We start from the raw sequence: 115343 nt of genomic DNA on the forward strand, positions 1-115343 counted from the left end.
GGACGCCCCCTTAAGATCACGGTTGATCGAAGCGACGGAGGCGATCAAGACATTGAAGTAACTTTAATTTTGAGTAAAAGAGGGTTAGAAAATGCGCGAAGCGGTACAACGGGCTGAAGCCATGAACAAAAGCGACAATGAAGGTCTGAACTTCCCCACGATACGCGATCTGGACTTTCAGGGAAAAACCGTCCTCCTCCGTGCCGATCTCAACGTCCCCCGGCACAACAGCCAGATCACCGACCACACCCGCATCGACCGTCTCAAACCCACGATTGACGAACTGCGCCGGAAGAACGCGAAAATTGTCATTATCTCCCACTTTGGCCGCCCGGACGGCGACCGCAACCCGCAAATGTCGCTGGCCTTTCTGGCGCCGGTTCTTGAAAAGCGCTGGAGCTGCTCCGTTAGCTTTTCCCCTGATTGTCTGGGCGAACAGACCCAACAGAGCATCGCAAAACTTGCCCCCGGAGACGTTCTCCTGCTGGAGAACGTCCGCTACTATAAGGAAGAAGAGGAAAACGACCGTGACTTCGCAAAAAAACTGGCGGCACTGGGTGATATCTTTGTGAATGACGCCTTTTCGGCCGCGCACCGCGCCCACGCCTCCACGTCAGGTCTCGCCGAATTCCTTCCGGCAGTGGCAGGACTGCTGATGGAAGAAGAATTAAAGGCGCTCTCCTCTGCACTCATCGCGCCCCAAAGACCCGTCATGGCTTTTACGGGAGGCTCTAAAATCTCCACGAAATTGAAAATTCTGAATAATCTGATCCCGAAAGTGGACTACCTCGTTCTCGGCGGCGCGATGGCCAACACCTTCCTGTTCGCGCAGGGCAAGGATGTCGGTAAATCCATGTGCGAGAAAAACATGGAGGCCGAAGCCAAATCGGTTCTTGCGAAGGCAGCAAAATCCGGTTGCGAAATCATTCTCCCCTTTGACGTCGCCGTTACACAGGAGTTGAAGGAAAACGCAGCCTACCAAGTTGTGGATTCTCAAACCATCCCCGCCACCCACAGCGCCATTGACATCGGCCCAAAATCCATCGCCTATATCGGCGAAAAGCTGAAACTCTGCCGCACCGTCATCTGGAACGGCCCGCTCGGGGTCTTTGAAATCAAGCCCTTCGACAACGGCACGAACGCCGTCGCCCGCATGGTCGCCGAACGCACGAAATCCGGTGAATGTATCAGCATCGCCGGCGGTGGCGACACGGTGGCCGCGCTGGAAAACGCCGGAGCGGCGGACAGCTTTACCTATATCTCGACGGCAGGAGGTGCCTTTCTCGAATGGCTCGAAGGCCACGAGCTTCCAGGTGTAAAAGCCCTGCTGAAATAAGCATGACAGGCACTCTGTGCCCAATAAAAACCGGCTGTTAAGCCGGTTTTTGAGTCGGGAGGAGTGAAAAATCAGTGCTTGACAGAATTACGGATGATCTGCTGCGCGACGGAGACCTCGATCCGGTTGTAATACGTAACCGCCTTCGCCATCTCCTGCGTATTCACCATCCGTCCATGATTGCGGAACTGGTTGGTCAGAAGGAACATGGACACGAAATCTTCCTTTGAAATCTCATAGGCCTTGCAGGCAATCGCCAATCCCTGCCCGTGACTTTGCATCAATATCTGCGCCGTTGTTTTCAGATCGAGGTCAGTGAACACTGAAAACTGCGCGACGAACGACCGGAACTGCCCCCGGCGCAAGGTGGCGATCATCAGCTTGGTATCCAGTTTGCCCTTCTGCTTGAACGCCCGCGCCGCGCCAAGCATATGTTCCTCGGGCCTGAATTCGGACGCATCGTTTCCGTCACGGAACTCCAGCACCATATGATCGACGGTCTGGAGAATCTGCTGGGCATCGATCTCGTAATTCTTGACGATATACTGCTTGATCTCTTCGCCGACAAATTCATAAAGACGGGAGGCGACCTCCCGGCTGATATCCTCACGCCTTAAGAGGGGCAAGGCCAGCTCTTCATGGTTCTGGGCCAGATCGGAAATCTGAAGAGAAGCATGTTCCGTCAGGCGCACATCGATATTCTCGACAAGATTCAGCGCCGTCTCGTAATCCCCGGTATCGGCCAACATATCGACCACCCGGTCACCCATCTGCTTGCGCGTGGCAATCACCCGCCAGTATTCCGGGCTTTTCGCCTTGATGATGTAAATCAGGTCCATATCGCCCAGAACCTTGCTCTCTTTGAGCACAGGCTTGGCAATGTCAATCTCGTCATTGGCCAGTTGCAGGACAAGCCTCAGGGGAATATGGTCCATCACCGCCAGATGCTCGGACAGCGCCTGACGGATATCCCGCTCCGCCTGCCGGAGAAGCTCAACAAGCACATCGGCGACCATTTCGCTTTCGCGGGGGGAAACTTCCATTTCAAGAAGACTGCCGATCGAACTGGCAAGTTTGGCCCGCGACGCCGGGGTCTTATCCCGGGCGAGCCCATATAATTGCTTGGCTTCTCTCAACTGCATCAACACGTGGGATCCTCCCGTGTGACCAGCGAGTCTGTCCATATCCATAGCGCCATGCCCCACACAACTAAACGTTTGTTTGAATCTATCCTTTACTCAAGCAAATCAACGCATTAGCGACTAAAAGAGAAAAAAAGTATATAAAGTCTTAATAAAATTTTTCTTTTCCGTCATCTTCCCTTATACGTGAAAATCCTTACCAACCCGTTAATTTCCGCCGTTTTCCGGGCAATATTTTTGCTCTTTTCATGAACCGCCATTCATGGCATGGTCATCTCACCCCTGCGTAATCTTTTGTTAAGAGTAAGCTGCTACACTTTTCAGAGTTTCTTCTACATAAAGGGTTCAGGTATGGCTGGTTCAATTTCAGGAGTAGGCGCCCAGCAGGCGTCCCTCGCGCAAAGCCTTCAATCAAATAACGTCGATCAACAGGACCGCGCCGCCCGCAACGGCGAGGAACAGCAAAAAGCCGCCGAACAGGGCAGCAAGGTGCAGACCCGTGGCGCCGCCGCCTCTCAGGCCGACGAAATCGAAGCCGCCCGCAACAAGCGCAAGGACGAGGACGACAAGGCCCAGAACCGCGCCCAGCAGACCGCCTCCAACAGCAACCAGAATCAGAACACGACTCAAAGACGCGGTTCTCTGGTGGATGTCGTGGTCTAGGCAACCTCCCGATCCAAAAAACATCAAACGCGCCCCCCGGCGCGTTTTTTTATGTCTGAATGACAAAAAGATTACCGGAACGCCGGCTCATCGAAGCTCCGCAGCTTGCGGCTGTGAAGCTTCTCGGCGGAATATTCGCGCAGCAGGGTCATGGTCAAAAGCCCGATCTTGAGGTGCTGCTCCACGCGCTCCCGGTAAAACGAGTCCGCCATCCCCGGCAGCTTGAGCTGCCCGTGCAGAGGCTTGTCGGAGACGCACAGCAGAGTTCCATAGGGTACACGGAACCGGAACCCGTTGGCCGCAATCGTCCCGGATTCCATATCCAGCGCAATCGCCCGGCTCTGGCTCAAACGCCGGTTCTGCGTCAGGTAGGAATGAAGCTCCCAGTTCCGGTCATCCGTCGTCGCCACCGTCCCGGTCCGCATGATTTTCTTAAGGTCGAACCCTTCGTTGCCCGTCACTTCGGCCACCGCCTTTTCAAGCGTGAGTTGGATTTCCGCCAGCGCCGGAACAGGAATATAGGGCGGCAGGAACTCATCGAGAATCTTGTCCTCCCGCAGATAGGCATGGGCGAGAACGTAGTCCCCCAGCCGCTGCGAATTCCGTAGCCCCGCGCAATGCCCCAGCATGATCCATGCATGGGGGCGCAGCACGGCGATATGATCGGTAATGGTCTTGGCGTTCGACGGCCCGACCCCGATATTGACCATCGTGATTCCCGTCCCGTCGGCGCGTTTCAGGTGATAGGCGGGCATCTGCGGCATCCGCGAGAGAACCGCACCGGCGCTCTCGCGTTCCCCGGTTTTTTCAAGGTTTTTATTGACCGTGATCTTGTCCCCCGGCTCAACGAACGCGACATAATCGGCGCGGTGCTTGCGGACCTGCGGATCGTCCGTGCTCCGCATCATCTGGTGGGAAATCTGGATAAACTCGTCGATATAGAACTGGTAGTTCGTGAACAGGATGAATCCCTGGAAGTGCTTGGCCGACGTGCCGCAATAATGCTTGAGGCGCTGCAGGCTGAGATCGACCCGCGGCGCGGTGAACAAAGACAATGGCCGCGGCTCGTCCGGCGTCTTAGGCACATAAAGCGAATTGGCGACGTCATCGTCGAGGATGCTCAGATCCGGCACATCGAAGGAAAGCGGCAGATCCCTGATCTTGTCGGCATCGAGATCGGATTCGAGGTGAAAATCATGCCCCAGCGCGAAATGAACAGGGATCGCCGTATCGCTGACCCCCACTTCCAGCACGCTGTCGTGGTTCATCAGCAGCAGGGAAAACTGCTCCCGGTAATAGGAAGCGAACAATTCAGGATTCGTAAGGGTCGTGCCGTAAACCCCCGGCTTCGAAGCATACCCGTAGGCAAAGCGCGTATCCCCGCGCCGTCCGGCCTTGGCAATAATTTTTACATAAGGATAGCAGGCGCTCACAGCCGCAAATCCGGCGGAACTCCTGGCATATTCGGTAAAAGAATCGCGCAGATAGGCGATATGGGCGCGGTAAATCTCCTGCACGGCCGCGAGGGCTTTATCGGCGTCTTTAAAACTGCGGGGTTTGAACTTGGGAGGAATCTTGACCATGGCTTAATAATGGCGTCTTTTCGTTTAAAATCAATTAATTACTGACGAAAACACAGAAATCATTACGCCTCAAGCCCCATCAGGCTCCGCGCATATTGCCGCGCCTCGAAGGGCCGCAGGTCGCGCACACCCTCACCCACCCCGATGGCATGGACAGGCAACCCGAACTGATCCGCAAGACCGACAAGAACGCCCCCCTTCGCCGATCCGTCCAGCTTCGTGACGATCAGGCCCGTAACCTGCACCATCTTCTTGAACGTCTCAACCTGCGAAAAGGCGTTCTGCCCCGTCGTGGCGTCCAGAACCAGCAGCACGGCATGAGGAACAGCCTCATTGCGCTTCTTGAGGACACGGATAATCTTCTCCAGCTCGGCCATCAGGTTGGATTTATTCTGCAACCGCCCCGCCGTATCGATCATCAGAATATCGGTTTTCTGGCTGATAGCCATGTCATAAGCCTCAAACGCCACCGCCGCCGCGTCCGCGCCGACGTCTTTGGCAAACAGGGTAGCGCCTCCGCGCTTCGCCCAGGCCGCAAGCTGCTCGATCGCCGCCGCCCGGAACGTATCGCCCGCAGCAATCATCACACTCTTCTTCTGCTCGCGCAGCAAATGACTGGCGTATTTTCCGATGGTCGTGGTCTTCCCCGCCCCGTTCACCCCGCAAACAAGGATAACGAAAGGCCCGTCATCGGGCTTGGCCGTATTGATCGGCTTGGCGACAGGTTTGAGAATTTTTTCGATGCCGGACGCCAGCGCCTCGCGCACCTCCTCTTCGGAAATATCCTTCCCGAAACGATCCTTGGAAAAATCGGCGATAATCTTCGCCGCTGTTTTCGGCCCGAGATCGGCTTCGATCAAAAGCTCCTCAAGCTGGTCGAGCGTCTCCTGATCCAGCTTTTTCTTGGTCAGAAGATCGGAAATCCCGCCGGTCAGCTTGGTGGAAGACTTGCTTAAGCCCCGCGTCAGTCGCCAGAACCAGCCCCCCTCTTCCGTATGATCGCTCAGATCTTCAGCTTCTTTCCTATCATCGAACAAACGGTGTTCGGGAACGGGAACCTCTTCCAGCTCATCAAGGATATCGGCTTCCGTATCGACCAATTCGGCAAGCATATCGGCATCAAGCGCGGCCTCATAATCCGTCGAAGGTTCGAGCGCAGGCTCCTTGTCGGGGTGCAGAAGCTTGTCGTCCTGCTCCTCTTTTTCCTGATCGGAGATATTGTTCTTCTTACGCCAGAAAATCATTGGGTCTGCCTCATCGGTATCTGTCGAAGAGTATAATCCCCGCCGCAGGAAATAAACACAGGAAAACGGAAAAAAATCAGGCGCGGAGGACTTCGCGCTCCGCCACAGCGCCGGACAAGACTGTCCCGGTCAGAACCTCCCCCGAAACGCCGCCAATCCGCACGAGTGCAAGGGTGCCAACCTCAAGGATTTGGTCAAGCTGAACGGACGCAAAATTCTCCGCCCGCCCCAACCCGTCTTTTTCGACCAGAACCTCGACCTCCCGCCCTACATTGGCAGCAAGAAATTTCTCCATCTGCGAAGTACGCAATGCCCGCAAGTGCGCCGCACGCTTCTTGCGGACCGCCGGATTAACCTGCGGCATTTTGGCCGCGGGCGTGCCCTCTCTCTCGGAATACGGAAATACATGGAGGAAAGTCAGATCGCACTCTTCCACGAGCCTCAAAGTATTTTCAAACATCGCATCTGTCTCCGTCGGAAACCCGGCGATAATATCCGCCCCGAAAGCCATCTCTGGGCGCAAAGCCTTCGCCTTTTTGCAGACATCGATCACGTCCTGCCGCGAATGACGCCGCTTCATGCGTTTCAAAATCATATCGTCTCCCGCCTGCACCGAGAGATGCAGGTGCGGCATAAAGCGCGGCTCCTCGGCGATCAGACGCCAGAGATCACTGTCAATCTCAACCGGATCCAGAGAGGAAAGCCGAACACGAGGCAACGCGGGCACTAGTGCCAGTACCCGCCGGATCATCTGCCCCAGACTCGGCGTCCCCGGCAGATCCTGTCCGTAGGAGGTCACATCAACGCCCGTAAAAACGATTTCCTTATATCCCCCCTCGACCAGCGCATGAACCTGTCGGGCGATCACCCCGATGGGTACAGACCGCGAATTCCCGCGCCCGAAGGGAATGATGCAAAAGGTACAACGATGGTCGCAGCCATTTTGCACCTGCAAAAACGCCCGCGTCCGGTCCTCGTAACCGTCGATCAGATGCCCCGCCGTCTCTTTCACCGACATGATATCGTTGACGAGAATGCGTTCATGAACCGGAGCGCCCCAGCTTTCCGCCTGAAGCTTGAGATCGTTGCCGATGATCCGGCTGACTTCCTTCATCTCGGCATATTGTTTCGGATTAACCTGCGCGCTGCACCCGGTCACGATGATCTGCGCCTCGGGATTTTCGCGCTTGGCTCGACGGATCGCCTGCCGCGCCTGCCGCTCGGCCTCCTTCGTCACCGCGCAGGTATTAAAGATAATCACATCCTGCAATCCGGCGTTCCGGGCATGGTCTCGCATCACCTCGGACTCATGAACATTCAGGCGACAGCCGAACGTCACCACCTGCGGATCGCTGTTCGCCCCTTTTTCTCTGGGCTTTGGGCTATTCTGAACAATATTATTCTTTGTCATAGTGTGCCAACTTACAGCAGGAAAAACGCCCGCGTCAATGTTTGCATATTACAATCAAGGAATGACGAACAGAGGCTGAACCACCCCCGCCTCCTGCAGATACTCCGCGAACTCGAACAAAGGAAACGCCGCAAACCACCAGATCGCATCCTTGAACGCCTTGTTCAGATACTTGGGCACAGTCTCAATCCTCTCAGGTGCCTGATAAAGCCGGGGATTGGGAATCAGGCGCGGCACGGATTTCATGTAAGCCGCATATTCGTCTCCGAACGTTTCCAGCAAAAACGCCTCCTCGCGCCGGATCAGAAAATGATAGATCACGATGAAAAAAATCGGCATGAAAATAATAATGAGAATATGCGTAGAAATAAGAGCCACCCCTGTCATACCGACCAGTGAAAAGAAATATAGAGGGTTCCGCACCACGGAAAACGCGCCATAGGTAATCAGCGTCTGGTTTTTAAACCCGCCCAGAAAGGCCGTGGAATAAAGCCGCCCCATCGCACAGAAGGCAATCAATAGATACCCGAAAAACTCCAACCCCTCATGCAAAGCGGTTTCATAGGGAATCAGCGCCTTCGTGAAAAACGCAGCAAAGAGCACGAAAAGAAGCGCCGCCCGGCTGTCCCGCATCCGGGATTTATTAAGACTTTTAGCCATTTTTTTAGACCTCCGGCAAACGCCCTTCGAATACATAGGAAACCGGACCGACCATCAGGACGTGCCCGTCACCCTCCCGCCATTCCAGCCGCAGCGCCCCGCCATCCATCTGAATGTCGGCGGAACGCCCAGTGATCAATCCGCGCCGGACCGCCGCAACAATAGTGGCACAGGAAGCCGACCCGCAGGCCAGCGTCACCCCGGCCCCGCGCTCCCAAACGCGCATCCTTATCGACGCGCCACCCGTAACCTCCGCAAAGCTGATATTTGCCCGCTGTGGGAACAGCTTATGCCGCTCGAAAACCGGACCAAGCGCCTCAATCGGGATTTCCTCAATCCCCTGAACAAAAAACACGCAATGCGGGTTGCCCATATTCACACCGACCGGATCATGAGCCGGCCCCTGCCCGATGCCCAGATGCAAGGTATCCTTCTCCTCGGAAAGCGGTATGTCCTGCCATCCAAGGCGCGGCGGCCCCATATCGACGCTGACCTGCATCCCGGCGGCGCGGCGGCAATCTAGAATCCCGCCCTTTGTCTCGATCAGACAGGCACCGTTGCCCTGCTGCTTCATCACCAGATCGGCCACGCAACGTGTAGCATTGCCGCACGACTCGGCTTCCGACCCGTCAGGATTGTAAATCCGCATGAAAAGATCAGCTTTTTCAGACGGTTCGAGGATAATGAGTTGGTCACACCCCACCCCGAAATGCCGATCGCTGATCCGCGCCGCCGCCTCACGCGAAAGTGGCTGCAACCCGGCCCTTTGGTCCAGAATCACAAAGTCATTACCTAGCCCGTGCATCTTGAGAAAATTCATCATAACGCTTGATTTAGCAGATATTTTTATGCTACGTAACCCCCGTTAGCTGACATCAAAGTTTGTCAGCGCCCGAGGTCTCTAGAGGACCAGGTGCCCCGCAGTCGGCGAAATTACGCTCACTGCGGCAAAAATGTTTTATGTTTTTAAACGTAAGGAATTGAGATTCATATGTTTGAATCGCTCAGTGAAAAATTAGGAAACGTCTTCTCGAAGCTTCGCGGCAAGGCGACACTCTCGGAAAATGACGTCATGGCCATATCGCGGGAAATCCGCATCGCCCTGCTGGAGGCGGACGTCGCCCTGCCGGTCGTCAAGGAGTTTATCGCGCAAATAAAAGACAAGGCCGTCGGCCAGAATATCATCAAGGGCGTCAACCCTGGCCACCAGGTTATAAAAATCGTCCACGACGCGCTGGTTGAAATGCTCGGCTCCGAAAGCGCGGAGCTGAAATTCGGCGCGGCACCCTGTGCCTATCTCATGGTCGGTTTACAGGGATCGGGAAAAACAACCTCGACCGCCAAGATTGCCAAAGTCCTGACCGAAAAGCGCAACAAGAAAGTCCTGATGGCCTCGCTCGACGTCTACCGCCCCGCAGCCCAGCAGCAGCTCAAAATCCTCGGCGAACAGACAGGCATCGCGACGCTGCCCATCATCGAAGGCCAGAAGCCTCTGGACATTGCCAAACGCGCCATGGAAACCGGCCGCAAGGAAGGCTATGACGTTGTCATGCTGGATACCGCCGGACGCCTTTCCATCGACGAGGAGATGATGAAGGAGGCCGAAAGCATCCAGAAATTCGCCAACCCTGTCGAAACCCTGCTCGTCGCCGACGCGATGACCGGACAGGACGCCGTAAACACCGCGAAAATATTCAATGACCGCATCGGCCTGACCGGGATCATGCTCACCCGCGTGGACGGCGATGCCCGTGGCGGCGCGGCCATGTCGATGAAGGCCGTAACCGGAAAACCCATCAAGCTCATCGGCGTCGGCGAAAAATGGACCGAGATCGAAGTATTCCACCCCAGCCGGATTGCAGGGCGCATCCTCGGCATGGGCGACGTGGTCAGCCTTGTTGAGCGCGCCGCCGAAAATGTAGACCGCGCCGAAGCCGCCGACATGGCCCGCAAGTTCAAGAAAGGCCAGATGGATTTCAACGACCTGCTTAAACAAATCCAGCAGATGAAAAAAATGGGCGGGATGTCCTCCCTCATCAAGATGATGCCGGGCCTGAGCGCGATGGCCGGAAAGCTGGAATCGGCAGGTATGAACGACTCTCTCGTCAAACGTCAGGAAGCAATCATTTTTTCGATGACCGCCAAAGAACGCACGAAGCCCGACCTCCTGAACGCCTCCCGCAAAAAACGCATCGCGGCGGGATCGGGCACGACCGTTCAGGAAATCAATACCCTGACCAAGCAGCTCAAGCAGATGCAAACCATGATGAAGCGGATGCGGAAGATGGGCAAGGGCCAGATGATGGGCATGATGAAGCAGATGATGGGCGGCAACATGGACGAACTCGAAATGCTGACCGAAACGCTCGACGCCGAATCCCTGGCCGCCGACATGGCGCAATTCGATACGGGGAACTCTGCCTCCGGCGCGATGCTGCCGGGTTTGGGCGGAAAGCCCGGAGCGCTGCCCGGTCTCGGCGGTTCGTCCGCGCAGGACGGCAAGAAAAAACAGGACACCAAGAAATAAGGCTTAACCACAGAAATTCTGATTTGAAAAGTAAAGGAGACTGAATATGGCACTTGCAATCAGACTGACCAGAGGCGGACGCAAAAACCGCCCCTACTACCGGATCGTTGTGGCAGACAAAAGAATGCCCCGCGACGGACGTTTCATCGAAAAGCTGGGAACCTATGACCCGCTGCTGCCGACGGACAACGAAAACCGCGTCCGCCTCGTAAAGGACCGGATCGAATACTGGCTCTCGCAGGGCGCCCAGCCCTCCGAGCGCGTGGCGATCTTCCTCGGCAAGGCCGGCATCATCGAAATGCCCAAACAGCCCAACCGCCCGAACAAATCCGCGCAGTCCGAAAAGACCAAGCTGAGAATTGCGGACAAGGCTGAGAAAAGAAAAGCGGCTGCCGAAGCGGCCGCTCAGGCTGCTGCTGCACCTGCTGAAGCTCCGGCTGCAGAAGGCGAAACAGCCGCTGAATAATTGTCGGCTGAATAAAGGCAAAACCTTATGGCCAGCCCTCCCAAACCCCGCGCAACAGAAAAGCCCAAACGGGTCTGTCTGGGAAAAATCGTTTCCGCGCACGGGGTCAAGGGGCTGGTCAAAATTTTGCCCTTCGGAGAGGATGTGTACCTTCTTGAAACCCTCAGCCCGCTTTACACCGGAGCGGAAGGGACAGAAAGACTGGGCGTAAAAATCCATAATCTTTCGGGCAAAACCCTGACGGCATCGGTGACTGGATGCAACGACCGGGATCACGCAGAAAACCTTAGGGGGACGGAACTCTGGACCGACCGGGAAAATCTGCCGGAACTCCAAGACGAGACGGAATTTTACATTGAAGACCTCATCGGCCTCGAAGTCCGCAACACCGCAAACGTCCGCCTCGGCAAGGTCACCACTGTCGATAATTTCGGCGCGGGCGACCTTCTGGATATTCTGACCGACGAAGGCAAAAGCGGTTATGTCCCCTTCCGCAGCCTGTTTGTCGGAGATGTTAAAGGCGAGGAGGGTTTCCTCATCCTCACGGATGAGGGACTGGCGTTCCTGAAATGACCGCGCCTTGGCACGTCAATATTCTGACCCTTTTCCCGGATATGTTCCCCGGCCCGCTTGGCCTGTCCCTCAGCGGCAAGGCACTAGAAAAAAACCTCTGGTCTCTTAAGACGGTCAACATCCGCGATTTTGCAGAAGGCGTTCATAAAAGTGTGGACGACACCCCTTACGGCGGCGGCGCAGGCATGGTCATGCGCCCCGACATCATCGAAAAGGCCGTACGCTCGATCGAAAACCCTGGCCGAAAAATCTATCTTAGCCCCCGCGGCACCCCCTTGACGCAGAAACTGGCACAGGAACTGTCGAAACAGCCGGCCCTCACGCTTCTCTGCGGCCGCTACGAAGGCGTCGATCAGCGTGTGCTTGACAGCGAGAATTTTGAGGAAATCAGTATCGGCGATTACGTTCTCTCCGGCGGCGAACCAGCGGCCCTGATCCTGATGGATGCCTGCATCCGCCTCCTCCCCGAAGTTCTGGGAAACGCCGAAACGACCAGCGAGGAGAGTTTCTCAGGCGGACTTCTGGAATACCCCCACTACACCCGCCCCGCCGAATGGACCTCCGCCAACGGAATAACCCGAACCGTGCCAGACATCCTGACCTCGGGGAACCATAAACACATCGCGGATTGGCGCCGTGGGCAGTCTGAAAGCCTAACCGAAGCCAGACGCCCTGACCTCTGGGAACGCTACTTAAGTCTCAAATCCAGCGGGAAAACCTCCAAAAAATAACTTGTTTTCCAAGGCTAAATACTATAGAAAGGCCCGAATTTGTTTAAATCCTCTAAAAAGAGAATAGGACCGTCGGTTCTTGAGAGTTTAAGAGCTGAAATCGGGTTCTGATAAGGGATAAAACCATGAACACACTGCAAAAATTCGAAGCCAAGCAGCTTGAAAAAGCTCAGGCCTCCAAACAAATTCCCGATTTCGCTCCGGGTGACACCGTCAAGGTCAACGTGAAGATCAGCGAAGGTGGCCGCGAACGTATCCAGGCCTACGAAGGCGTTTGTATCTCCCGCTCCGGCAGTGGCTCGAACGAAAGCTTTACAGTCCGCAAAATCAGCTATGGCGAAGGCGTTGAGCGTGTTTTCCCGATCTGGAGCCCCCGTATTGATGGGATCGAAATCATCCGCCGCGGTTCCGTCCGCCGCGCCAAGCTTTACTACCTGCGCGACCTGCGCGGCAAGAAGGCCCGCATCACCGAGCGCACCACCGGCGTCGGCATGGATAAGCCCGAAGAGGACGGCAAAGTGAAGGACGCCGCAGAAAAGGCGCCGAAAGCTGAAAAAAAGGAAAAGGCGCCGAAAAAGGAAAAGCCTGCAAAAAACAAAGCCTCTAAATAAGACATGGCAAAGAGTCTATTTCAAAAACCCTTCACGCCCTGTGAAGGGTTTTGGCTGTTCAGCCCCGCGCCGTGCGGGCAATCTTGGCCGTCAGGCAGACCGAATGCCCCGCATAATGGTTGGCAGAAAGAACGACCTCCTCGTGCGCTTTAAAGGCCGCCTCATGGACTTCGGGAACCTGACCGATATAAATCAGACTCTCATGCAAGACAGCATGGATGGCCCGCGTATCGGTTTCAAAAACGATTGTTTCCGCCCGCACATAAGCGGGATCGAAAAACCGGATGTGCGGATGCCCGGACTCGGAAATTTCAAAAGACGCAGTCACGCCCGACAGGGCCAAGGAACCGTTAAGCATAAAAGAACCCCTTTTGATACTGCACTGCAAAATAAGTGTAGCCAAAAGGGGTTACAAACAGGTTAACGATTGAAAATCAATCGGTTACCGCTGAGGCCTAGGACCGCCACCAGCGCCCGAACCCGTCCGGTCAGGCAACAGACTGTCGTAATTGAAGGCCGGAACTTCCATACCGGGAGCGTACGGCTTGATCCTGTCGAAATGGAACTCCGAGAGCTTGATCGCATTCCCCCCGGCACTGGCCAAAGCCTGCTGGGCGGGATCGATCTGGTCCGTGAGAACGCGGCTGACGGAACCCGGAATTTTTGCGGCCTCTCTTTGTGCGCCCTCAAGCATATCCGACAACTGGCGCCACCCCTGAAAATCATTAATCTGCGAGATATCACGCACAGGCGAAGAAGTGTCAAGACGGTCTGTATAGCCAAGCTCACTGCTGAGTTGGTTATAAAGAGTGGTTCCGGTACCCATGGCGCTATTATAATTCTGAACGATAGCCTTCGCAAAGTCGGGAAAAGCGTAATAACTCGCATTGGGTTGAACGCCCTTGATCCCGGCCGCCTCCAGCTTCTTCGGATCAAGCTCACGCCCTTGCAGAGCAGTATTGCTCCTGAGATGAACCGCCATCTGCGGATCGTAAGCGAGTGTCGCCACTTCCAGCTTGTTATCCTTGTTCTGCAGAACGATATTAATGGTCCCGGCATTCGGTGCCTTGGACTGGCTGAAAATATCCTGAATCTTTAAACGGGCCTCTGTTTCCCGGCTTCCGCCCACGCTGCCTGCACCACTTGTACCCATAATAACCCCCGAGTTATAATTATAAAAAAGCCCAATAAATCCGCTCTCTATTGTGCCTGATTTGCATAAATCAATCAACTTATACTGCTTTTCACTAAAAAAATCAAACTTTTAGACCCTTTAAAAGACAAACAGAATCAGTCATTTGCGAAAACCCGCCGGATATGCTGTATAAGGGGAAAGAAAAACATGATTGTGGGTAAGAATCCATGACCGCACGCACGCTTTACGACAAAATCTGGGACGAACATGTCATCGACCGATCCGAGGACGGCACCTGCTTGATCTATATCGACCGCCATCTGGTCCACGAAGTCACCTCCCCTCAGGCTTTCGAGGGTCTCCGCTTATCGGGCCGCAAGGTGCGCCGCCCCGAGGCCACCTTGGCCGTGATGGACCACAACGTCCCGACGACCGACCGCTCCAAACCCATCGTAGAAGAGGAAAGCCGGATTCAGGTCGATACTTTGCGCGAAAACTGTGAGGAATTCGGCGTCCAGCTCTTCGACCTCTCCGACGTGCGTCAGGGAATTGTACACATCATCGGCCCCGAGCAGGGCTTCACCCAGCCGGGTATGACCATCGTCTGCGGCGACTCCCACACCAGCACCCACGGAGCCTTCGGCGCCCTGGCCTTCGGCATCGGCACATCCGAAGTCGAACACGTTCTGGCCACCCAGACGCTGATCCAGAAAAAAAGCAAAAATATGCGTGTGACCGTGAACGGAAAACTCGCGAGAGGAGTAACGGCAAAAGACATGATCCTCGCCATCATCGGCGAGATCGGCACGGCGGGCGGCAATGGCCACGTCATCGAATTTGCGGGCGAGGCCGTCCGCTCCCTCTCCATGGAGGGCCGCATGACCATGTGCAATATGTCCATCGAGGGCGGCGCACGTGCCGGATTGATCGCCGCCGACGAAACCACTTTCCGATACATCAAGGGCCGCCCCCTCGCTCCGAAGGCCGGACATTGGGACAAGGCCGTTTCTTACTGGAAAACCTTTTTCAGCGATGAGGGAGCGCAATACGACAAGGAAGTTTCTTTAAAGGCCGAAGACATCCCCCCCATCGTCACATGGGGCACAACCCCCGAAGATGTCGTGCCGATCACCGGAACCGTCCCCTCCCCCGCCGACTTCAAAGACCCGAACAAGAAAGCCTCGGTCGAACGGATGCTGGCCTACATGGGCCTCACACCGGGAACGAAAATGACGGATATCAAAATCGACAAGGTCTTCATCGGCTCCTGCACCAACGCCCGCATAGAAGATTTGCGCGAAGTCGCTAAGGTTGTCGAAGGCAAGAAAGTCGCCTCCACCGTTGAGGCTATGGTCGTCCCCGGATCAGGCCTTGTGAAGGCGCAGGCGGAGGAAGAGGGTATCGCCGCCATCCTCATCGAGGCGGGTTTCGACTGGCGCGAACCCGGCTGCTCCATGTGCCTGGGCATGAACCCCGACCAGCTCCAGCCCGGCGAGCGTTGCGCCTCCACCTCCAACCGCAATTTCGAGGGTCGGCAAGGCAGGGGCGGACGCACCCACCTGCTTTCCCCTGCAATGGCCGCCGCCGCCGCGATCACCGGAAAACTCACAGACATTAGGGAGATTTAATATGCCTTTTTCAGAAAACCCCGCCCGCAAATTCTTCCTTCTTGAAGGCCGCAGCCGCGAAATCGCCCAACGGGTAGAGCAGGTCGTGGGAAGCCAGGACAAAATGAGTCTCGACGAGTTGAAGGAAGCCAACGACTATCTCGGCCTTTTCACCGGAACGCTGGTCGGTTTCCACGCACAGGGCACCCGCGTGGATTATTACCCTGTTTGCCCCGCCCTGCACCGTTCACAGCTTGAGCCGGAGAGTTATTATCTGCGCGTCCCCGTCAGCGACCACAATGGAATGCACGTCACGCCCAAAGATGCGGTGGAAATCACTGCCCCCGAAAAACTGGCCCGTCTGGACTCCCTCTTTGCCGATGGAGCAGACATGATCTACTGTCACGAACACAGCCAGGCTCCTTTCACCACGGTCCCCCAAGCGTCCGCACCCGCCTCAGATCGGGATGAAGGCCCGCAACTCTAAACTCCTCATTGATCGGCAAAGGCCGCCGTCCTATGATCGTGCAGCAAAAACCCGAGGCAGGATTTTAAATGCCCCACACGAGAACAGGATGGCCCGCCGGTTTTGACTTCGAGCACGACCCGGTCTGCCAGAAATTCTTCAAGCCCTACATCCTCGAACAAATCCAGAAACTCGCCGCTTTCGACGCAAAAAGACCGAAGGACACCACCTACATTTTTCACGAACACGCCGAGCGCGTGGCACAGGACGTCAAAAAAACCTGCCTGCATCTCCATCTCGGCGATGCCGTGGCGAATAATATGTACTGGGCCGTCCTGCTCCATGATATCGGCAAGATGCAGTTGCCCGTCGAAATCTGGGACAAAACCGAAAAACCCTCCGAACAGATGAAGGCCTTCCGCCGCACCCATACGCGCCTGGGCGCGGAGAGCTTCGCCCGCCACTTCAAGAATGTCGAACACCCCTTCAAGGATCTGGCGCTGGAAATCATAAAAAACCACCACGAGCAGATGGACGGTGAGGGGCCGGAAAAACTGCCCGCCGAAGCCCTCTCGCCCCCCGTCCGGCTGGCCACGATCGTGGAGGCGTTCGACGGCTGGTCCATCCCCCGCCCCCATTTTGGCGAGCGGGACGTCAAGCCTCCGGCAGTCCTTAAGCGCATGAAAAAAGAAAAAATGCAGATGTTCGACCCCGATCTGTTTGAATCATTTGCAGAAATGAAGCACGCCGAGTATAAAAAAACCTCCAGAAAACGTAAGAAATAAGGACGAGGAACGGCGATGCAGCCCTTCACCAAACTCAACGGCACAGCCGCGCCGCTGGATATGATCAATATCGACACCGATATCATCATCCCCAAGCAGTTCCTGAAAACTGTGAAGCGGACGGGTCTGGGCGTCAGCGCCTTCTACAACCTGCGTTATGACGATCAAGGGAAGGAAAACCCTGACTTTGTCCTGAACAAGCCCGAATACAGGAACGCGGAAATACTGATCACCGGGGACAATTTCGGCTGCGGCTCCTCCCGCGAACACGCGCCCTGGGCTATTCTGGACATGGGCATCCGCTGCATCATCGCTCCCGGCTTCGCCGATATCTTCTACAACAACAGCTTCAAGAACGGCATCCTGCCCATTATCCTGCCGCAGGAGCAGGTGGACCAGCTGATGCAGGAAGCCAAGGATCACCCCGAAGTCAAACTCGAAATCGACCTCGAAAAACAGACGGTCACCCGCGGCAACAAATTCTCCTTCAGCTTCGAGATCGACCCGTTCCGCAAGCGTTGCCTGCTGAACGGGCTGGACGATATCGGCCTGACGATGGAAAAAAATAAAAAAATCGACGGCTTTGAGCAAAAGCGCTCTGCCGAAAAACCGTGGCTTTAAGGAAACAAAAACCATGACATTCAAACTCCACATCCTCCCCGGCGACGGCATCGGCCCCGAAGTGATGGCCGAGGTCGAAAAACTCGTCAAATGGCTAAACGCAAAAACGGATATAAAAATCAAAACCTCCCAAGGTCTCGTCGGCGGTGCCTCCATCGACGCGCACGGCAAACCGCTGACCAACGAAACGCTCGACGAATGTAAAAAATCCGATGCCGTCCTGCTCGGCGCGGTCGGCGGCCCGAAATGGGACAAGGTGGACTTCGCCATCCGCCCCGAAGCCGGCCTCCTTGGCCTCCGCAAAGAACTAAACCTCTTCGCCAATCTGCGCCCCGCCCTCGTTTTTGACGCACTCATCGACGCCTCGACCCTCAAGCCCGAGATCGTGCGCGGACTGGATATCCTCATCGTCCGTGAACTCACCGGCGGGGTCTATTTCGGCGAACCCAGAGGCATCGAAGACCTCGGCAACGGCAAGCGCCGGGGCGTGAACACGCAAGTCTACACGACCGACGAGATCCTCCGCGTCGGCCGCGTGGCCTTTGAACTCGCCCGCAAACGCCGGAACAAGGTCACCTCCTGCGAAAAGGCCAACGTCATGGAATCCGGCAAACTCTGGCGCGAGGAAATCACCAAGCTCCACGCCGCCGAATTCAAGGACGTAGAACTGGAGCATATGTACGCCGACAACTGCGCGATGCAGCTTCTGCGCCGCCCCTCGCAATTCGATGTGATCGTCACCGACAACCTCTTCGGCGATATCCTCTCCGACGAGGCCGCCATGCTCACCGGCTCGCTGGGGATGCTCCCCTCCGCGTCACTGGGCGTAAAAGGCTCCACCGCCCTCTACGAGCCCGTCCACGGCTCCGCCCCCGATATCGCGGGTCAGGGCAAAGCTAACCCTCTGGCCACAATCCTCAGCTTCGCCATGTGCCTGCGCTATTCGTTTAACCGCGGCGATCTGGCGGAAACCATAGAATCCGCCGTCCAGCACATCCTGAACGCCGGAATCCGCACCCCCGATATCATGGCCCCCGGCTGCAGGGAGGCCTCGACAGCGGGAATGGGAGATGCTTTAATAGCGCAACTCGATAAATCGGTCGCATTAAAGGGTGTTGCATGATTACGGTCATACTCGCGCTCCACTTTATGGGCTTCGTTTCAATGGAAACGACGGTGACCTTTCTGTATGTCATCGGCATCGCCATGATCGTCGCCGAAATCGGCGTGGTCTCTTTTGGCCTGCTGGCCTTTAACGGCCTTGTCGCCCTCTTTGCGGCCTACAGCCTTCAGGTTGGCGAAGTTCTGCTCTTCGGGATCCCTGTAGACTGGAACATCGTCTTCGGCATCGGCTTTGTGGAATTTGCCTGTATCGTCAGCGGTATCGCCATACACATCTGGCTCCGCAACCTGAAAACGGACACCGGCACCGAAGGTATGATCGGCGCAAAAGCCGTCATCCTCGAATGGACCGGCAAAAGGGGAAAAGTTCGCGTGGAAGGGGAAATCTGGAAAGCCTCCTCCTCCCATCGTCTGGACCTCGCGCCCAATGACGAAGTCACGATCGAAGCCGTTGAAAAACTGCAACTGATCGTCAGAGCATAGAAAATTTTTTTGACTTAATTTTATTGATAAGGAGCCCGCCCAATGACCTTTCTAGCCCCCGTCCTGGTGGTGATCATCATTCTGCTGATCGCCTCCATCCGCATCGTTCAGGAATATGAGCGCGGCGTGATCTATACGCTCGGCCGCTTCACCAGCACCCGCGGCCCCGGTGTGCAGATCATCGTCCCCGGCTTCCAACGTGTCCTTCTGGTCGATATGCGGATCAGAACCGAAGACATCCCCTCGCAGGACATCATCTCCCGCGACAACGTCTCGGTAAAGGTCAACGCCGTGGTATACTTCCGTGTGGTCGATCCCGGGTACGCCATCAACAAGGTCGAGGATTTCCAGATCGCCACCAGCCAGCTCGCGCAGACCACCCTGCGCTCGGTCCTCGGCAAACATGACCTCGATGATATGCTCGGCAAGCGCGACCAGTTGAACAAGGACATTCAGGAAATTCTCGATCATCAGACGGAGGGCTGGGGAATCAAGATCACGAACGTCGAAATCAAGAACGTCGATATCGACCCCACCATGATCCGCGCCATCGCCAAACAGGCCGAGGCCGAACGGGAACGCCGCGCCAAGATCATCAACGCCGAAGGGGAACTGCAAGCCGCCAAACAACTCGACGAGGCCGCGACCATCCTCGCCCAGCGCCCCGAAACCATGCAACTCCGCTACCTCGGGACCATGAGCGAATTCACGAACGCCAAGGGCAACACGATTGTTCTTCCCATTCCGCTCGATATGCTCGGCAGCCTGAAATCGATAGCCAATGCGGTAAAGCCAAAAACCTGAACGAAGTAAGCAGAACAAAAAAAGAGCCTGGCAAGCCAGGCTCTTTGTGTTTTCTGTATCTCAAGTCTAAGTCAAGAATTAACCCTGGATCCGGACAGCAAGGTTGCAAAGCTGGTCCTGGTCGTCTTCGTTGTAGTTGTTCGTATCGCGGCAGTTCGCCGTGGTTTCGGAAACAACTGCACCGGAGTTAGAACGACCATCGTCCATCTTGCGGTCAATCCGTGCGGCTTGCGATGCAGTCAGGATGCCCGTACCGTTAGCAGCGTCAGCAAGCTGACCGGTCAAAACGATATAGTGTCCCGGACGCATTTCAGTCGCCGTAAAGTTCGTTACCCCTGTGCTGGAGTGGCCGACCATGTAGCCACCACCGATCTCGGCAGTTGGAATAGCGGCTCCGAATTGAAGCGTGGCAGCGCCGTCAAAGCCGGTGACCAAGTCAGTCACACGCATATGGTTAAAGAAAAAAGCACCCTCGTCGGCCAAAGTAGGAGCGGCGCCAACGTTCACATCGATACGGGCATCCCCGTCGCCGTTGTTACAAGGGTTGGCCGCACAGTTAACCAAGCGGGTCGAAGCGTTCGCCATATCGCCGGGGAAAGCATCATACTGGTCCCGGAACGTGGAAGCGGCAGCCTCGATCCCCTTCATCTGGGCAACGGTAGCAGTCACCTGGGCGTTAGAGATCATTTCCTGCCCTTTCAGGATTCCCCCGATCAGCAGTCCAATAATAATCATAACAACCGCCAGTTCGACGAGCGTAAAGCCCTTTTCGCTCTGGACGGATTCGTGCATGTAAGTTTTCATCACTCTAGTCTCCTAAGTCGTGTAAAAGATGTAAATTTCTGTTTGAGATAAAGAAGAACGTGCCGAGCGGCACCACCGAATCATACACGGTCTTCCCCTATTCAAACAAGTCCCAATATCGTTAGCATTGCGGAAATCGTTAAAGAAAAGCTTAAAAAATCAGGCAAAAATTCTCATAAAAACAAAATGATAAGTCAGATAAGCGCAGGAAAACAAAAGAGCCATTTTTTTAAGATTCACTTAATCATGTTTTTTCGGTACTCGCTAGGGCTGATCCCCGCCAACTCCTTGAAAACCCTGTTAAAAGAGGGCAATGAGTTAAACCCGACCTCCTCGGCGACAGTTTTGATGTTTGCCTCAGTTTCAAGCAATAATCGCTTGGCATCATCGATCCGACGCTCGTTCAAAAGCTGAGGAAAGGATTTATTGAAAAATTGCCCGATAATTCGCGTGACTGTGGCCTCCGAAACCCCAAGTTCCTGCGCCAAATCGGACCGGGAGTAAGTGGCCTCGTGGTAAATTTTCTCTAACTCCAACAATTTGGCTATTTTATCAGCAAGCATCTGATCTTCAGAGGTAAGGCTTTCTTCTTTTTTCTTTGTAGAACTGACAAGAAGCGCCTGAGGATAAATACGGAAAAGGCTGGTTGTTACGAGATAAATGAATGAAAGCCCAATCAGGGTACGCACAACTGTGGTTTCTCTGGCTAAACCCTCTCCGGCGATATTCAGGCTTAAGGCGGCAAGAAGGAAAATATTCATAAAAATGATCGATAAAATAACCCAATAACGCTCCTTTCCGGCCTTTTGCTTCTGAAGTTCAGAAAAAATATCCCGGTGCAGCCAGACCATAAGCAAACTGGCCGCACCGGCTACAAGCCCTGTAACATCCAGCCAGTCCCATAGCACGAAGCACTCAAGAAAAACCTCGCAGTCTTTGGCTTGACTGGCCATAAACAATGAAAAAAACATCGCTGCCGGGACAAAAAGCAGAACAGCGTAGTCCGCAAGAGAAGGCATTTGGGTCGTCTGCGCCACCTGAATGATGACCAGCACACTCAGGGGCGGCCCCAGGAACCACGCACACCAGCGGATAAGATCATAATAAGGCGTAATTTCTCCAATGTATGACGCACCGAAATCCAGAAAAAAACCAACCCCAAGAACCAAAAAATACAGCAGGGGCAAAACAACCCGCGAAATGTTTCCCGCCCGGAACAACACATAAACAAGGATATAAACGCACTGAAAAACCCCAATCAGGGACAGCATCTCAGGAATCGTAAAGCGCAACTGATCCATGAAAGACAGATTACTCTCAGACCACGTTAATTTTAAGGGATATCTTTACAAAGCGGGTTTAAATCAGCCTCTGATTTTTCGAGTATCCGCTCACAGATATACCCACGCAGAAAATTGGACTCGTTCGGAGCCAGGTTTTTGGGATCGGTTTTCAGCATCTCCAGAAGCAGGGCATAGGCCGCCTCCTTCTTGCCTTGGGCGTTCATGATGAACGCGGGCATCTGCCGGGTCCAGTGAGGCATTTTCGGGTTATTGACCGCGGCTAGTTTTTGCGCCAAGCGAAGGGCAAGGTCATTATCGTTCATTTCAAACCGTGCCAGATAAACAGCATGGGCAAGAAAACGCCACTTCTCACCCTCCGTCCGGCTACCGACGCTCACAAGATAATCCAGAACAGGCTTGTACTTCTGTGGATCCTGAACCCCGCCAAAATAGAAAGCGGCCAAATAGGGGACATAGTTTGACTGAGGATCAAGAGAATCCTGAAGAAAAAACCATTTCACAAGCTCTTCGTAGTTATAGTCGCTGAGCGAGGTCGTCCGCCCGCCCGCATCTCCCATATTCTGAATCATGATCCCTACGGAACGATAGGAAAGCTGCGGATCACCCAGCCCATAGGCCGAGGCAAACCTTTGCTCGGGTGCAGGAGGAACATTCATCCACTTCGCCTGAACGCCCCGGGCGGAAAACCACAGCCCGATATTCGCAACGAGAGCAAGGAAAAGAAAGATTTTGACCGTATATTCATTCGAAAGGGTCATGTTTCAACCCCTAAAACTGCCTTTTGAGCAAATCCAGCAATCCGGCGAGAGTCACAAGGGCGCAGAACAGCAACCCCTGCAAAAATACAAACCCAAGCCCGATCCCCTCTCCCACGCCGTAAATCAGCCAGGACGTCTGCCCGAGCAGGTCTAGCCGCGGCGTCACCACCGAAACGAACTGCACGGCCATCGCCATCGGCCCGGTATCGACGATAAGATTCGAGTCGACGATCCCCAACAACTGCCCCATCATCCGACCCAGAACATAAAAGGCTAAGGTGGACATCGCCGCGCTGGTCGCACTGGACATATAAAACGAAAAGAACAGAGCCGTGTTGACCATGATGATATTCTCAGCCGCAATACTGGCAATCCACAAAACGTGCCCCGAGCCGAACAGATGCGGCCCGACCGCAAAAAGGCACAGACCGATACCAAGACTGAGGACCAGCGCAAGAATCGAAAAAGCCAAGGCATAAGAGTAAAGGAACGCCGGACGGCTGATCGGACGCGAAAGCAGGAACTCCACATCCTTCCCGTCAAAGGACCGTCGGACAAAGAATACGACAAAAAGGACCAGCCCCAGGACACCCGCCATACGCAACCCGCCGGCGGCAAAAACAAGGGCAAAGCGGTCTTTTTCAATCACCGCCGCCGATCCGACGAACACGGCGAGGCTGCACCCGAGAGCAAGAAGAACCAGAAGGGAAACAACAAGCTTGTCCCGCACTGCTCCCATGAGAACATATCTGACCAGCGGGAAAGACATAGGCCTGCCCCTCTGAACCAATCAAAGCTTGAACGGACGGCGGTCTCCCGAAAACGCCTTGTAGAGGTCACGGTCAACATCGTCGATGCTGTCTTCCGGCTGCTCAAGAATCGTTGCCTTCAGGAAAATGACCAACTCCGTCTTCTGGACCAAATCAGCTTTTTTTCTGAACAGGCTGCCGATAACGGGCGTTTCTCCAAGCACAGGCACCGATTCCTGATCGTTGACCGCTCTGTCCTGCAGCAAGCCACCCATAACGATCGGCTGCCCGGAACGCACCTTGACCACGGTATCGATCTCCTGAACGTTGAGTTCAGGAATTTCGGAGACAACACTTTCAGCACCGGGGATGGAAGCCGCAACGAAGCCGACGGCCGGATCGTCAACCGTATCCACAATGCGGGTAACGGTTGGACGCAACGCCAGGGAAATCGTCCCCCTCTCAAGATCAATGGAGGGAATGACATTGACAAGGACACCCTCGGGGACGCTCTTGATTTCTGAATCCACCTCAACAGTCGTAACCCCTTCATCGGTCGTCGAGTCGATATCGATTTCGAAATACACCTGGTTGGTCGCCACGTTCAGGACAGCGGATTGATTATTAACAACCGTCAACCGCGGACTGGCAAGAGCGCGGACAGTTCCAAACCCGGAGATCGCCTGAAGCAAAGCCTGAATATCATTCCCGACATACCCCAGAGTAACGTTAGCGGTCGTTCCGATTGCAGAGCCTGTAGCGGGTGTAAAAAAGCCGGAACCAGAAGAAAGGAGTGTATTGATCGAAGTCCTTCCCGCCTGATTCATGAACGCAAGAGATCCCTCTCCGCTGGAGAGGCCAAGAACGCCCCAATCGATCCCTGTGATATATTCATCGGACAGGTTGACTTCAAAAATCTTGGCTTCGATCAAGACCTGCGAGGAAACGGCCCGCCGCAAAATTGTCAGATATTCGGCAACTTCCTTATGCTGCTTTTCCGTAGCGAACACATTGATGATTCCAGCCTGCTTGTTCAGCGTGAATGTGGAGACCGGACCATCCTCATCATCCTTGCCGCCTCCTTGTGCACCGTCATCCACCGGAAGAGATTCAACTTTAAGGACAGCCTGCGGAGGCTGTACCTGCACTTCGCCCTTCTCACCCTCCTTGGGTGCAGGCGCCACAGCCTGCACCTCTGGATTCTGTTCAACGGCGGTAATCCGCGGATCAGCCTTCGTTTTCAAGCCGCCCGTCGTTCCGCCGCCCAGCATCTGGGTCATATTCAATTCAAGTTCCGCCCAGAAATCGGCCAGACTCTCGGATGAAGCGGTAAAAACGGACCCCGTATCGGCACCCTCGCCCGAAACCACCGAAACATTGGTACTGACCGAACTGGAGTTCTTCCGCATATAGCTCAGATAATCCATCTTGTAAGTTTTGTTGTATGGCGTATCCAACTCAACCCGGAGACTGTCATCTCTGAATTTGTATCGCAGACCGGCTATGTCCGAGATCTTCCCCACCACTTCGTCAAAAGGACGGTTACGCGCCGTAAAGATAATCGATCCCTTGATGTTGGGGTCAAGCTCGATATCATATTCCGCCTGCTCAGCCAATTCGAAAAGAATATCACGAACGGGAACCGATTGGTTCACGGCGACCGAAACCAGCGGCATCGGCTTGATTCCGGAAGCTTGTGTAGACATATAGGGTTGCAGGGCAGGTATCCCGCCCGATCCTTGCGCCGTTTTTTCATCATCGACATCGGGAAGCCGCTCCGAGAGTCCGTCGCGGAAATCCTGGATCTCCATGTTCGCCCCCCGGTCCGGCTTCTGGTAATTCGCCGCCAGATCGCAGGACGAAAGAAACAGCGCCGCGCCGAAACACAAAACCAGACTGCGGACGCCAGTACGACCCATCTTTATCATAGAACTCTTCCCTATACGCATTGACAATGAAATTCCCCGAAACCTTGGGTAAGAATAAAAAGCGCGAGTTACAGGCGCAGAACGCACCTGTTGATTCTCGTCCATTCACTACATCATATCGCCACAATCTGGGCAATAGCCCGTTGCAGTGGCAGGAAAAAAACCGCCTCACCTGTGTATAACTTTGGGGAATTAATCGCTGAAGGAGATCAGGGACGTATCGACCGCGTCCAGGGCGTTCTTGCTACCCTTGGAGCTATTGACCAGCTTGTACTGCTGGACCTTGATCTTCATATCCGAAGGTTTGTCGGAGTTTGAAATCGCCGTATCTTCGGTAATCAAGCCGTCCTGGAACAGCTTCATCAGGGACTGGTCGAAGGTACACATACCGATGGAATTATTCTGCTCCATGACATCGTGAATCTTTCCGATCTCGCCTTTAAGGATCAGTTCGCGGACCAACCCTTGATTGAGCATGACTTCAATCGCCGGCGCCATCCCCTTCCCCGTGCTGGGCAGCAGCCGCTGGGAAATGATCCCCTTGAGGTTCATGGAGAGATTGAGCCGGATTTGGTTATGATAATCCTCGGGAAACAGGTTCACGATCCGCTCGATCGCCTGATAGGAGTTGTTGGTGTGGATGGTGGCCAGACACAGATGCCCCGTTTCCGCGATTGACAACGCCTGCTCCATCACGGCGCGGTCGCGCACCTCCCCGACGAGGATCACGTCAGGCCGCTGCCGGAGGGAGTTTTTCATAGCCGTGGCAAAGGATTCAGTATCAACCCCGACCTCGCGTTGTGTGACAACACAGCCCTTATGCTCATGAAAAAATTCGATGGGATCTTCAATGGTGATGATATGCCCTTGGCTATTGCGGTTCCGCTGGTCGATCATCGCGGCCAATGTGGTAGATTTACCCGAGCCGGTCATCCCGGTTACCAGCAGCAGCCCGCGCTTTTCCATCGCCAGCGTCTCCAGGATTTTCGGTAAACGCAGATCGGCGAAGCTGGGGATTTCAGAAGTAATTCTGCGAATCACAAGCGCCGGAAACTGCCTTTGACGCATGACGTTGATCCGGTAGCGCCCATGCTGCCCCATATCGAGGGCAGTATTCAATTCCAGATGCGCCTCGAAATCCCGCTTCTGGCGGTTCGTCAGCATGGAGTTCAGGATATCGTTGATATCGTCAGGAGACAGAAGATCTTCAGAGAGCTTTATAAGAGATTTATCCCCGCGCAGCGTTGGCGGAAACCCGACCGTGAGGTACATATCCGCCGCACGGGTTTCGTTCATGGCACTCAGATATGAGAAAATAAGCGGTGCGGTCAAAACGAATACCCTTCTTCACCTGATTTTTCACCGGAACCTGTCCGGCCCGACGATTTCTTTTGCGGAACGATATCGTATTCCTGCTCCATCTCGTCATCGACAATCTTGCGTCCACCCAGAGCGCCGGCGGCGTAATTCTCATCCGGGCCTTCCTCGGCATCGGTACTCTTGAGCACGGCCCTGCGGGCCTCGTCCTTGCCGATGATCCCGGCCTCCAGAAGGCTTTTCACGGCGTCTTCCATCGTCACCATCCCGTAACGCGACCCGGTCTGCATCATGGAATACATTTGCGGAATCTGGTTCTCGCGAATCAGGTTTCGAACAGCGCTGGTACCCACCAGAATTTCATAAACGCCGACCCGGCCCCCGCCTTCAGCACGGCGTAAAAGGGTCTGGGCGATAACGCCCTGAATCGAACTGGCTAACATGGCCCTAACCATCTCCTTATCGCCGGACGGAAACACGTCGATGATACGGTCAATGGTCTTGGACGCAGAGTTCGCGTGCAGAGTCCCGAACACCAAGTGTCCGGTTTCTGCGGCGGTCAGGGCAAGGGAAATCGTTTCATGATCGCGCATCTCCCCCACCAGGATCACGTCCGGGTCTTCCCGCAGCGAGCTTTTCAGCGCACGCGCAAATGACCGTGTATCCGTGCCGACCTCGCGGTGGTTGATCAGAGATTTCTTGGATGTGTGAAAAAACTCCACGGGGTCTTCAATCGTCAGAATATGCTTGGCGTGGTGGAGGTTGATATGATTGATCATAGATGCAAGGGTCGTCGATTTACCGGACCCCGTCGGACCGGTAATCAGGATGATCCCCTTCTCCAATTCGGCAAAACGACGCATGACGGGCGGTAGGTCTAGCTGCTCCATCGTCGGAATTTCCGTGGGAATGGTCCGGAAAACGGCGGCAGCACCAAGGCGCGTCGTAAAGGCGTTCACCCGGAAACGCGCCTTCTCGCCCAAAGCGATGGCGAAGTCCAGTTCCATATTCTTTTCGTATTCTGCCCGCTGGTCTTCCGCCATGATCGAATAAAGCATCGTGCGGATATCATCGCTGCCCAAGGCATCGGACTTGACACGCTTCATCAGTCCGCTGACGCGGATGATCGGGGGGCTTCCGGCGCTCAAATGAAGGTCGGAGGCTTTATTTTGCATTGTGAACGCGAGTAGCTGTGTGAGATCCAAGGTTCTGCTCCCTGAGTGTGCGGTGTTGCCCCGTGATACTGTTTTAACGCAATTTTATAAAAGGAAAGTAAAGATAGGGCGGATTTTAGGAATATTATTCATTTAAGAATCGGTCCTTGCAACAAAAGAAGAGAAAATAAAGCAATGATTAACGGCGGACCGAACGGAAACTCTCTTTTTCTTATGACAATACGCCAGAACAAGGCCAGAAAAACGCCCGACGCGCCCGCGATGATGAAAAGCACAGGCATCCATTCGATCCCCAACCAGAAGCCTATAATGAAGAAAAGCTTAATGTCGCCCCAGCCGAGAGCCTCCCGGCCTCGGGCCATGGAGATGATATAACGCAGGGCAAGAGAAAGGACGACATAAAAAAAAGCAGCCAGAAGATAGGGTAAAAAAAGCTCGGCAAAAGTATGAAACTGTCCCGAAAACGAAAAATAGATGAGCCGCACCAAACCGAGAACAAAACAGACGAACAGCAGCTGATTGGGAAGAATCATTCGCTGAAAATCGATGACCGTAAGGGACACCAGAACGGGAACCAGAGCCATAAGAAATATCCCCTCCCCGCTTAGGCCAAAAAACCTGTAAACCACCAGACAGAGTGCCGCCACGAGAATTTCAATCAGAGGATAAATCGGCGAAACCATCGCCCCGCAATGGCGACACGCCCCCTTCGACAACAACCAGGAAAGAACCGGAATGAGATCCAAAAAACCAAGCTTGGCTTTACATTTCGTGCAGGCCGACCGCGCAGAAACCCAATCCTTCTTTCGAGGCACCCTGTAAACCAGCGCGGTGCTGAAACTCCCGAAAACCAGACCTAAAACAACGACTGCAAGGACATCGGGGATATTCATATAAGGTTACGCAAAAAAGGGTAAGGAACTCAGCGGATATTGGCCAGCCTCTCGTAAACGGCCTCGCGGGGAATGGAGCGCCCGGAGCCATAGATCGAATCAACCTCAAGAGCCTGCTCGTAATAGCTCACAGCCTGAGAGGTCTGCCCCGCCCGGTCGGTAATCACCGCCATATTATAAAGATGGTTGGCATTCTGAGGTTCCATACTGGCCGCCATGCCCAAATGCTTGAGGGCGGATTCAAAATCCCCGACACTGGCTTCGGTCACGGCAAGCTGTGCAACAATACCCGCATGGCTGGGATGCTCCTCGCGCAAATCCACAAGCCGCCGCAAAGCGATAGCCGGATACTTCGTGGAGAGAAGACCAAGCATATTAACCTTGACGTCGATATTCCGGGAATCGAGCGTAGAAAGTTCCTCGTACATCCGCATCGCATCCTCAAAATGCCCAAGATTCTGCAGCGCCACGGCGCGACCCATAAGAACCCTTGGATCACGCTTATTCTTGACATACAGACTATCGAACATCTCCAGCGCTGAATCATAAAGCCCGAGGGACATCGCCCGCTCGGCAGAAACCAGTTGGGCCGTGGTACTGTCTTGTCCGGCATTCTTACGGACAGTGATTAGCTTTGACGCAGGCTGCAAACTCGGATTGACACGCTTTGGCCCCTGCTTGCTCATTTCCCCCTGGGGAACCAGCTGTTCAGCATCAAAAAACGCATCAGGATCAGCTTCCAGATCAACGCCGGAATGAACTGCCGAAGGCCCGGAAATGGCTGCGGCCTCATCCTCGGGACTCGCCTCAGGTAAAATCACATTTTCGCCCTGAACCGCCGCATCAACAGGAGGCTGAGCGCCGGGATCCGGCGAGGCCAGCCCTGCTTCCGAGGGGATGCTCTCCCCGTCATCGACAACAACCGAAACATCCTGCCCATAGGCGCTTGGGGAATAAAGAGTGCTAAGACCTGAAGAGGCAACGACAAGCGCAACCAGCGAAACTTTCAGGGGGCGAGAAGAGAAACGCAACTTTTTCATAAGCAAAACTCTGGGGAAAACGCATAACGGTTGGAAAAATTAAGGACAAGCCGGACACTGGCTTGATTCGGATGATATCACGCAGCTTTCCTTTTCTCAACATAATCAAGAAAGGCCTGCTCAAGATTTTGCGCTTTCGTCTGCACTTTCATCTCTTGCGGTGTCCCGACGAAAAGGATTTTGGAATCATGCAGGACGGCCACACGATCACAGATCTCATCCATATCAGAAAGAATATGGGAACTCAAAAAGATGGTACGGTCCTTGTGCTTTATATCCGTAATCATTTTTTTGACCAGCGCCCGCGCCCGCGGATCAAGCCCGCTCATCGGCTCATCCAGAATGAACAGTGAGCATTCCGTAAGCAATGTCCCCAGAATCCCGAGCTTCTGGCGCATCCCCTTGGAATAGGTGTTCATTTTCCGCCTCAACGCTTTGGGATCAAGGGCAAGCCCCTCCGTAGCCTCAAGAATAGCCTGATCGCTCATCGTGCGGTTATAGAGGCTAAGGCAAAAATGAAGAAACTCCATTCCCGTCAAAAACCACGGCGGCTCGAATTTCTCAGGCAAATAGGCCAGCATAGCCTTGCTTTCGTTATCCGACTTGTCCTTACCGTTGATCAGAATTTCGCCGGAATCCTGCTCACGCAGACCCAAAATGCACTTGATGGCTGTCGTCTTCCCCGCACCGTTAAGCCCCATCAGACCAAAGGTTTCCCCCCTGCGGATATCAAGATCGATGGCGTCAAGAACCTTTGTGCCCGAAAAGGAAACACACAACCCTCGAATATCAAGAGAATGTTCGGTCATAAGAAATCCACAGGGTCCAAAAACCGCTAGCCAGGCAAGAAAATCCGCATATCGAGGTTAAATCGCTGATGTGCCCTTAAACGGATGGGAAAAACCTGATTGGTATGTTCGTCCAGCCATTTGACTTCGATGTACTCCTTAAAGACACGCAGATCGATAACTTCCTTGGGAATCGCGCTCGGCGTCACGCGCATCCCGTTAATCCAGATCGTCCAGTCATCTGCGGAGACAAAGACGATACCGTCAAGAATCAAATCCCGCTCACCAGGCTTCTTTTCCTCGTCTTTATCGAGGTGCTTCAGTTCAGACTCCGTGGGTGGACGGGCTCTTCCTCTGGACTTCTTGGCATCAACAATCGCTTCATGCTGCCAGTAGGTGAAAAAAAGCGATCGTATCTTCTCGGGCTTGAACGGCGAACGGTCATCTTCTGCAATTTTCTGCTTGACGGAGTCAGGCGTGGGGGACTCAGGTTTCCCCTTCCGCTCCAGCATTTTATCAAATCCCTCATCGGTACTGGCTTGCGCCGGCTTTGCAGCAGTTTCTTCAGGGCTAACGGCAATATCGATCCCCGGAAGGTCCGCAGCCGACCCGCCGCCGGAATCTTTTACTGGCTGAGGCGGCATACCTGAAACCTGCTCGTTTTCTGCGGGCTGAGTCAGATTTTCCTCAGGCAAAGCCGGAGCCTGTTCAAGGGAAATATCATGAGTGAGGGGAGGAGCAGCCTGAGAAACAACAGGCTCGGGCAAAGGCTGATCAGCTTGCGGCTCCTCAATGCCTTCAAGCCCAAGATCATCGGAACCGCCCGTCACACTGGCTTCTTGCTCCTGTGCAAAAACGAAGCTGCCCAAAGCCATTCCCGTCAAAAGAGTACCGCAAAAAACAGCACCTGCAACCAACCTTCTGATGTAAGGCAGGGAAACTTTTCGGTGAAGAGAATTTTTCATGTTCGTATCTTTTTGCATGAAAACTACTGCTGCTCCTCAACAATAATTTGCGAATCCGGAATCATGGTCCGCCAGGACATTTTGATGGTCGCCTTGACGAGAACAGGGTTTTGACCCGTGGCAATGGAGCGTAATACAGGCCCGGAAATGTCCGTAACACGACTCATCGACATCTGATCCACACTGAGATGCCCAGGAAACTTCTGCTCAAGAATAAAGAGATAATTATATATATCCGCATCGTCAAACGCCTCCACAGTAATACCGATGGGACTCGCCAAAAGCTTGTAATTCGACTTCTTGGCCTCCTCGTTTTCCTCGATAATGCCGGGATTGATCGCGGCAACGGACGAAACAACGCGGGATTCAAGCTGAATGTCTCTGAACAGTTTTCGCGCAACGCTGCGGACCTGTGTTTTAAAAAAACCGTCCTCCTTGAGCGCATCAAACTTGTCCTGCTGCTGCCCGAGCTGCTCAAACTCAATTTGCATCCGATCAAAATCGGCCTGCTTGGTTTGGTTTTCACCACGGAGCGTACGAAGCCTTTTTTCGGTCTCAGATTCTTGAGGAATAAGATAAAAATAAGTGGCCGCAGCCAGTAAAACGTTGACGCCTAACAAAACCGCAAGAAGCAGCAATCTCTTTGCACCGATAACCTTGATCATATTTGAAGCTCCGGCCCCTCAATTTTGATTTCGGCGACAAAATCGGCCGACTTGATTTCCTTGGCAGCATCGCCAGTCTGGACGACGATGGAATCAACATACTCATAATCTTCCAGCTTCTTTGTAACCTTCACGATATGGTCGGGCAAAACGGTCTGAAGGCGGGTTTGCAAATCCTGAACCTCCTTATTGCCCTTCTCTGGATCGGTTGTACTCGGAAAAGTCATGCGGACAACAGCCCGGAAAAGCGGCGCCCTAGGTTTTTCTGCAGCCCATTGATCGATAATACCGGCCTGCGCTCTCTCGATCTCGATCACATCAAAACGCAACTCCGTCCCCATGGAAACACCGATGCGATAAAAAAGCTCGAGAACCTTAATCCTCTTGAGTTCAAGCTGGTTATGTACGGCCAAAGCACTCTGGATAAGAGTGATATCAAACCCTAAATCCTCCTTGCGCTTGATTTCCTTGGATAACTTAAGATCGAGCTGCGCTTTCTTGGATTCTTCATCGTCGATCTGCTCTTGATTTTCACTCACAGTACCGTAGGAATTAAACAGCTGATACCCCTGAAACAACCCAACAAGCAAAAGCAGAGCAGAAGCGGCAACGGCGATTTGCCGGGGACGCGAGACCTTCTCGATCTCCTTGGCCTTCATGGGGAGGGTAAACGAAGCCTTCCGCCCCGACCAGGCAATATGAAGGACATCGGCATAACCCAGATGATCCTGCCGCCCCAGCGACATCCCCAGAAGCTGCGCGGCATCCTGACTCGTGAGATTATAATAATGGCAAGGCGTATCAATAGCCTCCTCCATCATCTCGCCCACGGCAGGATTCGAAATAAGAATGACATTCAGCCCATCGGAAACATCGTAACCAAAGCGCCCCAGATAACTCATCGTTGCCCTGAATTCCTGGGAAACATCAGCCACCCATTTCGCGGGATCGTCATCGCTCTCAACGATCGGCGTCATACGGGTCAGGGCCAACTCACCGTTCTTAACGACAACCTGACGCAAACCTCCGCTCTGGTGCTGCCCGATAAAAACGGTCCATTTGGACTTGTCTTTGCCTTTGGTCAGCTTCTTAGCGAGAATCTTGACCATCCCCGCAGCCTCAACGGGAAGAAGGCAGAAACCAGCAATAGGCGCAAGCGAACGCCGCGCAGCGCCCATCGTTTTCTTGAACGGGTCGGTATCAGGGACAGCCGCAAAAATATACACACTGCCGGGAAGGGCTTTATCCCCTTTCCCGGTCTTCTCCTTGAGAGGAAGCGCCGCCCGTACCGGATAGTTCGGAAAGGCGACCATAAGCTTGCGCTGCAGGACATTCGCCTTGTCCATAACGCTGACTTTAGGAATCCGCTCTTTGCGGTAATGTTGCTCAACCATGTCGTTGAGAATCAGCACAGGCTTACCGCCGCACTCCTTGGAGACGACAGCAGCAACATTGGCCTCAAAATTATCGACAGCCCAAGGCACGGTATCCACAAGCCGGACACCCCTGGCGGTCACGCTGAAAATAAGAAGCGCATCATCGGTAATCAGAAGAACAGTCCGCGACGGCGCTAAAAAAGACAGAGACATTCTCAGTTACTCAAAAAAGAGAAGGACAGGATCCTACTGAATCTTATCCATCATATTGCCAAGGTTCATATAGATCGGCCCGAGCGAGCCAGCGGCAATCCAGACGATCACCAACGCCAGTATACACGTTAATGTTGGCTGAATCAGCTCAATTAATCCGTCAATCGCTTCATCCACATCTTTTGTGTAGAAGGCCGAAACCTGATCGAGAACCTCACCAAGCTTACCGGATTCCTCACCGATTTTGACCATGCGGATAACCATACTGGGAAACTCACCGGAAGCGTTAAAAGCGTCAGAAAGCGGGCTTCCAGACTTAACATAATTTTCAACCCCCTCCATGGCATCAAGAAGGACAAGATTATTGACGGTGTTTCTGGCCGACTTCAAGGCGTTGATAACATCAATCCCGCTGGTAAAAAGGGCGGCAAAAGTCTGAGAGTACCGGGCAATGGTAATTTTCCGGATCAACGGCCCGGCGACAGGCATATTGAGATAGAGAGAATCCACCCTGTAGGCCACCTCATCGGACATCCGCCGCATCATAATAAAAATTGTGGCCAGAATAACCGGAACGGCAATGACAATATAAGCGCCATAGATAGGAAGCCCCAAAATCTCGAATTGGGGATTAACGAAGAAACTCGACGTATTGATCAACCAAACGGAATACCAGGGCAGTTCAATATCAAGATACTTCAGGAAGCCCACAATTTGTGGAACGACATAACTCATCATGAAAATAATCGTGAAAAGCACGACAAAGGTCACGATGATCGGATAACGCGTCGCCTTCTTGATTTTGGACTGCATCTCGTCCACCCATTTAAGGAACTTCTCCAACTGGGAATAGGACGAGGTTAAATCGCCGGTGTCTTCGCCAGCCTTAATAAGGGAGATATACAAAGGCTTGAAGATTTTTGGATGCTTGGCCATCGCCTCGGAGAGCGAAGCGCCGTCACGCACGTCCCTGTGAATCTCGCTGAGCATATCGCGGAGCATATCGTTACTGGTCGCATCGCGGATATCCGCCAGCGCATCAAGCATAGGAACACCGGCTCCCTGCATCTGCTGCATGGCTATAAAAAACTGGATGAGATCGCGAACCTTGACCTTGTTGAAAGAAATGCCGGGAATTTTGGTCTTTTTTTCGGTCAGGGAGGCACATTGCACCAACTCCAGACCGGCGGTCTGAAGCTGGTTGTAAAGATCGACCTCGCTGCGCGCTGACAACGAGCCGCGGACTTGCCGACCCTTGGAGTTGATCGCTCTGTATTTATAGCGTTCTATGGCTCTGCCCCATCAGTAAAGACATGTCTGAATATGCAGGAAAAAGGTTTACAGAAGGTGAAACTTTGAGAGGTGGTATAGTTAAGAAAGGGTTACTTGGTCATATCGACAACGTCCGCTAGGGCGGCGATGCTTGTCTGACCTTCCATGATCTTGAGAATGCCATCGTCTTTCATACTTTTGAAGCCTTTTTTAACGGCCACGGTTTTTAATTCAGCCTTAGATTGACCGCGGGCAAGCACCTCATCAAGCTCCTCGTCGAACAGCAGGATTTCAACAACCGCCACGCGGCCCTTATACCCCTTCCCTTTGCAGACCTCGCACCCTTCGGGGCTGGCCGTATAAATAACCGTCTGATCCTCCGGTGCCATTTTCAGAATCCGCCGCTCCTCCTCTGTCGGCGTATACTCGACCTTGCAGGTTTGACACAGCCGCCGCGCCAGACGCTGGGCAAATACGGCGATAATAGCCCCCGCCAGCATCCCCGGCTTCATGCCGAGATCGATAAGCCGCGGAATAGCGCCGAATGAATCGTTGGTATGAAGCGACGTATAGACCTGATGCCCGGTCATCGCGGCCTTCAGGGCCATTTCCGCCGTCGTCTGGTCCCGGATTTCCCCGATGAAGATGATATCAGGATCCTGGCGCAGCAGGGCTTTAATCCCATCGGCAAACTCCAGAAATCCCTCACGGACAGGCGTCTGCCTGATCATCGGTAAGGAATATTCGACAGGATCCTCAAGAGTCTGGATATTGACCTCAACATCGTTGATTTCATTGAGCATCGAATAAAGAGAGGTCGTCTTCCCGCTCCCCGTCGGGCCGGTGACGATGATAATCCCCTCCGGGCGGGACGTAGCGATCTTGATCTTTCGCTTGTTCTCCTCGCTGAACCCGAGGGCGCTGAGCGGCATAATGCTCGCGCTCTTATCCAAAACCCGCAAAACGATGTTTTCCCCGAAAACCGTCGGCAGAGAAGAAACGCGGAAATCCGCCTCGCGCCCCCCGACATTCAGCCCAAAACGCCCATCTTGTGGCGAGAGCTTATCGGCAATATTCATATCGCAGAGAATCTTAAGGCGCTGCGATATCCCGTTCCAGTGCTGCTTATGCAAAATCTGCGCGGTAAACAAAACCCCGTCCAAACGGTAACGCAGACGAACGAAGTTTTCCTCAGGTTCAAAGTGAAGGTCGGAAGCGCCGATCTTCACGGCCTCGAAGACCAGCGCGTTGACCAGCCGCACAATCGGATGGGAAAAGGCCTCCGCCCCGGAAAGACTGGCAACATCTTTCTGGGCCTTTCCCTCCTCCAACTCCTGTAGAATATCCTTGATCGAACTGGCATAACCATAAGAAGCATCAATAGCCTCTGACAGTACGCCCGCCGTAGTGACATGAGGCTTGATCTGACGCCCTTTGGGCAAAAAACGGCGCAAGGTATCAAGGGCAACGACGTCGTAAGGGTCCGCCATGGCCACATGAACATATTGATCGTCAATGGAAATCGGCAAAAGCTGATGCTTGATCGCTAGAGATTTCTCGATCAGCGCCAGCGCATCCCCATCAACAATGGTTGAGCGCGGATCGAAAATGCCGAAACCAGAAGTCTCGGCCAGAAACATCGTAAGCGTTTCCTCATCGATAAAACCAAGTTCGACAAGAATTTCACCCAGCATCTTATTGGTGATTTTCTTTTCCTGCAGGGCGACGTTGAGCTGGTCGGCTGTAATAAGCCCCATCTCCACCATCCGCTCACCCATTCTCTTTTTCGCGGCGCCGGGATCATGCCCCCCCTCGCTGGATGCTTCACCAGAGAAAGATTGCAGACCGCCTTTCCCGCCCGAAATAGCCTTCCCTTTCGGCTCTTCCTGCTTTTTCTTTGGGAAAAACGGGGCCGGGACATTCAGGAAACTTCCCTTTGATGGCGCTGGCCTTTCAGGCGCAGGCGCACTGCTGTCCACGAAAAACCCCTCCTCAACGACGAAGTCGATGACTTCCTCGTTATCGGGCGCGGGCGTTTTTTTGTTAGGGTCTTCTGCCATAGTGTCTAGCGTATAATTCCAAGGATACCGAGCAACCTTTCAGAAAATGTCTCTAGTAAAGCAACACAAGTCCGTTCACCCACTTGAAAAAGCACGAGAACGCAACCAAAACCTTTATAAAGAACACTCCAAAATGAATCAGGAACGCAGAAACTCGCGGTCACGAGGGATACATATAAATATAGCCATACGCAGCCAGTGACAACAGCCAAGTGATGAAAACAAAAAAAGACGCCCGTAAAAATTACGGGCGTCCTTAATAATTTCAGCTAAAGACCGTTATTCGGCGGCAATCGCGATTTTGGCATCCTTGCGCGGCCACGAGGTAAAGGTCATGACCTTCTCGTCAACACCGCAGACCGTAGCGCACAGGCGCGCCGCGACCAGATACGGATCGGCATTGGCACCCGGACGGCGGTCTTCGAAGTAACCATAACCTTTGAGCGCAACCGGCTTGGGAATTCGGATCGAACAACCCCGGTCCGCATCGCCGACGCGGAACGTATTGATGTCGCAAGTTTCATGCCGCCCGGTGAGACGGTCGTGGTTCCCTGCGCCGTAAACGGCGATATGCTCAAAATGCTTCCGAGACAGAGCATCGGTCGCCGCCTTGATCGCCGCACGGCCTTTCTTCGGGTCGCGGGTATCCTTGGTCGAGAAGTTGGTGTGCATCCCGGCCCCGTTCCAGTCGCCCTTGACGGGCTTCACATCGAACGTCACCATCACGCCGTGATCCTCGGCAACGCGGCACAACAGCCAGCGGCCCACCCAGACCTGGTCGGCCATGTCGATCGCATTCGCGGTTTCAGAGGCATCGCCGCGGAAACCGATCTGGAACTCCCACTGGCCGGGCATCACTTCGGCATTGATCCCGTAGAACATCAGTCCGGCATCAAGACACAGCGCAGCATGATCCTCCACGACCTCGCGCCCGAACACCTCGTCGGCGCCGACGCCGCAGTAATATGGACCCTGCGGCCGTGGGAAACCGTATTCCGGCCAACCCAGAGGCTGACGCCCGCGGAAGAAGGTATATTCCTGCTCATAACCGCACCAGGGTTCCTGCTTGGCGGCACCGGCATCCAGAACGGCACGCAACTGGGCGCGGGAATTGGATTCATGCGGCGTCTCGTCGGGGTTGAAAACCTCGCACATGACAAGGAAACTCCCTTCCCCGCGGATAGGATCGGGGAAAAAACTCACGGGCTTGAGGATACAGTCCGAATCATGGCCATGCGCCTGATTCGTCGACGATCCGTCAAAGCTCCACTCGGGGAAATCCGAAACCTTGGGATTGGCCCCGACCTTGACGGTCCGTGCCTTCGAGCGCAGATTGCGCGTCGGCAGCGACCCATCAATCCATATGTATTCTGCAAGTCCGAATTTAGACATGAAATTCCTCCTGATGTTTATTATATAGTGCGTTGCAGCAAATACTTAACATTTTCACGAGGAAATGCAACGGTTTTTAAGGGTTTTTTTTGGGAAAAAGACCAACAATCAATCCCCGCAGTTATGCACAACGGGCGAACTACATATCCGCGACAGGATCGGCTCCTCCTCATAGGTTTCATCGACCACTTCCCACCAATGCGACAAAAAACAATGACAGAATACCCCTCAACTGGCGTCCCCGGCGGGATTTGAACCCACGACCTCAGGATTAGGAATCCTGCGCTCTATCCTGCTGAGCTACGGGGACAGGCCGAATTTATTGTCTAGCAGGAAATAAGTCCTCAGGAAATCAGGTTTTACAGAGGTCAAAACATACAAGCACATTCCTCATATTTCGTATTAAGCCCTGCTAAACTTCCTGAAAAAACAAACCACCATCAAAATAATATTGGGGGTGATGTCACAGTGAACAACCGTTGCTCCTATACTAAATCTCAGGAGTATGATGCTCGTTCGCGGCGTTCGAAGAACTTTGATGGCTGGCCCCGTCGCGTCCCGCGAGGCTTGCAAGCCTATGTCCGGTTTCCGCACGGTGGGTCCGCAAGATCGCATCGATTTCCGCATACCTCTCGGCGAAGAATTTGAACGGACCCGATGCCGCGCTGGCACTGGAGAAGTTGACGAACGCCCAGCCCGGATCGCCATGAACACCGTTCCATATCCCCTGCCCGATTGAGGCGCCGATAAAAATCCCCTGAATGACGGTCAAGTGCATAAACTTCAGTCTGTCCTTGAGCAAATCCTGATACTGCTCGTCGATATGCAGGCTTTCCTCAAGCAGGCTGGGCTGAAAGTCTTCGATATTCTCGACTTCTATCCCCTTCAACACGACGCGGGTCAGGTCGATCGGCCGATCTTCAGGCTCCTTGCCTCCAAAAAGTCCCTTCTTGTGATCATGCTGGACTTCGTTGCTCCCAGTCGCCCTTATATGCGCCAGCCGCCACGACACGCGCAACGCATTCGCCGTGGCCTTGAAAATCCCCACAATCCCGGTGGGGTTGCGCCAATAAGCGTTGACGAAACTTTCCTTGAGGGCATGGCTCGTCGTCTGGCCGAACTGAACCAGACGGTCGGCGATCTTTTTCGCGGTGCCGACATCCGTCTGGGCGACACGATCGCCGATTTCATAAACTTTCATGAGCGACAGCGTCCGCCCGCAGGTCTGGCCATTCAATTCGATATTCGGAACCTGCTCCAGTTCCAGACCGGCCTTATGGAGAACATTCCTGTCCTTCGTGCGCTTGTATTCATCCAGCAGTTTGAGGGCATTGATCAACCGCCCCTCGGTCTTCGTGCCGTCCTTGTGAATCTGGGTCAGAAGATAAACCGCAGCAGTCGCCGAAATGTAGGCGAACGGGCTTTCCGCCAGAGCTGCAGGAGATTGTTCCAGAAACGCATGAACTGCACCTTTTCCAATCTCGACAAAGGAGGCCGCATCGGAAACTGCCTCGTCGGCAAACTCCTGCCCGGTGCGTTTCTTCTGGTCATCCGCATGAATGATCGCCCCGGCCAGTGCCTTAAGCGGCGAAAGATCATGCTCATCGACGTCATGCCCGACCGGAATCCACGCCAGCGACTCCGAACGCTGTTGCGGATTATCATCGAATGTCTGCTTATCGTGGCCGGAGGGCATAAGTGTCAAACCTCAAAAAATACTCTTATATGTCAAGACTTCCCTGCTCGGGATCCTGGCCACCATAAAGCATATGGAGATCCTTACGCTCTTCCTCGGGAATCGGCCCTGGTCCAGACTTCGTGACCTTGCCGTTAAAAGCCTCGATAAGTCTCATTAAATTCAGGGTCGTTCCACGGTGCGTATTATCTTTGACGGCCTGAATAATTGCCGCGTGTTGCTCAGGAGGAGCGGAGATAATAGCCCACCCTTTTTGATTGTTAGACTCGAAGGGCACATAAGCAAACGGAATACTATCCGGCTGATCGGATTCGACTTTGGCGTGCATGGTGAAAAACCCTCTATGTTATCGCCCGGTGAGTATAACAGCCTTTGGCGGCTGTCACTCTTATAATTCTTGCGGCAGAGTTTTAACCAAAAACCCCAGAAAAATCAAGATTTCCGGCAAACTCTCCCCTCCCCCTAATATTGCCATAACCTGCCCAATAAAGGCAAAAACTAATTTTTTACAGTCATTTCAGTCTTTTGGGGCAAATAAGCTCGAAAGATTCAGAAACTCTTGAAATTCCAAAATGTTTCGAGTAGTGTCCGCTTTCATTTCCGGTTTTTATCCTGCGCACCCGTAGCTCAGCTGGATAGAGCGTCTGACTACGGATCAGAAGGTCGGGAGTTCGAATCTTCCCGGGTGCGCCATTTCATAGTTACCAGCTTTAATCTGCTGTAAAACCGCAAAAGGCTGCGTGATTGCGGTCCAAAGATTTAATACAGGGCAATCAGAAACTGGTGGGCCCGCCAGGACTTGAACCTGGGACCAATCCGTTATGAGCGGACTGCTCTAACCAACTGAGCTACAGGCCCGCAAGGGCTAAATTTATGCTTATAATAGTTCTGCCCGCAGAGATAAAGGCTTTTTCGCCTCCGGCAAGCCAAAACTTGCAGAACCCGGTTGTTCCCGCTAGACTGCAGGAAAGAGCAAAAAAGCTTGCAAACAGGCGGGTAGGTTTATGAGTATCATTCCCCTTCTTTCGGTCGATGGCGGCGGCATCCGTGGCATCATCCCCGGCCGCGTTCTGGAGTATCTGGAAACCCAGCTCGGCACTCCCATCCAGTCACAATTTTACATGAGCGCGGGTGCATCGGCCGGAGGTTTGATCGTCGCCGCCACATCGCTGGTGGACGGCAAACCGATCCTCACCGCCGGAGAATCAAAAAACCTTTTTATTAACGAAGGTCAGCAGATTTTCCGCAAGGGCTTCCTCTCCCGCACCTTTAACGTCGATCTGCCCAATTTGTTCACCGCAAAATACGACGGCAAACATCTGGACCATGTCCTGCGAGAGACCTTCGGCGACCTGAAACTCTCTGACGTGAATAACGACCTTCTGGTCTCCTCCTACGACATCGTCCGCCGCAAGGAAAAGCTGTTCAAATCATGGGAAGCACGGGGCAATTTCACCAACCCCACCGACCGCGAACAGGGCACGGACCCGCGCAGCAAGGACTACACGCTTTTTGACGTCACCCGCGCTACCAGCTCCGCGCAATCCTATTTCAATGTCCATACCGCCCATAATATGCTGGGCGAGCCCGCGCATTTGATCGACGGCGGCAATTTCGCCAACAACCCGGCCCTGATGCTCTACGCGGATGCGATGCGCCGCTTCGGTGATACACATCAATACGTTGTTCTATCCTTGGGATCGGGCGAGACCGAGCGTCCTCTGGATGTAAACGCCCTCCGCAGCGCGGGGATTATACGCTGGGCCTCCCCCACAGTCGGTATTAATCTGGGAAGTATGCGTTCGCACGATTACATCATGCGGACCCTGCTGCATAAGGATTATATCAGGATGCAGACCGATCTGCGCCGCCAGTCCCCCGACAAACCCGGCCCAAGTGACGATTTCGACGACGCATCAAGGGAAAACATTACCCGACTGGAAGAACGCGCTGAGGAACTGGTCAAGGCCGAAAAGGACCGCTTGGACTGTTTCGTGGAATTCCTGCACGCCAATAAACATAAAACGCAAGCCGAATTGCGGGACGAGCAGGAACATTGCGAAAAAACCAACCCGCGCCCCTCCGCCGCTTGCGACCCGAGTACACTGCCCGAACCGGGAAGTATCAGCTAAAAATCAGAGATTTTTCCGCATCCCGACTTCAAGCTCGGAGATAAGACCGCGCACAATCCGCTCGTTTTCCTCCGAGACATCGTTGATTTTGCTGGTCATCCGCAGGGCTTCCTCCACGCGGTACATCTGATCCTTCGGGATCATTTTCAGCATTTCGGGGCGCAGCTGCTCCTTCATCCTGTCCTGAATAGTCCGTCCATCTTTTTCCTGCTGGATATAATAATAGGTCAGCATGACCCCGTCCGCAGTTTCCGCCCAATCCTCGGCTGAAGCAAACTTGTACTTTTCGGCAAGCTCTTTAATAGCGGCGTAATGCGCGGGAGACTCGGAACTCATCTTCTTCACGAGATTACGGTAAGGGGCATAATTTTTTTCCAGGATAACCGCAGGCTTGATCCTCAGGGGATCATCCTTGCCTTCATAACCAATCTTCGCACGGACTGTTGGCAATTCATCAAGACTATCGACAAAATTGCTGGCCTTGTCTTCATCCAGGTTGACCATTTCATAAACAACGGGAACATCCTCTTCCGTGACAGGCCCTGCATAAACGGGTTGAGAGATAAAGCTGGCCAGAAAAAGCGTACAAAGAAGAAAAACAACATGAGGCATGAGCAGACGTCCTAAATAATAATCGAATAGTTTTTATAGACCTTAAGTATATACGGCACTGAATTTATCAACCTTCGAAAAAACCTCTAAGTCCTTTCGGCAATCACCAGCGTTTCCTGGGGATTCAGTTGTAAAGCGCCCGCCTCCTCGGGAAAATGGTCAAAACCGTTAAACGGACTGACCTTAAAACCCTCCCCGCTTAACCGGGCGATAAAATCCTCTTTTCCGTATAAACGCACATGGTCCCACTGGCCGAAGCGGCGCTCCTGCTCACCCGGATCGTTGATATCCGGCTGCTCGTCCGTCCCCTGCCCGTCCGTGGCCAAAGGAACCATGAGCATGGCAACCCCGCCCGGTTTAAGAACGCGCAGGATCTCCCGCATCGCCTTGCGGTCGTCGGGAATATGTTCCAGTACGTGCGAACAGATCACGATATCGAAGTCGCCATCCTTAAAGGGCATGGCGGTGATGTCCGCCTTCTGGATACGCTCGATATGGCGGTAACGGGCCAGATCGAGATCGCTGGCCACATAATCAACCTGCTTGTGGCGCTTGAGCCAGAGATAAAGCCCGAAATCGGGAGCGATATGAAGAATCCGCAAGGGCTTCACGCCCACACCCGCTACATTCTTGAGATAAAGCATCATCAGCCGCGTCCGGTCCGCGCTGCGGCAAGCAGGGCACTGGTCATGCTCCCGGATCATGCCTCCAACCACCTTCCGGCGGTGAAGCACCTCGAAATCCGCGCCATGGGAAATATATTTGCTAACCGAGGCCTCGCACAGCGGGCAGGTCACCGCCGCCCCGCTATATATCATGCGCCGCAAGCCATAGCGCACGGGCTGCGGCAGAGCGCCTGTCAATCTTCGGCGGAGAGAGAGTTGCATCGGATATCACCTTTCTGAACAAATCACGCGCTGGAAGCGCAGGACATTAACACGATTGAATTTTCACGACAAGTTTTGGGCGCACCTGCATGGCCAACGCCCAGACTGAATGATAAGCAAAAACCGGGCCAGCACTAGTAATTGGGACGCAAAAGTGAAGAAACATCTCTATAAAACTTATTAAAAGAACCCGAATTCGTTCTTGCCAGATTAATATCAAATTTATTAGTAAAGGGAGGTTGGTCGACCGTCGGACTATACCTGTTTCCTGACATTCTCCCACTTAGCCATCCTTTTGCATCTCTAATATCCTCAGCGTTGGCAGGTACAAGCAAATTTTCAGGCAAACCGCGATACCCTGCCAATGAAGAGGCAGAAGCAAGAAACCAAGACTCAAACTCACTTTTTGCAAGAATGACCTTAAAGTTTCCATCTGACCTTATTGATTCTGCTCTCTGCTTTAATTCAGCCCCTTTTACAGCAGGGCAATCATCATCGGCATCCAAGAGTATTATTGTAGCACCGCCCATACCAGCTTTTCGAACAGCTAGTTCGACCATTTTTCTGTATTCTAGATTATCATTGAATTTAGATCGATGAAGCCTGAGACAAGGGCGCATAATTCTATAAGAAAAAGACGGGTCAACATCATAAATTACTCTATCTATTAACAATGGTAGGGAGTCTACGTCTCCATGGCCTTCAACAATGCAAGAAATAGTCAGCAAAATAATTATTCCTAAGTCTCATCGTCAGTGAAATTTACCATTCCTTCATCGGGAACAAGCTGTCCAAGACGAAGCAGTTCGCCAGCCGTAACAAGTTTCTCTTTTATGGCACTTCTACCTGCTTCATCTATTTTGGCAATTCTAGTTGTTCCCTTTTCTGAACTTACTGCCAAAATACTGTCGTCGGAAATATCAGGATGATCGAGAAGGTCGGGGCTATGGCTGGTGACAATAATTTGGGTGTTCATAGACGCCTCATTCAGGGCTTCACGCAAAACCCCTGCTGCTGCGGGATGCAATGCTGCTTCAGGTTCTTCAATTCCGACAAGTGGAATTTTACTATCTAAATCCTTTCTGGATTGAAAAAGCGCTATCAATACTCCCAAGGCTCGTAAAGTGCCATCTGACATATTTGCTGCCAGAAATCTCCATGGATCTTTTGATCCTAAAACTTGTTGCTTAAATTCTAGAGTCTCTTTAGGACCAACAATTTTAAATTCAACCCCTTCGACACTAGGAACAACTTTAGAGAGGAATTCTTCAATTCTTCTTTTTATTGCAATATGCTGCTCCAATTGCCTAACGACACTAGCAATATTATGACCATCTCTTTGCAGTATTTCCCCTGTGTCCGGTGCCTGCAGCTCTCTGATAATTTCTGGGTTAAGATTATAAAAGCCCATATGAGAGAGACTTTCATAAATCTTTCTGAATTCTGGTAAACCAGAAACATTAACAAGATATAAACGATCACTAGATGCTGCGGGTGGCTGACTACTAATGCTGGAGGATATAACTTGGCCACGCTCTACTCTATAGTGTGCGCTTTTTTGAAAAAAAGCATTAAATTGACACTCTTCGCTGCGAACCTCAAAACCACCTTTTGGTTGCGCGGAAATTTCAAATTCATAAAAACCTGAACCACCCATACGATCTTGAAAATGAAGTTTTATTTTCAAATTTCTAGGGTGACCTGTTGACCGCCGCCTTACTTCTTTGATCCCGTTTCTATCACGCAAAGCATGGTCAAGAGTGGTATTTAATGAGTCAGAAACTAGCCTCAAAGCATCAAGAAAATTACTTTTTCCCGATCCATTCGGCCCAACAAGATATGTCAAAGGCTTAAGCTCAACGTCGCAGTACCCTATACTACGATAGTTCTTTAATATAACCCTTGTAATAAATCTTGAATCGCCCACAATAACTAGCTTTTAAAAATCAAGTATCCAAAAAACTCCGCAGCTTGCGCGAGCGGCTCGGATGTTTGAGCTTCCGCAGCGCCTTCGCCTCAATCTGACGGATGCGCTCACGGGTCACGTTGAATTGCTGCCCGACTTCCTCAAGAGTATGGTCAGTATTCATGCCGATCCCGAACCGCATCCGCAGAACGCGTTCCTCGCGGGGAGTCAGGGAGGCCAGAACCCGCGTGGTGGTTTCACGAAGATTGGAATGGATTGCGCTTTCAATCGGCAAAATCGCGTTCTTATCCTCGATGAAATCACCCAGAGAAGAGTCCTCCTCGTCCCCGATCGGCGTTTCAAGCGACACCGGCTCCTTGGCGATCTTGAGAACCTTGCGGACCTTGTCCAAGGGCATATGCAGGCGCTCAGCCAGTTCCTCGGGCGTCGGCTCGCGGCCGATTTCATGCATCATCTGGCGCGAGGTCCGCACCAACTTGTTGATCGTCTCGATCATGTGTACCGGAATACGGATCGTACGCGCCTGATCGGCGATTGAACGGGTAATCGCCTGCCGGATCCACCACGTTGCATAAGTCGAAAATTTGTAGCCCCGGCGGTATTCGAATTTATCGACCGCCTTCATCAGGCCGATATTGCCCTCCTGAATCAGATCAAGGAACTGCAGACCGCGGTTGGTGTATTTCTTGGCAATCGAAATCACGAGCCGCAGGTTCGCCTCGACCATTTCCTTCTTGGCCCGTCCGGCTTCGGTTTCGCCCTTTTTGACAGTCCCAACGATGCGGCGGAATTCGGCGATGGGCAGCATGGCCTCGTCCGAAATCGCCGCGATCTGGTCGCGCATCGGCGCAATAGACTGCTCATGCTTGTCGGCAAATTTAACCCAGCCCTTGTCTTTCAACTTGCCAACACGGTTGAGCCATTTCTTATCCAGTTCGGACCCATAATACTCCTCAAGGAACCGTTCGCGCTTGACGCCGCAATCGACAGCCAGACGCATGAGCTTGCCCTCAATGGCCACGAGTTCCCTGTTGATGGTGTAAAGACGGTCAATCAGTTGCTCGATCCGCGCATTATTAAGATGCACGTCATTCATATGTCCGACCATCTCGCTCTTGAGCTTGTTGTATTTCTTATCGACATCCACAGGCGGCTTTTTACCCTTCGTCAGCCACTCCATGCGTTCGTCTTGGACCTTACGCATCTTTTTGTAGGTCTTCTGGATTTTCGCAAAAATTTCGAACACCAGCGGCGCGAGTTCCTCCTCCATAGCAGAAAGCGAAACATTGCTCTCGTCATCGAGCATATCGGCTTCGGGATCGGCGTCCGGATCGGGCTGCGGCTGCTCCTCGGGTTCCTCGTCCTTACTTTTTTTTCCGGATTTTTTCACCGGAGCCGGCTCAGCCTTCAGCGGAGCAGCTTTCTTTGCGGCGGGTTTCTGGTCCTTGGCCGATTTGGCTTTGGGCAGTTCGTCGGCCTGAGGCTGAGGCTTGACGAAAACCGGCGCTTCACCGTCCGGCCCTTGATTATACGTCGCCTCAAGGTCGATCACCTCACGCAACAGGATATCCCCGTTTTGCAGCGCCTCATACCAGGCGATAATGGATTCAATCGCCAGCGGGCTTTCGCAGATACCGCCGATCATCAATTCGCGTCCGGCCTCGATCCGCTTGGCGATGGCAATTTCACCCTCGCGGGAGAGCAGTTCAACCGCCCCCATTTCACGCAGGTACATTCTGACCGGGTCATCCGTACGGCCGGTATCGTCGTCGGCGATATTTCCACGGCCCTCATACTCCCCTTCTTCGGAAGCGGGTTCTGAAGCTCTCCCTGAACCACCCTCGGCTTCAACCTCGTCCTCATTATCGACGACCTGAATCCCCTGCTCGGACAGAGCCGAATAGACATCCTCGATCTGCTCGGCAGTGAACCCCTTAGCGGGAAGCGCCTTGTTGATCTGATCGTTGGTCAGAAAACCCTTTTTCTCCGACACAGTCACAAGCTTGCTGACGATCCCCGCCAGCACATCTTGAGCTTCCCCCGGCTTTTCTTGCTTCTTTTTTTGTTTGACGTTTGCTTTCACGGCCATATTCAAGACACCCAAGTTCCTTTAAGTCTGTCGACTCGCGCAATCCAAAGTCTGTAACTTATTCACGTTTTATATGAATTTCAAAGCGTTATGTCGCGTTTTTTCATATTTTTCAAGAAGATTTCGCGCTTCCAGTTAAAACGCACCCCAAAACGCAAACACTGAAAAAGCCCCAAACAACACCAAAACGCCTGAAAACCCTAGTTTCTATGAGCTTGTTTCTGTGCTGCCGCCTCTTTCCACGCCACCCAACTCGACGCAACACTCTCAGGTTGCGCCCGCGGCGAACAAAACGAAGCGTGAACATACACAGATTCGCTCAAAATGTCATGGATTTCTTCAGAAAATCCTTTGGCGTTCATTTTCTCAATCAACTCGGTGCGCCCGATATTCGAATCTTCCGCCAAGAGGGTCACAAGTTCCTGCCGGAAACGGTCGAGCGCTACATCGGAAACTTCAAGAGAGCCAAGACCTTCCTCGATCTGTTCGTAGATATGCGGATGGTTGACCACGGCGGCCAGCAAAATTCTGGCCGATAAAGTCCGGCGGTGGTCCAGAGGTCTGGCGGGAGAGCGCACGGGCGGCTGGGCAGGAAAGCGGCTGTTGCGGTTCGCGCTGTTCACAGTGTTCTTGGCCGCAGACCGAAAAAATTGCTGCGAAAACCGCTCCAGCAGCTTCTGGCGGTAGAGGCTCTGCACGTCGCGGTCGGCGATCCGCGCCACCTGATCCAGCAACTCCTTTTTCAGTCCGGCCTGCGATTCGGGTGTGGTAAAGACCCGCCCCGCCGTCAAACTGGTCCAGAGAAAATCCACAAGCGGAAGGGCGTTCCCCAGAACTGCCCGGAACGAATCGGCGCCACGCGAACGGATCATCGTATCGGGATCCTCCCCCTCCGGCAGAAAGGCGATCCGTGCGCTCTGCCCCGGCTGAAGCAGGGGCAACAGCCGATCCCGCGCCCGTTCCGCCGCCCGCCGTCCCGCCGAATCACCATCAAAGCAAAGCAGCGGTTCCTTGTCGGAACCGGGGATCATCTTCCACAAAAGCAAGATCTGCTCATCCGTCAGCGCGGTTCCCATCGGCGCAACGGCGCTCTTCATCCCTGCAACAGCGCAGGCAATGACGTCCAGATACCCCTCAACGACAATCGGCGCCTCACCGCTGGTCGCCGCCATCCGCGCATGAGGCTCCCCATAAAGCACACGGCTTTTATTGAACAGGGGCGAATCGGGGGAGTTTATATATTTCGGCGGCTTGAAATCGCCATGATCCGGCGCCCGCAGATGCTCGGGCAGAATGCGCCCGCCAAAGGCCACCGTCCGCCCGCGCCGATCCGTCACAGGAAACATGATCCGCCCGCGGAAAAACGCATACGCCCCGCGCCCTTTCGCGGACTCCTTCAAGACCCCGGCCTGGATCATATCGGCATCAGAATACCCCTGTCCCCTCAGATACTGGCCCAGCAACTGCGCCTCTTCAGGTGCGTAGCCGATCCTGTAGGCCTCGATCGTTTCCGCGTTCAGACCGCGCCCGAGAAGATACCCCAGCGCCTGTTTGTTACGGGTCTCCCGCAAACACTCCTGAAAATAACAGGTCGTCTCCTCCATCAGGGTGAACAAATCCTTCTGACGGCGGGATTGCTCGATATCTCTCGGATTCTGCTGCGGAACCTGCATCCCCGCCTCCGCCGCCAGCGTCTCGACCGCATCCATGAAGGAGAGATTGTCGTGCCGCATCAGAAACCCGATCGAATCCCCGTGCGCCCCGCAGCCGAAACAGTGAAAGAAATGTTTGTCGTCGCTAATGGTAAAGGACGGGGTTTTCTCCCGGTGAAACGGGCAGCAGGCCTTGAATTCCCGGCCCGCCCTTACAACCCTGACCTTCCGCCCGATAATATCGGACAGGGTCAAACGGCTTCGAAGCTCATCCAGAAATCGTGGCGGCAGGGTCATAATAGTCCTTTTGAAAGAGATACCAAGGCGATGCTAGCACCGATCCGGTGGTTAAATCCCAAAAGCTGGAAAAAACCCTGAAAAAATATGTGAGTTGTGTGCATAATATGTTTGCATATGTAAATACACTTGAGTATGATCCGGCCCAATAAAAACAGAAAAATAATAGCCTTTTGGCCATTATTTAATACACAGAAAAAGACCGTAAAATGCCGGACGTATTTAAAAAGAACTGCAAAATCAAGCTGATAGAGTACGGCGAGAACTGCAAGTCCGCGCCCTTCTGGTCAATTCTGAAAGAAAAAGCCAGAACCCTGTGGGCACGCAAGGCCGCTTAACCCGGACCTCAGCCGCCCAGCTTGCTTTTCACGATGGCTCCGGCCTTCCCCATATCGATCTGACCGGCATAGCGGGTTTTCAGCAATCCCATGACCTTACCCATATCCTTGACTCCGGCCGCTCCGGTTTCAGAGATGATCGCCGCAACTGCCGCCTCGACTTCGGCGTCGGAAAGCTGCTGGGGCATATACCCTTGAATGATATCAATTTCCTTCTGCTCTTTCTCGGCAAGATCGTTCCGGTTGGCGGCTTTATATTGCTGGATGGAATCCTGCCGCTGTTTGATCATGGATTGCAGTAAAGAGAGAATTTCGGGATCACCTATACCGCCCTCCGGCCCGCCCTGCCCCCGTGCATCGATATCCTTGCTCTTGATAGCGGCGAGGATCAGACGCAGGGTTCCAACGGCGTCCTTATCCTGCTTTTTCATGGCCTCTTTGTAGGCGTTATTGATTTCTGCACGTTTTTGCACTTTTTTTCCTTTTCTTTTAACTCAAAACACTTTAAGGACAGTGTCTCTAGCAATACCTGCAATCGTTGCTGGAGAACCCACCGAGAATGTCTGATCTGTCTTACGCAAAACGCCCTCAAAATGCAACTGCCGTTCTCGTTCTTGCCGATGGCACCGTGTTCTGGGGAAAAGGGCTCGGCGCGGCCACGACATCCGTCGGGGAAATCTGCTTCAACACGTCCATGACCGGCTATCAGGAAATCCTGACCGACCCCAGCTACGCCGGGCAGATTATCAATTTCACTTTCCCGCATATCGGCAATGTTGGCACGAATAAGGAAGATATTGAAACGCTTAACCCGGCCGCACGCGGTCTGGTCCTGCGCGAGGATATCACCGAACCCTCCAACTGGCGGTCCTTCAAGCCCCTCAATGAATGGCTTAAGGAACATGATATGCCCGGAATATGCGGCATCGATACGCGGGCGCTGACCCGCCGCATCCGCGACAAGGGCGCCCCCAATGGCGTCTTGTGCCACAACCCCGACGGAAAGTTCGATCTTCCGGCCCTGCAGAGACAGGCATCCGATTGGCCGGGACTGGAGGGCATGGACCTCGCCAAGGATGTCTCCTGCACCCAGAGTTATAAATGGGATGAGACCTTGTGGTCTTTGGACAAGGGATATGGGCGTCAGGACAATGCCAAATATAAAGTCGTGGCCATCGATTACGGCGCCAAAAGAAACATCCTGCGCTGCCTGGCCTCTTCGGGCGCAGAGGTAACCGTTGTTCCGGCGAACGCCAGCGCGGCAGATATTCTCTCTCACAAGCCGGACGGGGTTTTTCTCTCGAACGGTCCCGGCGACCCGGAGGCGACCGGAGTCTATGCCGTTCCCGTCATTCGCGAATTGCTCGATAAAAACGTCCCGATCTTTGGCATCTGTCTCGGGCATCAACTCCTTGCGCTGGCGCTAGGCGGAAAGACAAGAAAAATGCATCTCGGCCACCGGGGCGCCAACCACCCGGTGAAAGATATAATGACCGGAAAGGTCGAAATCACGTCCCAGAACCATGGCTTTGAGGTCATCGCCGAAAGCCTTCCGGGCAACGCCGAAGTCACACACATCAGCCTGTTCGATGGAACCAACGAGGGTTTAAGGGTCAAGGATAAGCCGGCCTTCTCGGTGCAGTACCACCCCGAAGCCTCCCCCGGCCCGCAAGACAGCCATTATCTTTTTGACCGCTTTGCCAAAAATATGAAACGATAGCGTGCTGGAAATAATAGGGAATATATTTATATTCATCATGAGGAAATTGTTATGAAAAAATTATATGTGTTGTTCGCACTCTGCCTGACAGGTTCTCTCTTTTCACCTTCGGTCCATGCAGACGTCTGTAGTTGTGAAATGCAGGAGGAAAAAGCCCTTTTCGAAAAGGCTTCTGCAGTTTTTTCTGCAAACTCAATAACCCCAACTGAAACGGCCAATAACGCCTTATGGAATACCTTTGTCGTGACGAATATTGAAAAGACCGACAAGGACTCGGAATTACTGATCAGTTCTTACGAAATTAACGGCGATAAAAGGGCAAAAATCGCCCAGAAAACATCAGATTGCAATTTCAGTTTTGAGGAAGGAAAGCATTACCGTGTCTTCGCCACACTCAAGCAAACCCAAAAAGGCATCCCCTATTTCAGCACCAGTCAGTGTTCGGGAACGAAAGAAATTCCGGCCCCTGATCTGACTCCTTCTTCAGGAGAGCAGGACACTGTGAAACAAGAAAAAAATATCACACCAGAAGGACAGGATGCCCCAACAGAATAGTCCCCGGAATAAGGGTTCAATGCCCCGACACAGAATCTTGTACAATCAAGGTGTCTTCTTTTTTTTATGTCTGTTTTCTGCGTCTTTTCCCATGCCGGTGAAGGCTTGCACCTGCACAGGAGAATTTGAGGAGTATACTTCAAGAACAGATTTCGATCTGATTTTTTATGGTATCCCACTCGAAGAAACTGAAATGGCGCACTCCATGCACATAAGCCGATTCTCTTCTCAGAAAGTCCTCAAACTCAGCGACAGGGCAAAGACCATACTGAACGGCGAAAGCACGGTCACCCTTCTGCAACCTCTCTCGGAATGCGCCTCCATCTTCGAAAAGGGAAAAAGTTACATTATACACGCCGCAGTAACTGAAAATGATTCAGGCACAGAATATCTTACAACAAGCCAATGTTTTGGGACGGGCCGTATATTCTCGAAAGAAGACGCAATCACAGAAGAGCAATTTAAAAAATTGCTTATGGATGCACTGGAAAGTGAAAAAACGGATGCCAGAATCAGCCTGCTAGTGACAGAGGAGAGAGGTCTCGTCCCCGGCCTTTTTGAAAAACTGGGCGTTCAGATTTTTTCAGTCAAAACGAGCGCCAACCCAGAACCCGTCCGGTATTTTTATGCAGACAACACGATAGACGCCATCCCGTCGTTCGGCGGCCAAGGTTTAATGTCGGCTATACTGGTTTCCCGCAAAGACATTCCTCATCTTTCATTGTATTACACCTTTTCCTTCGGCTCGGGGATCCATCGTTCCCATATCGGCCATATTTATAGGGATGGCAACGGAGCAATGGTGAAAATCGACAGCGAAGGGTTTCAGGGTATGGATTTATTTGCCTCAGTGGACGAGGAAGGAAAGACCCATATTCACTCAGGGGATTACAAGGCCTTTAACAAATGGACACCCGATGATAAAAGCCATTTCGTTATCGATCCGTCCGAACGTAGCTTTATCAAACTCACGCCCGTAAACATAAGCCAGAAAAACAATGCCCAAAAGAACTGATATTCAATCCATCTGCATTATCGGCGCGGGGCCGATCATCATCGGCCAAGCTTGCGAATTCGACTATTCGGGAACGCAGGCGTGTAAAGCCCTGAAGGAGGAAGGTTACCGGATCATTCTGGTCAACTCCAACCCGGCGACCATCATGACTGACCCGGAACTGACGGACGCCACCTACGTCGAACCGATTACACCGGAGATCGTCGCAAAGATCCTTGAAAAGGAGCGCCCGAATGCCCTGCTCCCTACCATGGGCGGACAGACCGCTCTCAACACCGCTCTGGCTCTGGCCAAGAACGGAACGCTGGAACGCCTCGGAATCGAGCTGATCGGCGCGGATCAGGAGGCCATCGAAAAAGCCGAAGACCGTGAAAAATTCAAGAGATGTATGGACGAACTCGGTCTCGCGTCAGCAAAGAGCCGTGTGGTCACGACTCTGGAACAGGCTCGTGAGGTCGCACAGGAGATTGGCCTCCCTGCTATTATCCGCCCCTCCTTTACGCTCGGCGGAACCGGCGGCGGTATCGCTTATAACCGTGACGATTACGAACGCATCGTCCGCGAAGGACTTGAAGCCTCGCCGACAAACGAAGTCCTGATCGAGGAATCCCTCCTCGGCTGGAAGGAATATGAAATGGAGGTTGTCCGCGATAAAAACGACAACTGCATCATCGTCTGCTCGATTGAAAATATCGACCCGATGGGCGTACATACCGGGGATTCCATCACCGTTGCTCCGGCCCTGACGCTGACCGATAAGGAATACCAGATCATGCGGAACGCCTCGATCGCCATCCTGCGCGGCATTGGCGTAGAGACAGGCGGATCGAACGTGCAGTTCGCGGTCAACCCTGAAGACGGCCGCATGATCGTCATCGAGATGAACCCGCGGGTATCGCGCTCATCCGCTCTGGCCTCAAAAGCAACAGGTTTCCCCATCGCCAAGATTGCAGCAAAACTGGCGGTCGGCTACACGCTGGACGAACTCGCCAACGATATTACGGGGGGAAAGACGCCAGCCTCCTTCGAACCCACGATTGATTATATCGTCACGAAAGTTCCCCGTTTTGCTTTTGAAAAATTCAAAGGCACGGAAACGATTCTCTCAACAGCGATGAAATCGGTCGGCGAAGCCATGTCGATTGGCCGCAGTTTTGAAGAATCCTTACAAAAATCCATGCGCTCCCTCGAAAAGGGTCTGACAGGCCTGAATCCCCTGCCCGTCCGGGGTTCAAAGGGCAGCGAGGACAATTCCTCCCGCGATCTTCTCGTCGCCGCCATTGCCAAACCCGCGCCGCAGAGAATCCTCTATATCGCTGAAGGATTGCGTCAAGGTCTGTCTGTCGAAGAAATTCAAGACATCAGTAAATACGACCCATGGTTCCTGCAGCGGATTGAAAATATTATCCGCGCCGAAAAAGAAATTCTGGACAACGGCCTTCCCGTGAACGCCGAGGGCTGGATGAAGGTAAAAAAATTGGGCTTCTCCGATGCCCAGCTCGCGCAACTCATGAAAGTCTCCGAAGCCAGCGTCCGCAAGGCCCGCTATGCCCATAATGTGCACCCCGTCTTCAAGCGCGTGGATAGCTGCGCGGCGGAAATCCCCTCCGAAACCGCCTATATGTATAGCTGCTACGAGGGCAACGGCCTTGAACCCGCCGAGAATGAAATCGAACCGACGAACCGCAAAAAAGTCGTGATCCTCGGCGGCGGCCCCAACCGGATCGGTCAGGGCATAGAATTCGATTACTGCTGCGTCCACGCGGCCTATGCGCTGAAGGAAGCCGGTTACGAAACCATTATGATCAACTGCAACCCCGAAACGGTTTCGACAGATTACGATACCTCCGACCGCCTCTATTTCGAGCCACTGACCGAAGAAGATGTGGTTGAAATCATTCACGCGGAACAGAAAAACGGCGAAGTGCTGGGAGTCATCGTCCAACTGGGCGGGCAGACTCCGCTCAAGCTTTCTCAAGCCCTTCAAAAACACGGCATTCCCATTCTGGGCACATCCCCGGACGCCATCGACCTCGCCGAGGATCGGGAGAGATTCCAGAAGCTTCTTAAGAAACTTGGCTTGCGTCAGCCGCCGAACGCTCTCGCACGCTCGAAGCAGGAAGCCCTCGGCATTGCCGAGGACATCGGCTTCCCCATCGTCATTCGCCCGTCTTATGTTCTGGGCGGACAAGCGATGGAGATCGTGCACAACATGGCTGAGTTGGAGGAGTACATCAACACGGCGGTAAAAGTTTCCGGAGACACGCCCGTCCTGCTCGACCGCTATCTGAAAAGCGCCATCGAGATTGATGTTGATGCCTTGTGCGACGGCGAGGAAGTCTTCGTCGCCGGAATCATGGAGCATATCGAGGAAGCGGGCATTCACTCCGGCGACAGTATGTGCGTTCTTCCGCCCCACTCCCTGTCATCAGAGACGGTGCGAAGCATCGAAGAGCAAACTGTAAAATTGGCCAAAGCGTTATACGTCAAAGGATTGATGAACGTCCAGTTCGCAGCAAGACGCAATGAAGAGACGGGCGAGTTCGATATTTATATTCTCGAAGTCAACCCGCGAGCCTCACGCACCGTGCCGTTCGTGGCCAAAGCCACCGGAACACCGGTGGCTAAAATTGCTGCCCGCATCATGGCCGGCGAAAAACTCGAGGACTTCCGCTCGATCTTGCAGCCCATGAGCACGAAGCACTCGGCCGTGAAGGCGCCCGTCTTCCCATTCAACCGCTTCCCCGGCGTCGATCCGCTTCTGGGACCGGAAATGAAATCCACCGGCGAAGTCATCGGTCTGGATGTAGACCTAGCCCACGCGATTGCCAAATCCATGCTGGGCGCAGGAATAAAACTTCCCGTCAAAGGCACCGTTTTCTTGTCGGTCAAAGATTCCGACAAGGAGGAACTGCTGCCCATCGCCCGTGACCTTATCGCCATCGGTTTTGATCTTGTGGCTACCGGGGGAACCTGTAAATTCCTCAAGGCCAAGGGAATCAAGGTCTCGCGCATCAACAAGGTTCTGGAAGGCCAGCCCCACATCGTGGACGCAATCATCAACGGCAAAATTCAACTCGTCATCAATACGACGACAAAAAGCGCACAGGCCGTGGCCGACTCGTCCTCGATCCGCCGCATGGCCCTGATGAACAAAATCCCCTATTACACCCTGATGACCGCCGCCCGTGCCGCAGTGGAAGCCCTCAAAGCCATCAAGGCGCGGGAACTGGACGTCGCACCGCTGCAATCCTACTTTGAGGATCGCAATTCCAGCAAGGCAGCGGCGGAATAGCGACGTCCTTGACGGAGCGTGCCTGTTTGCGATACGCTTTTTGGTCTGAGCAAAGAATAACGGCACCCCGCCCTTCGGAGGCGGGATGTTTGTTTTAAGTTCAGACCTAATTTTATTTTTTTATTACAGGATTTCATTCATGGACCAGGTTCCTTTGACTAAAGAAGGATTCGTCAGACTCGAAGGCGAGTTGAAAAACCTCAAAAGCGTTCAACGCCCTGCCGTCATTCAGGCGATTGCCGAAGCCCGCGCTCACGGCGATCTTTCGGAGAACGCCGAATATCACGCCGCCCGCGAGCAGCAGAGCTTTATTGAGGGCCGCATACAGGAACTCGAATCCGTCATTGGCCGGGCGCAGGTGATCGACCCGAAGACCATGACCGGACAGGTTGTAAAATTCGGCGCCACCGTCACCGTGGTGGACGAAGATTCAGACGATGAGGAAACCTATCAGCTCGTCGGCGAATATGAATCGGATACGGAAAAAGGAAAACTCTCCATCGGCGCCCCCGTAGCCCGCGCCCTGATCGGAAAATCCGTCGGCGATCTCGTGAAGGTCAAAACCCCCAAGGGTTTGCGGTCCTACGAAATTCTAGACGTCAAATACAAGTAATCAAGCCAGCGTACTGAGACGCTGTTGATCGGCGGACAGGGTCGTCTCCGGTTTTTGCGAGAGAGTAGCAGCAACCTGACGGGCAGCGTCCTCGGCCTGCGACAGACTCAAAGCCTCCTGCGAAATCTTGACCTCATCGACAGGAGCGCCGGATTTCGTTTCTGCTTTTTCCGGCTTTTGTGTCTCCTGCGTTTTCTTCACAGACTGAAGCGGCTGCACGGACCCGGACGGATTGACGGAATCGACCATAAGACTCTCTCCTGATTTAACCTGACATTACCCGGCGCAGCCTCCAACGCCACGCCTCCCTAACCTCGGCGATCATAGCCAAAAACTGCTAAAAAGTGATGAATTTTGTCGCCAAAGTCAGGCGCAGCGCCTTAAACGGCGGCTCCAGCGCATATTGCGGGTCGAAAATATTGTATTTTCGGGCTCTCAGATGCTTGAAATACAGCCCCGCCAGCACCGAAGACGCTTTAAGGAAAATGTTATTCGGCCGGACTCCGATTGTCTGCGCTGCCGCAATTTCGGCCAGCAACCCCGGCAACCCCGCCTGCCGCTCGAACAGGAACAGCTTCTCTCGGGTCACGATATGCTTGACCGTCAGATCTTCGGGAAGATAACACCGCCCCTGTCCCGCATGGGCGGGAACCGCTCGCAAAATCCCCGCCAGCGCATAATTCACCGCCACCGGATAGACCGGCTCCATTTCGGGATCGTCCCCTGTGACTTTAACCGCCAGCTTCATCAGCGGCGTAGAGGTGAAATCCGCGTAATTCAAAAGCCCCTCCAGATTCCCCGGTGAAACATTCTCAAGATCGAACTCCCGCGCATAGGCCAGCGTATCGAACATCTCCCTTGGCAAATCATGCGCCTTGATCGCCAGCGCCAGCGCATCGATAATCGCATTCTCCGGCTGCGCCTTGTTTTCATAAATGCATCCGACGGCCTCGCGCCACCATTGCAGGCGGATCAGCCCGAGCGTGCTGTCACTCACCACTTCCCGCGTTTTCGCCAGTTCGTGGTTATAGGCAAACAACGCCCACAGCGCCTCGCGTGTCTGCGGCGGCGCGAACATCGACAGCAGGAAGCGGTCCCGGTCATGGTCCCGCACGATCTGCCCGCACGTTGAAAGCGCCTGTCCGCCCAAAAGCTCCGCCGTTCAAAAAACCTTGAGAAATTGCCCAAAATGACTAGTGTAGCGTTAGCAGCTTTTAGAGATCATGGAAAGCAGGAGACGATCATGCCCTTTACCCTCCCCGAACTCCCCTACGCCTACGACGCGCTGATGCCTTATATGTCGAAGGAGACGCTGGAATTCCATCACGACAAACACCACAACGCCTATGTCGTGAAGGGTAACGAGCTCGCGCAGGCCGCGGGTCTGGGCGATAAAACTCTGGAACAGGTCGTGGTGTCCTCCTTCAAAAATCCGGCGCAGGCGGGCCTTTTCAACAACGCGGGCCAGCACTGGAACCACATTCATTTCTGGAACTGGATGAAAAAGGACGGCGGCCCGAAAAGCGGCAAGGCCATCCCCGCCAATCTTGAAAGCATGATCAACCAATCCTTCGGCTCGTACGACTCCTTCCGCGGCAAATTCATCGAGGCCGGAATGACACAGTTCGGCTCCGGCTGGTGCTGGCTGATCCTCGATGCCAACGGCAAGCTCGACGTGATGAAGACCCCCAACGGCGAAAACCCGCTGGCGCAGGGCAAGACCGCGCTTCTGGGCTGCGATGTCTGGGAACACAGCTATTACATCGACTACCGCAACGCCCGCCAGAAATATCTGGAGGCCTTCATGGACAGCCTCGTGAACTGGGAGTATGTCGCCGAACTCTTCGAAAAAGGCCCGGTGAAAATCGCGGCTTAAAAAAGCGAAGGAGCCTTAGAATAAGCTTTTGTCAAACTGTAGGCTCTGCCGTCATTAGAACAAAAAGTGAACGATTTTGTTCCTAATATGGGGAAAAATACGAGGGTTTGACCGCTCTTATCGCAATTCTTGTAAGTTTATTATTATCTAAGTAAAATTACAGAAAATATAAACGGGTTTTTTTATGTCTGACGACAAATATCAGGTTGAAATCAGAAGCTATCAGTCTGCGAATATTCCTTTGATCGGCAGGGCTGTTCACAACGAGGTTGTATTTTCCGTCAATGGTCAGCCTCTGTTCGCGTTTAATGGGGATGCCTATAACAGGCGAAGCGGAGAACTCACAAATTTTTCTACATCCGGCGAGGATACTTTAAGGGTTCGGGTATTGGAAGGAGTGGCGCTTCAAGACATAGCGCCCGACTACCCTCTGGTATCACAGACCGTAGCGGCGAATTTATCAAAGGAGGATTTCGTTAGAGGTCTCGCGCAAGCCGTTGAAGCGTCAGAATTTATCAATTCTCAAAATTTGAATTATATCATCGTGGGTGCGCCTATTTTACGCGGACATCACTTTGAGGCTCAAAATTCAAACTCCGCAGCCAATACAATTATGACCGCCATGGGTATTCCTATGCCCGTTGAAGTGCGAAGCCAGTGGGCGCCGGGGCAAGATCGCCTTCTTTTGCCGGAAGGCTGGAAGCCCAGAACGGATTCCATGTCTCACGAAGAGCGCGTGGCTTTCCTGAAAGAGCGGCTTGGAAAACTGGAAGAAAATACTGTGGGCGCACAAGTTCGAAATGACCCCAACCCGAATAAGCCCGAGTTGCATAAACCCCAGGATTTCGTGCGTCCACCATCGCAGATATTTTTTGATCCTAAACAAACTTCGGCTTTCTGAGGTTTGGAGACTCTGATAGTTGGGTTTAACCCTAAGGCTTACACGCCGCCTGCACCAGCGGGTTGTTGCCCGAGTTGGCGCAGATTTTCTCGCGCTGGTCGGCGGGCATGGCGCGGAGCTGCTCAATAAAGGCCTGCGACCGCGCATCGTATTCCGCCTGCGCTCCCGCCCGTGCGTTTGTAAGGCGCTCCTCGACATTCCCAAGCTTGTTGGCCGCCGCGGAAATCACCGCCTGCTCGATCCGCGTGTTGATCGTGCGTTCGATATCGCGCACCCGTTCGGGGGTGATGGCGTTGAGCTGATCGGCCGTGCGGTTAATGGACTCGCGCACTTGCCGCATGATCTCGTCGCGCTGCGGCTCCGTCACCGTGGCGGGGTCGATGCCGCTGCGCTTGAGGATGTCGGGAATCTGCTGGCGGATTTTATCGTAATCGACTTTGAGATGCTCCAGCGCCCGCTCTCGCGCCCGCTGGAAATCCTCCTGCACCTGAACCTGCTGGCGCTTGTCGTAGGTGCCGACATAGGCGCTATGCAGCGCCACGGCGGCCTTGGCATATTCCATCGTCGGATCGCTGGCGGCGGTGCGGTTCATGTCTTCCATCACCTTCGCGTAACCCTCATAACCCGCGGCGCGATAAGCGGCGATGACCTGCGTGATCTGCGCGGCGGGAAGCTTGTTCTGCGCCGATTCAGACGGCGTGGCGCTGCGCCGGATCATATCCAGCACCTCCTGCGCCCGGTTGTAATCCTCGACGATATCGGTCTTTGTCGGCAGGAGATTCAGGGTGGCGAGGTTTTTGGGCGCCACCGTCTCGCTTCCCCCCGCCGCGCTCTGGAATTTCGGCTGGATATTTTCAACCGCCCCCAAAGCCGGACGCATCCCGAGCATCCGCCCCGTGACCATCCCCGAATGTTCGTTCATGGCCAGCGACGGATCGGCGATTTTCTTGCGGACATAATCGGCGAGAATATCCCTCTGCCCCGGCGAGGCCTTGAGAGCGTCGAGAATCCGCGCCTGCGTTTCCGGCTTCTGCGCCTTGGGATCGGAACCGAGCATCCGGTCCAGATCGCTGATAGCGCGGGACGCCGCCCGCATCTGGGTTTTATCGTCCTTGGCCGCCGTAATGTCCGCCGGAGTGACGAGGGAGAGTTTCTGCACCTCGGCCATAAAGGAAGCAGGATTGAGGACGGTGGAACCCGTTGCCTGCGGAGTGGCAGGCGTGGCCGCAGCAGCAGCGGGAATTTGATAAACGGAAACTTTGGGAGAGCCTTGCAGGGCCGCAGCACTGGCTGTGGCCGCAGGTGCGGCGTTCAGCGCATCTCTGGCCTTGGAGAATCCGGCAATCATCACCTGTTCCGCCGCCGCCTTTTTCTGGCTGTCGGCGCCCTGAACCAGCGTCCCCGGAATGTCATACGCAAACCCCTGCGAACGCAGATCGGTCTTCAGATCGGCGGCGCTCACTATCCCATCGCGGATCAAATCGCTATTAACAAAGGCGCGGCGCACCCGCACCAGTTCGCCTTTGCCCTCCTGCGTCAAGGGCGTGCCCTTGGGGATTTCATTACGGTCGATCCGCGCCTGATGGCGGGTCCGCATCCGCTCCGCATCAAAAGGATCGACGAACTCGCCCGACTGCGACCAGGCGTAATCCAGCCCGTTCTGCTCGGGTACGATTTTCCCGGAGCCGGGAATATAATAAACCTCGCTGACATTCGCCTGCCGGACTTCGCCCGTCGTCGCATTGACCCACGCCTTCTTGTCGCCATAGCTCACGGTGTTGGCACGGTCGGCGGACGGGCGGCTGGTGTAAAGATTATCGAACTGCGCCTGCGTATTGAGCAGGACGAAACTGTTGAACGCGCCACCGGGCTGGTCGCGCTTGAGCCAGACGGAATAATTCTGCGTCTGCCCCTGCGCGTCGCGCACACCGATCGTCAGCCCGCCCCCGTCTACGGGGTGGTAAAGGTAATCCGCGGGCCAGGTATTACTCACCTGCTGCCTCTGCCGCACGGTTTCCAGATAAGCCGCCAGTTCCGGCGGAGTGTTGAGATTAGGCCCGGCCATGCACCCTCATATACTTAAAAAAACCGTTTCGGTTCATAATCTTATTTATTAGCCAACCAGTATAAGGCTTTAGGCGCCGGGATGCAAATTCATCCCCTACCCCGCCGGAACGGGCAGCAAAACCGCCGCCACACGCCTCCCCTCGGCCATAAGGACGTTATAAGTGCGGCAGGCCGCTCCTGTATCCATCGTTTCGGGTTTCAGGTTCCCCAGCCCCCTTTTCTGCGCGGGGGTCAGAATGACCTGCCCGGCCCCGGTCCCGAAAAGCACAACATCGGCAGAACCGATAACACTCTCTAAAACCATGAAATCGTCGGAAATTAGTTCCTGCAAACGAAAAGAGGGCACAGCCCAAGGTATTGTCCCCTCGGGCCGGATGATCACCGCGCCCTTATAAACGACCCCGGTAATTTTAAACGAACCGCCCGCATAGCTCTGGATGATCTGCTGCCCCTTTTTGACAAGCGGCGTGACATCCATCTCAAGCCGCCTCGGGGGTTTGATCGCCTGAAGGCTTGAGGGATGACGGCCGGACGCCCAGATAGACCAGAAGCGGCGCCGCGACATAAATGGAGGAATAGGTGCCGACGACAATCCCGAAGATCAGCGCATAGATAAACCCGCGGATGACCTCCCCGCCGAAAATATAGAGCGCAAACAGCGCCAGCAGGGTCGTGAAGGAGGTCATAGTCGTGCGCGGCAGCGTCTCGTTGATCGCCACGTTAATCAATTCCGCCAAGGGCTTCTTTTTGTATTTCCGCATATCCTCGCGGATTCGATCGAACACGACCACGGTATCATTCACTGAATAACCCGCAACAAGAAGGATGGCGGCCAGAGTCGAAACGTCGAACTGCATCCGCGTAAGCGAGAACAACCCCAAAGTCAGCACCACGTCATGCAGGGTCGTCGCCACGGTCGCGGAGATGGCAAACTGCCATTCGAACCGCAGCCAGATATAACCCATGATCGCCAAAATCGACAGAGTGATAGCAATAAGACCCTGCCGCTTCAACTCCTCGCCGACCTGCGGCCCCACAAACTCCACGCGTCGGTAATCGACCTCGCCGGATTTAAAAAAGCTTTTCAAACGGCCCTGAACCTTTGCAATCGCTTCGCTTTGGGCGGTCGGACACGGCGTCTGATCGTTGGCCTTGCGGTTCTGCTCCAGGCAATCCTGATACACTTTGAGGGATTCGGGCGTTTCCTTCTGCTGCGGCAAACGGATCAGCAAGTCCTGGGGTTGACCGAACTCCTGAATCAACACATCGCCGAGGCCAAGCGCATTCAAGCCTTCACGAAGCTTTCCAATGTCCGGCTTTTCCGGGGTACGGATTTCAATAGCGGTTCCCCCGGTGAAATCAATCCCGAAATTCAGGCCGCGGGTGCCGAGAAGGAAAAAGGAGCCGAACACAAGAGCCAAAGACAGTAAAAACGCAAAATAGCGGTAACGGAAAAAATTGACGTTGATCGTATGGGGAATGAGAGTTAAACCGCGCATCGAAACCTCCCTACACCGGAACCGTGGCGCCGGGCTTCGACCGCCGCAGCCACCAGAGAACCATCAGCCGCGTAATCATCACCGCTGAAAACATGGAGGTCAGGATACCGATGCTGATCGTCACCGCAAACCCCTTGATCGGCCCCGTGCCGAACGCAAAAAGGATAGCCGCGGGAATCAGGGTCGTGAGGTTGGAGTCCACGATGGTCGCCATCGCCTTCCCGTACCCGGTATCAATGGCCGAGATGTTCGAGCGTCCGGCCCGCAGCTCCTCGCGGATCCGCTCGAAGATCAGCACGTTGGCATCCACCGCCATCCCCATGGTCAGCACGATCCCGGCAATCCCCGGCAGGGTCAAAGTTGCCTGCAGAACCGAAAGCAGCGCCAGAATCATCAGGACGTTGATAAAAAGGGCGACAACGGCAAAAAATCCGAAAAGCCCGTAAGCAATCATCATGAAACCCATGACAAACAGCAAACCGAAAAGACTTGCCGTTTTTCCGGCGGCCACGGAGTCGGCGCCGAGTGAAGGCCCGACGGTGCGCTCTTCGGCGATGGTCATCGGCGCAGGCAGGGCGCCGGCGCGCAGGAGAACCGACAGATCGTTCGCCTCCTGAACACTGAAATTCCCTGAAATCTGCCCTTGCCCGCCACAGATCGCCTCCTGGATCACCGGAGCGCTGATGATCTCGTTATCGAGAACGATGGCAAAGGGCTTGCCGACATTGCTGCGGGAGGCATCGCAGAATTTCCGCGCACCTGTGGAATTGAGACGGAAACTGACCACCGTCCGGCCGTTCTGGTCGAAGCTCGGCTGGGCGTTATCAAGCATATCGCCCGTGATGATCGCCCGTCTCTTGACGTTCATTTTCTGCCCCGGCTCCTCGACCATAGGCAGGGTCATATCGCCCGCCGACCGTGCGCCGGACTGATCGACCAGATGGAAACCCAGCTTGGCCGTCCTGCCGATGATCCGTTTAATATCGTTTGAGTCGGCGCCCGGAACCTGCAGCAAAACGCGGTTATCCCCCTGCCTTTGGATCGTCGGCTCGGTCGTGCCGAGCTGATCGACGCGGCGGCGGACGATTTCAATCGACTGGCCGAGAACCTGCCCCTGAATCTCCTTGATCTGCGCGGCATCCATAACCGCCTCAACGCTCAGCCCGTCCTCAGACGTGGTCACCAGATAGCGCGAATCCATGGCACGGATCAGACCACGCACGGCTTCGGCATCCTTGGCCTCCTTGAGCGTAACCCGCGCCCCTTTGAGGATAGTGCCGAGCTTCGAATAGCCGATCTTTTTCTCCACCATGCGCTGACGCAGATCCTGCTCCAGCATATCGGCACGTTCCTTGTAGACATAATCCATATCGACCTCGAGAAGCAGGTGCGCCCCGCCCCTGAGGTCCAGACCCAGATTCACGCTGCTTTTCGGAAATCCGGCAGGAAGATTGTCTTGCATCCATTTCAGCGTGTCAGCACTCACGAAAGTCGGCAGGCTGTAAGCCACGCTCCAAAGCGAAACGGCCAGAATAAGAAGGGTCTTCCAGAGCGGCGTACGAAGCATGAATCAGGCTTTTCTATTTCTTCTTTTCGCCTTTGGTCTTGGCGTCGTTCGCAGCGGGCTTGAGAACATCCTCGGCCTTGCCCTGGATGCTCGAGCGCAGAGCTGTAACCTTAAGCCCGTTCCCCAGATCGACCACCATCTCGCGATCATCGACGATCTTGTCGATCTTTCCGACCAGCCCGCCTCCGGTTACAACGCGATCACCCTTTTTAAGGTCGGAGAGCATCGTGCTATGCTCCTTGAAACGGCGCTGCTGCGGCATGATGAGCAGGACGTAAAAAAGGATCACCAGAAGCCCGACCAGAGCCATATTCCAGATGAACGCCTCACTCGCCGTTGGTGCATCGGCCAAAGCTTCAATATTCTCGGCGTTTTCGGCGGCGGCGGCATAAGCCTTTGCGATGAACATGAATTCTGCCCCTTCAAGCTCTTGAAAATTCGATGAGTTCAGGATGCTGAATATAACCGCTGGAACGGCAAACGCAAGCCCCCGCGAAGGATTCCGCTTCAACGGCTCCCAAAGAGCTAGAGAGCCGTGCGCTCCGCCCCGGACCGGACCGACGCAGCCAGACGCAAAGACGCCAAAGCTCCCCAGAGAAAGAGAGCCGCACCGAGGATCAGACCACCGCTGAGCACCCAGTTGAAAATCCCACGGTCCACCATCGCGGCCGATGGAGTTTCGGGCAGATAGAGGACAGAGACCGCGTCGCCGCGTTTGAAACTCGGATGGCTGGACCCGACGCTGTCCTGAAACTTGACGGAGTTGCCGGATTGATCGGTAAATTCGACGATAGCGTGATAGACGATGCTGTCGTCGCTGTCCTTACTTTCAAACCCGGTCACCTTGCCCTCGGCCTTGATCCCGCGGGTCGAGTATTCCACCATGCTTTTTTGGGCATAATAAGCTCCGACGCCAAGACCGCCGGCGATCAGGATCATCACAAACGCGCCGATCACAGTCATTCTTTTCTGCGAACCGATCCGGGCGCGTATCTCTTCCGGTGTCATCCGCCGCCCTTTGGAACCTGAGAAAATCTTGCTTGATGAGGTGTAGGAAATATTCTCCGGCTTGAACGCCTCGCCGCTGCGGATCATCGCCCAACCCTTGCGGCGCTCTTCTTCAGGGATCAGCAAGTATTTTTGATAAACCCTGAACACCCCATAGCCGATTATCCCGAGGACGAACAGAACCGACAGAAAGGAAATTTCAAACTGGGAAACGGCGACGTTAGCGATAAACAATCCCGGAAGCAAAAAAAACAAACCGAAAATTAACCCTAATACACTGGCCTTTTTGACTTTGGGTGGGTCGCCGGGGAGCATCAGCAACGTTACCTCTTTGCCCGGCAGACAATGCAGAAAAGTCGTTCCCCCCACATCCTCAATATGTTCCATCCGTTCGCCCTGCAGCGACTTGTATTCATAGATCGGATAATAAAACTCGCCCCCGGATCCTTTCTTTTTTTTCGTCCGCTCCGGAGCGGCTTTTTCCCGGTTTCCAAAATAAAAGATCAATCCAAAGAAAAGGATAAACATAAAACCAAAGGCGATAAAAATGATCGCAATCGCCATATTGTGCCAGAAATCGTCGATCACGAACCGGGCGGGATTGACGGGATCGTAATAAACGCCGATCCTCGTACCGGTATCGAATGAGGGGGAACTGCCGTAACTGATCGTATCTGTGACTTCCCGTTCCTGTCCGCTGTGATCCGTAAAGGCAAGCACGGCCTTATAGGACGTCCCGCTATCGGAGTCATGAGAGGACTCATTCCGCACGACCACCGCATCGGCATATCGTCCGCTCGTCGTCAGGGAAAAATACCCGTAAGCCTGCCACGCCCCGATTCCACTGAAAATCAGGGGAAAAAGGACGAAGAAAAAAATGACGATAAAGCCCCCGACCGTGCTGCCCTCCGCGCTGACGTTTGTTTGGACGCTGTCCTCGGCCTCTGTCGGCGCGTCGCCCATCATCAGTCCACAAATGCGCCCCCTTATTCTTTTCGCCTTGAGTCGCCAGAAGAGCGAATAGCCGACGATCCCTCCACCGATCGCAAGAAAGACAAAAGCCATGAGAAAAAGCCCAAGCGCATTCCAGGCCGACAATGCCGAAAAAATCAGGTCGAACATCCACAATCCCTAGACACGCTCCACACCGGATTTGAGCAGAAAAAGCCCCGCCCCCATCATGACCGCCCCGCCCATGAAGGCTTCGGGCTGAAACCCATAATAGTAGGTTGAAAATAACATTCCGACTCCGCCGAGCAGAAGAAACACCGCCACGGTGGTCTTGATTTTGTGTTCCTGCCGGATTTGCGACATCCGCGCCGTGCCGCGCAGAGGGGACGAGCGGCGGGCAGATGAAGACGATCTCAAACTCCGGCTGCTCTGGCTCTGCCCCGAACTTGAACGGCCTGAGGAAGGGGGGACAGATGTTGTGCGGCCCGGCGTCCGCGACGGCTCCTGCCGGATATTCACCGTCCGCGAGCCGCCTTTTTTTTGCTGAAGCTTGAGCATCAAATCTCTGACCGCCTCAGGGTCATTTTTATAAAGACCGGGATTTTTCCGCGCTTCGTCCAAAAGGCGTATGATGACGTCCTTGAAGTTGAAAATCTTGGAAACGACAATTCCTAGAATGAAAAGCGGGAAAAGGATGGGGACCAGAAACTGAAAGATCAACGCAGCAACATTCATCGGCTTTTCCTGTCCTCACCTACTTCTCAAGATGCTTCACGGGGTTCAGCGCCTCGGTCCCCCGCCGCACCTCGAAATGAAGCTGCGGCGTGGAAACGGAGCCGCTCGACCCAACGGTCCCCAGCGTCTCGCCCCGTTTAACGGTCTGACCCTTCTTAATCACTATTTTATCCATATGCGCGTACGCTGTCACCCATTGTCCGTCATGCCGCAGCAGAACAAGGTTTCCCGAGCCTTTCAGCTCGTTCCCCGCATAGACGACAACCCCGTTTTCCGCCGCCCGGACGGGCGATCCCTTCGGCGCCTTGATATTGATCCCGTCATTATGCAGGCCGTTTTTCTTCGGCCCGAAGGCCGAAACGATCTTGCCCTTGGACGGCCAGATGAATTTCGAGGAACTGCGCTTGGGAACACGGGCGTTCTTGACCAGAGAGGCCTTTGTCGGCTTGACGGGCGGAACGATCATGTCTCCTGAATCGCCAGACCGGACAGGAGCAGGAAGAGGAGCCGAAAGTGCTTCTCGCGTCACGGGCGATACGGGGAAAGCCCCGCTCTGACTGACGGTCTGACTCACGGCTGGCGGACGTATCGGTTTCGGCTTTCTGGACAGTGAGGGTAGGCGCAGAACCTGACCGGGGCGCACCATATAGGGCGCCTTCATACGGTTAAGCTTGGCAATTTCCGAGCTGTTGACCCCGAACATCCGCGAAACGGTATAGATCGAATCCCCCGCCCGCGCCCGGTATTCCTGCGGCGGCGGCAGCTTGACCCTCTGCCCCTCCGAAAGCCGGAACGGCGCCCGCAGATGATTAGCGACGACAATATCCTGCAGCGGCAGGTTATAGCGTTTGGACAGGCTGTAGACCGTTTCCCCCGCTACCACGTTATGAACCCCCGCACTGCCCGCGCCGGGACTCTGCCCGAAATTCGAGACAGGCGCAGGGGTCTGGCCACCGATACCGCAGGCAGTCAGAAAAAACATGACAGGAAGAATGAAAAACGCAGGACGCATTCTCATGGGCAAATCATACACGAATCGGAGGAGATTTTCATCCGCCCTTTTCAGGCCGCGCTCCCGGCCGATTTCATATCGTTGGGGTCTTTGGTGGTGTCTGGCAGCAACGGCACGAACCGCACGGGCATGAGGTCACGCACGGCGGTGGATTCCTCGGTTTCCTTCTTGTAGCGCTTGAGCATCTGCTCCCCCGGCTCGCCGATGGGAATAACCATAATCCCACCGACCTTCAACTGCTCCATCAGCGCGGCGGGCGGCTTTTCGCGGGCGGCGGCGGTGACGATGATTTTATCGAACGGCGCCTGCTGGATGCCGTTGATGACCGGCCAACCCTTCATCCCGTCGGCGGCAATCGCCGTGAAATTCCGCACTTTAAGAGCGTTCAGCCGCGCCTCCGCCTCCTCCAGCAGCGCCTTATGCCGCTCGATCGTATAGACCCGGCGGCACAGGTAAGCCAGAATTCCGGTCTGATACCCACAGCCCGTGCCGATTTCCAGAACCTTGTCCCGGTCGGTGAGTTCCAGTGCCTGTGTCATGGTCGCTACGACAAAGGGCTGGCTGATCGTCTGCCCCAGCCCGATGGGCAACGCCATATCCTCCCATGCCTGATCCTTCATATGGTTGGGCACGAATTCATCCCGCGCCACGCGCTCCATGGCGCTCAGCACCCCGATATCGGTGATGCCCAGCTGCCGCAGATGCATGATCAGCCGGATTCTTTTATTGGCGGCTTGGGTGTTCATGGGCGCGTCACTCAGTGCTGGAAAAAATATACCTTATACAGGCGCGGCCCCCTATAAAAAAACCGGATTTCTTGCACAAGGGCCAGATGTCCCCATCAAGTCTTTTTGGGTTTGGGTGTCTTTGCCCAATATTCAAAATTGAGATGACGGAGATCTTCTTCGAAAATACCCCCTGCTTCTAAACTGGTTATCTCAGCCAAAGGTACTAATAAATGGCTTCGGTCTTTGGCCGTTTTTCCGCTAAATTCGTACAAAAGCATATGCGTATCATCAAGCGATTCAATCTCACCAATAATAAGAGCCTCGCTATCTAGGTCATCAATAGAAACACAAACATAACCATAGGCTTTTTGTATATCCTTTAGGGCAGACTTCATATTGTCTATGGAAATTTTAGGCCGACTGATCTTTTTGTTTTTCCTTTTATACAATTCAGTCGTTGAGTTGAGAAGGGTTGACCCCCATCTTACGCGTGTTAGTTGGGGTCTCTGAAATATAAAAATCCCATCGTACAAACCGTGAGTACTCACGCGATCAATCAAAAAGCAGTACTCATTATAATCCCTTAAAAACCCACACTCCGTGCCATTAGGAACAAACTCCCTCATGAAAGTTGCAAGCACTTGGTTTTTTTTAAGCGTCTTCAGTGTCTTTTCCAAAACTGTCATCGTCTTACCCCTTCACAACCTTTGTCACCCCGCCCATATACGGCTTGAGCGCCTCCGGCACGAAAACGCCGCCATCGGCGGGATCATAATAATTCTCGATCACGGCGATCAGGGCACGGCCCACGGCAACGCCGGAGCCGTTGAGCGTATGCACGAAACGCGGCGTGTCCTTCGTCCCCTTCGGGCGGCAGCGGGCGTTCATCCGCCGCGCCTGAAAGTCCCCGCAGTTGGAGCAGCTTGAAATCTCGCGGTAGCGTTCCTGCCCCGGCAGCCAGACCTCGATATCGTAGGTCTTGCGCGAACCGAAGCCCGTATCCCCCGAACACAGCACCATCGTGCGGAACGGTAGTTCGAGCTTTTTCAGCACATTCTCCGCGCATTGCGTCATGCGCTCATGCTCCTCGACCGATTTTTCGGGGGCGGTGACGCTCACCAACTCAACCTTGTAGAATTGATGCTGCCGGAGCATCCCCTTCGTATCCTTGCCCGACGCCCCGGCCTCCGACCGGAAACACGGCGTGAAGGCCGTGTAGCGGCGCGGCAAATACTCCTCGTCCACAATCATTTCCGCCACGATATTGGTCAGGGGAACTTCGGAGGTGGGGATGAGCCAGTGGTGCAAACTACGATGTTCCTCTTGTAGGTTAAGATACGTTTCTATCATTCTCTTGTGATTAAATAATGATTGATCAGTACCTCCATAAGTTATTGCGTAAATTTCCTCATTTTTATTTTTTTCTCTATTTTCATCTCTGTACTCTTCCGAAAGATTTATTTTTTTGAGCCATTTTATAAACCCTTCTAAAAGAGCCTCTTGATCTATTGCACTTGCCTTAAACAAATCCTCCGCAAATTTCGGCAACTGCCCGGTGCCGTAAAGCGCATTATCCCGCACCAGAAGCGGCGGCGACACTTCCGTATAGCCATGCTCGCCCGTATGCGTATCGAGGAAAAACTGCGCCAGCGCCCGTTCCAGCCGCGCCAGTCCGCCACTCAATAAAGTAAACCGCGCCCCCGACATTTTTGCCGCCGTCTCGAAATCCATGAGGCCCAGCTTTTCGCCGATCTCCCCATGCTCCGGCCCCTTTTGGGTTTTGATCGCGCCCCATTTGCGGACTTCCTTGTTATCGTTTTCCCCGCCGCCCTCCGGCACATCATCGGCCAGCATATTCGGCAAGCGCGAGAGAAACGCGTTCATCTCCTCGCTCTGCACCCGCTCCTGCTCCTCCAGCGCGGCAATCTCCCCCTTGATCTTCGCCACCGCATCCATGATCGGCTGCGCGTCCCCGCCGGACTTTTTAATCGTGCCGATTTTCGCCGACTCCGCGTTGCGGGTCGCCTGCAGTTCCTGCAGCTTCGTCTGCACGGAGCGCCGCTCTTCATCCATTTTCAGGATATGGCCCACCGGATCGCCCTCGACCTTGCGGCGTGTCCACCCTTTTCTGAAATCGTCCGGCCGTTCCCGGATTGCGCGGAGGTCAAACATCCTTTTCCCCTTAAAATAAACGCTTTTTACACGCAGAATATGCTACCGTCCCAGTAGTAAAAGAGAGCGCCGCGAAAGACAACAGGGGTTTTCGCTTGAAATTGACGAAGCCGGACCGGACTTACATCCTTGAAAATGCGGACGCTCCGCTGCCGCTGATCTTCGACTCCTCCCACAGCGGACGCCTCTACCCCGATGATTTCCGTCACGCCTGCCCGCACGCCGACCTCACGAAGATGGAGGACCGTTACGTGGAGGATTTATTCTCCGCCGCGCCGGACCACGGCGCCGCCCTGCTCCACGCGCTTTACGCCCGCAGCTATATCGACCTCAACCGCGCCCCGGATGATATCGACCTCAAGCTGCTCGGCGATGTCTGGCCGCAGGAGACATACGGCCCGGTGCGCCCGACCTCCCGCTCGGATGCCGGGATCGGCCTCGTCAGCCGCCTGATCCGACCCGGCCTGCCGATCTACAGCCGAACATTAAACGCCGCCGAAATCCTGCACCGGATCGCGCATTACTATCGGCCCTATCATGCCGCGCTGGAAAATTTCATCGAAGCCGCCCATTACCGTTTCGGTGCCGTCTGGCATATCAGCGCTCATTCCATGCCCTCGGCCAGCGCCACGCCGAAAAAAGCCCTGAAAGTCGCGGGATCGAACCCTGTTGCCTGCGAGTTCGTCCTCGGCGACCGCGACGGCACCACCAGCGGGCGCGACTTCACCCACGCCATCCGCGATTACCTCAAAAAACAGGGCTTCACCGTCTCCCTTAACGACCCTTACAAGGGCGTCGAGCTTGTCCGCCGCTATTCCCAACCCACAAGGGGTCGCCACAGCCTGCAGATCGAAATCAACCGCAGCCTGTTTATGGATGAGGAAACGGGGGAAAAAAGTAAATATTACAGAAGTATAAAAGACAAAGTCACTGACTTTATTGCCTTTTGTTCCTCTTTTTCAAAAGAAAACCTGACCAGCCTGGCGGCTGACTGAAAATCCATATACAAAAGCCGAACGAATCGCTACGATCCGCACCAACGAAACCAAATGGAGGATGTGGACATGAGTTCCAAAAAAGAGGCGATAACAGAGACATTAAGAGCCGCAGTACTCGCTGTGGGAACTGCCGTGGTCATAGACCAGACCGTCGGAGCCGAACACTCTGCTCATGAAGTGGTCGCAGCTCAGACAGAAAAGCTCCCAGCCGCGCAGCAGGCACTTGCAGATATGGCGCCGGAAACAGGTCTGTAATTACGATCCGCGCCATAACCAGATTCAAGGCGGGCAACCGCCTTGAAATTTCTTCTCAAACTCTGATTTCATAACTCTGTCAAACTCTGACATTTTGCAATCAATCCCCAGCGCCGCTAGCGACGTCACCCCATGTTCCGCAATCCCGCACGGAACGATGCCGCCGAAGTGCGATAAATCCGGGTTGATGTTGACCGCTACCCCATGATAAGTCACCCACCGCCGGATGCGGATGCCAATCGCCGCGATCTTGGCCTCCTGCCCTGCAAGCCCACCATGACGCGAGAGATCAATCCAGATGCCGATCCGACCCTCCCGCCGCTCGCCCTTCACATCAAAATGCGCCAGCGACCGGATAATCCAGTCCTCAAGAGCGCAAACATAAGCCCGTACGTCCGGCCCGCGCTTTCTTAAATCCAGCATGACATAGGCCACGCGCTGCCCCGGCCCGTGATAGGTGTACTCCCCGCCTCGCCCCGTCTCATAGACCGGAAACCGTGGGTTGAGCAAATCCTTGGCCTTGGCGCTGGTTCCCGCCGTATAAAGGGGCGGATGTTCCAATAACCAGACCAACTCATCCTCCGTCCCGGCACGGATCGCCTCCACCCGCCGCTCCATCTCGGAGACGGCGAAGGGATAATCCACGGGCGTTTTCTCGGTCTTCCATTCCACCATGCCTCTATATAGCGTGTTTTTGGTGCGCTGCAACGCTCAAGCATCTTGCCCTTAGCCTTTTGATTTGGTATTCATCCCGCTGCCTTCATGGTCTTGTCGGCCAGAGGGTATGGAAATTTGCGGTCGTGGCGGAATGGTAGACGCGCAGCGTTGAGGTCGCTGTGGGAGAAATCCTGTGGAAGTTCGAGTCTTCTCGACCGCACCATTTCCATAAAGTTACTCCCCTTACAGGGAGTATCTGGCGTCATTAATAGTATAAGGTACGAGCGAGACACAACATGAGCAGCAAAAAAGACAAAGAAGCCTTCAGACAGAGCGCTCTGGATTATCATAAGTATCCGACACCCGGCAAAATCGCCATTCGCGCGACGAAGGAAATGTCCACGCAGCGCGACCTTGCTCTTGCTTATTCCCCCGGAGTGGCCGCCCCGTGCGAGGAAATCGCCCGCGACCCCGCTACAGCTTACGATTATACCTCCAGGGGCAATCTGGTCGCCGTCATCTCGAACGGCACCGCCGTTCTCGGCCTCGGTGACCTCGGCGCGCTGGCCTCCAAGCCGGTCATGGAAGGTAAAGCCGTTCTGTTCAAGAAATTCGCCAACATCGACTCGGTGGATATTGAGATTGATGCCACCGATGTGGATAAAGTCGTTGAGATTGTCGCCGCCCTCGAACCCACCTTCGGGGGCATTAATTTGGAGGACTTCAAAGCCCCCGAATGTTTCGAGATCGAAACCCGCCTCAAGGAACGGATGAAAATTCCCGTCTTCCATGACGACCAGCACGGGACCGCGATTATCGTCACCGCGGCCTTCACCAACTGGATTAAATATTCCAAACGCAAGATCGGCGATATCAAACTGGTCGCCTCTGGCGCCGGTGCGTCTGCGATTGCCTGCCTGAATCTTCTGGTTCACGCCGGCCTGAAGAAAGAAAACATTCTCGTCTCCGACCGCAACGGAATTGTTTATGAAGGCCGCAAGAAGGGCATGGACCCCGCAAAAGTCGCCTTCGCCGCAAAAACCAATATTCGCACGCTGGAGGAAGCTCTTGTGGGCGCGGACGTGTTTTTGGGCCTCTCCGGTCCCGGTGTCCTGAACAAGGAACTGGTCTCCAAAATGGCTGATGCACCGCTGATTCTGGCGCTGGCCAACCCGACCCCCGAAATCATGCCCGAAGAAGCCTACGCGGCCAAACCCAACGCCATCGTCTGCACGGGCCGCTCCGACTTCCCGAATCAGGTCAATAACGTCCTCTGCTTCCCCTTCATCTTCAGAGGAGCGCTCGACGTCGGCGCGACAACGATCAACGAGGAAATGAAACTCGCCTGCGTGAAGGCGATTGCCGAACTCGCGCAGAAGGAAATCGTCGCTGAGGTTGCCGCCGTCTACAGCAACGAAAATCTGGAATTCGGGCGCGACTACCTGATTCCCAAACCCTTCGACCCGCGCCTCATCGTCGATCTTCCTCTGGCTGTGGCGAAGGCCGCAATGGACAGCGGCGTGGCCACCCGTCCGATTACGGATTTCGAAGCCTACCGCGACCGTTTGCAGCAATACTTCATCCGCTCCCGCTTGGTCATGCGACCGATCTATTCCCGCGCAAAAGAAAATCCCAAGCGCGTTGTCTATAGCGAAGGGGAAGAAGAGCGTGTTCTTCAGGCCGCGCAGACCGTCATCGACGAAAATCTGGCGCACCCGATCCTCATCGGACGCGAAAAAGTTATTGAAACTCGCATCAAGCGCCTCGGCTTGCGGATGCACCCCGGAAAGCATTTTACGCTGATCGACCCGTCCTACGACCCGCGATACAAGGATTACTGGCAGACCTATCACAGCATCATGGAACGCCGCGGCACCACGCCCGACGATGCCAAGGCTATCCTCCGCAACAACACCACCGTCATCGGCGCCCTCATGGTCTACAAGGATGATGCCGATGCCGTGATCTGCGGTACGCTCGGCCATTATCATGAGCATCTGGAAGATATCATCGACATTATAGGCCTCAAGCCGGGAGTCGAGACCCCGGCAGCCCTCAGCCCTCTGCTCCTGAGTGCGGGTACGTTCTTCTTTTGCGATACACAGATCAACGCCAACCCGACCGTAGCGCAGATTTCGGAAATGACCCTGATGGCCGCCGAGGAGGTCCGCCGATTCGGGATCAAACCGAAAGTCGCTCTACTTTCTCATTCCAACTTTGGAACGATTGATACAGAAACGTCCCGCAAAATGCGGGCGGCCTTTGCCGATATCCGCCGCCGTGACCCGGATCTGGAGATCGACGGGGAGATGCAGGCCGATGTCGCCCTGTCCGAAAGTGTTCGTGAAAGGGTCATGCCCAACTCACGCCTGAACGGACAGGCCAATCTGTTCATCATGCCCAACGTCGAATCCGCGAATATTACGTTTAATATGTTGCGGACACTGTCGGACGGCGTCAGCATCGGTCCGCTTTTGCTCGGAGCGGCAAGACCAGCGCACATTCTGACCCCGTCGGTCACCGCGCGCGGGATTATCAATATCACTTCGATCGCAACGGTCGGCGCCCAGATTTTCGATGACTCCGTTGTCGATCATACGACGCACCGCCTGATCCGGTCTGCGTGACCGCGGAAGGACGTTTTCTTTTCGCACCGTTCGTCTTCGGTATGGCATATTGCCGGTGCGGTGGTAGAATCTGAGCTGGAGTAATTATTCCTGTTTTCAATTCAGGTTCCGGCATGAAGGTGAGCGTGGCATGGGAACACAGGTCGAAACTGACAACGAAGACGCCCTTGCCGACAGACTGTCCGCCAAGGATCCCGGCGAATACAAGCTGACCGACGAGGACATCAAGGACGTTGTCGATGCCCTCCATGCTCAGGACGCCGACACGCTGGTCACGGCTCTTGACGATCTCAGCAGCGCCGATACGGCCGAACTTCTCTCAAAAATCAAGGACGACGACCGCGAGGAACTTCTCAGCAAATTCGGCGACGTTCTGGAGCCGGAAACCTTCGTCGAACTCGATCAGAAGATCAGCAAAACATCCCTGTCGGCCATGAGCGCCGCGCAGGTCGCGCAGATAATCTCGGAGCTTGAAAGCGATGATGCCCTGCTCCTGATCGAACCTCTGGAACCGGACTTCCAGAAGGACATCATGAAGCACCTGTCCGCGAATATGCGCCTCGCGCTTGAGGAGGGGTTGAGTTTCCCGGAGGACAGCGCCGGACGTCTGATGAACCGGGAAGTCGTCGCCATCCCCGAATTCTGGACCGTGGGAAAAACCCTCGATTATCTGCGTGCCGCCTCCGAAACCATCCCCGAGAGCTTCTTTGACGTGTTTGTCATCAACCCGTCTTACAACCTCATCGGAACCGTTCCCTTGAGCCAACTCGTCCGGGCCAAGCGCTCGGGAAAAATCAGGGATCTGATTACCGGAGAATTAAAGCCAATTCCCGCCGACATGGACCAGGAGCAGGTCGCCCATATGTTCCGGCGGGAGGATATCGTCTCCGCCCCGGTCGTCGATCAGAACGGCAGATTGCTCGGGGTCATCACGATCGACGACGTTGTGGACGTCATCGACGAGGAAGCGCAGGAGGATATCCTCCATCTGGCCGGGGTGGGACATCAGGGCGATCTTTACAATGCCGTGATTTCAACAGCCGGAAACCGCTTCCGCTGGCTTTTTGTCAATCTGTGGACCGCCATTTTGGCCTCCATCGTGATTTCCTTCTTCGACGCGACCATCGAGCAGGTCGTCGCTTTGGCAATCCTCATGCCCATTGTGGCGTCTATGGGCGGAAACGCGGGGACGCAGGCGCTGACCGTCGCCGTCCGCGCCATTGCCACACGCGAATTGTCCGGTACCAACACCTGGCGCGTCATCTGGAAGGAAACGCTGGTGGGTGCCGTCAACGGCGTCCTCTTTGCCGCTATCACGGGCCTGATCGCGGGCGCGTGGTTCGCCAGCGCCACGCTGGGTCTTGTCATTGCCATGGCCATGATCATCAACCTCATCGCCGCCGGACTGTTCGGAGCGGGAATCCCGCTTTTCCTCGAAAAAATCGGCAGCGACCCGGCCATCTCCTCCTCCGTCCTGCTCACAACGGTGACGGACGTCGTCGGGTTCCTATCTTTTCTCGGTCTGGCCTCCCTGCTTCTGGTCTAGGCGGACAGAAGAATAATTATGAAAATTTTACTGTGGATTTGAATTTTCGGTCCTTTTCGCCTATAACGCTTGAACGCTTTCAAATAAGATCCGCTTCATCCAGCCGAGAAACACCCGCTCATGTCAAAAAAGAAGAAAAAAAAGGGCTCTTCCTCGAAAAAATCGAAAAAGAAACGCTCCCTTTCGGTGCGCCTGTTCAAATGGCTCGTCATTCTGGCGCTCTGGGGCGGGATTTTCGCCGTCTTCGTTCTGGGATGGTTCGCCAAGGACTTGCCCGACATTACCCGTGCCGCGAAATTCGACCGCCGCCCCTCCATCACCATTCTGGCCGCTGATGGCTCCATCGTTGCCCGTTACGGCGAAACCAAAGGGCGCAGCGTCACCGTCTCGGATGTTCCCTCCGATCTGATCCACGCGGTTCTGGCGACTGAGGACCGCCGTTTTTACAGCCACCCCGGCATAGACATTCTGGGCGTCTCCCGTGCGATGATGATCAATATCGGTAAGGGCAGGCTCGTTCAGGGCGGATCGACCATCACACAGCAGTTGGCAAAAAACCTCTTCCTGAGCTACGACCGTACCCTCAAACGAAAGGTGCAGGAAGCCATGCTGGCCGTCTGGCTGGAATGGCACCTCACCAAGGATCAAATCCTCAGCGCCTATCTCAACCGCGTCTATCTCGGCTCGGGGATTTACGGCGTGGACGCCGCCTCCGAAATCTATTTCGGCAAAAGCGTAAAGGACATCAACCTTCGTGAATCCGCCGTCCTCGCGGGCTTGCTCAAAGCCCCTTCGAAATATTCTCCTCTGGCCAACATGGATCTGGCGCTTGAGCGATCGGATGTCGTTCTGGCCGCCATGGCCGATGCCGGATACCTCACCTCTGAAGAAGTCAAAAAGGTGCCGCGGACACTCAAAAAGCCTCCCGGTGGCGCAAGCGTTTCCAAGGAAGCCGGCTATTTTGCCGACTGGGTTTTGAACGGTCTGGATGAATTGATCGGCACACCGGACATGGATCTGGTCGTGGAGACAACCCTTGATCCGAAACTCCAGAAAAAGGCCGAGGAAACTCTTCTGGCCCGCCTGAAGGCCGATGGCGAAACGCTCTCCATCTCGCAAGGGGCCGTTCTGGTCATGCGCCCCGACGGCGCAGTTCTCAGTATGATCGGCGGCAAGGACCGCACGGACAGCGAATTCAACCGCGCCACCCAATCCCTGCGCCCCCCCGGCTCCTCTTTCAAGCCGCTTGTGTATGTAACGGCCCTGGAAAAGGGCTGGCGCTCACAAAGCACCATTCTTGATGCGCCACTGACCGAGGGCAAATACAGGCCTGATAATTTCGGCGGGGAATATTTCGGAGAGGTCACGCTCGAAAACGCCCTGACCCGCTCCATGAATACCGCTGCCGTCCGCCTGATGAGGGAGGTCGGGGTTTCCGCTGTCATCAACACCGCCCGCCAGATGGGCATCACGGCGGAACTCGCGCCCGATCTCAGCCTTGCCCTGGGCAGTTCAGGCGTCTCCATGCTGGAGATGACGGCGGCCTATGCCTCTCTGGCCAATGGCGGGTTCGGTGTGAATCCCTACGCCGTAATTAAAATCAAGGATTCAGGCGGTGCGATCGTCTATGAGAAAAAGCCATCCGCGCCCCAGAAAATCCTGGAAGGTTACGCAGTCAAAAGCCTCAGACAAATGATGGAAAACGTCGTCGAGCACGGCACGGGTCAGCGCGGCAACCTGCCCTTTCCGGCATCGGGAAAGACCGGAACGTCACAGGATTACCGCGACGCCTGGTTTATAGGCTTCACCGATGAGATGGTGACGGCGATCTGGCTCGGTAACGACGACAACAGCCCGATGAAAAAAGTCACGGGCGGCGGCCCCCCGGCCGATATCTGGAAGGCCATAATGAACGCTGGGCATGGGAAATATAAACCGATTGTTTACGCCAATAATTCCGCGCAGCCCGACGATGAGGGTTTTGGAGGAATGATCGGGCGGCTCTTAAAATCCGATAACCCGCCCAAGCTCAAACCCAAAAACCGCGATGCACGGGACTTCTCGCATTTGAATGACTAGCGGAAAACTCAAATCTTCTTGATCGCCGCCCGCGCCAGCGCGTCCGCCCGCTCGTTCTCGGGATGCCCGTCATGCCCGCGCACCCAGTGCAGCCTAACGTCGTGTTTCTGGATGAGAGCATCAATCTCTATCCAGAGATCCTGATTCTTGACCGATTTTTTTCCGGCGGTTTTCCAACCCTTGGCCTTCCAGCCCTCCAGCCATTCTTCAATTCCCTGCTTCACATACTGACTGTCCGTATAAAGATGAATGGTCGAATGTTTTTTCATCGCCTTGAGTGCCTGAATGACCGCCATCATTTCCATTCTGTTGTTGGTAGTCTCAGCCTCACCGCCACTCAATTCCTTCTCATGTCCGTTCCAGCGCAAAATCGCCCCCCAGCCGCCGGGGCCGGGATTCCCGCTGCACGCGCCGTCGGTGTATATTTCAACCACCTTCGCCTTAGACACGCGGCAAGCCCTCCACCTGATGAAACCGCAGCTTCGTCAGATACTCGCCGGGATCGTGCGGAATCATCAGCGTCTTCTCGGGATCATGCTCCAGAGTCTCCTCCAGCCTTGAAAGCAAAATCCGCAGCGCCGCCCCCCGGCACAGCAGCGGCAAAAGCCGCCGCTCCTCATCGCTCAGCGCCCTCACACCAAGATAGGAACCCATAAGCGCCCGGTATCGCTCGGGAGAAAACCGATGATCCGGCGTAAAGCACCACGCATTGATCGAAATCGCCAGATCGTAGGCGTAAAAATCCGTGCAGGAAAAATAAAAGTCGATGACCGCGTTCATCCGCCCGTCGAGAAAGAAAATATTGTCGGGAAACAGATCGGCATGGATGGCACCGACAGGAATGGGAGCCTCCTCCATCGTCGGCCACGAAGCCATTAGCATTTGAAGCTCTTCGGCGATGAATGCTCTTAACCCCGGCTCGAAACGGTCCGCACCTCCAGCGGTCTTCTCCGCCAGAACCTGCCACCGTTCCGGTCCCATCGAATTTTTACGCTTCAAATCAAAACCTTCGGACGCCAGATGCATCCGCGCCAGTCCTTCCCCGAACGACGCGCAATGATCGGCCGTGAGTTGCACCTTGGGAATATCCTTCCCCGGCAGGAAATTCAGAAACGTCGCCGCCCGTTCCGCCAGCATCCCGAAGCTCCTCCCGTTTCTATCTGGAAGAGCGCGAGGAGTCTGGATTCCCCGCTGCGAAAGATGGTCCGAAAACGCGAAAAAAAACGGCAGATCCTCAGCCTTCACCCGCCGTTCTTCAAAAAGAGTCAGGATAAACCGCCCCTGATCCGTAAAGACATGATAATTCGTATTACTCACGCCCTGCGCGATCCCTTCGAACGAAACCAGCGTGCCGAGATCATACCCTTTAAGAAAATCTGAAAGCTGCGCGGCGGTGATATGCGTGTAAACGGCCATGCGAAAAAGATTACCTTATAAAAAAAATGAGTCTAGGCCGCAGAAAGCACGCGGGGGATTTTAAACGTGACATTTTCTTCCGTCAGCACCGTTTCGCGGATCGTGACATGATAGCGCCCGCGCATCAGATCGACGACTTCCTCAACCAGCACTTCCGGCGCGGAAGCCCCTGCGCTCAGGCCCAGCGTCCGCACCCCCTCCATCCATGCCCAATCGATATCCCCCGCCCGCTGGATCAGCATGGCCTTGGAACAGCCGTTCTGCTGCGCCACCTCGACAAGGCGATTGGAGTTGGAGGAGTTCGGCGCACCAATCACGATCACCGCATCGCTGCCCTTGGCGATTTCCTTCATCGCCGCCTGCCGATTGGTCGTGGCATAGCAGATATCCTCTTTGCGCGGCCCCTTGATGGCGGGAAATTTTTTCTGCAATGCGTCGACAATGGCCGCCGTATCGTCTACCGACAGAGTCGTCTGCGTGCAATACGCCAGATGCTCGGGATCATCGGCCTTCAGCGCCGCCACATCAGCAAGCGTTTCAACCAGCATCACCGCGCCGGACGGCAGTTGCCCCATTGTACCGATCACCTCGGGATGCCCGGCATGACCGATCAGGATGATCGTGTCCCCCTGCTCGAAATGCCGCTCGGCCTCGCGGTGCACTTTGCTCACCAGCGGACACGTCGCGTCGATGAAAAACATTTCCCGTCTTTGAGCAGCTTCTGGAACGGATTTCGGCACCCCGTGCGCGGAAAAAATCACCGGCTGCCCATCCTCGGGAATCTCGTCCAGTTCCTCAACAAACACCGCGCCCTTGGCCTTAAGCGAATCCACGACAAACTTGTTATGCACGATCTCATGCCGAACATAGACCGGACGCCCGTATTTCTGCAGCGCCAGTTCAACGATCTGGATCGCCCGGTCCACACCGGCGCAAAACCCGCGGGGCGCCGCCAGAACCAGAGTCAGATCAGGCTTCTTAAGCGTTTTATCGTCCTGAACCATATTATCCATGCCCCCCTATATAGGAAATTTTGCGGCTCTGATCCACACCCTTGCACAAAAGCCCGCGCTTTCGTACTCTAAACCCTGCAAGAGAAGCATCTGCCTTCGGAGCCTGAATGAAATCATTAAGACAACACATCCGCCTCTTTGCCTGTATGCTGTTTCTGGCCGTTCTGCCCGCCTGCGGCGAAACCATAGACGGCGCCGTAGACGACTTGAACCGGGGCATAGAACTTGGCCGCTCCGAGGCCAGAGGTTACAAAGGCTCCGAACGCCTCCTCGCCACCCCCTGCCCGCAAATCCAGATTGTAAAGGATTTAGGCAGCCTTTCGGACTTCACCGACGACCAGCGCACGTTTTATGAAAACATGATCGCGCAAATGGACATCAAAAAGCGCCAGAGCAGCTGCGAACTCGCCACCTCCAGCGCCACCGTCGATCTCGCCCTGCTCTTCACCGGAACCCTCGGCCCCAAGGCACGGCAGCAGAAATCCGATAAACCCTTCCTGACCTACCCGTTTTTCGTGGCCGTCACCGGACCGAACGGCAAAATCATGGCCAAGGAGATTTTCTCGGTTTCGATGAGCTTTGAGCAAGGCGAAAGTACCCGCACCCACACCGAATACCTGCGCCAGATCATCCCGGTCCGCAGCAAGGAAACCGCCTTCCAGTATCAGGTGCTGGTCGGCTTCCAGCTTTCCCCGGAGCAACTGTCCTATAATCGCGCCGCCCTGGCACCCAAGAACGTCCCCGTTCCCGGCCACAAGCCCCAGATCACCTACGTTCCGGCGGACCAGATGACCGAGGATCAGATGATTGAGAAATCCGCCGCGCAAAACATGGACTGGAGCGGAGCCTCCGCCGCTCCCATTCCCGTGACACGGGAAATCATCCCGTGACCAAGGCACCTAAACCCACTCGCGGAACGGCGCACCCGCCCTTCGACCTCGAATCTTTCTGGGCCAGAGAACGCGGCGCACATCTCTCCATAGCGGAAAAAACCTTTGCAAGCCTGCAGTCGGATTTCTCCAAACTGCTTGACGCCTGCGCTGAAAGCCTCGGCCAGGGCGGAAAACTTCTCTTCTTCGGCAATGGCGGCAGCGCCGCCGACGCCCAGCACATCGCCACCGAACTGACGGTAAGATTCGTAAAGGACCGTGCGCCTCTGGCAGCGCTGGCCCTGACCACCGACACCTCCGCCCTGACCGCCATCGGCAACGATTTCGGCTTCGATCACTTGTTTTCAAGGCAGATCGAAGCCTTGGGCCAGCCCGGAGATATCGCGATAGGCATCAGCACCTCCGGCAACAGCCCGAACGTCCTCAGGGGGCTTGACGCCGCCCGCGCCAAAAAACTCGTCACCGTCGGCCTGTCCGGCCGCAACGGCGGAAAAATGTCAAAATATTGCGACATCCTGCTCATCGTCCCGTCCGACGACACCGCCCGTATACAGGAAATGCACATCACCCTCGGCCATATGCTCTGCGGCGCTCTGGAACAAAAACTGGGTCTGGCCTAGCGCTGAACCTGAAGAAACCGGACATTCGTCCCCTCCAGAACCGCCGCCGTCAGCGGCCCCCCCTTGAACAGCCCCGTATCCACCCCGATCCGGTGCGGCCGGATAATCGGCCCCTTGGAGATCGTATGACCATGAACGATTTTTTTGGGCAGCGGCTTATAATCCGCCTCCTCATGCCACGACAGAAACGGCTGCCGGATCCCGATCAATTCCCACAAATCCTGATCTTTAAATCCCTTGCGCGGATTCACCCCCGCGTGGGCGAAAAAATACCCCCCGATCTCCAGCGCCATAGGCATCTGCGTCAGGAAATTCAGATGCTCCTCGGGAACGTGGGTATTCATGTAATCCCGCGCCTCTTCAAGATCGTCATGGACCGGGGGATACGTGCGGAACGAATAGCCGTAGCTCTGGATCGTCTCGATTCCCCCCCACTGCATCCAGTCCATGGCCTCCGACAAATCGCCGTCAATCAGAAAACGGATCAGGTAATGTTCGTGATTCCCCAGCAGGAAAGACCGGAAAATCCCGTCATCGCGCTTTTTCAGTTGCAGCAGAGTATCCAGAGTATCAGCGCTCTCCGGCCCCCGGTCGATATAATCGCCCAGATAGACGATATGCCCCGTCACATCGGCAGAACGGCGCAAATCGTTGGCGATTTCATGGTGCATACGCTCAAGGACGTCAAGATGTCCATGAACGTCGCCAATAGCATAGACCCGGACTCCTTCCGGTATCGCATACCGATTGTTCATAATGCCATAATAGAAGACATTTTCTGTCACGCAAAGCTTTAAACGCTTGAGCGGACAACCGCCTTGGCATACACTGCGCTTTCATTTGTTTTGGTTATGGATAAGTGCAAGGTATGTCGAAACTGCGCCCCGTGGAATCGCTCTCTTTCGAGGAAGCGCTCATCGAACTCGAATCGATTGTCAAAAGCCTTGAAACGGGTCAGGCGCCTCTGGAGGAATCTATTACCTCCTACGAACGCGGCACGTTGTTGAAAAAACATTGCGAAACCAAGCTGCGCGACGCACAGGCCAAAATCGAAAAAATCACCGTCAGGGACGACGGATCGATTGCCACTCAACCCCTAGACCCCGAAGATTAAAAAACATGGCACCCTCACCACGGGAAGCGGACCCGGAACTCCAGATTGAAATGAATCGTGTCGCCGAAGCGGTCGAAAAGACCATCGGCCATCTGCTGCCCGAAACCGATCTCGCGGAAAACCGTCTCTTTCAGGCCATGCGCCACGGCACTCTCAGCGGCGGAAAACGCCTGCGCCCGTTCCTGACCATGCATACCGCCAACCTTTTTAACGTCGATCCCCTTCGCGCCCGCCGCGTAGCCGCCGCCGTTGAATTCGTTCACTGCTATTCTTTGATCCACGATGACCTTCCGGCAATGGATGATGCCAAACTCCGCCGCGGCAAGCCGACCGTTCACATCCAGTTCGACGAGGCCACGGCCATTCTGGCGGGCGATGCCCTCCTGACTCTGGCCTTTGAAGTCCTGAGCGAACCCGAAACCCATGAAGACCCGAGGGTCCGCTGCGAACTGGTCCGCTCTCTGGCCAAGGCGGCGGGCGGTCACGGCATGGCCGGCGGCCAGATGCTCGACCTGATCGGCGAACGGGAGGAATTCGACCTCGGTACGATCTCGCGCCTCCAGCGCATGAAAACCGGAAAGCTGATGGCGTTCGCCTGCGAGGCCGGAGTAATCCTCGGCAAGGGCGGCGAGCCGCACCGCAAGGCGCTGTGCAATTACGCCTTCGACCTCGGCCTGGCCTTTCAGGTAACAGACGATATTCTGGACGTCGAGGCCGACCCTCAGGATACCGGCAAGGACACAAGAAAAGACTCACAAGCCGGAAAATCCACCTTCGTCTCCACCATGGGTAAGGAACAGGCCAAAAACCGGGCGGAAATTCTGGTCCGGCAGGCGATAGGGCACCTGAAGATATTCGATGGCCGCGCCGAAAAACTTCAGCGTCTGGCCCAGTACGTGCTTGAACGCCGCGCCTGAGCGCCATATCCGATGAACATCAAGACCATGAAAGCCAGCCTCATCCTGAACAAGCAGGGTGAAATTGGGTTTTTCTACGCCGAAGATCTGGGTCTGACTCCTGAATGGGTCCAGATCGACGCCGAGCGCGGCGAAGTCTATGTCTATGATTCGCAATCCGATTCCGTCCTCCTACAGATGGAACCCATGAATCAGTCGACATACGCCCGCATCATGGAGCGTCAGCAGATCCTTCTGGTGCAGGTCGCCGACAACGATATCCGCAAACCCGTAAAGGCGGTCTGGGTTTCCCTCTCGGTGTCCCAGCAGATTTGACTCATCCGCCCCTAGCCTGTTAAAGTAGGGGCTCAAAAAAGAGGAATACGATATGTCCTACATCATGGATACGATTTTCGGCGATGGCTCTCCGGGCTCAGGTACGCCCGACCCGCTGAAAACGGTCGGCTCTTTCTTTAACGCAAGCATCGCTCTGGCCGGCATGAATGCAATCCTGAACATTGGTCAGAGCGCTGGCGAAGTCATCAGCAACGGTGTCTCCGGCGGCGTCGGCACCCCGTCCGCAGGTGTTCAGGCACCCGCAGCGGTCGCCTCGGTCAGCTTCACAGGACCGTCAGCATAGGCGGAATGAACTAACAGTCTGTTTTAACTTGAATTTCATCATCTTAAGCCTGTTAAAAGCAGGCTTAAAAACGTTTTGCGCTTCATGAGGGTTTCCTATAAAACTGATCCACCATGAAAACAGCCCACGAAAAAGCTCAAGACAACGCCCTCATTCTAGAAAGCGAAACCGCAAGGAATCTCCCGGCGGTCCCTTCGCCCTTTCCGGCATTGGACCGGATCAACGCCCCCGCCGACCTGAAAAACCTCAGCGACGAGGAACTGAAAAATCTGGCCGAGGACGTCCGCCGCTTCATGATCGATTCCGTCTCCCGCACGGGCGGACATCTCGGCGCGGGTCTGGGTGTCGTGGAACTGACGGTCGCCCTCCACGCCGTCTTCGATACGCCCGCCGACCGCCTGATCTGGGACGTCGGCCACCAATCCTACCCGCATAAAATTCTCACGGGCCGTCGGAACAGAATGCACACGCTGCGTCAGGGGGGCGGCCTCTCCGGCTTCACCAAACGCGACGAAAGCGAATACGATCCCTTCGGCGCCGCCCACAGCTCAACGTCGATCTCGGCAGGTCTAGGCATGGCCGTAGCCCGTGATCTCGCAAAACAGGCGGGAGAAGAAAAAAACAACCATGTCATTTGTGTGATCGGCGACGGCGCGATGTCCGCGGGCATGGCCTACGAAGCCATGAATAACGCGGGCAGCATCACGATCGACGACAAAAAAACCAACCTGATCGTCATCCTCAACGACAATGAAATGTCCATCGCCCCGCCCGTCGGAGCCATGAGCCGCTACCTGACGCGCATCGTCTCCTCGCGCTCCTACCATAGCGTCCGTGAATTCGGCAAAAGAATCACTGACATCCTCCCCTCGCCCATCCGCAACGCTGTCAGGAAAACGGAAGGAACCGCGAGGAACGCGCTCGGCTCGGGAACCTTCTTCGAGGAAATGGGCTTTTACTATATCGGCCCGGTCGATGGCCACAACCTCGACCACCTCCTGCCCGTGCTCCGCAATATCAAGGAGGCGGACCACGAAGGCCCGGTCCTGATCCATGTCATTACGCAAAAGGGCAAGGGCTACCTGCCTGCGGAAAATTCCGACGACAAGATGCACGGCGTCCGCAAATTCGACGTCATCACGGGCGCACAGGCGAAAACAGCAATCGGTGCCCCAAGCTACACGAACGTCTTTGCAAAGGCGCTCATCGGCGAGGCCAAAAAAGACCAAAAAATTGTCGGAATTACCGCCGCTATGCCCTCCGGCACCGGAATGGATGCGTTCAGCCAGGAATTTCCCGAACGGATGTTCGACGTTGGCATCGCCGAACAGCACGCCGTAACCTTTGCCGCCGGATTGGCGGCGGAGGGCTACAAACCCTTCGTGGCGATTTACTCCACATTCCTGCAGCGCGCCTACGATCAGATCGTCCACGATGTCACCATACAAAACCTGCCCGTGCGCTTTGCGCTCGACCGTGCCGGACTAGTGGGCGCAGACGGCCAGACCCATGCGGGCGCGTTCGACATCGCCTATCTTGGATGTCTGCCGAACTTTGTCCTGATGGCTCCGGCAGATGAATCCGAACTGGTTCATATGGTCGCGACCGCCGCAGCCTATAACGATGGCCCGATCGCCTTCCGCTTCCCCCGCGGCAACGGCACAGGCACCCCTCTGCCGGAGAAACCTGAAATTCTGGAAATCGGCAAAGGCCGGATTATCCGCCATGGGTCCGAAATCGCCATGCTCAGCTACGGAACACGCTTGCAGGAATGCCTCCTCGCAGCGGAAAACCTGAATAAAAAGGGCATCGCCCCGACGATTGCCGATGCCCGCTTCGCAAAGCCCCTCGACTCCGAACTAGTAAAAGAGCTGGCCTCAAACCACAGAGCCATGATCGTCATCGAGGAAGGTTCAAGCGGCGGCTTCGGTTCCAAAGTTCTGGAAGTGCTGAGTGAAAACGACCTACTGTCCTCACGTCTAAAAATCCGTTGCTTAAAGCTCCCCGACCGCTTTCAGGATCAGGACGATCCCGAAAAGCAATATGACGAAGCCGGCCTGACCGCCCGCCACATCGAGAAAAAAGTTATCAGCCTCCTATCATAGGAAATTTGCGTTTTTTCGGCCCTTTCTGCCGCAGATAGTGTATATTCTCGGAAGAATGAGAAATCTGTTATGGCAATAAAAAAACCGACAATTGTGATTTTCGACATGGACGGAACCGCCGTCCGCCATATCAACCCGCGCCTGCTGCATATCCTTGAAACGCTGGATAACATCGGCTACAGAATTTCAAAATTCTTCACATGGCTCTTCCGGCGCGGCGGCAAGGGGCGCATCATCCCTCTCTGGCACAAGAATAGAAAGCAGCCGCGTCTTCTGGTCCACCGCGCCATGCACAAAATCCGCCGCAAACCCGTGGAGCAGATCGTTCAGCCTTGCCCCGGCCTGTTCACGCTTCTGGAGCTTTTCGAGCAGCATCAGATTCCGATGGCCCTGGTCAGCAATGGCCTCGGTAAGGGTTACGGCCACGACATTCTTGAAAAATTCGAACTGAACAAGCACTTTCCGGTAACGGTGTTCCGCGAGGACATCACCAAATCCAAACCCAGCCCTGAGCCGATCCTCACCGCCCTTCAATGGCTGAATCTGGAACTGAATGAAAACGATGTCGTCTGGTATATCGGCGACCGCCGCAAGGACGTCATCGCCGCCCTCGCCGCCAAAGAACACCTGCCCTGCGCGGTAGTGCCGATTGCCTTCGGAATTCATGCCGCCGTGGCGATCATTGAAAAAAATATCGGCGCAGAACATATCTATATGTCGTTCTACGAAATGTATGACGATTTGAAACCGATGCTGGACGACAACCCGCCCCCGCCGCGCCTGCACATCGGCAAACCGTCAGATGAACGCATTGAAAACAACGCCGCGCCGGAGCGATCAACCCGCAGAGCCGCCAGCGCCTGAAAAAAAAATCAGGGTTTGATCTCGACCGGAGAATAAACGGAAAAAGACTGCGGATCGCTCAGGATTTGCATCTCGGCCAGATAAGGCTTGGTCGTCTCCAGGATCTCCGCTTGCGTCTTTAAATGGCTGCGGAAAAAAACCTCCTGCTGCAAAAGCTGCATGAACTTCTCGATGGCCGTCAGCGGCTTGGGCATGATCACCACATGAACATCCTTGCGCGTCTTTGCCCCGATCTGCAGCGCCGCATAGTCAAGCGCATCCTCCAGCCCACCAATCCGGTCGGCCAGACCGATCTTCACCGCGCTTTTTCCGGTCCACACGCGTCCGCCGGCGATCCGGTCCACCTCGTCAACGGTCATTTTACGCCCAGAGGCCACACGCTGGAGAAAGTTATTATAAACGTTATCCAGCATGGCATTCATGCGCTGCGATTCCGTCTCTGAAAACGGCGTATTCATGGACCACATCCCCGCATTCCGTCCCCACTGGATGCGCTCCCAGTTCACTCCGATCTTCGCCCAGAACTCCTTGGCGGAAAACTTCCCGCCCACAACCCCGATCGACCCGGTGATCGTAGTGGGCAGCACGAAAATCTGGTTCGCAGAGGCCGAAATCCAATATCCTCCTGACGCTGCCGTCGGCCCCATGGAAACAATGACCTGTTTACCCTGCTCCTGCACCATCTGCACCGCGCGCAAAATACTCTCGGAAGCCACCGGCGACCCGCCGGGACTGTCCACCCGCAACACAACCGCCTTAATCGTCTCGTCCCGCGCCGCCTCGATCAGCGCCCCCGCAATCTGATCGGCAGCGGCCACCCCGTCATCGAACAGGTCGGGCGCATCCCCGTCCTGACTCGGCAAAATCATCCCGACCGCATAGATCAAAGCGATAGAAGGCTTGCCGTCATCCTTCTTTTCCTGCGTTTGCGCGGCGAGCATAATCTCATCCGCCAGCGTCGCCTGCTTGTTGCGCTCCTCATTGATATAGGCGTTAAGGTCGATGTAATCCGCATCGACCGCCGGATCGCCCGTGACCTGCTTGTTCATCTGCTTGACCAGCACATCGGCGTAATCCGCCTTGTCGATCAACCCGGCATCCAGCGCTTCGGGGGCAGTAAACAAACCTTTATCCACCAATGCCTTGAAACTCTCCGGCCGGATGCCCAGATCGGCAGAGATATCAACCTGCAAAGTGTCCGTCAGATCCTTGATCAGATACTCCATCATCCGCCGATTCGGCTCCGTGATCTGCGTATGCGTCAGGCTTTCATAGGCAGATTTATAATCTTTACGCTGGAAAAATTGCGGCTCGACTCCGACCATATCGAAAATATTGCGGAAAAACGGCAACTCCGCGCTGACGCCTGTAATCGCAATCACGCCCATCGGCTGCATCCACACTTCCTGAAATGCAAGGGCCAGATAATAATTCCCAAGCCCCCCTAATTCCCCATAAGAAGAGGAATAAACATAAGCGAACTTCCCGCTCTCCCGGAAACTCTTGATCGCCTTTCGCATCTCCTCGATATGCGCCAGCCCGTAGCCGCCCGCGTCCATACGGCCATAAATCCCCTTCACGCGGGGGTCCGTCTTGGCCCGATCCAGTGCCTCCAGCCAATCACGCAGGGTCACGCCCGGCCCGGCGAACGGATCGGCAAAGCTGACATCCCGCGCCAGATCGCCCATATTTCCGTCCAGATTGAGCATCAGCACGAATTTTTCCGGCAGCCCCTTATCGTACTCCACCTCCGAAAGAAGCGAGGAAAACGTCCACGCGATCAGCGCAGTTGTAATGAGAACGAATGCCCCAATAACCGTGCAGGTCCGCTTGACGGCCAGCCACAGGATCGACAGGACATTCCACCGCCTTTTGGGTTTCTCCACCTCTTTGGGAACGGGGGTGCTGTAAAGGTTTTTGCGGGCCGACCAGGGGTCTTTTGCGGTCATGAGAGATTCCTAATATGAAAAAGCGCCCAAAAAGGCTGATTTCCTGTGAATACTCTTATCAGATATCGCGCTTTTTCAAAACAACAGATTGCTTGCCCGTGGTGATCGAATAATCCTTATACCCCAACCGCCCGACCGACGTAAAATCAACCAGTCCGTCACGGATGACGGCCTCATCAATATGGATTCCAACCACTTCTCCCAGAATAATAACATAATCCGACTCCGGATCGGTCGAAGGCAGCTCAAGTGATTTGAAATAAGTACATTCCAGATGGATCGGCGATTCCGCCACCCCCGGCGGCTTGACCAATCGGCTGGGTCTTTTCGTCAGTCCGGCCAATTCAAACTCGTCCACCCCATGCGGCACATCGCGGGACGTCTCGACCATCGGATGCAACAGCGCCTCTGTGACTACGTTCACCACGAACTCTCCGGTCTCCAGAATGTTCCGGCTGGTGTCCTTATACCGCGAACTGCTGGAAAACATGATCATAGGCGGGTCTTCGCACACCGCGTTGTAATAGCTGTACGGGGCGAGATTGACCCTCCCCTCAGCGCTCATCGTTGAAATCCACCCGATCGGCCGCGGCTGCACCAAGGCCTTGAACGGATTATGCTTCAACCCCAGATCGGTCTTAGGGTTTTGCTTGCGCGGTTCGTAGAACATCACATCCTCGTTCGCAGCCCGCCAGAGCCGTTTTTACAGGCATTGCGCCTTATGTCTCAACCAGTGGTCAGCCAAGACACAGGCCATCATGGCCTCGGCCACCGGAACCCCGCGGATTCCCACGCACGGATCGTGCCGCCCCTTGGTCACGATATCCGTCTCTTCCCCGTGCAGGTCAATCGTTTTGCGCGGAGTCAAAATCGAACTCGTCGGCTTGAACGCCACCCGCACCGTAATATCCTGCCCGGAGGAAATCCCGCCGAGAATCCCGCCGGCATTGTTAGAAAGAAACAAGGGATTTCCAGTGTCATCCAGCCGGATTTCATCGGCATTCTCCTCCCCGCCCAGCGCGACAGCCTCGAACCCCGCGCCGATTTCCACGGCCTTGACCGCATTGATACTCATCATCGCCTTCGCAAGGTCGGCGTCCAGCTTGTCGTAAACGGGTGCACCCAGACCCGCCGGAATCCCCGACGCATGAACCTCCACCAGCGCCCCGGCGCTCGAACCCTTCTTGCGGATGGAATCCAGATAAGCTTCCCAGTCCTTCCCGGCCTTCGCATCCGGCGTCCAGAACGGGTTGCGCTCCACCTCGTCCCAGTCCCACGCATCGCGGCTGATCTTCTCCGTCCCGATCTGCACAACGCAGCCGCGCACTTTCACCTGTGCGCCGATCTGCGCTTCAAGCACCTTGCGGGCAATCGCCCCCGCCGCAACGCGCATCGCCGTCTCGCGGGCCGAAGACCGCCCCCCGCCCCGGTAATCGCGGATTCCGTATTTCTTGAAATAGGTGTAATCCGCATGGCCGGGCCGGAACTTGTCCTTGATGTCCCCGTAATCCTTGGACTTCTGATCGACATTATGGATCAAAAGCCCGATCGGCGTCCCCGTTGTCTGCCCCTCGAACACGCCGGAAAGAATTTCAACCGTGTCCGGCTCCTGCCGCTGCGTCGTATGCCGCGACTGCCCCGGCTTCCTCCGGTCCAGCCAGAACTGGATATCCGCCTCGGCCAGAGGAATGCGCGGCGGCACCCCGTCGACGACACAGCCGATCGCCGGCCCATGGCTCTCCCCGAAACTTTGATACTGAAACAACGTGCCAAAACGGTTACCAGACATGGAAATAACCACAGAGATAAAAGAATTTAAAAGAGATCAAAGAGTCCATCCTTGTAACTTACACATGAAATCGCTTTATACCATCTTTGATAAGAGGAACATTAAAATTTATAAGAAGCCCGACCTGTAGCTTGGCAAGTTTAAGATAAGTTAAAATCTGAGCCTGATGGATCGGATGGATTTTATCCGTGCTTTTGAGTTCGACGACAACCGTCTCAGCAACAAGTAAATCGATTTTAAAAGCCGAGGGAATCACAAGTTCCTCATACTGCACCGTAACCGGATGCTGTCAGCTGAATAATAAACCTTTCTTTTCAAGCTCATACGCAAAGCAATCTTCATAAACCTTCTCATAAAGCCCCGGTCCCATGGTCTTATGAATTTTATAGGCGCAATCGACAATCTCCCCCGTAATATCGTTAAGCTTCTGCACCATAAAAAACCCCTCTTTAATCTCCTCTTCCCTCTTTAACCTCTGTGGTTCAAACCTCTGTGGTTCAAACCTCTGTGGTTCAAACCTCTGTGGTTCAAACCTCTGTGGTTCAAACCTCTGTGGTTCAGACTTACTTCACAATCACTTTCTCTTTTTGCGCCGATAACGTCCCCTGCTCGATGATCGCCACCGTCAGCCGCGAAATCGCCACCCGCTTGCCCGTCCCCTCTTCCGTGATATCCGTCTGCCACACATGCGTCCGCCGCCCGATATGCAGCGGCGAACATTTTCCGACAACAAACCCCTCCGTGACCGCACGGATATGGTTGGCGTTGATCTCCAGCCCCACCGCGCGATCCTTGTCCGGGTCGATGCACATCCACGCCGCCACGCTGCCCAACGTTTCGGACAGAACGCAACTCGCCCCGCCATGCAGGATTCCGAACGGCTGCGTGGTCCGCTTGTCCACAGGCATCCGCGCGCAAAGATAATCCTCGCCTATTTCAGTGAATTGAATCCCGATATGCGTCCCCATATTCGCGTTCCGCAAACCTTCCAGATATTCGACGCTATAGGATTTGAACCAGATCATTGCGGCAGGAACTTCGTAAAACTCGGCCCGGTCCTGCAGGGGATAATCTCAATCTCCCCCCAGACCTTGTTCGTCACATAAGGCTCATTCTTAAGATAATCATCCAGAACGGCTCGGGACTCCATATCGAACACCATGACCGACCCGCACATTTTTCCGTCATCGGACAGAAGCGCCGCCCCGTAAATCTGCTGCCCCGTTTCAACGGCAAGATCGCAGGCCTTGATATGCGCCTCGCGCACGGCCAACCGGCGTTCCAGCGCCCCCTCATCCTTCGCATCCCGTGCGATGACAACGAACTGGGGCACTTACGCGGCCTCCTCCGAGGATTTAGGCGCGATTCCCTGCAGAAGCTCGGCCGTCTGCGCGGCGGAATCCACCGCCACCATCCCCACCGTGTGATACCCGGCATCGACGTGCAGAACCTCGCCCGTCACCCCGCTGCCCAGATCGGAGAGCAGGAACAGGCCCGCCTTGCCGACATCGTTGATCGTAACATTCCGCCGCAACGGCGAATTGAACTCGTTCCATTTCAGGATATACCGGAAATCGCCGATCCCGCTGGCGGCCAGCGTCTTGATCGGCCCGGCGGAAATAGCATTGACCCGGATATTATCTTTGCCGATATCGGCAGCCAGATAACGCACGGAGGCTTCCAGAGCCGCCTTCGCAACACCCATCACATTATAATGCGGCATCACGCGCTCCGCCCCGTAATAGGTCAGGGTCAAAAGGCTCCCCCCCTTCTCCTTCATGAGTGGATAGGCCTTCTGTGCGACGGAGGTAAAGGAATAAACCGAAATATCCATGGTCCGCAGGAAATTTCCGCGAGTGGTGTTCAGATAAAGACCGTCCAGCTCATTCTTATCGGAAAAAGCGATGGCATGAACAAGAAAATCCAGCTGCCCCCACTCTTTCTCAAGCGCCTTGAAGACGGCATCCACGCTCGCCTCGTCGGTCACATCGCACGGCAGGACGATCTTGGACCCGGCCTTCTCCGCCAGGGGCCGCACACGCTTCTCCAGCGCCTCACCCTGAAAAGTAAAAGCCAGTTCCGCCCCATGATTCATCGCCTCCTCTGCGATTCCCCAGGCAATCGAACGCTCGTTCGCAACCCCCATAATCAGGCCGCGTTTTCCTTTCAAAACTTCACTCATCGTCATACGTCATGAAAAATGTTTATGATCCCTCGTATCCTACACATTTCAGCCTTTGCGTCTAGGGGCCAAACACCGCGCCCGTTTATACCCTTAATTTTTTCTGCTATGATGCTTCTTTCTTCCCTGCGCTCAAAAAAAGCGCTGTTATAATGAACTATGTCGCTTGATCTGAAAACGGCCACCCATATTTGCAAGGTCATCGCCCGCCAGATTGAGACGGGTTACCCTGAGCTGACACTGACTTTTATCGTCCACGAGGAAGATAAGAGAAAAAAGGCGCTGGTTCAGGAAAATGAAAGCATAGGGGAACACCCTGCGGGTCCGATCATTCTCGACTACATCCAGAACAGCAAAGACAGGGAAATAATCGGCAATCGCACGTGCTTCGTCGGCTTGGTCGAACACAGCAATCCGGGAATTCTGGGCTTTTTCCGCTCAACCCGAACTTTGGCGGTCTTCTTCGTCAACGCCGACCGTTTCAAAACGCAGGAAGACCTCAAGAATCACGCCCTGCATCTGGTCTGGCACGCGCTCGCTCTGTATGAGGATTTCCACGCCGCGCAGGCTGAAATACTCCAAAAAGCGGGTACACTCCCCGGCCTCTCCAAAACACCGCCGAAACCAAATAGCGCCTCTGCCGAATCGCAAAAAACCGAACAAGGCCCACTATCACGTCTGGACGTAAGCGAAGGCGTCATCGTGACCAAACTCGAAACGCAGGAATATTATCACCGCAATCTTCTGGCCGACATCTTTTCAGCAACATTCCAGGCGCTCCATGGCACTGAAAATGCAATAAAATCCCTGGCCGTACAAAGAATGCAGGACACTCTCAGTCCTCAAATCGGCTTTATTTCCGAAAAATATCCCTTCCCGATCAGTTTGGAAACGCTTCAGCTTCTGCTGACCGAAAGCCTGAGTGGTTCAGGAAAAAAAGAGAAAACCTTGCCCTTGGCGGTAAAAATTACCCAGGAAATCGGCATGACCTACAAGATTGCCGCAATCAAGCAATGGCGGGCCTTCTGCAACCCGGCGCAGGAAATGGCCTGGTGCGGGTTCGACCCGGAGACGATCCTCGGCGCAGCCATCTACACTAATGAAAACACCTACGTCCGCTCCATCGCCGACATGGTCGCGGAGCATATGGCCATAAAGCCGAAAATCTTCTCCAGCCTGAATGACTACAACCCCTTCGCTGATCAGGAGATGAACAAGCGCGTTCATGAAAAAATCGCCTTGGAAAGCGCCAAAAAATGCTTGGAGAAGGTCCGTACGCCTGAGGATTATAAAATTTTCCTGAGTGAGGCGATGGCGCAGAATGCCAAGCTCATGATCGGCAACCCCATCGGCTGGGCCGCTTGCGCCATGATAACGCTCGCAGATGAGCTGATGCTCGCTGACCCGAAAACCCTGAACCAGCAAAAATCCCGGCTGCTCAGTATCTTTGAGCAAGCTACCATGAAAGTAAGTTGGGATAATCTCCGCAGTTTCGCCCGCTACCTTTTCCGTCAAAGGCGGGAGGGGCATATTATTACCCCGGACATCATTTACGGGATTCCGGACAAAAACGAGGACATCGCCCTCATCAAGGAAACCTTCAAAAAGTTATCGGAAATGTATGCGACTCTGGACAGCGGCAAAAATGGCGGCTCAAAAGAAACGGGCACGGGAAACATCACAAAATTCATCAGCCCCAACGCCTTAAAGTAAAGAACCCAAAACGAGAAAGGCCGCGTGACACTGCGGCCCTTCGTAAAACTCTTAAAAATAGGAGCTACTGCACGATCTTCCAGGTTCCATCCGGCTGCTGGCAGGCCACGCCATAAGCCGACTCCTCGCGCCCGCCGACATAAATCGTCTGCTGGAACTCGCGGCAGTAATTGCCGCTGGCGCTGGTTCCCTCACGGGTCGGAATCACCGTACCATGGTTACCGCTCTGCGGGTTGCTCCACGACACAGGCTCCCCGATCGGGGCACTCGTCGCCTCGTAATTCGCTTGGGATGCATACCCCTGATCCGCCTTGTCCAGAGACTTACCGATCTCGCTACCGAGCAAGGCACCAACAAGCGCACCCGCGCCGGTCGCCCAGAGCTGACCGGACCCATCGCCGATCTTGGAACCGAGGATACCGCCGATCACGGCACCGCTCCCCGTCCCGATAAGCTGCTTGTTACCCGTTGTATCAAGGGTTTCGCAGGCCGTCAGAGCCATTGAAGAGAGAACCATGCCCACAAGTGCTATTTTTTTCATCCACTTATACCTTTGCATCTGCATTAAAAACGTAAGTCACTACTATAGCCGTTTGTATCGCGGCATGACAATGCTACGTGTATAAAACAAAAACTCTTCGCACAGAAAGAATTTTTATGGACATGGAAAAAGACACCCTCCCTTCCAATCCTTTGCTTTTTTTTCATAAATGGTATGAAGAGGCTCAAAACAGCGAACCCAACGACCCGGACGCCATGGCACTGGCCACAGCAAACGAAGCCGGGGCGCCACGAGTTCGCATGGTTCTGCTCAAACAGGCCGACGAGCGCGGCTTTAAATTTCACAGCAACGAACAAAGCTTCAAGGGCCGCCATCTGGCTGAAAACCCCCGCGCCGCCCTTTGCTTTCACTGGAAATCCCTGCGTCGGCAGGTCTGCGTCGAGGGCACGGTGGAAAAGGCACCGGACGGCGAAACCGACGAATATTTCGCCACCCGCCCCTATGATCGGCAAATCGGCGCTTGGGCCTCCAACCAGTCCCGCCCTCTCGAAAGCCGCAATATTTTGGAAGATAAGTTTGAGAATTACGCCCAAAAATACCCTAAAGGCGAATCGGTGCCCCGCCCACCTTATTGGTCAGGATATATCCTGAAACCGGACACCATAGAATTCTGGTGGAGCCACCCCGACCGTCTCCATGACCGTTTCCAGTACCGCAGGACAGCGGACGGCCTCTGGACCATCCAGCGTCTTTACCCTTGATTCTCTTGGAAAACAGGGCCATATAGAGACCTATGAACGCAAAAGCGAATAATAAGGAACAGGGGCAAACGCCCCCTCCCGACCCTTCGGAAAACGCTAAATCCTTCAGCGCGGATGTGTCGCGCCTGCTCGATATAGTGGCCAACGCCCTCTACACGAATCACGACGTCTTCCTGCGGGAGCTGATCTCCAACGCCGCTGATGCCTGCGACCGTCTGCGTTATGATTCGATCACCAATTCAGACCTGACTCAGGACAATCCGGATTTCAGAATCCACGTCTTCAAGGATACCAAGGACCGCACCCTGACCGTCATCGACAACGGCATCGGCATGAACGCGGACGAACTCTCGGAAAATCTCGGAACGATTGCCAAATCGGGCACGGCAGCCCTCATGCAGCAAATGAAGGAACAGGGAGGCGCGGACAAGCTCAAGCTGATCGGCCAGTTTGGCGTCGGCTTTTACGCAGGATTCATGGTCGCCCACCGTATCCGCGTTGTCAGCCGCAAGGCCGGGGAGAAGGAGGCCTGGCTTTGGGAATCGGATGGGCGTTCCGGCTTTACTGTAAGCAAGGCGGACACGGAACACGCCAAATGGCTCGACGGCGAGCGCGGCACCACGATCAAGCTCGACCTGAAGGACCAAGCCTGCGACTTCCTGCTCGATGAAAAAATAAAGATGACCGTGAAAATGTATTCGGACCATATCAGCGTCCCGATTTTTCTCGGCACCCCCCACGAAACAAAACACAGCGAATCGGAGAAACTGAACGCCGCCTCCGCCCTCTGGATGCGTCCGAAATCGGAAATCGGCGCGGAGCAATACACCGAATTCTACCGCCATCTTACGGGCGGCTTCGACGAACCGCTGATGACCGCCCACTGGAAGGCCGAAGGCAAGATCGAATTCACCGGCCTGCTCTACATCCCGACCCTGCGCCCGTGGGATCTCTTCGACCCCTCGCGACGCCACTTCGTCAAACTTTACGTCCGCCGGGTATTTATCTCCGAGGATGTCAACACCCTCATGTACCCGTGGCTGCGCTTCGTGCGCGGCATCGTGGACAGCGAGGATCTGCCCCTGAACATCAGCCGCGAAAGCCTGCAATTCAACCCGGTCGTCAGCAAAATCCGCAGCGCCGTGGCCAAAAAGATTCTCTCCGACCTCGATAAGCTCTCCCGCGATGACGCCCCCACCTTCCTGAGTTTCTGGGGACAGTTCGGCGCCGTGCTGAAGGAAGGCCTCTACGATGCGCCCGAACACCGCATGGAATTGCTGAAGGTCTGCCGTTTCTTCAGTTCTCACGACGGCGGCGAAAAACTGATAACCCTTGAGGACTACGTCTCCCGCATGAAAGAGGGCCAGGACAGGATTTTCTTTATCACCGGAGAATCCCTCTCCAGCCTCCGCAACAGCCCGCAACTGGAGGGCTTCCGCGCCCGTGGCCTCGAAGTGCTCTTCTTGACAGACACGGTGGACGATTTCTGGCTCCAGAAAGTACTGGATTATGACGGCAAGCCCTTCAAATCCATTACCAAAGGCACTGTTAATCTTGACAGCTTCGACAAGGAAGAATCAGGCACGGAAAAAACCACGGAATCCGGAACCGGAGAACAGGAGCAGGTTAATATCGGCGGCCTCATCGTCCGTCTGGCGGACATTCTGCAGGGCAAAGTCCAGAATATCAGGAAATCCCAGCGCCTGACCGATTCGCCGGTGTGCCTTGTTGCGGCGGACAACAGCGTGGATATGCACATGGAGCGCGTCCTGAAAATCCACCAGAAATACGAAAGCAGCACGAAGCCCGTTCTTGAAATCAACCCCCGCCACCCGCTGATCCTGTTGATAGCTGACAGGGCCGAACGGGGAGAAGACATAACAGAATCAGCGAACCTCCTTCTCGATCAAGCCTTCATTCTCCAAAGCGAACCGCTCGACGACCCAAGCGCCTTCGCCCGCCGGATGTCGGACATCATGCTGCAGGCATTAAAAAAGGAAAAATAGGAAATCAGGGATTGCAGGTTCCTGCAGCCGCCACGCCGCCACCTGGCTGATACCAGCATCCCGGCGCCGTGCAGACAGCGTCAGTATAACTCGTTCCGGAATTAGGCCGCGTCACAATCAACCCCGTCTTAACGGGAGTCAAAGCAGCACAAGCCGTCGGGTCAAGAAGATTAAAATAAGAAAGAGTACTGTCTGCACCCCCCGCTGCCCCCGGAGCCGGATTGGCAGCAGGAAACGCAGTACTCCAAGCCGTCGGCGCCCCACCAACCCATGGCCAGCCGGCACTGCCAAGAATATTGGGCGGAGTGCCGTGGATGATATAGTTACAGATCACGTGCGCTAGATCTGTATCAAGATTCGTACATTCGGTTGGCAACTCGCGATAATCACGGTCAGCAGCCTCGCGTGCACGGTACTGGTCAAAATTAAAAAAACCGTCATGAGCGCGGGTCTGGAAGTTATAACATTTGGCCGCCTCCCAGACCTGCCGCATCCGGTTGCAGGAATAGGCGTTATCGCCGATGCTGCTGCCCAGACCACCGCCGATTCCAGATCGTCCCCCGAGCAGAGTATGATCGAAATTATCGGCCCGGTATTGGTCACGCCCGCAAACCGCAGCCGTAGCGCCTCCGGCATCAGCTATAGAAAGCACAGACACCCCATCCTCAAGCGAGTCAAGAATGAGAATTTCAAGAACGCTGTTCATGTCCAGCCCGTCGGTCAGGGCCGGGTCAATACTTCCGGGAATGCGGCGGAGAAGCACATAAATATCATAAAAAATACCGCCGGTCCCGTCAGGATCCTCCGGCCCCCCGTTTTCCGAATACCGGGCAAGATTCTCCATATAGCTGTCAAAACATATATAGGAAAGAACGCTGTCGGGCTTGGCAATGAGATTCTGGTTCTGGGTGATTTCGCGGTTAGCTTCTTCCCACGCACGGGCCCGCAGAACGTCCCAGAAATTGGTATCGCAGGTCGCAGGGATGGCCGGCGCAGGCCCGGCATACGCAACAGGCGCATAAAGCAGGATCAGGCAGGCAAGCACATATGTTCGTATGAAATGGATCAAAACGTCCGACCCTGAATAGAGTTTACCCTTACAACAACCCACTTTAGCACAGAAAAAAAGCCCCTGCCTAGTTTCCTGTGCATTTTTATTGCCCTCCGCCCCGAACGAACCGTTCATAAAAGCCCCTGATAATGCCTTTTGGACATTTCGCCGATTTCGGCATCGGAAAACCCGAACCGCCGCCCCAATTCCTCGATCATGATTTGACGCAAAAGCTTCGAGAAATCTTCGCAGGTTTCGCACCACATATCCAGAATAGCGCGGCGGTAAAGGACAAGGCTATCCGCCTCTTCCGCGCTTTTTCTCTCCACTCCGGGCGAAATTTCCTTACCGTTCTTATAAAGAGCCAGAAGTTCATACGGATCCTGAAGTTCAAGCTCGATTTCCGTCGCCTCGTCCACGACCTCCTCAACCAGGATTTGTAGCTTTTCTTCGCAGAATTCCAGCAATTCCTCCGGCAGATCCTCGAAAGTCGCCTGCGACAGCGCCTGGAGATCGTCCGTGCTGGGCGGAACGGTATAGCTCATGATGATCTGCCGTGTATCCATAACTGAAACCGCCGGGAAAATCCCAAGAAATACGAGCCTGAACTGAAGAAACACGGGAATCTTACGACTAATCAGGAGTTCGGGCAACGCCGTATGGAAAATAATGCCCAACTTTTAAGGGGAAAAAAGGGGAAAAAAACCGTTTTTTAAGGCGTATTAACGATTTTTAATAAAAACCATGGTAGTGTTACAGAAGGTAAAAAGGAGTTTTACTGTGGACATCCCTTCCGCAATAGCCGCTGAAACCGCTATGGCCAGACAAAATGTGGCGTTATCTGTCATTAAACAGAATGCCCAGCAAGCCCAGCAGGTCGCCAAAATCCTTGAGGAATCGCTGACCGTGACCGCCACATCCGGCCGGGGCAGCCGCTTGGATGTTAAGGTATGACTATAAAAATTTGGAAATTGGAGGGGCTTTGGCCCCTTTTTATTTTTTTAGGGACCAAACATTTCCGTTGACATAAAAAAAGGCATAGTGATAGCCTTAGCGGATAATTAATAAAAAACGCAAGTTGAACAGATTCTTTTAATAAGGGGGTTTAAAATGTCCGAAGTTGTTGATCCGAAATCTGAAAATAAAAGACCGACAGAATACCAGCTTGCCGATCCCGGCTATTACGTGATTCAGATCGAAACCCACGACCCGCGTGTCAGCACCCTTTTTACCTCTAAAGCTGCCGAACCGCCCAAATTCGGGATTCATGACGTCACGCCGAAACGCGAATTTAGTCTGCTCGACACGCTCAAGCGCCACGCAGGGGACAATATTGAACTCGGAAAGACTTTGGACGGGCACGGCACGGTGATCACCTTTGCAGTGGAGGATTTTGGCCCCGAGCAAGCTCTGGATATGTCAAGCATGACACAATCTCAGCCCGACGGAAAAAGACCTCTTCTGGATGCATTCCGCAGCCGCGGCAGCAGTCATGATTACCAGCGCGTTTCGATGCGCGGAGACGCAACTCACCCCCCGGTAAAAGGCGCTGTTGAAAGAGCGGGAGAGGATGTTCCTTCACTGATTGAAATCGACTATCACAGATAACGAATTCACGAGCACTTGATACAAAAAGGCGCTTTTCCCGGCGCCTTTTGATTTTTACGGAACCTTACAGGAAATCGCTAAGCCACCGCCCGCAGGGCATGATGGCTGTTCCAAAGGTGCTCCAGAGTACCCGCCATAAACCGCACATCATCAAGCGAATGCGCCGCCGTGGCCGTCAGGCGCAGCCGCTCCGTCCCCTTCGGCACGGTCGGATAATTGATCGGTTGGACATAGATATTATAATCGTTCAGCAGCATCTGGCTCACCTCGCGGCAGCAATTCGGCTCCCCGACAATCAGCGGCACGATATGGCTCTCCCCGCGCAGGAACGGCAGGTCGGCCCGTGTCAGCAAATCCTTGAATGTCTCGACATTCCGCCGCATCCGCATCCGCTCGACATCAGAGACCTTAAGGTGCTCCACCGCTGCCAGCGCCGCCGCCAGCACCGCCGGAGGCAGGCTGGTCGTAAAAATAAAGCTCGACGCATAGGACCGCACGGCATCCACCACCGACGCGCTGCCGGTGATAAACCCGCCCATCGCGCCGTAAGCCTTGCCGAACGTCCCCTCGATCACGTCGATTCGGCCCATCAGCCCCATCTGCTCGGCCACGCCGCCGCCGCGCGGCCCGTAAAGCCCCACGCCATGCACCTCATCAAGATACGTCATGGCGTTGTACTTCTCCGCCAGATCGCAGATTTCGCGGATCGGCGCAATATCGCCTTCCATGGAATAAACCGACTCGAACGCGATCATCTTGGGCCGCTTGGGATCGACAGACTTCAAAAGCGCCTCAAGATGTTCGACATCGTTATGCCGGAAGATCTTGCGCTCCGCCTTACTTTCCTTCATCCCGTGGATCATGGAGGCATGGTTCAGCTCGTCCGAAAAAATCACGAAATCGGGCAGCAGACGGGCCAGAGTCCCCAAAGCCCCCTGATTCGCCACATAGCCCGAGGAAAACACCAGCGCAGCATCCTTTTGATGCAAATCGGCCAGAGAAGCTTCCAATTCAACATGGTAGCGCGTCGTGCCGGAGATATTGCGCGTCCCCCCTGCCCCGGCGCCACAGGCGTCAAGCGCCTCGTGCGCGGCTTTCAGAACGGCGGGATGCTGCCCCATGCCCAGATAATCATTGCTGCACCAGACCGTGATCTCTTTAACCGATCCGTCCGGCGCATGGTACTTGGCCCGCGGAAACCGCCCCGCGATTCGCTCCATGGTGGCGAACACGCGGTAACGCCCCTCCTTCTTGACCGAATCAACGCAGCGCTGGAATTCCTGATCGTAATTGATAGCCATGAAGCCTTTGCCTTTTCTGGGACTTGTCTTATTCCTCTGGGGCCGCAAGATCAAGAGAGTTCTCAAACCTGCCTGTAATCACGGCATTTTACCACGAAAACAACCCACCGAAACCAACCAATACGAGCGAAGCATCCCTCTATCCTTGACTTTGGTCATATTTTGCAGAAAGTCCCGAAAATTAACGCAGCATTCCAATACAAGGTCTGCATTCGCGCGTATGCTAATGCTTAAAAAGAAGGGCTGACCCATGGCCAGCCCCTCCCGTTCAGCAAGGGAGTAAAAAATTACTGCTTCTTCCAGATATCGTCCCACCAGGGCTGCGGCTCGACAGGCAGAGGTCTGGGGCCAGGACCGGGAATGGGGTCCGGCCAGTTATACTGCATCTTTTTGCGGATATCGTTGATATTCCAACCGGTCAGCATCGCCATGGTTTTGGCTTCTTCTTCAAACCGGGCAGGCAAACTCCTCAGATACTCCTGCCCCTGCGGACAGTTGACCGACCCTGTCCAAGGATGCTGCAGGACATAGCGCCCCTGGAAATTTTCCTGATCGCCCGTTTCCTTGAGAACAAGGTCTTCGGGAAAATGGTCGGCATCGTAACGGACGTGCATCCGCGTCACGTAGACCTGCGGCGCCGCTTGCGGTGCAACGATCCCCCGGTTCTGCCAGTTCGAAGTCACGGGCGGCGTATTAATCCACCACGCACCGAGCGTCAGCAGGTCGTTGTTGGGAATCGGATCGGCCGCGCACGGGTCGCACCAGCCCATGTTCCACGCATACTCAAGGAATACGGCCTTCATATTCTCCTTTTTTACGACCGTATCGAACATCGCCTTATAGAACTCCCCGAACTCGCCGCCGTTCTTGACATAGGTCGGCAGGTTCATATCGGAGGGGATTTTAACCGTGCGGTAATTCGCCGCCTCGACCCGCCCGTTCTGGGTCAGAGTATAGAGCAGCAGATCCTGCGGTCCGTTGGCGTTCAGAGTGCCCAAGCGAATCGGCAGCATGAACTTCGGCGACTCGAACGCGATCTGCAGGGGCCGCAGATACGTGTACCCCGTGTTCCGCTGCTCCTCCAGATTCACCTTCGCAAGGAAAAACTTCATATTCTGTTTGATATAGCTGCCCAGAATCCGCTCCGCCCCGCTAGGGAGCTTATAACCCTCCTGATTTAGGAAGGTCAGCAGCCCGTCGCTCTCCTTGGCGGAAAGCAACACGATGTCATACTCCCCGACCGTATAGGTCGCCTCGATCGTCACACCCAGTGTGGCCGCTGATTTTTTCTCCGCTTCACCGGCACCGGAACTACGAGCACTGTCCATCGCGCTCATCGCCATCATTTCCCGCATGACCGGCTGACAGGGATCGGAATCGTAATACTCGACCAGCCGCGGCGCCGTATAGGCATCCATATGATCGACGATCCGCGTCTCCGCGACATGGATTTGATTTTCCCGCAGGACTTCGGGAACCGGAACCACGATAGCAAATTCCGTGAGTTCCCCCTGATAATCGTTCGCCATGGTCAGAACCGTGCGGTTCTCGGCTCGGGCGATGATCACCTTGGACGCCTGGTTGAACAGGCTGGAATCGGCCTTCGAGACATAAAAGCCGCAAAACGCCTCCGCCGCAGCAGGCAAGCCCGCAACCGCGCCGAACAGGGAAAGACAGAACCCCGCCTTTCCGAGCAATCTCATGGGGTGGATAAAGCGCATATCGGAACCTCCTTCGGTTGTGTGTGTTTATGGATACGATCGCCCCAGTTATACCCTTGGCCCGGTAGCAAAAGGTCAACCAGCGGCGTAAAAGCACTGACCAGAGCGAGCGCAATAAGCAGCCCGTCCGTACGGAACATTTTAAACTGAATGTAATAAGCCACAGCAGCCACCAGAGCGCCGAAAATCACCCGCCCGATAAAACGGTCGGGGATCGTCTTGGGATCGGAGATCATAAAAAAACAGAAGATCAAAAGCGCCCCGCTCTGCAACTGGTGAAACGGAATGACCAGCGGATCGCCCAGCCACAGGGCGCGCCCGAACAAAACCCCCGCCCACATCAGCAGGAACATCGGCCCCATATCGCGCCGCGGAATTTGGTACAAAACCAGAAGCCCGCAGCAGCACAGGAGAAACACCATCCACGCCGCCTGCCCCCACTGCCCCGGCGACACCCAGGCAATGTGGGGAAACAGCAAAACCAGAACCACGATGGCGATATTGGTCGGATTGAAGACGTGCTTGCCCCGGAAGCGGATAAGAAACTTGCTCCCCACCGTAATCAGCGCCGCCGCCGGATAGAGCCACAGCGCCGATGCTTTAAGAAGGATACTAAGCGAAAGTCCGCTGATCAGGGGGCTGCGGAGATCAAGCCTCACGGAAAAAAGCTTGGAAAAAACAATCTGGAAAAACAGGCACCCGCCGACGGCAAGCAAAGCCACGACAAGACTTGGCCCAAAATCCGCCCAGAACATCTGCAGCGCCACAAGGCACGAAAGGCTGAAAATCTGGAAATGCCGCGGATCGCTGGCCAGCTTGGAAACTACGCCTGTTCCGGTCATGAACGCCCCTCCTGAAATTCTGCGAACACAAGTAAGACGCAGCGCGTTTAAAAGTCCTTGGCAAAAATATCAAAAAAATTTCAGCCTGAGCCTTTGCCCCGCCCCTTGACGGTATTCATGATGGCCTCAGCCCGCCCCAGAGCCTGATCCAGAGCAGCCATCGTCTTGGGTAAATCCGGGCTTTCATCCTCCGCCCACACGCAAAGAACCTTAAGGTAAATCCCCGTCAGACCGGCAACCTTGATTCCGCCGCTGATCCCGTTCGTATCCGCCCCCGCCGCCTCCAGCATCCACCCCATGGAGCGGCACAGATAAGGCATATGCAAAACCATCGGCTTGGGATCGCCACGGAACGATTTCAGCACCGCCTTAACCCCCTCGCGGGTATCGTTCAGAATTTCGAATCGGTCCATCAACAGCTCGAACAACCGCTCGCGCATGGGTGTCACGTCGTCGGGATCGGACGGCGCCCCCTCCAGAACCTTGCGGTCGATCATCTGCCCGAAGGCGCACAGGATATCCTCACGGTCCGCGAAATGCTCACGCAGGGCAGCGAGACTCACCCCGCTGCGCTCGGCGATAGCACGCAGCGTGACCTCCCCCCACCCCTTCTCGGCGGCCAGTTCAAGGGCAGATTCGACGACAAGGGTCTTGAAATCCTTGCCTTCCGGCTTTTTTTTGCTTTTTTTTGCCGCCATTGGAATTGCCCTTTGCTCCTTTTTTCCTGTAGAGATAAGACAATATTTTTCGCAAACGTACAAGGAACGGAAATAAAAGGATGTCAGAATCAGCTCTGGGCGTGGTCGCCGTTGGAAATGCACTCGTGGATGTCTTGGCGCAGGTGGACGACGCCTTCCTCGATGAGCAATGCACCAAATACGGCATGGAGCGCGGCGCGATGACCCTGATCGACGAAAAACGCGCCGTGGAGCTTTACACCCAGATGCCCAAGGGGCTGGAAACCTCCGGCGGTTCGGCGGCCAACACCATGGCCGGATATTCCTCCTTCGGCGGACACGGGGCTTTCATCGGCAAGGTGGCGAAGGACGCGCTCGGCGAAACCTTCAATAAGGATATGCTCAAAATAGGGGTCGATCATTTAACCCGACCCCTCGTCGCCGGTCCCCCGACGGGCCGCTGCATGATTTTGGTCTCCCCTGACGGCCACCGCACCATGAACACCTTTCTGGGCGCCAGCGTGGAACTCAGCCCGCAGGACATCGAGCCGGACGTCATTTTTTCCGCTCAGATCACCTATCTTGAAGGTTATCTCTTCGACCGCGAACTGGCAAAAAGAGCCTTCATCCGCGCCGCCGAACTGGCGCACAAGGCCGGACACCGCGTCGCGCTGACCCTCTCCGACCCCTTCTGCGTGGACCGCCACCGCCACGATTTCCTGAACCTCGTCCAGAACCACGTGGACATTCTGTTTGCGAACGAAGAGGAAATCAAATCCCTCTATATGCAGCAGAATTTCGAGGACGCGAAAAGCGCCGTCAATTCGCACTGTGAAATCGCCGTCCTCACCCGCAGCGAAAAGGGCGCGGTTATTGTCTCGCAGGGCCGAGAAATCATGGTCCCCGCCGCCCCGGTCAAAAAAGTCGTCGATACAACCGGCGCGGGCGATCAGTTCGCCGCCGGCTTCCTCTTCGGCTTCACCCACGCAAGGACGTTGGAGGAATGTGGACGTTTAGGCGCCCTCGCCGCCGCCGAAGTTATCAGCCACATCGGACCCCGTCCGCAGAAAAGCCTGCGGGAGCTGATGGCCGCATGACTCTGCTGATCGAAAAGCCGCTGGCCAAAAACGCATATCGGTCCGATATCCCGCCTGAAGCCGAAGAGAAGGTCGTCTCCTTTTATACGGAGGATGAAAACGCCCGCCAGCAGGGTGGAAAAATCCACTACGAACGCCGGGAGTACATTCTGGACGGAGAATTGGTAGGCTACCGCCAGTTCGATCATGACGGACGCCTCATCATCGAAACGCCGATGAAAAATCTCCGCAAGCACGGTACGGAATATACGTGGTACTGGTATAACCCGGATCAGCTCAGCCTGTGCGAACCCTACGAAAACGGGCGCGTCCACGGCACGGCCAAGCAATGGGCGACAGACGGGACGTTGATGGGAACCTACACGATGGATCACGGCACAGGCTTCGATATCTGGCGCAATCAGGACGACGAGGGAAAAGTCTTCATCTCAGAAATCCACGCCCTTCTCAACGGCAAACTCCACGGCTTTCAATGGTGGTTGAATCCCGATCAGAAGACGGTTCTGGGCGAACGCCATTGGAACAACGGCTACCTTCACGGCATCGAAAGACATTGGGAGGAAAGCGGCCGTTTGTCCGAAGGTTACCCGAAATTCTATATCGACGACCGCGAGGTTCCCAAGAGCATTTACATACAGGAGCAGCGCCGGGACGCCGCGCTCCCCGCCTACGACCCCCGCGAAGACCAAAACGCCAGAACCTTCCCGCAAGCCATAGTGGACGAGCCGAAAAGCTCAGCCGCCTGACAACCCGTCCCACCCGATCGTCGTCAGCTTGTGCTGGAAGTCGATCAGCGTCTTGCTGTCCGGGCAAACGATCCGCACCTCGTCGATAGTAGGGTCAAGCCGGTCCGCAATCCCCTGCACGATCAACCGCGCCGCCTTCTGCTTGGGGTATCCGCTCTTCCCCGACGCAATCGGGGGAAACGCGATTTTCTGCAAAAACATCCGCCGCGCCAGTTCCATAATCTTGCGCGTCACGTTCGATAAATAGTTTTCACTCTTGTCGAAATCCGTACGGAAATAAGGGATCACACCGACCAGAACGTGCTTGGCCTTGAGGTTGAAACCCGGAACGGCATAAACATCGCCGACCTTGGGCTTATAGATATTCTCTAGAATAAACTCGTCCAGCTTGTGTCCCGCCGCCGCGAAAATAGCAGTGTTCAGGCTCCCGATATGCTCCATGTTTTTCGGAATCACGGTGACGATCGCATCGACCTCCTGATCCACGATATTCCCCTCGACCAGCTTGATTTTATTCAGAAAGGGTTTCCGCGCCTGCCCCGAGTTTGATATCACTATATCCATGATCCTCTTTCACCCCAAAAATATCGCTACACTATATATCATAATCTATTTCGTGTTGTCCTTGTCCGCGGTTTCATCCCACGCGGACGGGATGCCCCCGGAATCCGCCCCTTCTTATACGGGTCTCGCCATGCACGGAACCCCGAAATATGATTCGTCAGCAACCCATCTCGACTACGCCAACCCGGACGCCCCCAAGGGTGGAACCCTGAAGATCGGCGCCACAGGCACCTTCGATACCCTCAATCCCTTCTCGATCAAGGGAAGCGCCGCGCAGGGTCTGAGTTACGTTTACGACCGCCTCATGGCCCGTGTCTATGACGAACCGTTCAGCCTCTACCCTTCGGTCGCCGAGAAGGCCGAAGTGGCGGAGGACCGCTCGTCCGTCACCTTCACCCTCAACCCCGCCGCCAAATTCAGCGACGGCAGCCCGATCACCGCCGATGACGTCCTGTTTTCCTTCGAAACCCTGAAAGAGCACGGTCGCCCGAATATGCAGCGCATCTACAAGCTCGCCGATAAGGCGGAAAAACAGGGCGAACGAACCGTCTATTTCCATTTCGGTCCCGGCTACGACCGCGAAACAATCATGATCTTCGCCATGATGCCCGTCCTCTCGAAAAAATGGTGGGAAGGTCGCAACTTCGAGGAAACCCTCCTCGAACCGCCCGTCTCCAGCGGCCCTTACAAAATATCCGCCATAGACAGCCCCCGCCGCATCGTCTACGAGCGCGTGAAGGACCACTGGGCGCAGGATCTTCTGCCCTCCAAGGGGCACAACAATTTCGACACGATCATCTATGATTACTATCGCGATGACGGTGTAGCCCTCGAAGCCTTCAAGAAGGGCGATCTCAACCTCCGCCGCGAATTCGACAAGGCCCGCTGGTTCAACGCCTATCAGGATATCGACAAAAGCCGGATCGTAACGGAGGAAATCCCCCACCACAGACCCGAACTTGTGCAAGGTCTGATCCTCAATATGCGCCGCCCCCCGCTCGACGATATCCGCGTGCGGCAGACGCTCTTTCTCGCCCTCGACTCGGAATGGATCGGCAAGAACCTCTATTTCAACGCGGGCAAAAGAATTAGGAGTTTTTTCCCAAATTCATCCCTCGACGGCTCCGGCCCGCTCTCGGAATCAGCCTCTGCCCTCCTCGCTCCTTACAAGGACAAGCTGCTCCCCTCTGTCTTTGAGCCGGCCCTGACCGACCCAGACGCCCAGCCCCTGCGCCAGCGGCTCCGCGAGGCAAACCGCCTGCTCACCGAGTCGGGCTGGATCGTCGAAAACGGCAAACGCATCCATAAGGACACCCGAAAACCCCTGACCTTCGAAGTCATCCTCACAACCCCGCCCGACGAGAAAACCATCCTGAACTACGCCAAAAGCCTTGAAAAACTGGGGATCACCCTGACCAGCCGCCTTCTCGATGCTTCCAATTTCCAGAATCGAAAAACAAATTACGATTACGACATCGTGCTCTTTTATTGGCAGAACAGCCTCTCCCCCGGCACCGAACAGATGATTTACTGGAGCTGCGAAGCCGCCAAACAACCCGCCCGCTTTAATTTTTCCGGAATCTGCAACCCCGCCCTGGATTCGCTGGCCAAAGGCATCGCCGACGCCAAAACCTACGCGGACCTGACCGCCCATGCCCACGCCATCGACCGTATCCTTCTCTCCGAAGTCACCGTAATCCCGCTCTTTTACACGGGTTTGGACTATATCGCCTATGATCGGTCGATCCGCCACCCTGAACTAATTCCCCTCTCAGGTCTGGTCATGGAAACCTGGTGGATGGAGCCCCAAAACAACCCATCCGCGGACAAACAAAAGGAAATAAAATAAATATATTGAGCCAAGCCTCTAGAATTGTTATTGTTTTGAAGGTTTTATTTAAGTAAGTGAAGATTTTGCGATGAAAATGCGTTCCCCCCTTCTCTGTGCCGCCCTTGTTCTCCTGTCCTTCCCCGCCTACGCCGAGTCGATAAACGACCGGATTGATGCGCTGGGGCAGTACTGGCAAAGGGTCAATTCCTCTTCCACGATTTTCTTGCGCGGCCCGAAGGCCCAGCAGATCCTCAACCGCGATATCGCTCGCTGCGTGGTCGAGTTGCGGGAGTTGGAACGTCTGGGCGCAGTCAAGAATCCGATCCCGGCTTACGCTGAAGACGTGGTTTTGAGTGAGGATGAAATGCGCCTCGCCGGGTGGGACACGCCCGAGCGCGACGAAAATCTTTTTGCCGAACACTCCGACTATCAGGATTTTGAGGGATGTATGCTCGCCAAAGGTTGGGAGCGCATCAAATACGTCCCTTATGATGTCGCCTACCAATCCCGCGAAGACTATCTGGATGCACACGTCAAGTATGCCGACCGCATCAAGAAGGCCAAAGAGCGCGACGGTCGGGACGCAGATTACGAAGGTCTGAACGACTAAGCTCTTACGGACTTTTCCAACCGGACAAAAACGGCCTCCTTGAGGCCGTTTTATTTTTGTGCAGACTCGAAGAGTTTCGTTATGGCCTTTTGAACCGCCTCAACACTGAGCGTCCCCATGAGAGTCCCGCAGATTTTCGAGTCATAACCATCAAAACCGATAAGCTCATCAAAGGTCTCCGGGGTGGAAACAAACCCGCAATGCGCCCCCCAGGGCCGATAAAGATGCGGATAGCTCGGCCCGAACAGCCCGAGCGTCCGCACCCCTGCCGCCGCCGCGCAATGCATCAGACCAGAATCATTCCCGATGTAAAAAGCGCAAAGGCTGAGCGCCGCCGCCGCCGTCCCCGGATCGGTCTTGGCTATCAAGTCTAGACCGCGTCCTTCAGGAACACTCATCAGAACCCTCCGCGCATCCGCCTCTTCCCCCGGCGCCGCGAACACGGCCACACGCGCCCCCTCCATCACGCCGCCCGCCCCGGTCATCCATGAGAGAACCTCGATGAACCGCTCCGCCGGCCAAGTCTTCCCCGCCCAGTTCGCCGTCGGTCCCACGCCCAGAACGGCGCCACCCGCAGGAATAAGCGCCCGCGCCTTTTCCTTCTGCTCCTCGCTGAACCAGAGCTTCGGTGCAGAAACACGGGAAAGCCCCAGAAGCTGTGCCGCCTGCTCAACCTTGTGCTGGCTCTTGTCGATAGCGGCCCCAAAAATATATCGCCGCCGCGCATAAATCAGCCGCGACACCGCCGAATTGCGAAGGTCAATGACAATATCCCACCGCCGTAAAATCACCCGCCGCCACAGACGCAACCAATGACGGCTGTATTTTTCCTTCTTGAGGGGAATAATTTGATCCAATAACGGATACCCTTCGAAAAGTGAAACCGCCAACGGGCCACAAGCTATCGTCACCTTTGCTCCCGGAAAGTTTTGTGAGATATGATCAAGAATCCCAGTCGAAAGCACCGCATCCCCGATGCGGCTGGAAGTGATGAACAAAATGTGCTTACATTCCGGGATCGTATTCATGGCAGGGCCGATCATGGCACAGCAGGGCTTTTTCACCAAACTCGAAAACCGCGGTTTAATCAGGATATCCGGCACGGCCCGCAGGAAATTCCTGCAGGGTCTGATCTCCAACGACATCAACCTTCTGGACACGCACCCCCTGATCTACACCTGCCTACTCACTCCGAACGGCAAATTCCTGCACGATTTTTTCATCCGTGAGGAAAATGAAACGCTGCTTCTCGACTGCGAGGGCGGAGAGCGGACGCACGATTTGGCCAAGAGGTTCGAAGTTTACAAGCTGAGAGCTGACATCACGATTGAAATGACAAACCCTGTAACGGTTTATGTGGTCATCGGCGATTCCTCCATCGGCCTTCCCGACCCGCGCCACTCGGACATGGGCACACGCACACATAAAAAACCCGAAAACCTCCCCGAAGAACCCTTCTCAAGCTGGGACATTCACCGCATCAAACTCTGCATCCCGGATGGCAGCCGCGACATGATCCCCGAAAAATCGACGCTTCTGGAATGCGGCATCGACCGCCTGAACGGAATATCCTTCGACAAGGGCTGTTATATGGGCCAGGAATTAACCGCAAGAATGCACTACCGCGGCCTCGTAAAAAAACGCCTCTCGGTGGTCACGGGCGAAAACCTTCCGGCAGCGGGGGAGGATATTATTCAAAACGGCCAGCGCATCGGCGAAATGCGCTCATCCTGCGGACTATATGGCTTGGCAGTTCGCACAAGAACTCAGGCACAAAACTCCAACTAAAACAGTAAGAAAAGGCTAAACACCGTTGGTGCAGGATAGACAAACTGATTTCTAGAAACAGACTATCGAAGCGAAAGCTCAAAAGAAGGCTAAAATCCGTTCAGTGCTTCGTCCTACCTCTGCAAGTAACGCTATACTTGAGCTGCTGGTACGCTTCACCGTCTTTCTGTTCTGAAAAAGGGTCTGCCTTCATAAGCTTATCATAAGCAGCGATCTCTGCCTTTGCTCGGCAAAACCTTTCGCTCAATCCACTGCTAATCCCCTTCAATTCCCTGTTTTCTCGGTAAAACTCCCCACGCTCTTCATCATTTTTGAACTTGGGAACCATTGCAGCCTTATCACGCGTATACCCCTGCTTCACGACCTCCACGTCTTTATACCACCTGTCGCAAAAGGCCTCAACAGCGCCAAAAAGACGAGGATCAGAGTGCCCTTCCAAGCCTCTGATAGCTTGATTAAGATCTTTGACCCAGTAATTATAATTCTGAACCAATGCGTTTTTTTTCTGGATGACAGTGTCTTTGTAGGCCTTACCGATACACCCACACCCTTTTTCTGGTTGATCGGCATTGGATAAACCATCGCAATACTGCATAAGTGACTCAATCCGCAATTTATGGGAATCATCTCCATTATTCTCAGGTTCACCCTGAGTTTTGGTGGCAGGATCGTAATCCCAAACAGCATAAGAAGGCCCATAAAAGACACTGCCTAAAAACCACACAGCAAGAAATAGAAATAATCTAAGCACGAGCGCCTCCATAATAGCCTGCGGTTATGATACGATCAGGCTAAACCTATCCCTTCGCTGCCGCCTTGCTCTCGATCTTGACGGTCTTCTGCTGCCCCTCGCGAATCGCCGCCTGCGCCGC

The 115343-nt window shown here is 54.6% G+C and carries 115 protein-coding genes, 4 tRNA genes and 1 pseudogene (2 of these 120 running past the window's edge); 49 read left to right on the forward strand and 71 right to left on the reverse strand.

The window, feature by feature from the left end:
* Together pip and IPN28_10255 are read left to right on the forward strand one after the other, a co-directional pair.
* A protein-coding gene (gene pip / locus IPN28_10250) for a prolyl aminopeptidase (protein QQS56645.1) crosses the window boundary here: on the forward strand, positions 1-61 show its end. 986 nt of this gene lie to the left of the window's left edge; only the last 61 of its 1047 coding nucleotides appear in the window; the start codon falls outside the window, past its left edge; its stop codon occupies positions 59-61.
* Between the two features lie 84 nt (positions 62-145).
* Positions 146-1336, forward strand: a complete 1191-nt coding sequence (locus IPN28_10255; protein QQS58606.1) for a phosphoglycerate kinase — start codon at positions 146-148, stop codon at positions 1334-1336.
* Positions 1337-1407: 71 nt separating this feature from the next.
* Here IPN28_10255 and IPN28_10260 read toward each other — a convergent pair whose 3' ends face one another.
* A complete protein-coding gene (locus IPN28_10260; GenBank protein ID QQS56646.1) occupies positions 1408-2520 on the reverse strand; it encodes a DUF2336 domain-containing protein in 1113 nt (370 codons plus the stop codon).
* Between the two features lie 309 nt (positions 2521-2829).
* On the opposite strand from IPN28_10260, the gene IPN28_10265 reads away from it, so the two are divergent.
* Positions 2830-3141 (forward strand): hypothetical protein, encoded by a 312-nt coding sequence (locus IPN28_10265; protein QQS56647.1) that lies wholly within the window; start codon positions 2830-2832, stop codon positions 3139-3141.
* Positions 3142-3212: 71 nt separating this feature from the next.
* Here the strand turns inward: IPN28_10265 and IPN28_10270 are convergent, their stop codons facing one another.
* From IPN28_10270 to IPN28_10290, 5 genes are all read right to left on the reverse strand, one after another.
* The gene (locus IPN28_10270; protein ID QQS56648.1) at positions 3213-4724 is read right to left on the reverse strand and encodes an AMP nucleosidase; all 1512 of its coding nucleotides are present in this window, start codon (positions 4722-4724) and stop codon (positions 3213-3215) included.
* A gap of 62 nt (positions 4725-4786) precedes the next feature.
* The gene (gene ftsY, locus IPN28_10275) at positions 4787-5968 is read right to left on the reverse strand and encodes a signal recognition particle-docking protein FtsY (protein QQS56649.1); all 1182 of its coding nucleotides are present in this window, start codon (positions 5966-5968) and stop codon (positions 4787-4789) included.
* Positions 5969-6044: 76 nt separating this feature from the next.
* The gene (gene mtaB / locus IPN28_10280; protein QQS56650.1) at positions 6045-7379 is read right to left on the reverse strand and encodes a tRNA (N(6)-L-threonylcarbamoyladenosine(37)-C(2))-methylthiotransferase MtaB; all 1335 of its coding nucleotides are present in this window, start codon (positions 7377-7379) and stop codon (positions 6045-6047) included.
* 54 nt (positions 7380-7433) lie between these two features.
* Positions 7434-8039, reverse strand: a complete 606-nt coding sequence (locus tag IPN28_10285; protein ID QQS56651.1) for an isoprenylcysteine carboxylmethyltransferase family protein — start codon at positions 8037-8039, stop codon at positions 7434-7436.
* A gap of 4 nt (positions 8040-8043) precedes the next feature.
* A complete protein-coding gene (locus tag IPN28_10290; protein ID QQS56652.1) occupies positions 8044-8862 on the reverse strand; it encodes a diaminopimelate epimerase in 819 nt (272 codons plus the stop codon).
* 168 nt (positions 8863-9030) lie between these two features.
* Between IPN28_10290 and ffh the strand changes: the two genes are divergently transcribed.
* The 5 genes from ffh (at position 9031) to rplS (ending at position 12947) form a co-directional block, all read left to right on the forward strand.
* Complete coding sequence (gene ffh / locus IPN28_10295) at positions 9031-10566, forward strand: signal recognition particle protein (protein QQS56653.1); 1536 nt, start codon at positions 9031-9033, stop codon at positions 10564-10566.
* 46 nt (positions 10567-10612) lie between these two features.
* Positions 10613-11032 (forward strand): 30S ribosomal protein S16, encoded by a 420-nt coding sequence (gene rpsP, locus IPN28_10300; GenBank protein QQS56654.1) that lies wholly within the window; start codon positions 10613-10615, stop codon positions 11030-11032.
* Positions 11033-11059: 27 nt separating this feature from the next.
* Positions 11060-11605 (forward strand): 16S rRNA processing protein RimM, encoded by a 546-nt coding sequence (gene rimM / locus IPN28_10305; GenBank protein ID QQS56655.1) that lies wholly within the window; start codon positions 11060-11062, stop codon positions 11603-11605.
* Entirely contained in the window at positions 11602-12336 is a 735-nt protein-coding gene (trmD, locus tag IPN28_10310) for a tRNA (guanosine(37)-N1)-methyltransferase TrmD (protein QQS56656.1), read from the forward strand. Before rimM ends, trmD begins: the two co-directional genes overlap by 4 nt.
* 125 nt (positions 12337-12461) lie before the next feature.
* Positions 12462-12947: a 50S ribosomal protein L19 gene (gene rplS / locus IPN28_10315; GenBank protein ID QQS56657.1), complete on the forward strand. Its 486-nt coding sequence runs from the start codon at positions 12462-12464 to the stop codon at positions 12945-12947.
* A gap of 58 nt (positions 12948-13005) precedes the next feature.
* On the opposite strand, the gene IPN28_10320 is transcribed toward rplS, so the two are convergent.
* Both IPN28_10320 and IPN28_10325 read right to left on the reverse strand, forming a co-directional pair.
* Entirely contained in the window at positions 13006-13305 is a 300-nt protein-coding gene (locus tag IPN28_10320; GenBank protein ID QQS56658.1) for a hypothetical protein, read from the reverse strand.
* An 84-nt stretch (positions 13306-13389) separates the two neighbouring features.
* Entirely contained in the window at positions 13390-14100 is a 711-nt protein-coding gene (locus tag IPN28_10325; protein QQS56659.1) for a hypothetical protein, read from the reverse strand.
* Positions 14101-14309: 209 nt separating this feature from the next.
* Between IPN28_10325 and leuC the strand changes: the two genes are divergently transcribed.
* The 7 genes from leuC to IPN28_10360 all read left to right on the forward strand — a co-directional run bounded on the left by leuC (position 14310) and on the right by IPN28_10360 (position 19970).
* Positions 14310-15710 carry a 3-isopropylmalate dehydratase large subunit gene (gene leuC, locus IPN28_10330; GenBank protein ID QQS56660.1) on the forward strand — a complete coding sequence of 467 codons (1401 nt, stop codon included), beginning with the start codon at positions 14310-14312 and terminating at the stop codon, positions 15708-15710.
* A gap of 1 nt (position 15711) precedes the next feature.
* The gene (locus IPN28_10335; GenBank protein ID QQS56661.1) at positions 15712-16176 is read left to right on the forward strand and encodes a hypothetical protein; all 465 of its coding nucleotides are present in this window, start codon (positions 15712-15714) and stop codon (positions 16174-16176) included.
* Positions 16177-16244: 68 nt separating this feature from the next.
* Entirely contained in the window at positions 16245-16940 is a 696-nt protein-coding gene (locus IPN28_10340; protein ID QQS56662.1) for an HD domain-containing protein, read from the forward strand.
* Between the two features lie 15 nt (positions 16941-16955).
* Positions 16956-17561 carry a 3-isopropylmalate dehydratase small subunit gene (gene leuD, locus IPN28_10345; protein QQS56663.1) on the forward strand — a complete coding sequence of 202 codons (606 nt, stop codon included), beginning with the start codon at positions 16956-16958 and terminating at the stop codon, positions 17559-17561.
* A 13-nt stretch (positions 17562-17574) separates the two neighbouring features.
* Positions 17575-18684, forward strand: coding sequence for a 3-isopropylmalate dehydrogenase (gene leuB / locus IPN28_10350; GenBank protein ID QQS56664.1), 1110 nt, complete (start codon positions 17575-17577; stop codon positions 18682-18684).
* Entirely contained in the window at positions 18681-19166 is a 486-nt protein-coding gene (locus tag IPN28_10355) for a hypothetical protein (protein ID QQS56665.1), read from the forward strand. Before leuB ends, IPN28_10355 begins: the two co-directional genes overlap by 4 nt.
* Positions 19167-19208: 42 nt before the next feature.
* A complete protein-coding gene (locus IPN28_10360; GenBank protein QQS56666.1) occupies positions 19209-19970 on the forward strand; it encodes a slipin family protein in 762 nt (253 codons plus the stop codon).
* A gap of 78 nt (positions 19971-20048) precedes the next feature.
* Here the strand turns inward: IPN28_10360 and IPN28_10365 are convergent, their stop codons facing one another.
* The 19 genes from IPN28_10365 to IPN28_10455 all read right to left on the reverse strand — a co-directional run bounded on the left by IPN28_10365 (position 20049) and on the right by IPN28_10455 (position 40693).
* On the reverse strand, positions 20049-20774 hold the full coding sequence (locus IPN28_10365) for a prepilin-type N-terminal cleavage/methylation domain-containing protein (GenBank protein QQS56667.1): 726 nt from the start codon (positions 20772-20774) through the stop codon (positions 20049-20051).
* Positions 20775-21010: 236 nt separating this feature from the next.
* Positions 21011-21961, reverse strand: coding sequence for a helix-turn-helix domain-containing protein (locus tag IPN28_10370; GenBank protein QQS56668.1), 951 nt, complete (start codon positions 21959-21961; stop codon positions 21011-21013).
* Positions 21962-22107: 146 nt separating this feature from the next.
* Positions 22108-22836 carry a hypothetical protein gene (locus IPN28_10375; GenBank protein ID QQS56669.1) on the reverse strand — a complete coding sequence of 243 codons (729 nt, stop codon included), beginning with the start codon at positions 22834-22836 and terminating at the stop codon, positions 22108-22110.
* A 10-nt stretch (positions 22837-22846) separates the two neighbouring features.
* On the reverse strand, positions 22847-23605 hold the full coding sequence (locus IPN28_10380) for a hypothetical protein (GenBank protein ID QQS56670.1): 759 nt from the start codon (positions 23603-23605) through the stop codon (positions 22847-22849).
* A gap of 21 nt (positions 23606-23626) precedes the next feature.
* The gene (locus IPN28_10385) at positions 23627-25504 is read right to left on the reverse strand and encodes a type II and III secretion system family protein (GenBank protein ID QQS58607.1); all 1878 of its coding nucleotides are present in this window, start codon (positions 25502-25504) and stop codon (positions 23627-23629) included.
* A gap of 201 nt (positions 25505-25705) precedes the next feature.
* Positions 25706-26809, reverse strand: coding sequence for a PilT/PilU family type 4a pilus ATPase (locus tag IPN28_10390; protein ID QQS58608.1), 1104 nt, complete (start codon positions 26807-26809; stop codon positions 25706-25708).
* A 32-nt stretch (positions 26810-26841) separates the two neighbouring features.
* Positions 26842-28035 (reverse strand): type IV pilus twitching motility protein PilT, encoded by a 1194-nt coding sequence (locus IPN28_10395; GenBank protein QQS56671.1) that lies wholly within the window; start codon positions 28033-28035, stop codon positions 26842-26844.
* A 98-nt stretch (positions 28036-28133) separates the two neighbouring features.
* Positions 28134-28898: a prepilin peptidase gene (locus IPN28_10400; protein QQS56672.1), complete on the reverse strand. Its 765-nt coding sequence runs from the start codon at positions 28896-28898 to the stop codon at positions 28134-28136.
* 29 nt (positions 28899-28927) lie between these two features.
* The gene (locus IPN28_10405; GenBank protein ID QQS56673.1) at positions 28928-29938 is read right to left on the reverse strand and encodes a tetratricopeptide repeat protein; all 1011 of its coding nucleotides are present in this window, start codon (positions 29936-29938) and stop codon (positions 28928-28930) included.
* Between the two features lie 77 nt (positions 29939-30015).
* Entirely contained in the window at positions 30016-30747 is a 732-nt protein-coding gene (locus IPN28_10410) for an ABC transporter ATP-binding protein (GenBank protein ID QQS56674.1), read from the reverse strand.
* Positions 30748-30773: 26 nt separating this feature from the next.
* The gene (locus IPN28_10415) at positions 30774-31691 is read right to left on the reverse strand and encodes a hypothetical protein (GenBank protein QQS56675.1); all 918 of its coding nucleotides are present in this window, start codon (positions 31689-31691) and stop codon (positions 30774-30776) included.
* Positions 31692-31714: 23 nt separating this feature from the next.
* Positions 31715-32356: a hypothetical protein gene (locus IPN28_10420; GenBank protein ID QQS56676.1), complete on the reverse strand. Its 642-nt coding sequence runs from the start codon at positions 32354-32356 to the stop codon at positions 31715-31717.
* Positions 32353-33945, reverse strand: coding sequence for a hypothetical protein (locus IPN28_10425; GenBank protein ID QQS56677.1), 1593 nt, complete (start codon positions 33943-33945; stop codon positions 32353-32355). The genes IPN28_10420 and IPN28_10425 overlap by 4 nt, the downstream gene beginning before the upstream one ends.
* 33 nt (positions 33946-33978) lie before the next feature.
* Positions 33979-35235 carry a type II secretion system F family protein gene (locus tag IPN28_10430; GenBank protein QQS58609.1) on the reverse strand — a complete coding sequence of 419 codons (1257 nt, stop codon included), beginning with the start codon at positions 35233-35235 and terminating at the stop codon, positions 33979-33981.
* A gap of 92 nt (positions 35236-35327) precedes the next feature.
* Positions 35328-37277, reverse strand: a complete 1950-nt coding sequence (gene tadA, locus IPN28_10435; GenBank protein ID QQS56678.1) for a Flp pilus assembly complex ATPase component TadA — start codon at positions 37275-37277, stop codon at positions 35328-35330.
* Positions 37278-37556: 279 nt separating this feature from the next.
* Complete coding sequence (locus IPN28_10440; protein ID QQS56679.1) at positions 37557-38669, reverse strand: glutamine synthetase beta-grasp domain-containing protein; 1113 nt, start codon at positions 38667-38669, stop codon at positions 37557-37559.
* A gap of 233 nt (positions 38670-38902) precedes the next feature.
* Positions 38903-38979 (reverse strand) — tRNA-Arg (locus IPN28_10445).
* A 180-nt stretch (positions 38980-39159) separates the two neighbouring features.
* Entirely contained in the window at positions 39160-40374 is a 1215-nt protein-coding gene (locus IPN28_10450; protein QQS56680.1) for a hypothetical protein, read from the reverse strand.
* A 16-nt stretch (positions 40375-40390) separates the two neighbouring features.
* On the reverse strand, positions 40391-40693 hold the full coding sequence (locus IPN28_10455) for a hypothetical protein (GenBank protein ID QQS56681.1): 303 nt from the start codon (positions 40691-40693) through the stop codon (positions 40391-40393).
* Between the two features lie 288 nt (positions 40694-40981).
* On the opposite strand from IPN28_10455, the gene IPN28_10460 reads away from it, so the two are divergent.
* Positions 40982-41058, forward strand: a tRNA-Arg gene (locus IPN28_10460).
* Positions 41059-41146: 88 nt separating this feature from the next.
* Here IPN28_10460 and IPN28_10465 read toward each other — a convergent pair.
* Positions 41147-41223 (reverse strand) — tRNA-Ile (locus IPN28_10465).
* A 146-nt stretch (positions 41224-41369) separates the two neighbouring features.
* Here IPN28_10465 and IPN28_10470 point away from each other — a divergent pair.
* On the forward strand, positions 41370-42497 hold the full coding sequence (locus IPN28_10470) for a patatin-like phospholipase family protein (GenBank protein QQS56682.1): 1128 nt from the start codon (positions 41370-41372) through the stop codon (positions 42495-42497).
* A 3-nt stretch (positions 42498-42500) separates the two neighbouring features.
* Here IPN28_10470 and IPN28_10475 read toward each other — a convergent pair whose 3' ends face one another.
* From IPN28_10475 to IPN28_10505, 7 genes are all read right to left on the reverse strand, one after another.
* Complete coding sequence (locus IPN28_10475) at positions 42501-43109, reverse strand: hypothetical protein (protein QQS56683.1); 609 nt, start codon at positions 43107-43109, stop codon at positions 42501-42503.
* An 86-nt stretch (positions 43110-43195) separates the two neighbouring features.
* Complete coding sequence (locus IPN28_10480) at positions 43196-43996, reverse strand: class I SAM-dependent methyltransferase (protein QQS56684.1); 801 nt, start codon at positions 43994-43996, stop codon at positions 43196-43198.
* A 134-nt stretch (positions 43997-44130) separates the two neighbouring features.
* Complete coding sequence (locus IPN28_10485; GenBank protein QQS56685.1) at positions 44131-44724, reverse strand: DUF4276 family protein; 594 nt, start codon at positions 44722-44724, stop codon at positions 44131-44133.
* A gap of 11 nt (positions 44725-44735) precedes the next feature.
* Positions 44736-45923: an AAA family ATPase gene (locus IPN28_10490; GenBank protein QQS56686.1), complete on the reverse strand. Its 1188-nt coding sequence runs from the start codon at positions 45921-45923 to the stop codon at positions 44736-44738.
* 19 nt (positions 45924-45942) lie between these two features.
* Positions 45943-48012, reverse strand: coding sequence for an RNA polymerase sigma factor RpoD (rpoD, locus tag IPN28_10495; GenBank protein ID QQS56687.1), 2070 nt, complete (start codon positions 48010-48012; stop codon positions 45943-45945).
* Positions 48013-48212: 200 nt separating this feature from the next.
* Entirely contained in the window at positions 48213-49961 is a 1749-nt protein-coding gene (locus tag IPN28_10500; GenBank protein ID QQS56688.1) for a DNA primase, read from the reverse strand.
* Positions 49962-50307: 346 nt separating this feature from the next.
* A complete protein-coding gene (locus IPN28_10505) occupies positions 50308-50730 on the reverse strand; it encodes a GatB/YqeY domain-containing protein (protein QQS58610.1) in 423 nt (140 codons plus the stop codon).
* Between the two features lie 128 nt (positions 50731-50858).
* Here IPN28_10505 and carA point away from each other — a divergent pair, with 128 nt between their 5' ends.
* The 5 genes from carA to greA all read left to right on the forward strand — a co-directional run bounded on the left by carA (position 50859) and on the right by greA (position 57497).
* Positions 50859-52019 (forward strand): glutamine-hydrolyzing carbamoyl-phosphate synthase small subunit, encoded by a 1161-nt coding sequence (gene carA, locus IPN28_10510; GenBank protein ID QQS56689.1) that lies wholly within the window; start codon positions 50859-50861, stop codon positions 52017-52019.
* Positions 52020-52070: 51 nt separating this feature from the next.
* Positions 52071-52574, forward strand: a complete 504-nt coding sequence (locus tag IPN28_10515) for a hypothetical protein (GenBank protein ID QQS56690.1) — start codon at positions 52071-52073, stop codon at positions 52572-52574.
* Between the two features lie 91 nt (positions 52575-52665).
* A complete protein-coding gene (locus tag IPN28_10520; protein ID QQS56691.1) occupies positions 52666-53589 on the forward strand; it encodes a hypothetical protein in 924 nt (307 codons plus the stop codon).
* Positions 53573-56884, forward strand: coding sequence for a carbamoyl-phosphate synthase large subunit (gene carB / locus IPN28_10525; GenBank protein ID QQS56692.1), 3312 nt, complete (start codon positions 53573-53575; stop codon positions 56882-56884). The genes IPN28_10520 and carB overlap by 17 nt, the downstream gene beginning before the upstream one ends.
* Positions 56885-57023: 139 nt before the next feature.
* Positions 57024-57497 (forward strand): transcription elongation factor GreA, encoded by a 474-nt coding sequence (gene greA, locus IPN28_10530; protein ID QQS56693.1) that lies wholly within the window; start codon positions 57024-57026, stop codon positions 57495-57497.
* On the opposite strand, the gene IPN28_10535 is transcribed toward greA, so the two are convergent.
* Complete coding sequence (locus tag IPN28_10535; protein QQS56694.1) at positions 57498-57746, reverse strand: hypothetical protein; 249 nt, start codon at positions 57744-57746, stop codon at positions 57498-57500.
* Positions 57747-57834: 88 nt separating this feature from the next.
* The gene (locus IPN28_10540; protein QQS56695.1) at positions 57835-58647 is read right to left on the reverse strand and encodes a squalene/phytoene synthase family protein; all 813 of its coding nucleotides are present in this window, start codon (positions 58645-58647) and stop codon (positions 57835-57837) included.
* Positions 58648-58740: 93 nt separating this feature from the next.
* On the opposite strand from IPN28_10540, the gene IPN28_10545 reads away from it, so the two are divergent.
* On the forward strand, positions 58741-59373 hold the full coding sequence (locus tag IPN28_10545; GenBank protein QQS56696.1) for a superoxide dismutase: 633 nt from the start codon (positions 58741-58743) through the stop codon (positions 59371-59373).
* Between the two features lie 184 nt (positions 59374-59557).
* Positions 59558-60274 (forward strand): hypothetical protein, encoded by a 717-nt coding sequence (locus IPN28_10550; protein ID QQS56697.1) that lies wholly within the window; start codon positions 59558-59560, stop codon positions 60272-60274.
* Between the two features lie 31 nt (positions 60275-60305).
* On the opposite strand, the gene IPN28_10555 is transcribed toward IPN28_10550, so the two are convergent.
* The 11 genes from IPN28_10555 to serS form a co-directional block, all read right to left on the reverse strand.
* Positions 60306-62339 (reverse strand): hypothetical protein, encoded by a 2034-nt coding sequence (locus tag IPN28_10555; protein ID QQS56698.1) that lies wholly within the window; start codon positions 62337-62339, stop codon positions 60306-60308.
* A gap of 96 nt (positions 62340-62435) precedes the next feature.
* Positions 62436-62819, reverse strand: coding sequence for an Mth938-like domain-containing protein (locus IPN28_10560; protein ID QQS56699.1), 384 nt, complete (start codon positions 62817-62819; stop codon positions 62436-62438).
* 1 nt (position 62820) lies between these two features.
* Positions 62821-63840, reverse strand: a complete 1020-nt coding sequence (gene secF, locus IPN28_10565) for a protein translocase subunit SecF (GenBank protein ID QQS56700.1) — start codon at positions 63838-63840, stop codon at positions 62821-62823.
* 10 nt (positions 63841-63850) lie between these two features.
* A complete protein-coding gene (gene secD / locus IPN28_10570; GenBank protein QQS56701.1) occupies positions 63851-65407 on the reverse strand; it encodes a protein translocase subunit SecD in 1557 nt (518 codons plus the stop codon).
* Positions 65408-65420: 13 nt separating this feature from the next.
* Complete coding sequence (gene yajC, locus IPN28_10575) at positions 65421-65816, reverse strand: preprotein translocase subunit YajC (GenBank protein ID QQS56702.1); 396 nt, start codon at positions 65814-65816, stop codon at positions 65421-65423.
* Positions 65817-65932: 116 nt separating this feature from the next.
* Positions 65933-67537, reverse strand: a complete 1605-nt coding sequence (locus tag IPN28_10580; protein QQS56703.1) for a DUF3592 domain-containing protein — start codon at positions 67535-67537, stop codon at positions 65933-65935.
* Positions 67538-67546: 9 nt separating this feature from the next.
* On the reverse strand, positions 67547-68101 hold the full coding sequence (locus IPN28_10585) for a hypothetical protein (protein QQS56704.1): 555 nt from the start codon (positions 68099-68101) through the stop codon (positions 67547-67549).
* A gap of 19 nt (positions 68102-68120) precedes the next feature.
* The gene (locus IPN28_10590) at positions 68121-69119 is read right to left on the reverse strand and encodes a LysM peptidoglycan-binding domain-containing M23 family metallopeptidase (protein QQS56705.1); all 999 of its coding nucleotides are present in this window, start codon (positions 69117-69119) and stop codon (positions 68121-68123) included.
* 44 nt (positions 69120-69163) lie between these two features.
* Positions 69164-69859, reverse strand: coding sequence for a protein-L-isoaspartate(D-aspartate) O-methyltransferase (locus IPN28_10595; GenBank protein ID QQS56706.1), 696 nt, complete (start codon positions 69857-69859; stop codon positions 69164-69166).
* 95 nt (positions 69860-69954) lie between these two features.
* The gene (locus IPN28_10600; protein ID QQS56707.1) at positions 69955-70527 is read right to left on the reverse strand and encodes a hypothetical protein; all 573 of its coding nucleotides are present in this window, start codon (positions 70525-70527) and stop codon (positions 69955-69957) included.
* A gap of 4 nt (positions 70528-70531) precedes the next feature.
* Positions 70532-72013, reverse strand: a complete 1482-nt coding sequence (gene serS, locus IPN28_10605; GenBank protein ID QQS56708.1) for a serine--tRNA ligase — start codon at positions 72011-72013, stop codon at positions 70532-70534.
* 95 nt (positions 72014-72108) lie between these two features.
* On the opposite strand from serS, the gene IPN28_10610 reads away from it, so the two are divergent.
* Both IPN28_10610 and IPN28_10615 read left to right on the forward strand, forming a co-directional pair.
* Complete coding sequence (locus IPN28_10610; GenBank protein ID QQS56709.1) at positions 72109-73008, forward strand: N-formylglutamate amidohydrolase; 900 nt, start codon at positions 72109-72111, stop codon at positions 73006-73008.
* Positions 73009-73077: 69 nt separating this feature from the next.
* Entirely contained in the window at positions 73078-73266 is a 189-nt protein-coding gene (locus IPN28_10615) for a hypothetical protein (protein QQS56710.1), read from the forward strand.
* 24 nt (positions 73267-73290) lie between these two features.
* Here the strand turns inward: IPN28_10615 and lipB are convergent, their stop codons facing one another.
* Complete coding sequence (gene lipB / locus IPN28_10620) at positions 73291-73941, reverse strand: lipoyl(octanoyl) transferase LipB (GenBank protein QQS58611.1); 651 nt, start codon at positions 73939-73941, stop codon at positions 73291-73293.
* Positions 73942-74060: 119 nt separating this feature from the next.
* Here lipB and IPN28_10625 point away from each other — a divergent pair.
* From IPN28_10625 to IPN28_10640, 4 genes are all read left to right on the forward strand, one after another.
* Positions 74061-74146 (forward strand) — tRNA-Leu (locus tag IPN28_10625).
* Positions 74147-74219: 73 nt separating this feature from the next.
* Positions 74220-76550, forward strand: coding sequence for an NADP-dependent malic enzyme (locus IPN28_10630; protein QQS56711.1), 2331 nt, complete (start codon positions 74220-74222; stop codon positions 76548-76550).
* Positions 76551-76680: 130 nt separating this feature from the next.
* A complete protein-coding gene (gene mgtE / locus IPN28_10635) occupies positions 76681-78096 on the forward strand; it encodes a magnesium transporter (protein ID QQS56712.1) in 1416 nt (471 codons plus the stop codon).
* Positions 78097-78216: 120 nt separating this feature from the next.
* Positions 78217-80175 (forward strand): PBP1A family penicillin-binding protein, encoded by a 1959-nt coding sequence (locus IPN28_10640; GenBank protein QQS56713.1) that lies wholly within the window; start codon positions 78217-78219, stop codon positions 80173-80175.
* 8 nt (positions 80176-80183) lie between these two features.
* On the opposite strand, the gene rnhA is transcribed toward IPN28_10640, so the two are convergent.
* Genes rnhA through ispH form a run of 3 tightly spaced genes read right to left on the reverse strand, consistent with a single transcriptional unit; the run spans position 80184 to position 82595 of the window.
* On the reverse strand, positions 80184-80624 hold the full coding sequence (rnhA, locus tag IPN28_10645) for a ribonuclease HI (GenBank protein QQS56714.1): 441 nt from the start codon (positions 80622-80624) through the stop codon (positions 80184-80186).
* Positions 80617-81591, reverse strand: coding sequence for a homoserine kinase (thrB, locus tag IPN28_10650; GenBank protein ID QQS56715.1), 975 nt, complete (start codon positions 81589-81591; stop codon positions 80617-80619). The genes rnhA and thrB overlap by 8 nt, the downstream gene beginning before the upstream one ends.
* 32 nt (positions 81592-81623) lie before the next feature.
* Complete coding sequence (gene ispH / locus IPN28_10655; protein ID QQS58612.1) at positions 81624-82595, reverse strand: 4-hydroxy-3-methylbut-2-enyl diphosphate reductase; 972 nt, start codon at positions 82593-82595, stop codon at positions 81624-81626.
* Between the two features lie 116 nt (positions 82596-82711).
* On the opposite strand from ispH, the gene IPN28_10660 reads away from it, so the two are divergent.
* On the forward strand, positions 82712-83494 hold the full coding sequence (locus tag IPN28_10660) for a hypothetical protein (protein ID QQS56716.1): 783 nt from the start codon (positions 82712-82714) through the stop codon (positions 83492-83494).
* A gap of 89 nt (positions 83495-83583) precedes the next feature.
* Positions 83584-84114, forward strand: coding sequence for a D-sedoheptulose 7-phosphate isomerase (locus IPN28_10665; protein ID QQS58613.1), 531 nt, complete (start codon positions 83584-83586; stop codon positions 84112-84114).
* On the opposite strand, the gene IPN28_10670 is transcribed toward IPN28_10665, so the two are convergent.
* On the reverse strand, positions 84111-84869 hold the full coding sequence (locus IPN28_10670; GenBank protein ID QQS56717.1) for a serine/threonine protein phosphatase: 759 nt from the start codon (positions 84867-84869) through the stop codon (positions 84111-84113). The two genes, IPN28_10665 and IPN28_10670, sit on opposite strands and share 4 nt — an antisense overlap.
* 113 nt (positions 84870-84982) lie before the next feature.
* On the opposite strand from IPN28_10670, the gene IPN28_10675 reads away from it, so the two are divergent.
* The 6 genes from IPN28_10675 to IPN28_10700 all read left to right on the forward strand — a co-directional run bounded on the left by IPN28_10675 (position 84983) and on the right by IPN28_10700 (position 89733).
* Positions 84983-85228 (forward strand): exodeoxyribonuclease VII small subunit, encoded by a 246-nt coding sequence (locus tag IPN28_10675; protein ID QQS56718.1) that lies wholly within the window; start codon positions 84983-84985, stop codon positions 85226-85228.
* Between the two features lie 5 nt (positions 85229-85233).
* On the forward strand, positions 85234-86145 hold the full coding sequence (locus IPN28_10680) for a polyprenyl synthetase family protein (GenBank protein ID QQS56719.1): 912 nt from the start codon (positions 85234-85236) through the stop codon (positions 86143-86145).
* A gap of 12 nt (positions 86146-86157) precedes the next feature.
* Positions 86158-86460, forward strand: coding sequence for a hypothetical protein (locus tag IPN28_10685; GenBank protein QQS56720.1), 303 nt, complete (start codon positions 86158-86160; stop codon positions 86458-86460).
* Between the two features lie 52 nt (positions 86461-86512).
* On the forward strand, positions 86513-86764 hold the full coding sequence (locus IPN28_10690) for a hypothetical protein (GenBank protein QQS56721.1): 252 nt from the start codon (positions 86513-86515) through the stop codon (positions 86762-86764).
* Between the two features lie 113 nt (positions 86765-86877).
* Complete coding sequence (gene dxs / locus IPN28_10695) at positions 86878-88869, forward strand: 1-deoxy-D-xylulose-5-phosphate synthase (protein ID QQS56722.1); 1992 nt, start codon at positions 86878-86880, stop codon at positions 88867-88869.
* Between the two features lie 69 nt (positions 88870-88938).
* On the forward strand, positions 88939-89733 hold the full coding sequence (locus IPN28_10700) for an HAD family phosphatase (protein ID QQS56723.1): 795 nt from the start codon (positions 88939-88941) through the stop codon (positions 89731-89733).
* Between the two features lie 8 nt (positions 89734-89741).
* Here the strand turns inward: IPN28_10700 and sppA are convergent, their stop codons facing one another.
* The 4 genes and pseudogenes from sppA to IPN28_10720 all read right to left on the reverse strand — a co-directional run bounded on the left by sppA (position 89742) and on the right by IPN28_10720 (position 93907).
* Positions 89742-91682 carry a signal peptide peptidase SppA gene (gene sppA, locus IPN28_10705; GenBank protein QQS56724.1) on the reverse strand — a complete coding sequence of 647 codons (1941 nt, stop codon included), beginning with the start codon at positions 91680-91682 and terminating at the stop codon, positions 89742-89744.
* A 58-nt stretch (positions 91683-91740) separates the two neighbouring features.
* Positions 91741-92352, reverse strand: coding sequence for a flavin reductase family protein (locus IPN28_10710; protein QQS56725.1), 612 nt, complete (start codon positions 92350-92352; stop codon positions 91741-91743).
* Positions 92353-92385: 33 nt separating this feature from the next.
* Positions 92386-93471, reverse strand: a complete 1086-nt coding sequence (gene aroC, locus IPN28_10715; protein ID QQS56726.1) for a chorismate synthase — start codon at positions 93469-93471, stop codon at positions 92386-92388.
* Between the two features lie 58 nt (positions 93472-93529).
* Positions 93530-93907 (reverse strand): annotated as a pseudogene (locus tag IPN28_10720) (GxxExxY protein).
* On the opposite strand from IPN28_10720, the gene IPN28_10725 reads away from it, so the two are divergent.
* Positions 93873-94070 carry a pentapeptide repeat-containing protein gene (locus IPN28_10725; GenBank protein QQS58614.1) on the forward strand — a complete coding sequence of 66 codons (198 nt, stop codon included), beginning with the start codon at positions 93873-93875 and terminating at the stop codon, positions 94068-94070. The pseudogene IPN28_10720 and the gene IPN28_10725 overlap by 35 nt on opposite strands.
* Here the strand turns inward: IPN28_10725 and IPN28_10730 are convergent.
* From IPN28_10730 to fabI, 3 genes are read right to left on the reverse strand one after another with little or no spacing between them, the layout of a single operon-like run.
* A complete protein-coding gene (locus IPN28_10730) occupies positions 94035-94496 on the reverse strand; it encodes a hotdog fold thioesterase (protein ID QQS56727.1) in 462 nt (153 codons plus the stop codon). The genes IPN28_10725 and IPN28_10730 overlap by 36 nt on opposite strands.
* Complete coding sequence (locus IPN28_10735) at positions 94493-94804, reverse strand: hypothetical protein (GenBank protein ID QQS56728.1); 312 nt, start codon at positions 94802-94804, stop codon at positions 94493-94495. Before IPN28_10735 ends, IPN28_10730 begins: the two co-directional genes overlap by 4 nt.
* Entirely contained in the window at positions 94805-95653 is an 849-nt protein-coding gene (fabI, locus tag IPN28_10740; protein QQS56729.1) for an enoyl-ACP reductase FabI, read from the reverse strand.
* 159 nt (positions 95654-95812) lie between these two features.
* Between fabI and IPN28_10745 the strand changes: the two genes are divergently transcribed.
* Positions 95813-97366 carry a hypothetical protein gene (locus IPN28_10745; protein ID QQS56730.1) on the forward strand — a complete coding sequence of 518 codons (1554 nt, stop codon included), beginning with the start codon at positions 95813-95815 and terminating at the stop codon, positions 97364-97366.
* A gap of 64 nt (positions 97367-97430) precedes the next feature.
* Here IPN28_10745 and IPN28_10750 read toward each other — a convergent pair whose 3' ends face one another.
* Positions 97431-97907 (reverse strand): glycine zipper 2TM domain-containing protein, encoded by a 477-nt coding sequence (locus IPN28_10750; GenBank protein ID QQS56731.1) that lies wholly within the window; start codon positions 97905-97907, stop codon positions 97431-97433.
* Positions 97908-98023: 116 nt separating this feature from the next.
* Between IPN28_10750 and pdxH the strand changes: the two genes are divergently transcribed.
* Together pdxH and htpG are read left to right on the forward strand one after the other, a co-directional pair.
* A complete protein-coding gene (gene pdxH / locus IPN28_10755; protein QQS56732.1) occupies positions 98024-98629 on the forward strand; it encodes a pyridoxamine 5'-phosphate oxidase in 606 nt (201 codons plus the stop codon).
* A gap of 32 nt (positions 98630-98661) precedes the next feature.
* The gene (htpG, locus tag IPN28_10760) at positions 98662-100635 is read left to right on the forward strand and encodes a molecular chaperone HtpG (GenBank protein QQS56733.1); all 1974 of its coding nucleotides are present in this window, start codon (positions 98662-98664) and stop codon (positions 100633-100635) included.
* Between the two features lie 4 nt (positions 100636-100639).
* On the opposite strand, the gene IPN28_10765 is transcribed toward htpG, so the two are convergent.
* Together IPN28_10765 and IPN28_10770 are read right to left on the reverse strand one after the other, a co-directional pair.
* Positions 100640-101821 carry a hypothetical protein gene (locus IPN28_10765; GenBank protein QQS56734.1) on the reverse strand — a complete coding sequence of 394 codons (1182 nt, stop codon included), beginning with the start codon at positions 101819-101821 and terminating at the stop codon, positions 100640-100642.
* The gene (locus tag IPN28_10770) at positions 101818-102252 is read right to left on the reverse strand and encodes a metallopeptidase family protein (GenBank protein QQS56735.1); all 435 of its coding nucleotides are present in this window, start codon (positions 102250-102252) and stop codon (positions 101818-101820) included. The genes IPN28_10765 and IPN28_10770 overlap by 4 nt, the downstream gene beginning before the upstream one ends.
* A 214-nt stretch (positions 102253-102466) precedes the next feature.
* Between IPN28_10770 and IPN28_10775 the strand changes: the two genes are divergently transcribed.
* Positions 102467-102640 carry a hypothetical protein gene (locus tag IPN28_10775; GenBank protein QQS56736.1) on the forward strand — a complete coding sequence of 58 codons (174 nt, stop codon included), beginning with the start codon at positions 102467-102469 and terminating at the stop codon, positions 102638-102640.
* 156 nt (positions 102641-102796) lie between these two features.
* On the forward strand, positions 102797-103294 hold the full coding sequence (locus IPN28_10780; protein ID QQS56737.1) for a hypothetical protein: 498 nt from the start codon (positions 102797-102799) through the stop codon (positions 103292-103294).
* A 77-nt stretch (positions 103295-103371) separates the two neighbouring features.
* Here the strand turns inward: IPN28_10780 and hemA are convergent, their stop codons facing one another.
* From hemA to IPN28_10800, 4 genes are all read right to left on the reverse strand, one after another.
* Positions 103372-104595, reverse strand: a complete 1224-nt coding sequence (gene hemA / locus IPN28_10785; GenBank protein QQS56738.1) for a 5-aminolevulinate synthase — start codon at positions 104593-104595, stop codon at positions 103372-103374.
* 287 nt (positions 104596-104882) lie between these two features.
* Positions 104883-106298, reverse strand: coding sequence for a DUF2330 domain-containing protein (locus IPN28_10790; protein QQS58615.1), 1416 nt, complete (start codon positions 106296-106298; stop codon positions 104883-104885).
* Positions 106295-107158, reverse strand: coding sequence for an RnfABCDGE type electron transport complex subunit D (locus IPN28_10795; GenBank protein QQS56739.1), 864 nt, complete (start codon positions 107156-107158; stop codon positions 106295-106297). Before IPN28_10795 ends, IPN28_10790 begins: the two co-directional genes overlap by 4 nt.
* Before the next feature lie 80 nt (positions 107159-107238).
* On the reverse strand, positions 107239-107856 hold the full coding sequence (locus IPN28_10800) for a TetR family transcriptional regulator (GenBank protein ID QQS56740.1): 618 nt from the start codon (positions 107854-107856) through the stop codon (positions 107239-107241).
* Between the two features lie 80 nt (positions 107857-107936).
* Here IPN28_10800 and IPN28_10805 point away from each other — a divergent pair, with 80 nt between their 5' ends.
* A complete protein-coding gene (locus IPN28_10805) occupies positions 107937-108932 on the forward strand; it encodes an adenosine kinase (GenBank protein ID QQS56741.1) in 996 nt (331 codons plus the stop codon).
* Positions 108929-109678, forward strand: coding sequence for a hypothetical protein (locus IPN28_10810; GenBank protein QQS56742.1), 750 nt, complete (start codon positions 108929-108931; stop codon positions 109676-109678). The genes IPN28_10805 and IPN28_10810 overlap by 4 nt, the downstream gene beginning before the upstream one ends.
* On the opposite strand, the gene IPN28_10815 is transcribed toward IPN28_10810, so the two are convergent.
* On the reverse strand, positions 109667-110242 hold the full coding sequence (locus IPN28_10815) for a macro domain-containing protein (protein ID QQS56743.1): 576 nt from the start codon (positions 110240-110242) through the stop codon (positions 109667-109669). The two genes, IPN28_10810 and IPN28_10815, sit on opposite strands and share 12 nt — an antisense overlap.
* Between IPN28_10815 and IPN28_10820 the strand changes: the two genes are divergently transcribed.
* Together IPN28_10820 and IPN28_10825 are read left to right on the forward strand one after the other, a co-directional pair.
* A complete protein-coding gene (locus tag IPN28_10820; GenBank protein QQS56744.1) occupies positions 110241-112091 on the forward strand; it encodes an ABC transporter substrate-binding protein in 1851 nt (616 codons plus the stop codon). The genes IPN28_10815 and IPN28_10820 overlap by 2 nt on opposite strands.
* A 70-nt stretch (positions 112092-112161) precedes the next feature.
* On the forward strand, positions 112162-112683 hold the full coding sequence (locus tag IPN28_10825) for a hypothetical protein (protein ID QQS56745.1): 522 nt from the start codon (positions 112162-112164) through the stop codon (positions 112681-112683).
* Positions 112684-112733: 50 nt separating this feature from the next.
* Here IPN28_10825 and IPN28_10830 read toward each other — a convergent pair whose 3' ends face one another.
* The gene (locus IPN28_10830) at positions 112734-113711 is read right to left on the reverse strand and encodes a glycosyltransferase family 9 protein (GenBank protein QQS58616.1); all 978 of its coding nucleotides are present in this window, start codon (positions 113709-113711) and stop codon (positions 112734-112736) included.
* Between IPN28_10830 and IPN28_10835 the strand changes: the two genes are divergently transcribed.
* Positions 113710-114471, forward strand: a complete 762-nt coding sequence (locus IPN28_10835) for a folate-binding protein YgfZ (GenBank protein QQS56746.1) — start codon at positions 113710-113712, stop codon at positions 114469-114471. The two genes, IPN28_10830 and IPN28_10835, sit on opposite strands and share 2 nt — an antisense overlap.
* Before the next feature lie 100 nt (positions 114472-114571).
* Here the strand turns inward: IPN28_10835 and IPN28_10840 are convergent, their stop codons facing one another.
* Complete coding sequence (locus IPN28_10840; GenBank protein QQS56747.1) at positions 114572-115234, reverse strand: hypothetical protein; 663 nt, start codon at positions 115232-115234, stop codon at positions 114572-114574.
* Between the two features lie 34 nt (positions 115235-115268).
* Positions 115269-115343, reverse strand: partial view of a pyruvate, phosphate dikinase gene (locus tag IPN28_10845; GenBank protein ID QQS56748.1) — the final stretch only. It continues 2631 nt past the right edge of the window; only the last 75 of its 2706 coding nucleotides appear in the window; the start codon falls outside the window, past its right edge — the gene reads right to left on this strand; the stop codon is at positions 115269-115271.

The sequence above is a fragment of the Alphaproteobacteria bacterium genome (genome assembly GCA_016699735.1).
GTDB lineage: Bacteria > Pseudomonadota > Alphaproteobacteria > Micavibrionales > Micavibrionaceae > JAGNKE01.

Excerpts from the sequence above, each read along its gene's own strand:
- IPN28_10260 (QQS56646.1), bottom strand. The coding sequence starts at position 2,520 with ATGGACAGACTCGCTGGTCACACGGGAGGATCCCACGTGTTGATGCAG.
- IPN28_10265 (QQS56647.1), top strand. The coding sequence starts at position 2,830 with ATGGCTGGTTCAATTTCAGGAGTAGGCGCCCAGCAGGCGTCCCTCGCG.
- IPN28_10270 (QQS56648.1), bottom strand. The coding sequence starts at position 4,724 with ATGGTCAAGATTCCTCCCAAGTTCAAACCCCGCAGTTTTAAAGACGCC.
- ftsY (QQS56649.1), bottom strand. The coding sequence starts at position 5,968 with ATGATTTTCTGGCGTAAGAAGAACAATATCTCCGATCAGGAAAAAGAG.
- mtaB (QQS56650.1), bottom strand. The coding sequence starts at position 7,379 with ATGACAAAGAATAATATTGTTCAGAATAGCCCAAAGCCCAGAGAAAAA.
- IPN28_10285 (QQS56651.1), bottom strand. The coding sequence starts at position 8,039 with ATGGCTAAAAGTCTTAATAAATCCCGGATGCGGGACAGCCGGGCGGCG.
- IPN28_10290 (QQS56652.1), bottom strand. The coding sequence starts at position 8,862 with ATGATGAATTTTCTCAAGATGCACGGGCTAGGTAATGACTTTGTGATT.
- ffh (QQS56653.1), top strand. The coding sequence starts at position 9,031 with ATGTTTGAATCGCTCAGTGAAAAATTAGGAAACGTCTTCTCGAAGCTT.
- rpsP (QQS56654.1), top strand. The coding sequence starts at position 10,613 with ATGGCACTTGCAATCAGACTGACCAGAGGCGGACGCAAAAACCGCCCC.
- rimM (QQS56655.1), top strand. The coding sequence starts at position 11,060 with ATGGCCAGCCCTCCCAAACCCCGCGCAACAGAAAAGCCCAAACGGGTC.
- trmD (QQS56656.1), top strand. The coding sequence starts at position 11,602 with ATGACCGCGCCTTGGCACGTCAATATTCTGACCCTTTTCCCGGATATG.
- rplS (QQS56657.1), top strand. The coding sequence starts at position 12,462 with ATGAACACACTGCAAAAATTCGAAGCCAAGCAGCTTGAAAAAGCTCAG.
- IPN28_10320 (QQS56658.1), bottom strand. The coding sequence starts at position 13,305 with ATGCTTAACGGTTCCTTGGCCCTGTCGGGCGTGACTGCGTCTTTTGAA.
- IPN28_10325 (QQS56659.1), bottom strand. The coding sequence starts at position 14,100 with ATGGGTACAAGTGGTGCAGGCAGCGTGGGCGGAAGCCGGGAAACAGAG.
- leuC (QQS56660.1), top strand. The coding sequence starts at position 14,310 with ATGACCGCACGCACGCTTTACGACAAAATCTGGGACGAACATGTCATC.
- IPN28_10335 (QQS56661.1), top strand. The coding sequence starts at position 15,712 with ATGCCTTTTTCAGAAAACCCCGCCCGCAAATTCTTCCTTCTTGAAGGC.
- IPN28_10340 (QQS56662.1), top strand. The coding sequence starts at position 16,245 with ATGCCCCACACGAGAACAGGATGGCCCGCCGGTTTTGACTTCGAGCAC.
- leuD (QQS56663.1), top strand. The coding sequence starts at position 16,956 with ATGCAGCCCTTCACCAAACTCAACGGCACAGCCGCGCCGCTGGATATG.
- leuB (QQS56664.1), top strand. The coding sequence starts at position 17,575 with ATGACATTCAAACTCCACATCCTCCCCGGCGACGGCATCGGCCCCGAA.
- IPN28_10355 (QQS56665.1), top strand. The coding sequence starts at position 18,681 with ATGATTACGGTCATACTCGCGCTCCACTTTATGGGCTTCGTTTCAATG.
- IPN28_10360 (QQS56666.1), top strand. The coding sequence starts at position 19,209 with ATGACCTTTCTAGCCCCCGTCCTGGTGGTGATCATCATTCTGCTGATC.
- IPN28_10365 (QQS56667.1), bottom strand. The coding sequence starts at position 20,774 with ATGAAAACTTACATGCACGAATCCGTCCAGAGCGAAAAGGGCTTTACG.
- IPN28_10375 (QQS56669.1), bottom strand. The coding sequence starts at position 22,836 with ATGACCCTTTCGAATGAATATACGGTCAAAATCTTTCTTTTCCTTGCT.
- IPN28_10380 (QQS56670.1), bottom strand. The coding sequence starts at position 23,605 with ATGTCTTTCCCGCTGGTCAGATATGTTCTCATGGGAGCAGTGCGGGAC.
- IPN28_10385 (QQS58607.1), bottom strand. The coding sequence starts at position 25,504 with ATGGGTCGTACTGGCGTCCGCAGTCTGGTTTTGTGTTTCGGCGCGGCG.
- IPN28_10390 (QQS58608.1), bottom strand. The coding sequence starts at position 26,809 with ATGAACGAAACCCGTGCGGCGGATATGTACCTCACGGTCGGGTTTCCG.
- IPN28_10400 (QQS56672.1), bottom strand. The coding sequence starts at position 28,898 with ATGAATATCCCCGATGTCCTTGCAGTCGTTGTTTTAGGTCTGGTTTTC.
- IPN28_10405 (QQS56673.1), bottom strand. The coding sequence starts at position 29,938 with ATGAAAAAGTTGCGTTTCTCTTCTCGCCCCCTGAAAGTTTCGCTGGTT.
- IPN28_10410 (QQS56674.1), bottom strand. The coding sequence starts at position 30,747 with ATGACCGAACATTCTCTTGATATTCGAGGGTTGTGTGTTTCCTTTTCG.
- IPN28_10415 (QQS56675.1), bottom strand. The coding sequence starts at position 31,691 with ATGAAAAATTCTCTTCACCGAAAAGTTTCCCTGCCTTACATCAGAAGG.
- IPN28_10420 (QQS56676.1), bottom strand. The coding sequence starts at position 32,356 with ATGATCAAGGTTATCGGTGCAAAGAGATTGCTGCTTCTTGCGGTTTTG.
- IPN28_10425 (QQS56677.1), bottom strand. The coding sequence starts at position 33,945 with ATGTCTCTGTCTTTTTTAGCGCCGTCGCGGACTGTTCTTCTGATTACC.
- tadA (QQS56678.1), bottom strand. The coding sequence starts at position 37,277 with ATGGCAGAAGACCCTAACAAAAAAACGCCCGCGCCCGATAACGAGGAA.
- IPN28_10440 (QQS56679.1), bottom strand. The coding sequence starts at position 38,669 with ATGTCTAAATTCGGACTTGCAGAATACATATGGATTGATGGGTCGCTG.
- IPN28_10455 (QQS56681.1), bottom strand. The coding sequence starts at position 40,693 with ATGCACGCCAAAGTCGAATCCGATCAGCCGGATAGTATTCCGTTTGCT.
- IPN28_10470 (QQS56682.1), top strand. The coding sequence starts at position 41,370 with ATGAGTATCATTCCCCTTCTTTCGGTCGATGGCGGCGGCATCCGTGGC.
- IPN28_10475 (QQS56683.1), bottom strand. The coding sequence starts at position 43,109 with ATGCCTCATGTTGTTTTTCTTCTTTGTACGCTTTTTCTGGCCAGCTTT.
- IPN28_10480 (QQS56684.1), bottom strand. The coding sequence starts at position 43,996 with ATGCAACTCTCTCTCCGCCGAAGATTGACAGGCGCTCTGCCGCAGCCC.
- rpoD (QQS56687.1), bottom strand. The coding sequence starts at position 48,012 with ATGGCCGTGAAAGCAAACGTCAAACAAAAAAAGAAGCAAGAAAAGCCG.
- IPN28_10500 (QQS56688.1), bottom strand. The coding sequence starts at position 49,961 with ATGACCCTGCCGCCACGATTTCTGGATGAGCTTCGAAGCCGTTTGACC.
- IPN28_10505 (QQS58610.1), bottom strand. The coding sequence starts at position 50,730 with ATGAAAAAGCAGGATAAGGACGCCGTTGGAACCCTGCGTCTGATCCTC.
- carA (QQS56689.1), top strand. The coding sequence starts at position 50,859 with ATGTCTGATCTGTCTTACGCAAAACGCCCTCAAAATGCAACTGCCGTT.
- IPN28_10515 (QQS56690.1), top strand. The coding sequence starts at position 52,071 with ATGAAAAAATTATATGTGTTGTTCGCACTCTGCCTGACAGGTTCTCTC.
- IPN28_10520 (QQS56691.1), top strand. The coding sequence starts at position 52,666 with ATGCCGGTGAAGGCTTGCACCTGCACAGGAGAATTTGAGGAGTATACT.
- carB (QQS56692.1), top strand. The coding sequence starts at position 53,573 with ATGCCCAAAAGAACTGATATTCAATCCATCTGCATTATCGGCGCGGGG.
- greA (QQS56693.1), top strand. The coding sequence starts at position 57,024 with ATGGACCAGGTTCCTTTGACTAAAGAAGGATTCGTCAGACTCGAAGGC.
- IPN28_10535 (QQS56694.1), bottom strand. The coding sequence starts at position 57,746 with ATGGTCGATTCCGTCAATCCGTCCGGGTCCGTGCAGCCGCTTCAGTCT.
- IPN28_10545 (QQS56696.1), top strand. The coding sequence starts at position 58,741 with ATGCCCTTTACCCTCCCCGAACTCCCCTACGCCTACGACGCGCTGATG.
- IPN28_10550 (QQS56697.1), top strand. The coding sequence starts at position 59,558 with ATGTCTGACGACAAATATCAGGTTGAAATCAGAAGCTATCAGTCTGCG.
- IPN28_10555 (QQS56698.1), bottom strand. The coding sequence starts at position 62,339 with ATGGCCGGGCCTAATCTCAACACTCCGCCGGAACTGGCGGCTTATCTG.
- IPN28_10560 (QQS56699.1), bottom strand. The coding sequence starts at position 62,819 with ATGGATGTCACGCCGCTTGTCAAAAAGGGGCAGCAGATCATCCAGAGC.
- secF (QQS56700.1), bottom strand. The coding sequence starts at position 63,840 with ATGCGCGGTTTAACTCTCATTCCCCATACGATCAACGTCAATTTTTTC.
- secD (QQS56701.1), bottom strand. The coding sequence starts at position 65,407 with ATGCTTCGTACGCCGCTCTGGAAGACCCTTCTTATTCTGGCCGTTTCG.
- yajC (QQS56702.1), bottom strand. The coding sequence starts at position 65,816 with ATGTTCATCGCAAAGGCTTATGCCGCCGCCGCCGAAAACGCCGAGAAT.
- IPN28_10580 (QQS56703.1), bottom strand. The coding sequence starts at position 67,537 with ATGTTCGACCTGATTTTTTCGGCATTGTCGGCCTGGAATGCGCTTGGG.
- IPN28_10585 (QQS56704.1), bottom strand. The coding sequence starts at position 68,101 with ATGAATGTTGCTGCGTTGATCTTTCAGTTTCTGGTCCCCATCCTTTTC.
- IPN28_10590 (QQS56705.1), bottom strand. The coding sequence starts at position 69,119 with ATGAGAATGCGTCCTGCGTTTTTCATTCTTCCTGTCATGTTTTTTCTG.
- IPN28_10595 (QQS56706.1), bottom strand. The coding sequence starts at position 69,859 with ATGAACACCCAAGCCGCCAATAAAAGAATCCGGCTGATCATGCATCTG.
- IPN28_10600 (QQS56707.1), bottom strand. The coding sequence starts at position 70,527 with ATGACAGTTTTGGAAAAGACACTGAAGACGCTTAAAAAAAACCAAGTG.
- serS (QQS56708.1), bottom strand. The coding sequence starts at position 72,013 with ATGTTTGACCTCCGCGCAATCCGGGAACGGCCGGACGATTTCAGAAAA.
- IPN28_10615 (QQS56710.1), top strand. The coding sequence starts at position 73,078 with ATGAGTTCCAAAAAAGAGGCGATAACAGAGACATTAAGAGCCGCAGTA.
- lipB (QQS58611.1), bottom strand. The coding sequence starts at position 73,941 with ATGGTGGAATGGAAGACCGAGAAAACGCCCGTGGATTATCCCTTCGCC.
- IPN28_10630 (QQS56711.1), top strand. The coding sequence starts at position 74,220 with ATGAGCAGCAAAAAAGACAAAGAAGCCTTCAGACAGAGCGCTCTGGAT.
- mgtE (QQS56712.1), top strand. The coding sequence starts at position 76,681 with ATGGGAACACAGGTCGAAACTGACAACGAAGACGCCCTTGCCGACAGA.
- IPN28_10640 (QQS56713.1), top strand. The coding sequence starts at position 78,217 with ATGTCAAAAAAGAAGAAAAAAAAGGGCTCTTCCTCGAAAAAATCGAAA.
- thrB (QQS56715.1), bottom strand. The coding sequence starts at position 81,591 with ATGGCCGTTTACACGCATATCACCGCCGCGCAGCTTTCAGATTTTCTT.
- ispH (QQS58612.1), bottom strand. The coding sequence starts at position 82,595 with ATGGTTCAGGACGATAAAACGCTTAAGAAGCCTGATCTGACTCTGGTT.
- IPN28_10660 (QQS56716.1), top strand. The coding sequence starts at position 82,712 with ATGAAATCATTAAGACAACACATCCGCCTCTTTGCCTGTATGCTGTTT.
- IPN28_10670 (QQS56717.1), bottom strand. The coding sequence starts at position 84,869 with ATGAACAATCGGTATGCGATACCGGAAGGAGTCCGGGTCTATGCTATT.
- IPN28_10675 (QQS56718.1), top strand. The coding sequence starts at position 84,983 with ATGTCGAAACTGCGCCCCGTGGAATCGCTCTCTTTCGAGGAAGCGCTC.
- IPN28_10680 (QQS56719.1), top strand. The coding sequence starts at position 85,234 with ATGGCACCCTCACCACGGGAAGCGGACCCGGAACTCCAGATTGAAATG.
- IPN28_10685 (QQS56720.1), top strand. The coding sequence starts at position 86,158 with ATGAACATCAAGACCATGAAAGCCAGCCTCATCCTGAACAAGCAGGGT.
- IPN28_10690 (QQS56721.1), top strand. The coding sequence starts at position 86,513 with ATGTCCTACATCATGGATACGATTTTCGGCGATGGCTCTCCGGGCTCA.
- dxs (QQS56722.1), top strand. The coding sequence starts at position 86,878 with ATGAAAACAGCCCACGAAAAAGCTCAAGACAACGCCCTCATTCTAGAA.
- IPN28_10700 (QQS56723.1), top strand. The coding sequence starts at position 88,939 with ATGGCAATAAAAAAACCGACAATTGTGATTTTCGACATGGACGGAACC.
- sppA (QQS56724.1), bottom strand. The coding sequence starts at position 91,682 with ATGACCGCAAAAGACCCCTGGTCGGCCCGCAAAAACCTTTACAGCACC.
- IPN28_10710 (QQS56725.1), bottom strand. The coding sequence starts at position 92,352 with ATGTTCTACGAACCGCGCAAGCAAAACCCTAAGACCGATCTGGGGTTG.
- aroC (QQS56726.1), bottom strand. The coding sequence starts at position 93,471 with ATGTCTGGTAACCGTTTTGGCACGTTGTTTCAGTATCAAAGTTTCGGG.
- IPN28_10730 (QQS56727.1), bottom strand. The coding sequence starts at position 94,496 with ATGATCTGGTTCAAATCCTATAGCGTCGAATATCTGGAAGGTTTGCGG.
- fabI (QQS56729.1), bottom strand. The coding sequence starts at position 95,653 with ATGAGTGAAGTTTTGAAAGGAAAACGCGGCCTGATTATGGGGGTTGCG.
- IPN28_10745 (QQS56730.1), top strand. The coding sequence starts at position 95,813 with ATGTCGCTTGATCTGAAAACGGCCACCCATATTTGCAAGGTCATCGCC.
- IPN28_10750 (QQS56731.1), bottom strand. The coding sequence starts at position 97,907 with ATGAAAAAAATAGCACTTGTGGGCATGGTTCTCTCTTCAATGGCTCTG.
- pdxH (QQS56732.1), top strand. The coding sequence starts at position 98,024 with ATGGACATGGAAAAAGACACCCTCCCTTCCAATCCTTTGCTTTTTTTT.
- htpG (QQS56733.1), top strand. The coding sequence starts at position 98,662 with ATGAACGCAAAAGCGAATAATAAGGAACAGGGGCAAACGCCCCCTCCC.
- IPN28_10765 (QQS56734.1), bottom strand. The coding sequence starts at position 101,821 with ATGAACGGTTCGTTCGGGGCGGAGGGCAATAAAAATGCACAGGAAACT.
- IPN28_10770 (QQS56735.1), bottom strand. The coding sequence starts at position 102,252 with ATGGATACACGGCAGATCATCATGAGCTATACCGTTCCGCCCAGCACG.
- IPN28_10780 (QQS56737.1), top strand. The coding sequence starts at position 102,797 with ATGTCCGAAGTTGTTGATCCGAAATCTGAAAATAAAAGACCGACAGAA.
- hemA (QQS56738.1), bottom strand. The coding sequence starts at position 104,595 with ATGGCTATCAATTACGATCAGGAATTCCAGCGCTGCGTTGATTCGGTC.
- IPN28_10790 (QQS58615.1), bottom strand. The coding sequence starts at position 106,298 with ATGAGATTGCTCGGAAAGGCGGGGTTCTGTCTTTCCCTGTTCGGCGCG.
- IPN28_10795 (QQS56739.1), bottom strand. The coding sequence starts at position 107,158 with ATGACCGGAACAGGCGTAGTTTCCAAGCTGGCCAGCGATCCGCGGCAT.
- IPN28_10800 (QQS56740.1), bottom strand. The coding sequence starts at position 107,856 with ATGGCGGCAAAAAAAAGCAAAAAAAAGCCGGAAGGCAAGGATTTCAAG.
- IPN28_10805 (QQS56741.1), top strand. The coding sequence starts at position 107,937 with ATGTCAGAATCAGCTCTGGGCGTGGTCGCCGTTGGAAATGCACTCGTG.
- IPN28_10810 (QQS56742.1), top strand. The coding sequence starts at position 108,929 with ATGACTCTGCTGATCGAAAAGCCGCTGGCCAAAAACGCATATCGGTCC.
- IPN28_10820 (QQS56744.1), top strand. The coding sequence starts at position 110,241 with ATGATCCTCTTTCACCCCAAAAATATCGCTACACTATATATCATAATC.
- IPN28_10815 (QQS56743.1), bottom strand. The coding sequence starts at position 110,242 with ATGGATATAGTGATATCAAACTCGGGGCAGGCGCGGAAACCCTTTCTG.
- IPN28_10825 (QQS56745.1), top strand. The coding sequence starts at position 112,162 with ATGAAAATGCGTTCCCCCCTTCTCTGTGCCGCCCTTGTTCTCCTGTCC.
- IPN28_10835 (QQS56746.1), top strand. The coding sequence starts at position 113,710 with ATGGCAGGGCCGATCATGGCACAGCAGGGCTTTTTCACCAAACTCGAA.
- IPN28_10830 (QQS58616.1), bottom strand. The coding sequence starts at position 113,711 with ATGAATACGATCCCGGAATGTAAGCACATTTTGTTCATCACTTCCAGC.
- IPN28_10840 (QQS56747.1), bottom strand. The coding sequence starts at position 115,234 with ATGGAGGCGCTCGTGCTTAGATTATTTCTATTTCTTGCTGTGTGGTTT.